Consider the following 80,803-nt stretch of genomic DNA (forward strand, 5'->3'; position numbering starts at 1 on the left):
AGGCGCCGCGATCGTCTCCGCACGGAGGGGCGCAGTCCGGAGCACCGGATCGCGGGACGGCGCCGGACGAGACGACCGTACGGAAGGCGCAGCAGGCACAGACGCCGCCTCCGGCGTTTTCCCAGTCGCCGACGTCCGGAACCTCGGCCCCGGGCCCGTCGCTGTTCGCGCCCGGAACCGTCCCGAGCGGAGCCGTCCCGCCGGGAGCCGGCCCGACTCCGTTGCCTCCGCCGCCCCCGGTCTGGCCAGCAACCGTCGGTATCTACGCGAGCCCTGCCCGCCGGGCCGGAATCCCCGACCCCGAGCTCCCGGCCCCCGCGGCCTCCGGCCCCGCCGCTTCCGGCGTCGGCGCCCCCGGTGCCAATTCCCCGGGCCCCAATGCTCCCGGCTCCCATGTGCCTGCCACTTCCCCGGGCGCCCCCACCGGACCGACCCCCGCCGGGCGCGCCCCTGGCAGCCCTGTTACGGGCAATCCGGCCCCAGCTGGGCCGGTCTCAGGCACCTCGGCCCCCGCTGGGCCGGTCTCAGGCACCCCGGCCCCCGCCGGGCCCGCCTCGGGCACCCCGGCCCCCGGCGGGTCGGCCTCGGGCACCCCGGCCCCCGGCGAGCCGATCTCAAGCACCTCGGCCCCCGCTGGGCCGGTCTCAGGCACCCCGGCCCCCGGCGGGCCGGTCTCGGGCAATCCGGTCTCGGGCGGTTCGGCCGTCGGTGGGCCGGTCTCGGGCACCGACGCCGCCGCCAGGCCTGGGTCGGCGGCACCTGGCCCAGGGCTGCGCGGCACCGCAACCGCGCCGGGCACCGCTGCTGGCAGTGCGCCTTCCGGTCGCGACGCGTCCACTACCTCGGCGAGGGCGAACGGAGTCTTCGGCGGCTCGGCCACCGGACCCTCGACGGAGACCACCCGCGGCCAGGGCGGTCCGGTTAACCGGCCCGGCACCGCTGCCCCGACAGCTCCGGTCTCAGGTCTCCCTGCCGCCCGCAACCAGACGCTCGCCGGCCGACCAGCAGCGGGCCGCCCCGCCGCCTCCCGCGGCATTCCCACCAGGCCGAACTCCGCGCCCGGCAGCACGGACAACCGTGTGTCCGGCAGCTCCACACCCGGCAGCTCCACACCCGGCAGCTCCACACCCGGCAGCTCCGCCTCCAGCGAACCCACACCCAGTGGCCACGCGCCCGGCGGCCCCGCGCCCAGGCGTTCCGCGGCGAGCAGCCCGACGTCCGCGCCCGGCGACCCCGTGCTCAGCAGCCCTCCCGCAGGCCGCTCAACGGCCACAGGCCGCGCAGCCAAAAACCCCGCACCCAACGCCGCCCCAGCGGGCAGCGCCACCCCAGCCGGCACCGCCGCCGCTGCCACCGCTGCTGCCACCGCCGCCGCTGCCACCACAACCAACGCCGCCAACCCCTCCGCGGCCAGCCACGCGCAGACCGCTCCCCCGCCCTCTAGCTCCCCCGCCCCCAGCGGGCCAGCCCCCAAAGTGCCAGCCTCCAACGGGCCAGCCGCCCGCGGCCCCGCCCCCAGCGGCCCAACCCCCAGCGCGCCAGCCCCCAACGGCCCCGCCCCCAGCGCGCCAGCCCCCGGCGGCCCCGCCCCCGGCGGCCCCGCCCCCAACGGCCCCGCCGCCAGCGGCCCAGCCGCCAGCGGCCCAGCCGCCAGCGGCCCAGCCGCCGGCGGCCCGACCGCCGATCGGCCGACGCCGGCCCGACCGGATCGGAATCCCGGCGGCTTCCCACCCCCCGCCGAAACGATGGACTTCCCGGCCTCGGGCCTGCCTCCCGTCCCTCCGGGCGACGACCGGTGGACGCTCTCCGCCGCCAACAACCGGCGCGGACCGTCGAAGGTCCTCCTCATCGCGGGCGGCGCGCTGGTCGCGGCGCTGATCCTCGCCGGGGTCCTCGTCCTGCCCGCGCTGACCGGCAGCTCCGCCGACGAGACCAGCCCCCGCCCGTCGCCGGCCGCTGCCACGCCCACGGCGGCGCCGACGTCGGCGAGCCCCACTCCGAAACCGCGGCCCAGCGCATCCGCCGCCGGCGGCGAGTACGTAGCCCCCTACGTGCCTCCGGCCCCGAAGAAAACGACCCCGTCCGAGGACGAGGACGACTGGGACAACCCGCCGTGGGACGACAACGGCGACAACGACTGGGACAACGACGACCCACCCTGGTGGGAAGACAACTAACCGGCGACCGACGCACCCCGATCGGCGTGCAGCAACGGCTCGTCCGGCCCGGCCAGCAACTCGGTCACCCCGGAAGCGGGCATCGGCTTCGCGAACAAGAACCCCTGCGCGTGCCCGCACCGCAGGTCGCGGAGCCGATCCGCCTGCGACACCCCCTCCACGCCTTCCGCCACCGGACGCAACCCCAACGTTTCGGCCAAGCCCAGGATCGCCCGGGTCACCGCCTCGTCGGTCGCGTTCCCGTCCAGATCCCGGACGAACGAACGGTCGATCTTGAGCGCGTGGATCGGCAGCGTCCGCAGATACGTCAGCGACGAATACCCGGTCCCGAAGTCGTCCAGCGCGATCCGCACCCCCAGATCCGCCAACTCCCGCAGAGACCGCGCGGCCATGGCCAGATCCGCCACCAGCGCGGTCTCGGTGACCTCGAGCATCAGCGCCTCGGCGGGCAGCGACGCCTCCGCGAGGGCCGCCGCCACCTCGTCGGCCAGTCCCGGATCCACCAGGTGCGCCGCGCACACGTTGACGCTCACCACGAACGTCGGCCGGGATTTGCGCCACAACCCCACCTGCCGGCACGCCGCCCGCAGTACGAACCCGTCCAGTGCGGGCAACAGGCCGGAAGCCTCCGCGGTCTCCAGGAACGCTCCCGGCCCGAGCAGCCCGCGCGTCGGGTGCCGCCAGCGCACCAGCGCCTCGACCGCGGTGATCCGCTCCGACTCGAGCTCGACGATCGGCTGGTAGTGCACCTCGAACTCGCCCGCGTCCAGGCCGGCCCGTAGTTCCTCCTCGAGTCGCAGGCGCCCGAGCGTCGAGCGGGAGAGCTCCGGGTCGGCGACCCGATACTGGTTCTTGCCGGTCTCCTTGGCCTCGTACAGCGCCAGGTCGGCGTCCCGAAGGAGTAGTTCGGCGGTCGACGTCTCGTCGGCCAGCGCGATCCCGACGCTCGCCCGGACCACGACCGGCGAGCCCTCGCCGAGGGTGACCGGCTCGCCGACGCGCTCGAGCACCATCCGCGCGACCGCGACCGCGTCGGCCTCACCGGACGCCCCGGGCAGCAGGACGGCGAACTCGTCCCCGCCCAGGCGGGCGACCGTGTCGGTCGCCCGGACCGCGCTCTTCAGACGTCCGGCCACCGCTACCAGCAACTGATCGCCCGCGGCGTGCCCGCGCGTGTCGTTCACCGCCTTGAACCCGTCCAGGTCGACGAGGAGCAGCGCCGGCATCCCTGGGTCCGGTCCCAGCGCGAACTCGAGCCGTTCACCGAACAGCGCCCGGTTCGCCAGCCCGGTGAGCGGATCGTGATAGGCCTGGTGGGTGAGCCGGGCCCGCTGGGCGTCGATCTCGCTGTTCAGCGACGCGGTCATCCGCAGCGACAGGAACTGCCGGGCGAGAACCGCGAGCACCGCGCTCAGCGCCAGCCAGGCCACCAGCGCATCGAGCCGGCCGTACCGCATCTGGTCGCTCATCGCGACCAGGACCATCGCGGTCAGCGGCAGATAAGGCATGGTGTACGCGGCGAACGTGGTGCTGTCCCGGTCTCGGACCGGCGGTCCTCCGAACGGGAGGCGGGCCGACGCTCCGAGCGCCAGCGCCCCGAGCTGGAGCAACCCGTTTCCCCACGTCCAGTCGGCTCCCCGCAGGGTCGAGGCCAGCTGCAGCAGCATCGAGATCGCGATCAGCGCGAGGCCGACCGATAGCCCGGTGAGCGCGGTGACCTGGCGCGTCGAGCCGTTGGCCAGCAGGATCAGCGACATCGCCGCGACCACGATCAGCACGATGCACAGCACCATCAGCGTGACGCCGTCCGCACCACCGCCGTGCGACGCGTACCAGGCCTTCAGCACGAACAGCCAGACCAGCGCCAGCAGCGAGAACGCGGCGATCAGCCCGTCGAGGAGGAGCCGGAGCTTGCCCAGAACGGTCGGCGGCGCCACCGGCAGCGTCACCATCGCGGCGACGCCGAAGACCGCGGGCACCAGCGAGAGCAGCGCGGAGACGACGGTCTGCCTGGTCTCGGGCACGCCCGCCGCACCGGCGACGAGGTCCCAGACGAGCGCCACCAGCCAGCAGGCCGCGGCCGCCGCACCGAGGCGCCTGGCCGTCCGCAGCCGGCCCTCCGACGCCCGGCTCGACCGGACGTACCGGACCAGCGTCCAGGTCACGACGCCGATCAGCACGCCGCGGTCGATCGGATGGAACGCGGAGCCGAGCTGGGCCGACGACCCCTCGAAGAGCACGACGGCGACCAGCGCCGCCAGCCACCACCGTGCCTTCCCCGGCATGAGTCACCTATCGGCAGCCGCCGACCGTTGTGAAGGCATACGCGTTCCCGGCCGGGGAACGCCTACGTTCTGACGTCCAGCAGGTCGGTGATCTCCTCGGCCGGCATCGGCTTGCCGAACAGGTATCCCTGCGCGTGCCCGCACCGCAGCGCGCGGAGCCGGTCCGCCTGCGACACCCCCTCGACCCCCTCGGCCACCGGACGCAACCCCAACGTGTCGGCCAAGCCCAGGATCGCCCGGGTCACCGCCTCGTCGGTCGGATTCCCGTCCAGATCCCGGACGAACGAACGGTCGATCTTGAGCGTGTGGATCGGCAGCGTCCGCAGATACGTCAGCGACGAATACCCGGTCCCGAAGTCGTCCAGCGCGATCCGCACCCCGAGGTCGGCCAGCTTGCCCAGCGTGCACGCCGCCAGCGCCAGATCGGCGACGAGCGCGGTCTCGGTGACTTCGAGCATCAGCGCACCGGCGCTCACCCCGCTGTCCGCCATCGTGGCACTCACCTGGTCGACGAGCGCCGGGTCGGACAGGTGCGCGCCGGAGATGTTCACGCTCACGACGAACTCGGGCGCGATCTCGCGCCAACCCGTGATCTGCCCGCACGCCTGCGTCAGCACCCACTGGTCCAGACGTGGGAGCAGCCCGATCGACTCGGCCACGTCGAGGAACGCGCCCGGCGCCAGCAGGCCGCGCGCCGGGTGCCGCCAGCGCAGCAGCGCCTCCACCGCGATGGCCCGGGCGGACGCCAGCTCGACGATCGGCTGGTAGTGCACCTCGAATTGTCCGGCGTCCAGACCGCGGCGGAGTTCCTCCTCCAGCCGGAGCCGGGCGAGCGTCGCGGTGGAGAGTTCCTGATCAGCGATCCGGTACCGGTTGCGCCCCCGCTCCTTGGCGTCGTACAACGCCATGTCGGCGTCCCGCAGCAGCGTCTCGGCGGTGGAGCCGTCCTCGGCCAGCGCGATCCCGATACTGGCCCGCACCGACACCGGTGACCCGCCGATCAGCGCTACCGGCTCGGCCAGCCGGTCCAGCACCGCGTCGGCGACCGCGACCACGGCCGCCGGACCGCCTCCGGCGTTCGGTAGCAGCACCGCGAACTCGTCTCCGCCGAGTCGCGCGACCGTATCGGCCTTCCGGACGCACGCCTCCAGCCGCGCCGCCGTCGCGACCAGCAACTCGTCGCCGGCCGCGTGGCCGCGGGTGTCGTTCACCTTCTTGAAGCCATCCAGGTCGACGAGGAGCAGCGCGGGTTTGCCGCCGTCCAGCAACTCCGCCAGCCGGTCGGCGAACAGCGTCCGGTTCGCCAGGCCGGTCAGCGGGTCGTGGAACGCCTGGTGGACGAGGTAGTCGCGCTGCCGGTCGAGCTGGGACGCCAGTTGGGTGTTCAGGCGCAGCGCGAGCCCCTGCCGGGCCAGCATGGCCAGCGCGACCAGGACGCCGAGCGTCACCAGCGTGGGGTCGGTCGGGTCGCCGTGGTAGCGCCGGTACGCGGCGACGCCGAGCAGCACCGTGACCGGGACGAACGGCAGGACCTGGGCACTCGTGCCCAGCGGATTCCAGAGCCGCTGGTGCCCCTCCGGGATCGGGAGCCGGGCGGCCTGCCCGATTACCAGCCCGGCCACCGCGGTCAGGCCTCCGACCAGCGTGAACGGCGAGCCGACGCCGTTCAGCCGCAGCACCATCGTCGCAAACGTCGACACCGCGAGCAGCGCGATGCCGAGCGCGATGCTTTCGACGGTCGTCCACCGCCGGGATTCGTTGCCGAACGCGAGCAGAACCCCGACGGACCCCACCAGGATCAGCCCGCCGGAGAGCGCGAGGAGCGCGGCGCCCGGCGCCGGACCGCGCTCGGCGACGCGGACCTGCTCGACCGCCGGTCGCAGCACCAGCAACCAGGCGACCCCCGCGGTCGACAACGCGACGATCACGCCGTCGAACGCCATCCGGAGCTTCCCGGCCACGCTGGCCGGTGCGTCCGGGCCGGCCAGCAGCGCGATCAGCGCGATCAGGAGCGCGAGCAGCGCCGGGACGGCCAGGATCGCGGGCGGGCGGGCCTCCGAACCCTCGAGTCCGAGCTGGAGGGTGCGCACGACCCAGTAGGCGAGCCAGGGCACCATCGCCAGCACACCGAGTCCGCGCAGCAGGCGTTCGCGCCCGGCCGAGCCCCGCCGGGCGCGCACGTGTTCGCGGGCCGCCCACAGCGCCACACCGAGGTTGAGCACCGACGGCAGGACCGCACCGCGGCCGGGCAGCGGCAGGGTCAGCGCGGGTAACAGCACGATCAGCGCCAGCGCGGCGACGATCCACCACACCGGAACCCGCGCTCGGGACTCGTCGGGCCGCGGCCGGGTCACGAGAGCGCTCGTCCGTGGCACGGTCGACAGCATCCTCGCGTGGTGTACCGGCCTCAACCCGTCTTGTCCGCTGTCACCCATTTGGCCCACTGCTTCGATCCAGGTAGGTGACCACCCCCACTCGGCCCGGAGCACGAGGTACGCCTGTCACCGACTGAGCGCGGCGATCGAAAGGACCAGGTGCGCCGACTCGGTGTAATAGATGTCGCTATGCGCGCCGGGCACTTCCGCGCGTCGGCGGTATCGCCAGCTAGCGTCCACGTTCGTAATCCGGGTAGCCGTGAAGTCGGTCGATCGATAGGGCTCGGTCGAGGCGTGGAGCGTGATCGTTCCCACTTCGCCGGAAGACAGCACCGCACCGACCGTACCGATGGCCGGATGCCCTTCAGCGATCCGGTGGAACGTGCCGGTCGCTCGGTCGTGTTCGGAGAACGTCAACACGATCGGGCCCTGGACCGGCCCCTCGGTCAGTAGGGACGCGAGGCGGCCGTCGAAGATCGTGGGCGACGCGGCCATCTGGAATACGAGCAGCGAGTCAACGGCGAACGGGTGCGACGACGGCCAGGGCCAGCCCAACACGATCGGGCGAGGTGGGTCAGCCGCCCAGCGGATCGCCTCGCCGAGAAATCGCCCTCCGAACGAGTGCCCGACGCAGTGGAGGTAGTGACCATCACGCGTCCGGAGCACGTCGCCGCCCAACCGCTTGCGGTCACTGCTCAGATAGCCGAGCAAGGTGCCGAGGATCCGGCTCGCCGATCCGTTCGTGCTCAGCTCATGTGCGCGGTCGCGGATCTCCTGGTATCGCCCCATCGAGGGCCACCGCACCACCAGGAAATATGGCCGGAAGTCGTCCCCCAACTGCCGGTAGCGGCTGGGTGCGTCCTCGTACGTCTGCAGTACCCCGTGAAAGAGCCGCTTCGCCGCGAAAAGGGCCTTTGCTGGTGAGTTTCTCCATCCATGGACGAAAACGAATATATCGGTGGTCACGGGCGGCACGTTCAGGTGATCGCGGAGATGGTCGGCGACGTCGGGCCACGGCACCGATCGACGTCTCTGATCGAGCAGTTGGCCCCAGCGATCGAGATCGACAACGCGCACACCGTCGAAGCCGGGCGCGGGCGGCAAGCGACTGGTCACGCCGTCGCCGCTTCCCGGCGTATCTGCATGTCCATCCCCTGGTAGACCAGATATGTCAGGCCCAGTGGATTGTCTTGGTTTTCGACGAACAACCGAGCGACGTAGCGGGCAGCCCGCCCGACCCGGGCCGGCGGAGGGCCGAACAGTTCTTTCAAGAACGCCGCCGCGAACTCACCGGCAAACTTCCGCGGAGCGATGATCTGAGGCCCGATCAGCGCCCCGGCCCCGGATCGAACGATGGTGTGACTCATATCGTTTACCGAGGAGAGGCCACCCTTACACGTGTTCATCACGACGAGAGGCTTCGACATCTGCTTACCGTTCAGCCAGTCCCGGACGTCCGGCGCGGAGACAGGTACCTGATCGGTGAGCTTGAGGTACTGCTTCTTCGCATTGTCGGTTTCAGTATCCGTATGGCAGCAGAAGTACATGATCTGCTCGGCCAGATCGCCGAGTCCCGGCTTGAAAGCCGACTTGTCCTCGTGCTCGACGACGTCGTCCACCGAGCCCCGCAGCAATGTGATGATCGGCGCGATCACCGGATCGTCGCCGTCGTCGATGCTCTTGTCCATGTACACGCCCGCCGTCATCGTGCCGTCGGGCGAAATCGGCGCTGGCCGCCCGTCCTGATCGCGCAACGCGTGTTCAATCAGGTGGCGATAACCAAGAAATCCCTCGAAAGGTGCGGGCTTCCCCGTCGACTCGAACACGTCCTGATTTTCCGGCGGAAGATAGAGCATCGGCCACGGCGCGTGCAGGTACTCGGAGCGCACGGTGATGACCTGCTCGAGTTCACTCCATAACGCGGTCTCGATCCACTTTCGCACCCCGCCGGTGAAGAGGTCCCGGAAGAGATCCGAGCCTTTCTTGGCCAGCGCCCACCAGACGGCGTCGAGTTGAGGACCGCGCAAACTCCTGAAGTCGACGGTTCGGATCAGCGGGGTTTCCGCGGAGGACGTCACCCGGCCGGGCACGAAGTCACGCAGGCTCGTGAACCATGCCCTCCGAAGGGCGTCGGCCTGTTCACGAATCTCCTCGGCCGGCAAATCGGCCTCACTGCTCAGCGTCACCGAACCGTGACCACCCTCACCCGGCGCGAAAAGATCAACGACGAGCTTCTCTCCCGATTTGCGGATCGAGAGCCATAAAGTCCGCCGCTCGTCGAGCGCGCCTGCATAGGTCTCACTCAACGGACGGTTATCTGGAGCGGAGGCGACGGTGAAATCCGTCACCTCATGGCCTCCCGCTGGCCGACCACCACTGTCCCCTCCACCGTGTGCTCCTGGAGCAAAGCGCTGTTCCACTCGGCATGAATGGCGAATCGCAGCGTTACCGATCCGGCGAAGGCCGGCGTCACTGCGAACCGCAGACGGTCGGACGGCGCCCGCGCATCGAGTCGCACCCGCTGCGCGACCGGCGTCACTGTGCCGTTGTCGACCGATACCACCACCGTCAGGTAGGCGGTTCCACCATGGAACTTCTCCCCCCACTCCGCTTCCCCGATCTGGAAGAGGATAGTCGTCTCTTGGCCACTGCGGAAGACAGGTGCCACATCTTCCGTCCAGATGCGAATACGCCGCTCGGCGGCATCCCCCTCGCCTGTTTCGGGCATTTCCGTCAACCCGGAGGCGTGCCACGAGACGTGTGCTCTGACCAGGTCGCCATGGGACCGGTAAATCTTCCAAGCATCGGTGAATGCTCGGGATGCATCGCCGCCGGATGACTGCGCCAGGAGCGCATGTCCGAAGCGAGCTGCCGCATATTCCGGTGACCATCGATAAAGGCGGTTAGTGGCGGCCTGCTCCACGAGGGCAGCCACTCGGCCTTCCTCGGCCTTCGCTTCTTCGATCTCATCCAGAAGCAGCAGCGCTTCCAGATTCACCACGCGGTCCCGAATAGCGCCAGCATGATCAGAGGTGGCCTCGCAGAGTTGCGCGGCCGCGATCGACGCGCGCAGCGCCGCGAAGGCCGCTCGGGGATTTCGGCTGTCCCGGGCAGCGCTAAGCCAGAGAGCCGCGCGTTGGCGATGAAGGAGGAGCAGCCGCCCGGCGTCGCCTGCCATCTCACCGGCCAGCTTCTCCAGCCGGGAGTTTGCGGCGTCTGGCTGTTCACCGGCGGCCTCGAGCAATTCCGACCAGAACCACAGTTCGTCGCCGTACCAAGTATCCGGAGGCAGCTCAGGCGGACCGGCCGGCCGGTCCGGGAAGCGGTGAAGATTCACCACCGCTCGAACCGTTGCGACGAGCGCCATCAGCCGACGATCGCTGACGTAGCCGGCGCCCTCGCCGGCGTGTTCCAGCTCGGCCGACGCATCGGCATAGGCACCATGTCGCAGGTACGACTGCGCGAGGCGGAGGTGCGCGAGAGCCTCCATCTGATACGGCAAGGCCTCGGCGCCGTCCTCGGCCGTCGCTGCCGGTCGCATCGATCGACGCTGATTAGCGGACGCCGCCGCCGCCAGCAGCTTTCGCTCAGCCCCCGCGTGGTCACCGCGGCCGACCAGGTACGAGCCCTCGGCGAGCAGTAGGGCGGCCTCGCTGGTCCGAGTGTGCGAGGACACCCTCGAATCCAGCTCCAGACCGCCCGAACCGACTTGGTCATGCTCGGCGGAAGCGATCCGGGTCGCCGCGACATGCGCCCGGTCGAACATCAAAGCCACTTCGTCCGCGCTCACGTCCGACGGTGTGCACTCGCCGAGCCGAGCAGCCAGACGCCAGCAGATCTCCCAGCGATCCGTCTCCCAGGCCGCGGCGAACGCGAGCAAGAGATTGCGATAGTCGCTCCGGATCCAGCCCTCCGGAATCCGCGCCAAGGACTCGGGCAGCGCCGACGGCTGTGGAATCCATTCGACCGGGAGTGGGACCTTGCGAGCCTCGTACGTGGGGTCCAGCGCCACGAGAATCTGATCTACGGCCTCGAGATAGGCCTTCCCCAGCTGATGCACCGCGATTTGCCGCGCTGCGACCGTGTTGCGCGGCGATTCAGCGAATCGGCCATGCACGACTGCCCGAACCAGCGGATGGAACCCGAATCGTTCGAGGTCGGTGACCGGATCGCGGCCGATCACGTCGAGTAGTTGAGCGTCGGCCAGGCCGACGACGATGTTCTCCAGGTCGAGATACGACTTGGCGCCCAGGTCGTTTCGCGGATCCAGGCGCTTGCGAGCCTCCTCGGGGCCATCCGGCACCGGCCACTTCTTACCGTCGTCGTAGAGAGGAAGGAGCGCCCAAGGGAGGAAGGTGGATGACGGCACCAGGGTAAGGAGCCCGAGAGCTTGCTGCTCGATCGGGGTCAGACGTTCGAACTGCGTTCCGATACGTTCGCCCACTCCGCGCCCCCGCACGGTATGCAACTCGAGAATTTCCGGTCGCTCGATCGGCTTCTCCAGCCTGCGTGCGAGATCGACCACCGTCTCGTCCTGCTGCAGGATGCGGTCTCCGACCGCCTTGATGGCGATCGGTAGTCTCCCGCACGCCTCGACGATGCTCATCGCGTGCTCTTCGTCGACGCCCTCCGACGTCTGCGAGACGCTTCGGAGAATCGCCAGAGCGTCGTCCTGACTCGGTAGCCCCAAATGAAACGACTGCACACCGAGTGCGGGGCCGAGGTTCGTGCGGCTGGTCACGATGACCGTGCAGTCTTCGCTCGTCGGCAATAGGCGTCGCACTTGATCGCTATTGTGCGCGGCATCCAGGACGATGAGCAGGCGGCGGGACGCGCTCAGCGTCCGGAAGAGTTCCACCCGCTCGGCAGCGGAATCGGGCATCGGACCGGGGTAGCCGAGATCGGTGAGGAACCCGCGAAGCGTCTCGGCTTCCGATCGGGCCGAACCGCCATTGTTGAGGTTCGCGGCGAGCGGACCTTGATAGCGCCCGCCGGATCGCTCCCACAGCTTCCGTGCGAGCTCGTTGGCAACCATGGTCTTGCCGATTCCGGCGGGCCCGTGGATCGTCAGGACCAGCGCGCCAGTGAATCCGCCGGGCTGCCGGAGCTCCTCGTACCGCTGAACCAGGTCATCCAGCTCGGTCTCGCGGCCGACGAACGCCCGGTGGCGGCGGAGGAGCCTGCTGACCATCGCGAGCGACACGTCGCGGCCGATGCTCGGATACCTGGCTTCGGTCTCTCTCAGCGACGGAAGCCGCCTGGTCCCGGACCGGTGCAGCGCGACATCGGCAACGCCCTGAACGGCCGCTGAAATCGTCAGCGCGGCCGCGAGAACGGACCGTGCTTCCGGTATGACGAACCACCCGACGAGCAGGGCGACGGTCACGAGCAGTCCCGTGGCCGAGATCACCCGGGCCTGCGCGCTGCTCAATGTCGGCCCGAGCCGGCTCAAAACTCGACTCGGCTCTCGACGGCCAGCAGTGCCGCCGCTCGCCGCGAGAGCGGGCCGCCCTCCTGTAGCGCCACACCAAAACTCTGTTTTCGGACGTCGGCGGCACGGCGCGCGTCCCCGAGCTCTTGGAAGACCCGCCGGGCGATTTTGAGCAGCGCCAGGGCCTGCTCCCGATTCTCCTCGGTTTCCTTCACCGGGCGGTTCACGCCGCCAGTAGTCAATGCACGTGCCATCTGCGCTGAAGCGAACGCCTCCAGCCAGGCGTCGTCACAGTTCTGCAGTGTCTCGACCGCCTCTTCGAGTACCGCTGCCGCTCTTGCGGGCCGCGGGGGTTCGGATCGCAGCATCGAACGGCCGATGAGAAGCCGACAGTGCGCTGTCCCGTACCGGTGACGGATCGTCGTGAACCGCTGAATTGCCGTCTGGCTGTGGTGGAGGACCGCACTGTGATCGACGGGCTTTCTCCGTCGGACCGCCTCCGCGTAGAAGGACCACGCCATCTGGTGCGCGCACCAGGCCGACCAGAGGGGCGAGTCGAGTTGCCGGTCAGCGAGCACGCCTCCCAATTCGGCGCGGGCCCGGTCGTAGTGTCCACGCCGGAAATGGAGAAAGCTACCTGCCCAGGCCAGTTGCGCGGTCAGTACGGGCGGCTGCTCGACGGCCGCCCGCCGGGCCTCGGCGAGCAGAGCTTCGGCGCGATCCTGATGGCCGGCCAGCGCATGCGCGATGACCGCTTCGCGCAGCACCAGAATGCGTTCCGGTGAACCGCAGCCGCTCACGAGGTCGCGGGCCTCTTCGAGGACGGCAACCGCCAGCGGGTGCTGCCGGAGGCGCCAATGCAGGCGACCGCGGATGCGGAGGGTTCGGGCTCGCAGTAAGTCGGCACCGGCACCGGATCGGGATCCGACCTCGACCGTGCCGAGCAGATCGAAAGCGTCACGGAAGGCACCGACCTCGGCGCGGAGGTCTGCCATCGCAGCAGTCGCCATCAACTCGGCCGAGACCATGGGGCTCTCCGGTTCACGAGCGAGCCGGACACTGTCTCGTGCGTGCCGCACCGCGCGGGAGAGTCGCCCGGAATCGAGCGCGCGATATACGTCGGCGTCACGATTCGCCCAGTCGACCGCCTCGTGCCGAGCAGCCTCCGCAGCCTTGAGGCGGGCCATCCGGCGTGAGATCTCCGCTTCCGGGATCACGAATCTCGACTGCTGCCGGACGTACTTGTAGACACGATCCAACAGCCGCAGATCAGGAACTCCGGTCGCGTCCAGGCTGCGTTGCTCGGCCAGCCGCGAGTCCACGAGCCGATCGGTCAAACGCCATGCCACCTGTTCGTCGGTCAGGCCGAGTAGCGCCTGGATCATCCATGGCGCGAACTTCCGATTCGACCGCAGTCCGAGCGACAGTGCCGCGTCGCGCTCCTGAGGCGTCAGCAACGCGAAGCTGATCCCGAGCACTTTCTGGTGAGTCGTGTCGTCCGGGTTCCCGGCGACCTCGCGCAGCTGGGCGAGGTCCAAACGCGCTTTGGGCCTGCTGGCCAGCGCGACGCCGGTGAGTTGAAGCGCGAGCGGGCTGCCACTGGCGGTTCGAATGAGCAGGCTGGTCGTCTCTTCGTCCGCGGCGAGGCGGTCCTCACCGAGAAACTGCGCGAGAAGTTGCCGCGCCGTGCGGTTGTCGAGGCCGCGCAATTGGAGGTTGAGGACGTCGGAATCCTCCTCCCACGCATCCACCGAGGTCACGATGCTGAGGCAGCACGGGTGCGCCGGCAACAGTTGTCGCGCCCACTTTTCGTCCGGGGCGTCGTCCAGGACGATGAGCAAGGGCCCCCTCTCGTCCAACGACGCTTCGGCCGCGGCCCGGTAACGCGACGCGATGTCGGTGCCGGCTCCGGAAGCCTCGTCCAGCCCGACGAGCGCTTCGAGGAAACCCTCCTGGATCCGCTGCAGTTCGGTGGTTCTGGAATCGTGTCCGGAATCCGGGTCGTAGCGACCGTACAAGCGCCCGCCGGTGAATTCGGAACCGGCGGCGTGGGCGGCCGAGAGCGCCAGCGCCGTACGTCCGATGCCTGACGGCCCACTCACGACTGCGATGCGTTCCTTACTCGGGTCCTGCAAATGAAGAAACGCGGCCAGACGTTGGGACTCGGCGACGCGACCAGCGAGCGCAGTCGGCGGTGGTGGCAGATTGGATGGTGCCAGCCCCGCCAGCCCGGCCAGCCCGGGCAGGGATCGTGAGGCGGCGCGGCGACGCAGAACCGGCCGGATCAGCAGCGACAACGGCCAGGCCAGCACATATCCGGTGAGCACCGCCACGGCTGGCGTCCAGGACCAGCTGTCCATGGACGCGCCGACTAATACAGCAATGAGGATCGACAGCAAGAGCACAGCACGTGCCCGGTGTGTTCGCCTGATCACGGCAACCCCCTTACCGCGGTCCGCCCGATGAGTTCCTACCCGTGAGACGGCTGCCGCCCCCAGCCTGCTCAAGAGTCCGGCCTCGCCGGTTTCCCTAGAGTATGCGTCACCGCGACAATGAGTGAGGACCGCACAGAGGCCACTGAAAATCTTCAACCGGCCGGACAGAGCAGCCTTACGCGACGGAGTCGGTGCGGAAAACGGTGAGGTGCGCGAACGCCTCAGCCGAAAGCGAAGGACCCAACGATGCGAGCGTGGCTCCGCAGTCGCGGAGCCGGGTTCGGGACTCGACACCGCTGACCACCGCCCGCAGCCCTAACGTCTGGGCCAGGTCGATGACCGCCCGGGTCAGCGTAGGGTCGACCGTCAGAGAGTGGTGCAGGGTGAGCGTCCGGATCGGTAGCGCGCGCAGGGCCGGTAACTCGATCGGCCCGGCGCCGAAGTCGGCCACGCCCAGTCGGACGCCGAGGGCCGCGAGCCCGTGAAGCGGACGCTCGAGCGTCGCGCCATCAGCGACGAGCGCGGACTCGGGCACCGCGAGCTCGATCGCGTCCGGACTCAGACCATCCAGACAGGACGCGACCGCGCTGACGACCGACGGGTCAGCGACGCACGCCGCACCCACCGGAATGGTCACCGTCACGCCCGGCCATCGGGAAGCATCGGCGCAGACCGCAGCAAGGATCCGGCGGTCAAGCGCCGAGAGCAGGCCGACCGCGACCGCCGCGTCCTCGAATTCGAAGCGTTCAAGTGGACCTCGGCTGCGGTGACACCAGCGCACGACCGCCTCGGCACCGACGACCCGCTCGGACGCCAATTCAACGAGGGGGCGATAGCTGAGCTCGAACTCGTCCCGGTCGATAGCGTCACGGAACTCCTCCTCGAGCCGGAACCGTTCGAGCGCACGATCGGCGAGTTCCCGATCGGCCACCCGGTACCTGTTCTTCCCCTCGGATTTCGCCCGATACAGAGCCAGGTCCGCATCCCGAAGCACCGAATCGGCCGATACGCCCGGCCGGGCCGTCGCAACACCGACGCTCACCCGCAGGCCGACCGTCGCCTCGCCCAGCGTTACCGGCCTCGCGACGCGATCGAGGATCGTCGAGGCGATGTCCCGGGGATCGACGCCGCTGGGGAGCAGGACCGCGAACTCGTCGCCACCCATCCGGGCGACCGTGTCGCCGTTGCCGACCGACGACCGCAGACGCCGTGCGACGGTCACCAGCAGCTGATCCCCGGCCGCGTGGCCGCGCGTGTCGTTCACGGCCTTGAAGGCGTCCAGGTCGATCAGCAGCACCGACGGTGTGCCGCTCAAGGCCGACTCGAGCTTCTCCGCGAACAGCGCGCGGTTCGCCAGGCCGGTGAGCGGGTCGTGGAACGCCTGGTAGGCGAGCTGCGCCCGTTGGCGCGTCAGTTCGTCGGCCAGCCGCGCGTTGCGCTTGAGCGACACGAACTGCCGGGTCAGCACCGACACCGCCAGCACGAACAACATGCCGACCAGCACCAGGTTGATCTGCCGCACCAGCAGCTGGTGCACTCCGGCGATCGCCGCCAGCGCGAGCAGCACCAGGTACGGCAGTGCCTGCGCGAGCGTCGACGGGTACTCCCACGGCGCCCGCCGGACGAACGTCGGCAGCGGCAGCAGAGCCGCGCGTCCGATCAGCGCGGTGCCGAGGAACAGCGCTCCCCCGGCCGCGATCTCCGGTGCCGGGCTGCCGGCCAGCGCCGCGAACCCGGCCGCCACCGCCCCGCAGGCCAGCAGCGCGATCCCGCCCGCGAACGATCCCAGTGACGTCGGTCCGTTCGGGCTGCGGCCGAAGAAGATGGGCACCGCCGCCGAGAGCAGCACCAGCAGTGACCCGGACAGCGTGATCAGCGCCAGGGCACCCGGAGCGTTGACGTCGACCCGCGGATCCACCCCGAACAGCGCGGCCCAGGCCAGCGACGCCAGCGACAGCCCCACCGCGATCCCGTCGAGCACCATCCGCGTCGTCGAGGAACGGGTCAGCCGAAATCCCGGCACGACCAGGAGCGGGATCACCGCGCAGGCGAGCCCGGCCTGGGCGAGCGCCGCGAGTACGCACATCCGCACCTCGAGGCTCGCCCCGAGCAGCAGCCCGATCTCGTTGCCGGCCAGCGCGAGCGCCCACAGCCCCAGCGCCGCCACGCTCAGCATCCGCCAGCGTCGCTGTGCGCCGGTCAGCTCGCGGGCGCGCCGGAGGAAGTGGAACATCGCCCAGGCCGTGACGGACAGTAATCCGACGCTCTCGACGTGCCGTGCTCCGTGGGGCAGCACCACGAGCGCGGCCTGAAAGGCCACGCTGAGGACCAACGTCCCGGTGAGCCAGCCCCGTTGCATCGCTCTTCCGCCCTCCGCGCGCCCGCCCGGCGTTTGCACGCCGGTCGATTGCGCCTGATGACAGCTGAAGGGCGACTGTAGGACTCAGCGGACCCGAGAAACACCCCGTTCACGGATGTATGCAGGGGCATGGCCCGGTTAGCCACCGGGTTTGATCGTTCACTGTGACGCACATCGCAGCTGCGCTCGGGCCGCTGGCGACCCTTCGGGAGGGCGGCGTCGACACCGGGGGCGCGGAGCGCCACCCCGGTGCCTGCGGCTCTGACGTCGGCCCGCCGGTCGTCCGAAGGAAGAAGTAAGGCTCCGGTCGGCGACGGAGATCAGGACGACGGGGGTTCGTCCTTGCCTGCCTCCTCGAGGCGGTCGGCCTCTTCCTTGGTCTTGTGGACGGCGCCCTCGGCGTGGTCCGGCGGGCCGTAGATCGTGTAGAGGACGAGCGGGTTCGGGCCGGTGTTGACGAAGTTGTGCTTCCGCCCGGCCGGGACGACGACCAGGTCGCCGGCGGCGATCTTGCGCGTCTGGCCGGAGACCCTGGCCTCACCGACGCCGCTGACGAACGTGAGGATCTGGTCGGTGTCCTCGTGGACCTCCTCGCCGATCTCCCCGTTCGGCGGGATCGTCATGATGACGAGCTGGGTGTGGTCACCCGTCCAGAGGACTCGACGGAAGTCGGGGCTCTTTTCGGCTTCGGTGGCGATCGTGAAGTGCTCCATGCCGCGCTGACTTCCCCGCGGAGCCCCGGCTTACACCGGCCGTCCGTCCAGCGGAAACCGGTCTGGACTTTCCCTCGTTGGCCGGTGTGACATGCGGCAACCGACGTCGAAGGAGTTGTACGGACATGGGTCTACTGGACAGTGCGGTCTGGGACGGCAAGATTTACCTCGACGGCTGGACCGACGGCGGTGCGGACCCGGCCCCGGTGGTCGAGCCGGCCACCGGCAAGGAGCTGGGCGTACTCGGGCGGGCCTCGGTCGACGACGTCCGGCGGGCCGCCGCACGTGCCGCCGAGGCGCAGAAGGAGTGGGCGGCGCGGCCGTACACCGAGCGGGCTGCCGTGCTGCGGAAAGCCGGTGACCTGTTCGTGCAGCACGCCGACGAGATCTCCGGCTGGCTGGTCCGGGAGGGCGGCGCGATTCCCGGCCGGGCCGGGTTCGAGATCGAAACCGCAGCTCAGGAGTGCTACGAAGCGGCCGCGCTGGCCTCGGCACCCTACGGCGAGGTGCTGCGCTCCTCGATGCCGCGGTTCAGCATGGCCCGGCAGCTGCCGGTGGGTGTGGTGGGCGTGATCGCGCCGTTCAACGTGCCGGTGATCCTGGCGATCCGGGCGATCGCGCCGGCGCTCGCGCTCGGTAACGCGGTCGTGTTCAAGCCCGATCCGCGCACGGCGGTGTGCGGTGGCGTCTCGATCGTCCGGGTGCTCGAAGAAGCCGGGCTGCCGAGCGGTGTGCTCTCGCTGCTGCCGGGCGGGGTCGACGTCGGTGAGGCCGTGATCTCCGACCCACTGACCAGGGTGATCGCGTTCACCGGCTCGACCAGGGCCGGGCGTCGCATCGGCGAGCTGGCCGGGAAGCACCTCAAGCGCGCCCACCTGGAGCTGGGCGGCAACTCGGCGATGATCGTGCTGGACGACGTCGACCCGGTCGAGGTCGTGTCGGCGGCGGCCTGGGGATCGTTCTTCAACCAGGGCCAGGTCTGCATGACCACCGGCCGGCACCTGGTCGCGGCCGGCATCGCCGACGACTACATCGCGGCGCTGGCCGAGCGTGCGGACCACCTGCCGGTCGGCGACCCGGCGACCGAGCAGGTCGCGCTCGGCCCGATCATCGACGCCCGGCAGCGTGACAACATCCACGCCCGGGTCACCGCGAGCGTCGAGCAGGGCGCGCGGCTGGCGGCGGGTGGCACGTACGAGGGGCTGTTCTACCGGCCGACGGTGCTGGCCGACATCCCGACCACCGCGCCGGGCTGGGCCGAGGAGATCTTCGGGCCGGTGGCGCCGGTCCGCCGGTTCTCGACGATCGACGAGGCGATCGCGCTGGCCGCGGACTCCGAGTACGGGCTGTCGCTGGGCATCATGACCCGCGACGTCGCGAAGGCGCTGGAGATCGCGGCCGAGATCCCGTCCGGGGCCGTGCACATCAACGACCAGACCGTGAACGACGAGGCCACGATTCCGTTCGGCGGGGTCGGCGCGTCCGGCACCGGCTCGCGGCACGGCGGCGGGCGGGCGAACCTCGAGGCGTTCACCGAGACGCAGTGGGTGACGCTCCGGTCGACCCCGGCGCAGTACCCGTTCTGAGTTCTCCGTCGGCACGCGACCCGGGACCTGCCGCCCGCCGAGCGCGAGGCGCTGGTGCTCTGCGTCTGGTCCGGCGTCTCGTACGCCGACGCGGCGGCAGTGCTGGGCATCACCGAGGCGAGTGTCCGGTCCCGGGTCAGCCGGGCCGGAGCACACCTCTCCCGGGACGCCACCGGTCTGGACGTGCTGTTCTACGGACCGGGAGGTCACCTGCGGTGCGGTTACCGCGCGGACTCGCCGGTCGTCCGGGTCGGCGAGAGCGGTTCGCTGCCGCCGACCTGGCTGGGAATGCCGGTGAACTACGACGGCGGCGACTCGGGCAACCGGATTCGTGAAGTACTACGGCCGGGTAGCGCCGTACGTCACCCGGGTACGGCTCGACGTGGGCGGGAAGTCGGCCATCGCTCCGGTGGTGAACGTGGTCGACGCGCCGCGGGGGAAATGCGCCGGGGCGATCCGCTGGAGATAGCTACTGCCGAGTAAGGATTGTGGCAGGGTGGCCGCGTGAACGTTCAGCGTCGGCTACTGGCGGGATGGGGCTCGACGGCCCCGACCGCCGCGGACGTGGCGTCCCCTACCTCGATCGACGAAGTCGTCAAGGCCGTCGGGGACGCCCCGTTACGTGGGGTACTGCCTCGCGGGCTGGGCCGCAGCTACGGCGATGCGGCCCAGAACGCGGGCGGGCTCGTCGTCGATCTCACCGGCTGCACGCGCGTGCGCTCGTTCGACGTCGAGCGCGGTCTCATCGACGTCGAGGCCGGGCTGAGCCTGCACACGCTGATGCGTCAGGTCTTGCCGTTCGGCTGGTTCGTTCCGGTCACACCCGGGACCCGGTACGTCACGGTCGGCGGGGCGATCGCCGCCGACATCCACGGGAAGAACCACCACGTCGAGGGGTCGTTCGCTCAGCACGTCCTGCGGTTCGAGCTGCTGCTGGCCTCCGGCGAGGTGCTGACCGTCGGCCCCGGCGACGACCCGTTCTGGGCCACCGCGGGCGGCATGGGCCTGACCGGAATCGTGCTCAGCGCGACGATTCAGCTGCTGCCGGTCGAGACCAGCCTGATGTCGGTCGACACCGAGCGCGCGTCCGATCTGGACGCGCTGCTCTCGCGGCTGGCGTCCACCGACGACTCCTACCGGTACTCGGTCGCCTGGATCGACCTGCTGGCCCGAGGCCCGCGGATGGGCCGGGCGGTCCTCACCCGCGGCGACCACGCGCGGCTCGAGCAGCTCCCCCGGCGCAAGCGGGCCGAGCCGTTCGCGTTCGGCCCGCACCCGCTGGCGTCGGTCCCGCCCGGCGTCGTTCCGCCCGGCCTGCTCAACAAAGCGACGGTCGCCGCGTTCAACGAGGTCTGGTACCGGAAAGCTCCGGTCTCGAAGCGCGGTCAGCTGCAGTCGATCTCCGCGTTCTTCCACCCGCTCGACCTCGTCGAACGCTGGAACCGCGTCTACGGACGCCCGGGCTTGGTGCAGTACCAGTTCGTGGTGCCCAACGGCGCCGAAGACGTCGTCCGCACCGCCGTCGACCGGCTGAGCGCGGCCGGGTCGCCCGCGTTCCTGGCCGTGCTCAAGCGGTTCGGCGCCGGCAGCCCCGGGCTGCTGTCGTTCCCCTCCCCCGGCTGGACGCTGGCTCTCGACCTCCCGGCGAACATGGCCGGGCTGCCGCGTCTGCTGGACGGGCTCGACGAGCTCGTCGTGGCCGCCGGGGGCCGGATCTACCTGGCCAAAGACTCCCGGCTGCGGCCGGAACTGCTCCCCGCGATGTACCCGCGGCTGGACGAGTGGCGCGCCGTGCGCTCCCGTCTCGACCCGGCCGGCGTTTTCGCGTCCGATCTGTCGAGGAGGCTGGCGCTGTGATCAACGCCCTGGGGTCGCCGCAGTCACTGTTGCTGCTCGGCGGCACCTCGGAGATCGGGCTGACCCTCGCGCGGAGGCTGATCCGCGACCGCTGCCGCCGCGTCGTGCTCGCCGGGCGTCCGTCTTCCCGGCTCGAGGAGGCGGCCGACCAGCTCCGTGCGGCCGGTGCGACGGTCGAGGTTCTCCCGTTCGACGCTGCCGACTCCGCGTCGCATCCGGCCCTCGTCGAAAAAGCCTTCGTGGACGATATCGATCTCGCCGTTTTCGCGTTCGGCGTGCTGGGTGACCAGGCCGCGGCCGAGCGGGACGCTTCGACCGCGGTCGAGATCGCGACCACGAACTACGTCGGCGCGCTCTCGACGCTGGTGCCGGTCTCGCAGGCGATGCAGCGGCAGGGGCACGGCACGATCGTCGTGCTGTCGAGCGTGGCCGGCGAACGGCCGCGGAAATCGAACTTCGCGTACGGCTCGTCCAAGGCCGGGCTGGACGCGTTCGCGACCGGGCTCGGTGACGTGCTGCAGGGATCGGGCGTCCACGTGATGGTCGTGCGGCCGGGATTCGTCCGCACGAAGATGACCGCCCACCTCGAGCCGGCGCCCCTCTCGACGACACCGGAGGAGGTCGCGGACGCGATCGTCACCGGCCTGCGACGGCGCCGGGAAACGATCTGGGTGCCCGGCACGATGCGGTTCGTGATGAGCGCGCTGCGGCACGTGCCGCGACCGATCTTCCGCAAACTCCCGATCTGACATCCATCCATCGACTTACCATCGCGAAATGGCAACGTAGCCGGCGAAGGAGTTCGCGTGAGGGACACGGCTACCGCATCCGACCCGTCCGCCGTTCCTCTGCCGCTGCCCCCGCCGGACGCGGACGTGGGCGAAAGCACGGGCCGGTTACGGATCTCCACTCGCTCGTGGGCGTTCACGCAGTCGCTGCGTCCCCGCCAATGGATCAAGAACGTGCTGGTGTTCGCCGCGCCGCTCGCGGCGGGTCAGCTCTGGCACCTGCCGATCCTGCTCGACGCGCTGGTCGCGATGGGATCGTTCATCGCCGCGTCGGCCGGCGGGTACCTGATCAACGACGCGCGGGACGTCGAGCGCGATCGGGCCCACCCGCGCAAACGACTGCGGCCGATCGCGCGCGGAGACGTGCCGTTGCCGCTGGCCTACGCGGCCGGGATCGTGCTGATGGCCGGGTCGATCGTGGTCCCCGCGCTGACCGGGTACGGTCACCTGGCGATCTGCGTCGGGGTGTACGTCACCTGCACGACGCTGTACTCGAACTGGCTGAAGCACGAACCGGTGGTGGATCTGGCGCTGGTGGCGGCCGGATTCCTGTTGCGCTCGATGGCCGGTGGGCTCGCGGCGGACCTGCCGCTGTCACGGTGGTTCCTGATCGTGGCCGCGTTCGGGAGCCTGTTCATGGTGGCCGGGAAGCGGTACTCCGAGATCGTGACGGTCGGCGACGACCAGGGGACGCGGCCGTCGCTGCGGGAGTACTCGGCCAGCTATCTGCGGTTCGTGTGGAGCACGTCGGCCGGTGTCGTGATCGCCGCGTACTGTTTGTGGGCATTCGAGGTGGCGGATGAGCGTGCCGGGGTCACTTCCGCGCCGTGGACGTCGCTCTCTATCGCGCCGCTGGTGCTCGGGCTGCTGAAATACGCCCGGGACGTCGATCGTGGACACACCGGTGAGCCGGAGGAAATCGTGTTACGGGACAAGATGCTGCTGGCCCTCGGTGGGGTGTGGCTGGTGCTGTTCGGGCTGGGTGTGCTGCATGTCTGAGCGGGAGACGGAGCGCGAGCGGGAGACCGAGCGCGAGCGTGCGACCCAGCGCGAGTGGGCAACCGAGCGCGAGCGTGCGACCGAGCGCGAGCCGGAGGACTGGGCCGGGCCGCGCGAGGAGCCGGCGTGGGTGGCGGCGGAGCAGCGGCGGTACGCGTACGGGCCGCCGATCAGCCAGCCGTCGGCGGAGCCCTGGTGGGAGGCCCCTTCCGCCGCGTCTTCGCCCGCTGAGCCCGCGTCCGCTGAGCCTTCGTCCGCGGCGTCTCCGGCCTCCGCGCCTCCGAGCTCCGCGCCTCCGAACTCCGCGTCTCCGAGCTCCGCGTCTCCGAGCTCCGCGCCTCCGAGCTCCGCGCCTCCGAGCTCCGCGTCTCCGAGCTCCGCGCCTCCGAGCTCCGCGTCTCCGAGCTCCGCGCCTCCGAGCTCCGCGTCTCCGAGCTCCGCGCCTCCGGCTGCCGGGTTCCCGTCGGGGCCGGCGCCTCACCCGTTCCGGAGCCGTCCGGGCGGCGGGGTTCGCGTTCCGGTGCCGGAGGCGTCCGAGCCTTCGGAGCCCGGGGCGGGCTGGTCGCGACCGGCCGGGTCGCCGCCGGCCGCCGCGCCGCCGGCCGAAGCCCGCCTGGCCGAGCCCCCGCCCTCTCCGGCGCCGCCGGCCCATCCGCCACGGACCGAGCCGGTAGGGACCGAGCCGGTAGGGACCGGGCCGGTGGCGGCTCAGCCGGTGGGAGCCGAGCCAACGGCAGCCTCGTCGGTGGGCACCTCGACGGTGCAGGCCTCGACGGCGGCGGGGGCGCCTGCGCGGGTGGGGGCGGAGGCCTCAGGGGGCGCTGAGCCGTTCGTCGAGGAGGCTCCGGCACACGCCGGCGAGGTGAACGGGCGGTCCGCACTGTCGGCCCACGAGTCCCGCCCGGCCGATGCCGGGCTCTCCGCCGACGCACCGGGACGCGGCCCCACGACGACCGCGACAGCGGCCCCCCAGACCAGCACAGCCCCGCAGGCCAGCACAGCCCCGCAGACCGAGGCGGCCGCGACCGGGGCGGCCCCCCAGAACAAGGCGGCCCCGGCCGCGGGCACGGCTGCTGGGGGGCGGGCGCCCGTGCCTGTGGCGGAAGCCGTGCCGCCGGTCTCGGCGCGGTTCGTCGACATCGCCGCGATCACGCTCATCCTCACCGAGCTCCTGATCCGCGCCTGGGCCGCCTGGGGCGGCTACTTCTCCCTGGACGACTTCACGTTCGCCCGCCTGGCCGCCGAAAAAGGCCTCAGCGGCGACCTCCTCTTCACCCCCTACAACTCGCACTTCATGCCCGGCGCCTACCTCATGGTCTGGGCCGAAACCACGATCGCCCCCCTCGACTACCGGGTGGTCGCCGGAGTCGACCTCGCCCTCCTCGCGATCAGCTTCGGCCTCATCTGGCTCCTCGTCCGGCGCCTGGCCGGCCCCCGCCTGGCCGCCCTGATCCCGCTGGCGGTCGCGCTGTTCAGCCCGATCACGCTCCCGGCCACGCTCTGGTGGGCGGTCTCGATCAACCAGCTCGCGATGCTGATCGCGATCCCCGGCGCGCTGCTCGCCCAGCTCGCGTACGTCCGCACCGGCAAGCGGCGCTACGGCGTCATCGCGGTACTCGCCGCCGCGCTAGCGCTCCCGTTCTACGAGAAGGCCGCGCTGATCGTCCCGCTGGTCTTCGCCTTCACCGTCCTCCTGCAGCCCCACGCGGACCTGCCCGACCGCCTCAAGGCGACGCTGCGCCGCTTCAAGGCGCAATGGATCTCGTTCGTGCTCGTCGGCGCGGTCTACGCCGGCATCTACGTCACCCGCCCGCTCGACAAACGCGCCGACTCCGCAGTGGACCTCGGCGGTCTGTTCGGCAACGCGGCCACGAACTCGGTGCCGACCGGCCTGCTCGGCGGCCCCTGGTCGTGGAAGGCGATCGGTGCGGTCGACGCCAGTGCGCACCCGCCGGTCGCACTGCGGATCGTCGCCTGCGCGATCATCCTCGCGGTCATCGCGCTGACCGTGTACCGCCGCCCGCTCGCCTACCAGGCCTGGCTCCTCCTCGGCGGAATGCTCCTGTTCGACGTCCTGGTGCTCGCGGTCGGGCGTCTGCAACTGGGCTCCGGTGCCGCGATGGAGTTCCGGTACTTCACCGACCTCGCGCCGGTGGCCGGCGTCGCGCTGACGCTCGCGATGTTCGGTCCACCGGAGTGGGCGGCGACCTGGTCCCAGCGCACGGGCATCGAGTGGCCTCCCGTCCTCGGCGGCACCCGCCTGAACCTCGCGAACCCGAACGCGGTGGTCCTGCCGCTGGTCGTCGCGCTGTTCGTGAGCAGCCTGGTGTCGACGGTGAAGTACAGCAACCGCTGGCACGAGAACCCGGCCAAGGACTACGTGACGAACGCCCAGAAGTCGATCGTCGCGATGGGACGCCAGGTCGACCTCTACAACGGCGCGGTCCCGGAGAAGGTCGCCTGGGGCGTCCTCAACCCGACGAACTTCCCGTCCCGGCTGATGGCGCCGCTCGACCTGCCGATCAACCCCGACCCGGCGGTCAGCAAAGACCTGTACGTACTCGATGGGAGCGGGAACCTCACGCATGCGCGGGTCGACGGGGCCAAGGCCCCGACCGGCACGGTCAGGAACTGCGGCTACCGGGTGAGCGGGAAGCGGTTCCCGGTCTTCCTCGACAAGGTGCTGTTCAACTGGTGGTGGTACGCGGAGTTGCACTACACCGCCCAGCAGACCACAACTGTCGTGTTCAACTCGGCGAACACGCGCGGCAGGCAGATCACGTTCGAGAAGGGTGAGCACGTGCTCTGGGTCAAGGTGACCGGCCCGGCGGCGTGGATCACGTTCGACGACGTCTCCCGGAGCGCGGGCGTCTGCCTCAGTTACGCCGCGGTCGGAGTGGCCCTCCCCGGCGACCCGGTCTCACCGGGCGGCAACTAGCCGGGGCTCCAGCCAGCCCCACAGCAGCTTCCCGCCTCCGGTGGTGAGGTGGACTCCGTCGGTGCGGAGCGTCACGCCGTTCATCTCGTTCGAGTAGCCGTTCCTGCACAGGAACGGGTTCGGGTCGATGACCGCCACCTTGCTGCCCAGCGTCGCCGCGGCCTTCCTCGCGGCGACGTTGGTGGCGACGACACGTTTCGGGTCGTTGATCACCGGCGGGTACCGCCCGGCGGCGAACATCGTCGCCGCCGGCAGGCCGGGGTCGGCCACCGAGTGGCAGTGGTTGAGCACCACGAACGCACGCGGCGCGTACTTGAGGATCTCGCGCAGCACCTGCACGTAGTCCGCGGTCGTCACCCGCTGCCACTCCGCCGACGTGTACGGCACGGTCCGGCCGTCGATCCACCGGTCGTACTGCTCCCACGTCCCGGAGAACAGGACGCCCACCGTCGGCGTGGCCACCTTGATCTCCGCCTCCCGCCGGGCCGCCCAGTCGGTGCACAGCGGCTGCTCGGGCGAGACCGGCTTGCCTTCGATCGCCGCGGTGTAGGGGACGACCCCGCACCCGAACCGGGTCGCGATGCTCAGCGTCACGTCCCGGCCCGGGTGGTCGCGCACCGCGGCGAACAGGCTCAGCGTGTTCGAGTCACCCACCAGCAGGATCTTGTTCGCGCCCGACCCGCCGGCCGTCCCGTCCTGGGCGACCCGGGCGAGCGAGTCCACCGAGTCGGCCGACTTCTCCTTGATGCCGGCGACGCCCGGCACCGTGACCCCCACCAGTGCCGCGACCAGCGCCAGAATCGCGATCGGGCCCGCCACCTGCGGCGAGGCCAACGAATTCGGCGCCGCCCCGATCCGCAGCGGACGCTCGACGACCAGGAAACTCACGACCGACACCAGGCCGGTGACCGCGAGCCGCACCACCAGCAGCGCAATACCGTCGATGCCGGTGCGCGCCGGGTTCAGCAGCAGGTAGACGGGCCAGTGCCAGAGGTAGATGCCGTACGAGAGCACCCCGAGCACGACGAGCGGCCGCCAGCTGAGCAGGACGTCCGGCGACATCCGCTGCGCGCCGATCACCGCCGCCACCACCAGCGCCGAGAGCACCGAGACGAGCAGGAACCCGCCTTGGTACATCCGTGGATCGGTCTGATCGGCGACCACGAAGGCGATCAACAGCCCGGCCAGCGCGGCCCAGCCCAGCACCGCGACGATCGTGCTGCCGACGATCCGCCGGCCGACCGGCGAGGCGAGCAGACACGCGGCCGCCGCACCGACCAGCAGCGCCTGCAGGCGGGTGTCGGTGCCGTAGTAGGCCCGCGAACCGTCGGAACTCGACTGCACGGCGGCCATCACCGCAGCCGACCCCAGCGCCGCGACCGCGAGCAGCCAGCCGAGCGCCCGCCGCCCGAGGGGCGTCCGGAAGAGAACGAGGAGGACGAGGGGCAGCAGCAGATACCACTGCTCTTCGATCGCCAGCGTCCAGGTGTGCTGGAACGGCGACGGGTCTTCGTAGGCCTGCGCGTACGACTCGCCGCGCAGCACGAACCACCAGTTCGAGACGTAGAACAGCGCGGCCAGCGCGTCACCACGGGTGCTCGGCGGCCACTCGACGCCGAGCAGTGGGAACAGCACCAGCACGGCGCCGACCATCACGACCAGAGCCGGCAGCAGACGCCGCGCCCGGCGGATCCAGAAGTTCTTCAGGTGCAGCGTGCCGGTGCGGTCGTGTTCGACGAGCAGCAGCGACGTGATCAGGTATCCGGAAAGGACGAAGAAGACGTCGACGCCGACGAAGCCGCCCTCGAACGTCTCGACGCCACCGTGGTAGAGCAGGATCGCGATCAGCGAGAGCGCCCGGATGCCGTCCAGGCCCGGGCTGTAACGGTGCCCGGAGACGGCTCCCGAACTCTTCGGCCGGCTGAACGACTGGCCCTCGGCGACCGAGCTTCTCGCGGTGTCGAGGGGCCCTACGGTGTTCGTCGCCGCGGGCCCCGCCGGGGCGTCGTCCGCGATCGCTAAGTCCGTCTGCTGCTCCGCATGCCCGGCCACGCGCCGATTCTGCCATTACTCGCCGGTAAGGAACTACGACTCCACAGGGAAAATCCGAGCCGATCCACGCCCCCCGAACCGCCTAGCGCAGTGCCCGTGTTCCAAGGAGCAGACTGTCACCGTGGAATCCACTGAAACGCCCGAACCAGCAGAGACGGACAGATCACAGTCAACGGATAGTAACGACCCATATCGATGGCTCGAAGATGTCACCGGGGACGCTCCGCTCGAATGGGCCCGTGAACACAACACGCGAACGCTCGCCGACTACGGCGACTCGCCCCGGTTCACCGAGATGCAAGCCGAGATCCGCGAAGTCTTGGACGCCGAGACGCGGATCCCGTACGTCCTGCGCCGCGGCGAGTACCTCTACAACTTCTGGCAGGACGCGGCGAACCCCCGCGGCCTCTGGCGCCGGACGACGCTCGAGCAGTACCGCAACGACAAACCCGACTGGGACGTCCTGATCGACGTCGACGCGCTGGCCCGGGACGAGGACCAGAACTGGGTCTGGCACGGGTCGTCGTTCCTCGAACCCGGCTACGACAAGTGCCTGGTCTCGCTCTCCGTGGGCGGGTCCGACGCGGACGTCACCCGCGAGTTCGACCCGGTGACCAAGCAGTTCGTCCCGGACGGGTTCACGCTGCCGGAGGCGAAGAGCAGCGTCGGCTGGGTCGACGAGAACACGCTCTACGTCGGCACCGACTTCGGCGACGGTTCGATGACCGACTCGGGCTACCCCCGGCTGGTCAAACGGTGGACCCGCGGAACGCCCCTCGACGAGGCGGTCACGCTCTTCGAGGGCGAGTCGTCCGACGTTTCCGTGCACGCCTGGCGCGACCCGCTGTCCGGGTTGGACTTCCTCACCCGCAGCGTCGACTTCTACCACCGCACGCGGTACGTGCTGGTCGACGACGTTCCGGTGCTGCTCGACGTCCCGTCCGACGCGGAGATCCAGGTGCACGGTGGTCACCTCACCGTGGAACTGCGCACCGCGTGGGAAGAGCACCCGGCCGGCTCCTTGCTGATCATCGACTTCGACCGCTTCCGGGCCGGTGACCGTGGCTTCGAGGTGCTGTTCGCCCCCGACGACCGGTCCGCGCTGGTCTCCTACGTCTGGACCGAGCACGCGCTGCTGCTGAGCTCGCTGGTCGACGTCCGCCCGAGTTTGGACGTGCTGCAGGCGGGCCCGTCCGGCTGGACGCGCACGCCCTCGGCTCCGATTCCGGAGTGGAGCACGGTCCGGGTCGTCTCCGCCGACCGCTACCACGGCGACGAGTACCTGCTCGCGGTCGACGGCTTCCTGACGCCGCCGTCGCTGCAGCGGTACGTCGCCGGTACGGACGAGCCGGGCGAGGTGCTGAAGCGGTCGCCGGAGCGGTTCGACCCGGCCGGCATGTCGGTGCGCCAGCACTTCGCCACCTCGTCCGACGGCACCCGGGTGCCGTACTTCGTGGTCGGGCCGGCCGGATCCGAGGCGCGGCCGACGCTGCTGACCGGGTACGGCGGCTTCGAGATCCCGATGCTGCCCGGCTACGACGGCGGGCTGGGCCGGGCCTGGCTGGCCCGCGGCGGCGTGTACGCGGTGGCCAACATCCGGGGTGGCGGCGAGTACGGCCCGCGCTGGCACCAGGCCGCGCTGAAGGAGAACCGGCCGCGGGCCTACGAGGACTTCGCCGCGGTCGCCGCCGATCTGGTGTACCGCGGAATCACGACGGCCGGGCAGCTCGGCGTCACCGGGGGGAGCAACGGCGGGTTGCTCACCGGCAACATGTACGCGCAGTACCCGCAACTGTTCGGCGCGGTCGTGATCCAGGTGCCGCTGCTCGACATGCGTCGCTACCACACGCTGCTGGCCGGAGCGTCGTGGATCGCCGAGTACGGCGACCCGGACGACCCGGCCCAGTGGGAGTACATCCGGACGTTCTCGCCATACCACCTGCTCGCGCGCGAGCGTCCGTATCCGCCGTTGTTGGTGACAACGTCGACCCGGGACGACCGGGTACATCCCGGGCACGCACGGAAGTTCGTCGCCCGGCTGGAGCAGCTCGGCTACCCGGTCGACTACTACGAGAACATCGAGGGCGGCCACGGCGGAGCGAGCAACAACGAGCAACGGGCGTTCATGCGGGCGCTGTCGTTCGCGTTCCTCGCCGACCGCCTGGGATGAGTCTCCGGGGCGCGCGGCCCGCGCGCCCCGGAATCCTCACGCGAGTTGCGGTGCCACCTCTTCGGCGATGAGCGCCAGGTGGTCCAGGTCTCCCAGGTCGAGGAACTGCAGGTAGGCGCGCTCGGCTCCGGCCTCGGCGTACTGGCGCAGCTTGGCCGCGACCTCGTCCGGCGTCCCGCAGACGCCGTTCTGCTTGAGCTCGTCGACGTCCCGGCCCACGGCGGCGGCCCGGCGGGCGACCTCGGCGTCGTCCCGGCCGCAGACCACGATCTGCGCGGCCGAGAACACGAGTTCCTTCGGGTCGCGTCCGGCCTGCTCGCACGCCGCCCGGACCACGTCGTACTGGGCCTTCACCGTCTCGACCGAGTCGAACGGGACGTTGAACTCGTCCGCGTACTTCACGGTGAGCGCGGGCGTCCGCTTCTTGCCCTTGCCGCCGATGACGATCGGCGGGCGCGGGCTCTGGGCCGGCTTCGGCAGTGCCGGTGAGTCGACGACCTGGTAGTGCTTGCCGTCGAACGAGTACGTCTCGCCCTCGGGAGTGCTCCAGAGGCCGGTGATGATCTCGAGCTGCTCCTCGAGCCGGTCGAACCGCTCGCCGACCGGCGGGAACGGGATCGCGTAGGCCTTGTGCTCGGCCTCGAACCAGCCCGCACCGAGGCCGAAGTCGACCCGGCCACCGCTCATCCGGTCGACCTGCGCGACCGCGACGGCCAGCGGCCCGGGGTACCGGAACGTCGCCGACGTCACCAGCGTGCCGAGGCGGATGCGGGACGTCTCGCGGGCGATCGCGCCGAGCGTGATCCAGGTGTCGGTGGGGCCGGGCAGGCCGCTGACGTCACCCATCGACACGTAGTGGTCGGAACGGAAGAAGGCCTCGTAGCCGAGGTCCTCGGCGGTCTTCGCCACCGCGAGGAGCGTCTCGTAGTCGGCACCTTGCTGGGGCTCAGTGAATACGCGCAACTTCATGATCGCCATACTCACATGCGACTTGGTGCCCGTTTTAGCCGGTCGGCCGTCGGACCAGATACGTGTCCATGATCCAGCCCTTCTCGGCGCGGAGCCGGGCCCTTTTCGCGGTGACGTGGTCCATGACCTCGTCGAGCGGACCGGCGATCAGCACCTCGTCGGGCGTGCCCAGGTAGGCACCCCAGTAGAGCTCGGCGCCCTGGCCGCGGAACCGTTCGCAGGCGAGGTGCGCATCGAGCATCACGACGAGGTCGGCATCCTCGGCGTCGTCGTGCTTGCCCGCGGCGACCCGGCGTCCCGTGGTGACCCGGACCGCGCCCGCCGTGCGGGTGAGCGTGATGCGGTGCCGCGCGGCGAGCAACTGCACGCTGCTGATGCCCGGGAGGACGTCGTACTTGAGCGGTACCTGGCCGCGGGCGACGATCGTGTCGAGCATCGTGATCGTGCCGTCGTAGAGGGCGGGGTCGCCCCAGACCAGCAGACCCGCGGTCCCCTTCTCGCCGATCTCGGTGCGCAACGCGTGCTCGACGGCCATCGAGCGAGCGTCCCGCCAGGCCTCGACGGCTCCGGCGTAGTCGTCGGCGGTGCGGTCCCGGGGCGGGTCGGCGATCGTCACGACCCGGTAGCCGTCGGCGCCGAGGAACCGTTCGAGGATCGCCTGCCGGGTGGCGGTCAGCTCGGCCGTGGTCTCGCCTTTGTCGAGCACCAGGAACGCTTCGACGCTCCGGAGCGCCTCGACCGCCTCGACGGTGAGAAGCCCCGGATCGCCGGCCCCGACGCCGATGACCCGAATGTGTCGCACGCCGAGAAGGCTACGGCGTGCCGTTGCGGAGCACGGCGATGCAGGCGGCGATGGCCGGATGGGAGCGCGCGCCACGCCGGAACGCGATCCGGGTGCGGCGGCGGATCGGCAGCGTCTGCAGGCGGACGTTGCCGGGCCGGTGCTCGACCCCCAGCCGGGGCACGACCGCGACGCCCTGCCCGGCGGCGACGAGCGCGAGCACCGCCGTGAAGTCGTCGGCGTAGTGGCGGATCCGCGGCGCGACCCCGGCGTCCCGGCAGAGCCGCAGCGCGACCGCATGGCAGAGCGTCCCCGGGCTACCCACGATCCAGTCGGCGTCGAACGAACCCCGGTCACCGGTGTGGGCCAGGTACACCTCCTCGTCGAGGAGGGCCACCGACTCGGTGGCCGGGTCGGGGGCGGCCGGAGCCAGGTCGTAGTCGTGCACCAGGGCGACGTCGAGCCGGTGGTCGCGCAGTGCGGCCGGCACGTCGACCGGGTCGAGCTCGACCACCTGCAGATCGAGCCCGGGATGGTCACGCCCGAGTGCGGCCAGAGCGTCCGGCAGCAGTGTGCGCACGGCGCTGGGGAACGCCCCGACCCGCAACCGGCCGGTGACCCCGGAGCGCGCGGCCGCGAGCGTCGCGTCGGCCGCCTCCAGTGCGCCGAGCAGCACCTCGGCGTGCTCCACCAGCGCCTCGCCGGCCGTGGTGAGCGTGACGCCGCGGCCGCGGGGCTCGAGCAGCCGCACCCCGGCCGTGCGCTGCAACGCCGCGAGTTGCTGCGACACGGCCGACGCCGTGCACGAGTGCGCGTCGGCGACGGCCGCGATCGTGCCCAGGTGCGACAGATCACGCAGCAGGTGCAGCCGCCGGACGTCAAGCATTAGCTCAGCTTAGGCATCAAGTTAGGAATCGGAACTGGTCCTTTCGGATCAGGCCCGGGATGCTCGCGTCATGACGCTCACCGGACTGTTCGTCCCGCTGATCACCCCGTTCGACGCCGACGGCGGTGTGGCGCGCGCCGCGCTGGAGCGGCTCGCCTCCGAGATGGTGGGCGCCGGGGTGAGCGGGCTCGTCGCGCTCGGCACCACCGCCGAGACCGGGTCGCTCACCGCGCCCGAACGGGCCGCCGTGCTCGACGTCGTCGCGACGGTGTGCCGGGCCCGTTCCGTACCGCTGGTCGTCGGAGCCGGTACCGGCCCGGAACTGGCGGCGCTGGCCGGGCGGCCGGAAGTGGTCGCGGCCCTCACGGTCGTGCCGCCGTTCGTCCGGCCCGGCGAGGCGGGAGTGATCGCCCAGTTCCGGACGCTGGCCGCGGCGAGCCCGGTACCGCTGATCGTCTACGACGTACCGCTGCGGACCGGCCAGTACCTGTCGGCAGCGGCACTCCGGGAGCTGGCCGCGATACCCGGGGTCGCCGGGGTGAAGCACTGCGGCCTGACCGCCGACACGGTGGAGCTCCTGGCCGGCCCGCCGCGCGACTTCGCGATCCTCGCCGGTGAGGACGTGCTGGCCGGGCCCCTGCTCGCGCTCGGCGCACACGGCGCGATCCTGGCGTCCGCGCACTGCGCGACGGACGCGTTCGTCTCACTGGTGCGGGCCTGGGAGGCCGGTGACGTGGCCACCGCCCGCGCGCTCGGCGCCGGGCTGAGCCGGGTCTCGTCGGCACTGTTCGCCGCGCCGAACCCGGCCGTGATCAAGGCCGTGCTGCACGCACAGGGCCGTATCCCGACCCCGGACGTCCGGCTACCGCTGCTGGCCGCGCCGCCGGAGCTAGCGGAGCGCGCAATCGCCGCAGAGGCCGCCGTTCGGGACGCGGTAGTAGAGGCAGCAGCTGCGGCGTGAGAAGTCGTCGCCGGTGAGCGTGCCGGTATCGGCCAGGGGTGGCCGCCGGAGCAGGTCGCGGGTGGCTTCCCAGCCCGCCGCGGTGTTCAGCACGCGGGCGGTGCCCACCAGCGCGGACGTGACGTTTCCCCGCAGCAGTGCGGTGGGCAGCCGGACTCGCTTGCGCAGAGCGTCCGCCAGAGGGAACAGGTGCCGGTCGACGACCGTGCGGAAGACACCGTCCGGCGTGCTCTCGATCGGGTCGAGGCCCAGCGTGAGCGAGCCGTCGGCCGACCGCCACCACAGCCGGTCGGGAGACAGATCGGGCACGATCCCGGCGATCGACGCCGGGCCGAGCGCCAGTGACCAGAGCCGGGCCGCGTACCCCTGGAACAGGATCGAGGCCCCGATCCGCGGCTCGGGAGCATCGATGCGGCGGGTGACCTCGTCGATCAGGTGCGCGAGCGCGTCCTGGCCCGGGTCGTAGAGGTCGCTGACCGGTCGGCCGCCGCCCGTCCCCAGCGCGAAGTAGGGCCCGAGCTTCCCGGCCTCGCGCAGTGCCGCGCCCGCGTCCACCTCGTCGAAACTACTCGACGGGACGGCGGCCGGCGCGATCCCGGGCGCCTCGACTGGCGTGTCAGTTGGCTAACTGACTCCAGACGCCGGAGTGTCAGTGAGATGACTGACTCACAGAAGCGTGGGGGCGAGAAGCGGGAGAAGTTGGTCGCCGGCGCCGCGGAGATGCTGTACCGGCACGGTGTCGAGGCCACGACGCTCGCGCGGGTCGCCGAGGCGTCCGGCGTTCCGGCCGGAAACCTCTACTACTACTTCAAGACCAAGGACGACCTGGTCAGGGCCGTCATCGATGCTCAGGCCGCACAGGTCCGGGCGATGCTCGCCGCGCTCGACGGCCGTTCCGGCGATCCGGTGGTCCGCCTGACCGGCCTGGTCCGGCGCTGGGAGGACATGCGCGACGTCGTCGCGCGGCACGGCTGTCCGCTCGGCTCCCTGGTCTCCGAACTCGATCATCGGGACGACGGCCTGGACGTCGAAGCCGCCCGGCCGATCAGCCGCATCCTCGACTGGGCCGAGCAGCAGTTCGCGGCGCTGGGAGCCGACCGGCCGCGCCCGCTCGCGATCACGCTCTTCGCCGGTATCCAAGGCGGCGCCCTGCTGGCCAACGCGTTGCGCGACCCCGAGGCGATGAGCGTCGAGGTACGTCACCTCGAGGCGTGGCTCGAGAGTGGTACCGGCCTGTGCAAATGATCAAAAAGGGCTGGGAGAATGATGGGAGAATGAGAATCGGCTGAAAGTGTTACGCAGTTTTCTCGGAATCCGCTGGGGATCGGCCGACCGGAACCATGGGCCGCATAAGAGCCTCCTAGGGGCTCGCCAGGAATCGCATTCACCACCGGCGGACACCGCACAGCCGTGGAACCGTTGGCCACGTGACAAAATACTCGAACGCACTTCGCGGCGCCCTCGTCGGTGTGGTGGCGCTGGCCATCGCCGGGCTGTTCTACCAACTCGTCCACGACGTCCGGATGTCGATTTTCGTCTTCCTGGTGTCGGTGTTCGCCGGCAGCATGTTCGCGATGATCAGCATCGTGACCCGGGAGAACTGACCTGTTCGCCCGCGCCCTCGACGAAATGGGATGATGAGCAACACCAGCACGCCCATCCGTCCGAGGAGCGCCATGGCCGAGCGCGAGGCCGAGGCCCCCGAGGCCCGTCTGCTGGTCGTCGACGACGAGCCGAACATCGTCGAACTGCTCGACACCAGCCTCAGCTACGCGGGCTTCGAGGTGCGAACCGCGACGAGCGGCCGGGAAGCCGTGGCCGCGACCAGCGAGTTCATCCCCGACCTCATCGTGCTGGACGTGATGCTGCCCGACCTCGACGGCTTCGAGGTGCTGCGCCTGCTCCGCGGTTCCGGCACCCGGATCCCGGTCCTGTTCCTCACCGCCCGCGACGGCACCGACGACAAGATCAGCGGCCTGACGCTCGGCGCGGACGACTACGTCACGAAGCCGTTCAGCCTGGGCGAGGTACTCGCCCGGGTCCGCGCGGTCCTGCGCCGGGTCGCCGAGGTACCGATGGTTGCGGAACGCACCTCGGACGCTTCGGCGCGCTCCGCGTTCGCCGACGTCGAGGTCGACCGCGAGACCCACGAAGTGTGGAAAGCCGGTAAGCCGGTCACGCTCTCCCCCACCGAATTCCGGCTGCTCCAGTATTTCCTCGACAACCCCGGTAAGGCGTTGTCCAAGGCCACTATTCTGGATCACGTCTGGCATTACGATTTCGGGCGTGATTCCAACATCGTCGAATCGTACGTGTCGTACTTGCGGAAAAAAGTCGATACGACCGAACCACGGTTGATCCACACGATCCGGGGCGTCGGTTACGCACTGCGGGTGCCGCGCTCTTGAGCCGGCCCCGGCGCGTGCTGGCCGCGGTCAAAGCCGCGCCCGATCTGCTGCCGCTCGGCGTCAAGCTGGTGGCCGCTCTGGTCGTGCTGCTCTCGGTCGCGCTGCTCGTCACCGGGTTCACCGGCACGCTCGCGCTCCGCGGCTACCTGATCGAACGGGTCGACCACCAGATCAAGGGCATCGCCGGTCGTTACTCCCGCGACCTCCCGGAGTCGTCCAGCACGTCGGTGAACAGCGGCGACTCGGCCAGCACCTACATCCGGTACGAGCCCCCCACCGGTGAGCCGATCGTCCGGCTGAGCCGGCCGTCCAACAGCGACCAGTCGGTGCCCCGGCTGCCCACGCTCGACGCCGCCACCATCGACCGCCTCGACGAGACGCTGTTCACCGGCCGGCCCACCGGCGCCGGTCGTCGCTGGCGGATCTTCGTCCGGAAGCTCGACGACGACCGCGGCACCTTGGTCGTCGCGGTGAGCTTCGACAACATCGACGCGACCGTCACCCGGCTGATCGGCATCGATGCCGGTACCGGCATCGTGACGCTGCTGGCCCTGGGCGGGCTGGGCTGGGCGATGGTCCGCTCCAGCCTGCGTCGCCTCCGTGAGGTCGAGACCGTCGCCGAGGCGATCGCCGGCGGCGACCTGAGCCAGCGCGTCCCGCCCGGTGGGGCCCGCACCGAGGTCGGCCGCTTGGCGACCGCGTTGAACTCGATGCTCGAACAGATCGAGACCGCGTTCGCGGCCCGGGAGGCGTCGGAGGCGAGCGCCCGCGCGTCCGAAGAGCGGATGCGCCGGTTCGTCGCCGACGCCAGCCACGAGCTGCGCACCCCGCTGACGTCGATCCGCGGCTTTTCCGAGCTCTACCGCCAGGGCGCGGTGCCCGACGACCGGCCGGCCGTCGACCGGGTGATGCGGAAGATCGAGGCCGAGGCGCTCCGGATGGGGCTGCTCGTCGACGACCTCATGCTGCTGGCCCGGCTCGACCAGCAGCGTCCGATCGAGGCGAAGCCGGTCGACGTGCTGCGGCTGGCGATCGACGCGGTCGAGGGTGCCCGGATCGTCTCGCCGGCCTACCCGATCACGCTGCGGGTCGACAGCGAGGTGCCGCTGACCGTGATCGGCGACGAGGCCCGGCTGCGCCAGGTGCTCGACAACCTGCTCTCGAACGCCACCATCCACACCCCGGCCGGTACGCCGGTCGAGGTCCGGCTGGGCGTCGACCGTCACGAGGCGGTGGTCGCGGTGGCCGACCAGGGGCCGGGCCTCGCGCCCGACCAAGCCGACCGGGTCTTCGAACGCTTCTACCGCACCGACCCGGCGCGCGGCCGGGGGCAGGGCGGCTCGGGCCTGGGCCTGTCGATCGTCGCCGCGCTGGTCGCCGCGCACGGCGGCACGGTCCGGATCGAGACCGCTCCCGGTGAGGGCGCCACGTTCCGCGTCCGCGTGCCGTTGGAGCCGGTCCGGGCCGACGAGCCGGAAGACACGGACGAACCGGACGGGAATCCGGAGGCGCAACGAGCCCGGTCGCGGCAGGCTGGGAGTATGCAGTCCTGAGCCCTCGCCACGCCAAAGGAACCGAACGGCTTGACCACCGAGGACGATCTACGCCTGCTACGCGCCCACGAACCGGTGCTCCGCTTCACCCGGGGCGAATACTTCTTCCCGATCTCGGTCGAGCACTACGTCGCCCGGGCCGGTCTCTGGCGTAACGAACCGGGCTCCGAGCCCTCACAGGAGATCGCCGCCGGTGGGCTCTCGATCGACAAGCTCGCCGAGGTGGCCGGGGCCGAGCAGGGCCTCCGGCTGTCGCTCTCGGGCATCGCCGACCTGTCGCCGCGCCTCGCCGACGCCCACATCCCGCTGCGCGACCGTCCGCCGCACCTGGCACGGGCCAGCCGGCTGGCGTCCGTCGGACTGGCCGCGCGGATGATCGACACGGTCAACCGGGCCTCGCTGCTGTTCCGGGGCAGCGTCCCGGGTGGCAGCGCGGCGCGCTCGTTCCTGCTCCAGCGCGATCACCTGCGCGCCGACCGGCCCACCTATTACGGACGGGTGCTCCGCGACGACCCCTGGATCGTCTGCCAGTACTGGTTCTTCTACAGCTTCAACAACTGGCGGTCGGCGTTCGGCGGCGTCAACGAACACGAGGCCGACTGGGAGCAGGTGACGATCTACCTCGACGGCACCCTCGAACACCCGGAGCCTCGGTGGGTGGTGTACGCCGCCCACGACGAGACCGGCGACGACCTGCGACGGCGCTGGGACGACCCGGACCTGACCGTGCTCGGCGATCGGCACCCGGTGGTCTTCGTCGGCGCCGGCTCGCACTCCGGGGCGTACCTGCCCGGCGACTACCTGATCACGGTGCGGCCACCGAAGCTGGGGGGCGTGGTGGCCGCGCTCCGCTGGGGGGCCCAACTCGTCGCACCCTGGTCGGCGAAGGACCGGCACACGGTCGGCATCCCGTACGTCGACTACGCCCGCGGGGACGGCCGCACGATCGGACCGGGAGAGCCCGAAGGCTGGAATCCGGTGCTGATCGACGAAGAGACCCGGTGGGTCCGCGACTTCCGCGGACTCTGGGGCCGGGACACCCGCGACCGGCTGGGCGGTGAGCGTGGTCCGGCCGGGCCTCGCTACGACCGCGACGGCAGCGTCCGCCAGTCGTGGGGCGACCCGGTCGACTGGGCCGGCCTGGCAAAGGTCGCGCCGAACCGGGCGGCCAGCCGCGCCCTGGTCGAGATCCGCGCCCGGCGCAACGCCGACCGGCTGGCCGAGCTCGACCAGGAGATCGGGGACCTGCGCCGTGACCTGGCCGTCTCGGCCGCCGGACTGCCGGCCGAGGCACCGGAGGTGACCGCGCTGGCCCCGCAGGAACGCAAGCTCCTCGGCCTGCGCATGGAGCGGACCCGGCTGGCCGACGAGCAGTCCCGCATCGACCCGAATCTGCCGGTGCCGGTCCAGAACCCGCACGCGCACCTGCGGCACCGGCGGATGCCGATGGAGTCGATCGGCCGGTTCAGCTCGTGGTGGGCGGTGTTCAGTACGCCGCTGATCCTGGGAGCGGTGGCCGCGTTGTTGTGGCCGTTCGGTACGGCCGGGCCCGCTACCGCCGCCGCCGGCGTTCTCCTGCTGCTGATCGTCGAAGGCCTGGCCCGCGGCAAGTTCCTCGCGGTTCTGCTGCGGCTGCTGCTGGGCGCGGTGGCGATCGGCGCGCTGGCGCTGCTGTGGTTCGACGGGCGCTACGTCGTGACGTTCGCGCTGCTCGTCGCGGTCCTGGTCGTTCTGCTGGTCAACCTGCGCGAGTACATCCGCCGCTGACACCGGCGGGCCCTCACCCGTCGGGTTGTCCCTGAGCGCGGTAGATGGCGGCCTGCTCGCGGTCGGCGGACGCCTGGTCGCGGTCGCGGATCGCCTCTGATCGGTCGTGGTCGGCGGCGAGGCGGTCGCTCTCGGCCGCACGGCGATCGCGGGAGGAACGGCGCCGCGCCTCACGCATCTCGTGCAACTCCTGGTTCATCGCCGCGCGGTCGCGAAGGTTCTCGGCGCGTTCCGCCCGGGCCGCCTCGCGGTCGGTGAACCGGGCGGCTGCGCTACCGTCCGCTTCGAGATCTCTGACATCGGCCGCCTGATCACGCGCTTCTGCCGCCCGGTCTCGCTGGGCGGCGGCGGAGAGCAGGTCGGCGACGCGAGAGCCGGCTCGGACCTCCTGGTAGTCGGCGCTCTCGGCGGAGTCGTCGCGCTCGGTCGCCGCGGCGTCGCGCTCCACGGCGAGCGTGTCGCGCTGGTCCGCGCGGGCGTCGCGGTCTCGCGCGGCACGGTCGCGCGCGTCGGCCTGGTCGTCTCGCCTCACGACGTCAGCATGCCGACGCCGGGCGGGCCGCGCCAGGCCCCGCGCTCCTAACTCGAGCTGTCGAGGATGTCGTCGAGCCGGACGTCGGGATGATCCCTGCTCACCGAACCCAACCGCCACGGCGACGGGAAGACCGCCAGCAGCGCCCCGTCTCGCGTCCGGGTGAACACCTCGACACCCGGAGCACCCTGGAGCACCGGAGCGCCGGCGGCGTCGGTGCGGCGGGCCAGCTGATAGGGCAGCGGATCCAGAACGCCCGGCGCGCCGAACTCCTGGGCCAGGCGGTGCAGCGCGACCTCGAACTGCATCGGCCCCACGGCCGCGAGCACCGGCGCCTGCTCACCGCGCCGGTCGGAGACCAGCACCTGGACGACGCCCTCCTCGTCGAGCTGAACGACACCACGGCGGAACTGCTTGACGCGGCTGAGGTCCTGCGGCCGGAGCACGGCGAAGTGCTCGGGCGCGAACGCGGGCAACGGCGGGAAGGCGACCGCGCGGCCGGTGTAGAGGGTGTCGCCGACGCGCAGTGCGGAGGCGTTGACCAGGCCGACGACGTCACCGGGGTAGGCCACGTCGAGGGTGGAGCGCTCCTGGCCGAACAGCGCACTGGCGTACTTCGTGCTGAACGGGCGGCCGGTGGTGGCGTGGATGACCTGCATTCCGCGGTCGAACCGGCCCGAGCACACCCGCACGAACGCGATGCGGTCCCGGTGCGCGCGGTCCATGTTCGCCTGGACCTTGAACACGACCCCGGAGAAGTCGGCGTCGAGTGGCCGCGGCGCGCCACCCACGGTCGGCCGGGGCGCGGGTGAGGGCGCCAGGTCGACGATGCCGTCGAGCAGGTGCCGGACCCCGATGTTGGACACCGCGCTGCCGAAGTACACCGGGGTGGTCTTGCCGGCCAGGAAGTCGTCCGGCTCGTGGGCGGCTCCGACGCTGCTCAGCAGCGCGAGTTCCTCGACCGCCGTGACGTAGGCGGTGTCGTCCTGCAGCGCGGCCGGGTCGAGCACGGTTTCCGCGGCCACGGTGGCACCACCGGCGGCGCGGGAGAAACCGACCACCTCGTCGTCGCGGCGGCGATCGATGAGTCCGTCCAGCTCGCCGGCGATTCCGACCGGCCAGGTGATCGGCGTGGGACGGATCCCCAGACGCTCCTCCACCGCGTCGAGCAGGCCGAGCGCGTCCTGCCCCGGCCGGTCCCACTTGTTGATGAACGTGACGATCGGGATGCCCCGGTGCCGACAGACGTCGAACAAACGCAGGGTCTGCGGCTCGAGCCCCTTGGCCGCGTCCAGCAGCATCACCGCGCAGTCGACCGCGGTGAGGACCCGGTAGGTGTCTTCGGAGAAGTCGGCGTGGCCCGGCGTGTCGACGAGGTTGAGGATCGTGTCGCGGTAGGTGAAGCGCAGTGCGGCCGACGTGACCGAGATGCCGCGCTCGCGCTCCATCTCCATCCAGTCGCTGGTCACGCCGCGACGGCTCGCCTTGCCGTGGACCGCCCCGGCCTGGACGATGGCGTCGGCGTGCAGCGCCAGGGCCTCCGTCAGCGTGGACTTTCCCGCGTCGGGGTGGCTGATGACGGCGAAGGTTCGCCGGCGGCGGGCCTGCACGACGACGTCCGGGTCGGACACCAAATCCCTACTTCCACGCTGTGCTGATCAGAGGTTCCCCGTGGTGAGCCTACGCGGGCCGGGCCGGCGACGTTTGCCGCGCACCGGTGCGCGGATCACGCGGGAGGACCCGAGGGGCGCGGGCGAGGATCCTCGGCCTCCTCGGGACGCGGCTGGTAGACGTCGGGGATGCCGTCCGCGTCCGCGTCCACGGCTTCCGCCTGACGGATGCGGCGGTAGACGTGGTTGCGGACGCGCAGGATCGCGGTCGCCAGGATCGCCGCGAGGACCGACCCGGTGAGGACGGCCACCTTGACGTGCTCGTCGCGGTCGCTGCCCGCACCGAACGCGAGTTCGCCGATGAGCAGCGACACGGTGAATCCGATGCCCGCGAGCACGGCCAGACCGAAGACGTCGATCCAGGCCAGGCCCTCGTCGAGGCTGGCCCGGGTGAAGCGGGCGATCACCCACGTCGTCAGGAAGATGCCGATCGTCTTTCCGGCGATCAGGCCGACCACGATGCCGATCGCCGCGCGGTCCAAGAGCGCGGTCCGGAGTCCGTCGAGGCCGTCGACGGTCACTCCGGCGGCGAAGAACGCGAAGACCGGGACGGCGAACCCGGCGGAGATCGGCCGGAACCGGTGCTCGAAGTGCTCGGCCAGACCCGGCCCTGGCGTCGGCGTCCGCCGGAGAACGGGAACCGCGAAGCCGAGCAGCACCCCGGCCACGGTGGCGTGCACCCCGGAGGCGTGCACCAGTGCCCACGTCAGCACCGCCAGTGGCAGGAGCAGCCACCAGGCCCGGACCCGCCGCTGGACCAGCACCGTGAACGCCGCCAGGGGCACGAGCGCGGCGAGCAGCGGCCACACCGACAGGTGGTCGGTGTAGAACAGCGCGATGATGACGATCGCCAGGAGGTCGTCGACGACGGCCAGGGTCAGCAGGAACGTGCGCAGTGCGGGCGGGAGGGCGCTGCCGATGACGGCGAGCACGGCGAGGGCGAACGCGATGTCGGTGGCGGTCGGGACCGCCCAGCCCGACAGGCCGTCGCCGCCGACGTTGACCGCCGTGTAGAGAAGCGCGGGGAGGGTCACGCCGCCGGCCGCGGCGACGACCGGAACCGCGGCCCGGCGTGGGTCGCGCAGATCACCGGCGACGAACTCGCGTTTGAGTTCGAGACCGGCGACGAAGAAGAAGATCGCCAGCAGCCCGTCGGCGGCCCAGCTTCCGAGCGACAGGTCCAGATGCAGGGCGTGCGGTCCGACGACCGTGTCGCGCAGCGAGGCGTAAGCCCCCGACCAGGGGGAATTGGCCCAGGCCAGCGCGAACACGGCGCCGGTCAGCAGAAGGAGGCCGCCGACGGTCTCGCTGCGCAGGATTTCGGCGACGCGGCGGGCTTCGGCCCAGGAGCCGCGGCGCAGCAGCTTGGACCGGCCGGCCTGAGGCATGGGACTCCCGGTGTGTTGGAAGGGTCGTCAAGAACATCGCCGACCAGGCTTCCCGGCACACCAGGTCGGACGCTACGCCGGTCGACCGAGCAGGGGAAGGTCACTCAGGCCGGCGGGTCGCCCGAGCCCGCAGGAGCGCCGAGGCCCGCGGTGGTCATGCGTGCGGCCAGCTCGCGGTCGGCCGGAGTTCCGGCGGCCAGGCCACGGATGACGCCGGAGCGGTCGGCCGCGGACCGGTTCTGGCTGAGCTTCGCTTTGGCCACTACCCGGGTGATCGCCAGCTCGACGCCGACGATCGCGCGCAGTTGGGCGTCGACGAACGCGCTCGGGGCGTCGTCGACCCGCCACGGCGCCGCCCGTCCGCCCTCGTGCCGGTCGGTCAGGCGGACGACCTGCTCGCGGAGCCAGCCCGGATCGTCGTGCGCGATCAACCGGCCGAACACGTGCAGGATCTCGTAGTTCCAGGTCGGGACCGTCCGGGGATTCTCGGCTTTGCTCGGGTAGAACGTCGGGCTCACGTAGGCGTCCGGACCCGGGATCACGGCGACGGACTCGACGTCCGCGGTCAGCTTCCAGTGCGGGTTGGGCCGGGCCATGTGGCCGACCAGCGCGTGCCGGTCTTCGTCGTAGATCAGCGGCAGCGAGGTCACCTCGATGCCGTCCGGCGCGGGGGTCACGAGGTGCGCGAACCCGCCCTCGCGGAGCAGCTCGGAGGTCTGTTCCGGTGGCACGGAAAACGACGGCGGCAGATACATGAGCCCTCCCGAGGTTTGTCACGTGCCATGATCCCCTGCGGCGCCGCCACCGCCGTTGCCGCATCGGTGAGCCGGCCGGTGGCCGGCCGGACGCGCGTGCTCATGGCCGGCGTCTGGTACCCGGCCGGTCGTGCTGTACTCGCCCGGGTCCGGCGTGCCGCGGGTGCTCGGCACGACGATGGCTCAGGAACTGGCCAGCCGCGGCGCGCGTCGGCCGCGTCGGCTTCCGGCCCCGAACTTCCCGGACGTGCGCCCGGTCACCGACCGGCCGGAAGGTGCGCGGCGAGGAAACTGGTGACCGTGGCGTCGACCTCCTTGGCCTGGGGCGTCTGGGGCGCGGCTTCGAGGCCGGGCTCCAGGGCCAGCGGGTGCGCCAGGCCGGGAATCGTCACGAGCTCGGCCGCCGGCAGCGCGTCGCGGAGCGCGGCGGCGTCGGCCCGGAAGTCGTCGTGGTCTTCCTCGCCGCTGACGATCAGCACCGCGGCGTCCGGATGGCGGGCCGCGGACTCGCCGGCGCGGCGCACGGCGTCGAGACGCTCGGCCAGGCGCCGGGATTCGTCGGACCATTCGTAGGAAAATCCGAACGCCTGCTCGACCAGCGCCACCACGCTCGTGGCCCGGATCGCCGCGTTGATCGCCACCACGGCGGCGACCGGGCGATCGAGCTCGGCGAACGTCAGTAGCGCCGCGCCGCCACCGGCCGACCCACCGACCAGCGACAGCGGCGCATCGACCAGCGGCAGCCGCGCGAACAGCTCGTCGAGCACCGCGGGCAACTCGGCCGCGGCCTGCGTGATCGCAGCACCGTGCAGGTTGAGCAGCGTGTCGTCGCGGACCAGGGCCATGATCTCGTCGAGGCCACCGGCCGGCATGCGGGCGCCGGTGAACGGCATCCCCAGATAGACCCGCCAGGCCGGGACGCCCTCGAGCGGCAGCGCGGCGGCCATCGCCGTCTCGGTGCGGGGCGCATCCAGCAGATGCCAGACGACCACCAGCGGCGCCGGGCCACCGCCCGGCGGAGGCAAGGCGACGAACGGTACCCCGGCGGCGACCCCGCTTATCTGTTCAGTCATGCCGGGAACGCTAGGCCGCTCCTACGACAGAATTCGAGCGGATCAGCCGACCGCGAAACGGCTCCCCCACCGGACGGCCGTCGGCTCCCGCACGGCGCCGGAGGGATTGACCTCAACCCGGCTTCACCTGTGACGCTGGCCCCATGAGCGATCTCCGCGCCTACCTGACCCGCATCGGGCACGACGGCCCGGTCGCGGCCGACCTCCCGACGCTCCGCGCCCTCGTCCACGCCCACGTCACGACGATCCCGTTCGAGAACCTCGACCCGTTCTCCGGCGTCCCGGTGCTGCTCGGAGCGGCCGACATCCACGCCAAACTGGTCGACGACGGTCGCGGTGGCTACTGCTTCGAACACAATCGCCTGCTGAAGACCGTGCTGGACGAGATCGGGTTCACCACCGTCGGCCTCCAGGCCCGGGTGGTCTGGGGCGGCCCGGACCAGGAGGTGACCGGCCGCGGCCACAAACTGCTCCGGATCGAACTCGACGGTTCGACGTACCTCGCCGACGTCGGCTTCGGCACGTCCACCCCCACAGCCCCGCTGCGCGTCGAGGCCGACGTCGAGCAGGAGACCCCGCACGGCGTCTACCGTCTGCTCCACGATGCGGACGCCGAGGGCAGCGGCCGTGGGGCTTGGCGTCAGCAGGCGAACGTGCGCGGCGAGTGGCTGACCACCTACCGGTTCGACCTGACCCCGGCGTTCCCGATCGACGACGAGGCACCGAACTGGTTCCTGTCGACGTCGCCCACGTCCCACTTCGTCACGGGCCTGGCCGGGGCCCGGGCGACCCGTGACGGTCGGCGGCTCGCGGTCAACGGGCGCTCGTTCGCCGTGCACGCGGCCGACGGCAGCACCGATCGGCGAGCGCTCGAGACCGTCGCCGACCTGCGAAAAGTGCTGACCGACGAACTCCTGATCGCACTGCCGGCCGGTATCGACGACGCGCTGGCGAAGCTGTTCCGACCCTAGAGCGCCGTCAGGGACGGCGCGTGAGGCGTGCCCGCGCCGCCAGCTCGGTGACCACGACGATCGCCACCGAATCGACCGCGAGCAGCCCCACGAGCACCAGCAGTTGGGTCGCGCCGGCTTCTACCGCGCTCCCGCCACCGAGCAACACCCCGACGAACGCGCCCGGCAGCGTCACCAGTCCGACCGTCCGGGTCTGGTCGAGCGCGGGAACCAGCGCCTGTCCGGCCGACGGGCGGCAGATCTCCAGCGCCGCGTCGCGGTCGGCGAAGCCGAGGGAAAGAGCGGCCTCGACCTCGCCGTGCCGCGTCTCGAGTTCGTCGAGCACGCGGCGGCCCGCCAGCGACGTCGCGGTCATCGCGCCGCCGATCAGGATGCCGGCGATCGGCACGATCGCGATCCCCTCGAGCGGCACCAGCCCACCGACGATCAGCCCGAGGACGATCGGCAGACTGCTGCCCGCGATCGGCAGGGCCGCCCAGGCCGCGGAGGTCAGCCGGGACGCGCGGGTGATCCGCTGACCCGACGTCCAGGCCGCCGTCGTGACCATGGCGACGACGAACAGCGCGGTGAACCAGAGCGACGAGACGATCGCGGCGATGAGCAGCGACACCGCGCCGAGTTGCAGAGTCGCGCGGGCCGCGGCGATCGGGATCTGGCGCCGGGGAACGAGTTGCCCGAACCCGGCCACCAGACCGGCGACGAGCGTCAGGACGACCAGGGCGATCGCGAGCCGCGGCCCCACCTCGAGCATCGTCGACGACATCCGCCCAGCATGCCCGAGACAAAAACCGGCCCGGTGCTCCGCACGATCCGAGCGGAGCACCGGGCCGGGTGGGAACCTGACCGCGCGAGGGCCGGGTCGCGCGGCCAGGAACCGTCAGCGACCGCTGGTGATCTTCGGCCGGTCTTTCGAGCCGGAGAGCAGCGAGACACCCACCACGGCCAGGCCGATCTGCGCGAACAGTTCGAGCCAGTCGACGCCCGCCGTGTCCGCGACCCCGAACACGCTCGCTACGCCCGTACCGAGCAATGCGGCGACGATGCCGATGACGATCGTCATCACCCAGCCGACGCGCTGCTTACCGGGTAAGACCAGCCGGGCGACAGTACCGATGATCGCGCCGACAACTAGAGCAGAAATGATTCCGTCGATCTCCACGGCACTCTCCGAAAGACTGAGGTTGGTGACTTCCAGGGTCGCCGCGAGACGTCCCGGAGACCATCGGGGATGCCCCTGGTGAAACCCTGGTCAGGACACGAAGCCGACCTCCGGGTAGCGCGGCGAGGCCCCGTCGAACAGGTGCCGGTCCTGGCCACGCAGGTGCAGATCGAAGAACGCGCCGACGTACGCCCGCTCGATGTCGACGACCCGCCGCCCGTCGAGCGTTCCGAACGCCTGGGTCATCACCTCAGGCGTAACACCGGGCAACTCGGCCAACGCGGATCGCGCGAGTACCCCGTCGTGGTAGCTCAGGTGCTCGGTGCCGGCGACCTTGATCTGGTGGTGCCAGCCCCGCAGGTGGTCTTCGAACGTGCCCCAGGCCGGGGTGTTCTCCCGGGTGGTGTTCCCGGACGCGACCATCAGGAACGGCTCGTCGAGACCCTGCGTGACGACCGAGCCGTACGGGTTCCCGTCCAGGTTGACGCCGGCGACCACCCGCGGGTCCTCCAGCTCGACCTGCGCCGCGGTCGCGCCGCCCATCGAGTGCCCGGCCATGCCGACCCGGTTCAGCCGGAGCGCGCCGGTCAGCCCCCGCGGCAGCGGGCGCTTCTCGGCGTCCGGATTGGAGCCGGCGTTCAACGCGCCGAGGCGGTCGAGCACGAACCGGGCGTCGGCGACCCTGGTCGCGACCATCTTCGCGGCGATCGCGGCCTGATCGTCCGGGGACTGCTCCAGCAGCGCGTTGATCGTGTTCAGCTCGACCCGGCCGCCGGGGAACTCGACCGCGGTCGCGTCGTGGGTGTGGTCGATCGTCACGACCACGTACCCGCGGCTCGCCAGGTCTTCGACCAGGCCGGAGCTCGAGTTGCGCTCCGCGCCTGATCCCGGCGAGAACAGCACCACCGGGTGGCCGCCCGGTGCCTCCGCGACCGGCGCTCCCAGCGCCCCGTGCGTTCGTACTGCTCCGAGCCCGGGGACGTCACTGGGCTGACCGGACAGCGTGACCGCGAAGTCGCGGCCGACGGGGCCGACCTCGCCGGGAGCCAGCCAGGAGGCGCGGGGATAGCCGGCGGTGTGCCGGGCCGGATACCAGACGTTGATCATCACCTCGCGCTGGTGCCGTCCCTCGACCCAGGGATCGAGCCGGGAGTGGTCCACCAGATGCAGAGGTACCGTGCCCACGTCGTAGCGACCGCTGGGCTGCGGTAGCACGAGCGGTGCGGCCGGCTGCGGTAGCACGAGCGGTGCGGCCGGCTGCGGTAGCACGAGCGGTGCGGCTGGCCGCGGTAGCACGAGCGGTGCGGCCGGCCGCGCCTCCGAGGAGCTGGCAACGGTAGCGGGGGCGGCCGCGAACACGGTTGCGGCGGCGGCGACGGCCACCACGATGCGGGATAGCTTCATACGGCCGACGCTAGGAATCCGGCCCGCGCTTGCGCGTCTGCCGCCGGTCCACTTCGTCCTCTGTCGCACGGCCGGGGCGGATCAGCCCGGCTTCGTACGCGGCCACCACCGCCTGCACCCGGTCGCGCGCCCCGAGCTTGGCCAGGATGCGGCCGACGTGCGTCTTCACGGTGCCGGTCGAGACGATCAGGCGCTCCGCGATCTCGGCGTTCGACCGCCCCCGCGTCATCGCGATCAGTACGTCCCGCTCCCGCTCCGTGAGCGTGGCAACCGCCTCCGCCGCGCCCGGGTCGGACCCCGGTGCCAGCGTGTCGAGCAGCCGCCTGGTCGTCGACGGGGCGATCACCGCGTCCCCGGCGTGCACCGTCCGCAGTGCGGCCAGCATGTCTTCCGGCGCGCCGTCCTTGAGCAAGAATCCGCTGGCCCCGGCCCGGATCGCGTCCAGCGCGGCCTCGTCGACGTCGAACGTGGTGAGCACCACGACCTTGGGTGGGTCGGGCAGTGCGGTGATGCGGCGGGTGGCCTCGATGCCGTCGAGGATCGGCATCCGGACGTCCATCAGCACCAGGTCGGGGTGCAGCCGGGCGGCCTGGCTGACCGCAGTTTGGCCGTCGCCGACTTCGCCGACCACGGTCAGGTCGGGCTGGGAGTCGATGACCAGGCGAAACCCCGCGCGGACGAGCAACTGGTCGTCGACGAGCAGTACCTCGATCACGCTGTTCCTCCCACGATCATGCGGTGCCTCTCACCTGGGGCCTTGCCCCTCCGCCCGGTCCGCGTTGGGCGCACTCCACGTGGGGCACTCCGCGTGGGGCGCACTCCGCGTGGGGCGCACTCCATGTGGGGCGCACGTTGGGCGGAGCAGCGTCTTCGGTTCCCTCTGGGTCGAGCGCGGGCTTGCTCAGGCCTGGCCCAGCCCTGCTCGGGATCGTTGCGTCGGGTACGTCGAACCGGCCCTTCCGACGTCAGGCGCCGCCACTTCCCGAGAGGGGCTGCCGCTCTCACCTCGGGCGCGGCACCTCCAACGTCGAGCGGCGCCCCTTTCACGATCACGCCGCCCCTTTCACGTCGAGCGCAGGTCTGCTCAAGCCTGGCCCCGCTCGGCCCAGCCCCACTCGCCCGCTCGGCTCAGCTCCGCTCGGCCCGCTCGGTTCGGCCCCGCCCGGCCCGCTCGGCCCGGTTCGGCCGGTTCGGCCGGTTCGGCCGGTTCGGCCCGGCTGGGCTCACGATCGCACCGCCGCTCCCGCGGGGCGCAGCCGCTCGCACGCCGGCCCTCCCGCATCAGACGCCGTCTCCCCGCTCGGAGCGCGGCACCTCCCATCTCGGGTGCAGCCCTCGCCGCAGACAGAGTCCTCGCCGCAGACAGAGTCCTCGCCGCGGGCGGAGTACCCACCGCGGCCGCAGCCCTCGCCGCAGGGACAGCCCGCGCCGCAGGGACAGCCCGCGCCGCCGGGACAGCCCGCGCCGCCGGGGCAGCCCGCGTCGCCTGGGCAGCCCGTGCCGCCGGGGCAGCCCGTGCCGCCGGGGCAGCATCCACGCCTACGCATCGCCGACACTGCAGCGCAGCACTCGCCGCAGGGGCGGGCCGTGCCGCCGGGGCCTTCCTCGCCTTCGGCGGAGGTGGTTGCATGTCAGGCTCGGCCGGGCGTGAGGCTTGTGGTGAGTGGCTTGCCGGGGCCCGGAAGCAGGCGCAACCGGGCGCGTATCTCATGACCACCGGACCGCCCTGGTCCGATGCGGACGGTGCCACCGTAGGCGGTCACGCGCTCTCGGATGCCGACCAGCCCGTGCCCGGCAACCTCGCTGGCGTTCGAGGCGGTGGTGGTATGTGCGGTGGTGCCCGGTCTGGCGGCGGCGCCACGGCCGTCGTCGATAACTGCGACGAGGAGCTCATCGGAGGTGCAGCGGATCTCGACGGAGGCGCGAACGGCGGGGCCCGCGTGTTTGACGACGTTGGTGAGGCCCTCCTGGACGATCCGGTAGACGGCGAGGCCGAGGCCGGCCTCCAGGTCGATCGAGGGGGCGAGGTCGAGCGCGACGTCGAGTCCGTCGGCGCGGGCCTGCGCCACCAGGGCGGGGACGTCACCGAGGCCGGGCTGGGGAGCGCGGGACCCGTCGGTGCGGAGGAGCCCGAGGAGGCGGCGGGTGTCGTTCATCGCGCGGCGGCCGGTCTCGCTGATCGTGGCGAGGGCCTGCTGGGCCGTTTCCGGCGAGTTCGCGTAGCGACCGCCGTCGGCCTGGGAGATCACCACCGCGAGCGAGTGGGCGACGACGTCGTGCATCTCGCGGGCGATGCGGGTGCGTTCGGCGGAGACCGCGAGCAGCGCTTTCTGGTCGCGCTCGACCTCCAGCAGACGGGCGCGCTCGGTGAGCGCGAGGATCCGTTCGTCGCGGACGCGGTGCAGCACGCCGAGGGCCCATCCGGCCACCACCAGAGCGGCGAGGGCGGCGCCGAACAGGAGGTGGCTGGAGATGCTCGCGTGCGGGACGGGCGGCCAGGTGAGTGAGCCGAGCGCGGCGCCGGTGAGGCCGGCGGTGAACATGCTGCGCCTGAGCCAGCGAGGACCGTGCGCCGCGGCGGCGTGGACGGCGAGCGGGACCGCGAGGTCGGCCGCGAGCAGGCCGATGCCGGGGATGACCAACCACTGGACGAACGCGGTAGCGGTGACGACCGCGGCGCCGGCGAGCGGGTAGGTGCGACGGAAGGCGATGGCGACGGTCAGGAGGGCGGCGAAGACGATCGGAACGAGGCCACGCTGGAGCAGCAGATCGAGGGCACCGATCGTGGCCGCGGTGATCGTGTCGATCACGAGTCGCGCTAGCCGGTCCCTGGTCATGGGCGAAGCCTAGGTTCCGGGGGGTAGGGGGGTGCGTCTGTCCACAGGCTGATTTTCTGTCGGCCGGGAGGCATACAGTCGCGGCGTGGCTGACCTAGGGGACGTAGCTCGGCTGGTGGCCGGGGAGCACGGGTTGTCGGTGGTCTCGACGCTGCGGGGGGACGGGACGATTCAGTCGTCGGTGGTGAACGCCGGGGTGCTGGCGGCCTCCGGCGAGGTCGGTTTCGTGGTGCGCGGAGGTGCGCGAAAGCTGGCCTACCTGCGGGAACGCCCGACGGTGACGCTGGTGGTGCGGGTCGGCTGGGAGTGGGTCGCGGTCGAGGGAACGGCGCGGCTCGTCGGGCCCGACGACCCGGCCGAGGGCGTGGACGTCCGACTCCTGCTGCGCGAGATCTTCACCGCGGCCGGCGGCACGCACGACGATTTCGACGAATTCGATCGAGTGATGCGCGCGGAGCGCCGAACAGCCGTGCTCGTCGCTCCGTCGCGCGTCTACTCGAACTAGCGGTAGTTCGTGAACTGCAGGGCGATGCCGAAGTCCTGACCCTTGAGCAGCGCGATGACGGCCTGGAGGTCGTCGCGCTTCTTGCCCGTGACCCGCAGCTGGTCGCCCTGGATCTGGGCCTGGACGCCCTTGAAGCCCTCGTCCCGGATCGCCTTGGCGATCTTCTTGGCCTTCTCGCTCTCGATGCCCTGGACGATCGTCCCGGACAGTTTGTAGGACTTGCCCGACTGCTGCGGTTCTCCGGCCTCGAACGCCTTGAGGCTGATGTTCCGCTTGATCAACTTGTCCTTGAACACCTCGAGGGCGGCGAGCAGCCGTTCCTCGGTGTCGGCCTGGAGACTGACCGCCTCTTCGCCGGCCCAGCTGATCGACGAGTTCGTGCCGCGGAAGTCGAAGCGCTGGCTCAGCTCTTTGGCGGCCTGATTGAGGGCGTTGTCGACCTCCTGCCGGTCGACCTTGCTGACGACGTCGAACGACGAGTCCGCCACGTTTGGGTGCTCCTCCCGGTGAGTGTCGGGTACCTGATTGGTGCCCGGGGTAGGTCATTGGCTATCCTGCCTCTTGGCAGTACGGCACGTGCAAGTCCCTAGGCGGGTTGCCCGAGTGGCCAAAGGGAGCGGACTGTAAATCCGTCGGCTTAGCCTACGAAGGTTCGAATCCTTCACCCGCCACACGCAGGGGAAATGGCCCCTGGCCAGCGGAAATGCTGACCAGGGGCCGTTTCGTGTCCGCTGGCTTCGTCCGCGCTGCGGGCGGCGGGGTGTCCGGTTGCGTCCCACTGTGTTCCAGTGACGATCACTGGGGCCGGACGCACGGCGGACAACGTCCGTGGCGGAATCGGCGGCGTCGGGGCCGGTTCGCGCGGGTCGATGCGCCTCACATCCGGCCCAGCGGCCCTCCCGCTACGCCCGGGATCAACTCTCGAAGCCCTCGGGTCACCGCTGACAATCGGCGGGTTCTCGGCGGACACCGGCGCTGCGCTGCGGACCGACCACTTCAGCGGGTTGCAGGCGAGCTGAGGTCGGTCCACGGAACGCCTACCAGCGCCCCAGTGATCAGCATCCGCTGACCACCGTGACTTCGCGTGCGGTGACCAGCGCCTGCTTGGACCCTGAGTCTGTTCAGCGATCAATGGTGGCCATGTTGGCTTCGTCGTGGCGGTCGCCGGCGGCGGGGTCGAGCGCGTCGAGGCGCTCGAGTTGGTCGACGGTGAGTTCGATGCCGTCCGCGGCGGTGTTCTCCTCGACCCGGGCGACCCTGCGGGTGCCGGGGATCGGAGCGACGTCCTCGCCACGGGTCAGGATCCACGCGAGCGCGGTCTGCGCCGGAGTGGCGCCGATCTCCGCGCCGATGGCCCGGACCTCGTCGACGATGGCCAGGTTGCGCCGGAAATTCTCACCGGTGAACCGCGGATTGGTCTTGCGCCAGTCGTCGTCGGCGAAATCGTCGACCGTGCGGATCTGGCCGGTCAGCAGGCCGTGCCCGAGCGGCGAATACGGCACGAACCCGATGCCCAGTTCACGCAGCAGCGGCAGGATCTCCGCCTCCACATCGCGAGTCCACAGCGAGTACTCCGTCTGCAGCGCGCTGACCGGCTGCACGGCGTGCGCCCGGCGGATGGTCTCCGGCGAGGCCTCGGACAAGCCGAAATGCAGCACCTTGCCCTCGGCTATGAGCTCGGCGACCGCGCCCGCGGTCTCCTCGATCGGGGTGTTCCGATCGACGCGGTGCTGGTAGTAGAGGTCGATGTAGTCGGTGCCCAAGCGGGTGAGGGACCCCTCTACGGCGGCCTTCACGTTCCCCGCGCTGCTGTCGGTCACGCCGGGGCCACCGCCGGAGTGGGAGACGAGGCCGAACTTCGTGGCGATCTTCACCTGGTCGCGATGGCCCCTGAGCGCCTCACCGACGACTTCTTCGCTGAGGAACGGACCGTAGATCTCCGCGGTGTCGATGTGCGTCACCCCGAGATCGAGGGCGCGGTGGATCGTGCGGATCGACTCGGCGTTGTCCAGGGCACCTTCGCTGGTGTAAGTGCCGGCCATGGTCATCGCGCCCAGGCCGATCCGGGAAACTTCCAGGCTTCCGAGGTGTGCTTTTCTCATGCCGACCAGGAAATCGCCATCCGCGAGCACGAGGAAGCTGCTGCTGGACGGTGTACCGGCAGCCCACCCCTCACCAAGTGGAATCGTGCTTAGCCTGAAGGCATGGACAACCGTGACGAGGTGAAAGCCTTCCTCACCTCTCGCCGGGCGAAGATCTCCCCCGAGCGGGCCGGCCTGCAGCACTTCAACCGCAACCGGCGGGTGCCCGGTCTGCGCCGCAGCGAAGTCGCCGACCTGGCCGGAGTCAGCGTCGAGTACTACGCCCAGCTCGAACGCGGCAACCTCGCCGGCGTCTCCGACAGCGTCCTCGACGCCCTCGCGCGAGCCCTGCACCTCGACGAGGCCGAATACGCCCACCTGACCGACCTCGCCCGCGCGGCCGGGCCGACCGCGCGCCGGCGTCGCAAGCCCGCCGCGCGCCAGGTCAGCCCGAGCCTGGCCAGGGTCCTGGAACTGATGACCGAGGTGCCCGCGTTCATCAACGACGGCCACGGCGACGTACTGGCCGCCAACCCGCTCGCGCAGGCGCTCTACGCGCCCATGTTCGACGACCCCGCGCGCCCGGCGAACCACGCGCGTTTCGCGTTCCTCAATCCACGCGCCCGCGAGTTCTGGATCGACTGGGAACGGATCGCCACCGACACCGTGGCCATGCTGCGCACCGAAGCCGGCCGCGACCCCTATGACCGCGCCCTCACCGACCTGGTCGGCGAACTGTCCACCCGCAGCGAAGACTTCCGGACCCGCTGGGCCGCCCACGACGTCCGCCTGCACCGCACCGGCATCAAACAGTTCCGGCACCCCGTCGTCGGGGACCTGAGCCTGAACTTCGACACGATGGCCTTGACCGCCGACCCCGGCCTGACCCTCACCGCGCTCAGCGCTCCGGCAGGCTCCACCGACAACGACGCGCTGCGCCTGCTGGCGAGCTGGGCAGCCACTCGCAAGCAGGCCCACCCGACGCCGAAGCCCGAATGAGCCAGACCCCTACCGAGTGCGCCGCAGCAGATTCGAGCATCGAAACGCCCCCGCAACCCTGACGCACTGAGCCACCGGGAAGCCCGCACAGAGACCATCGGATTGCGAATAGACAGACGAGCGACTGCCCGAAATGACATCTTTGCACGTCACAGGATCGCACTGGCTAATACAGAACGACACTGGATAGCACTGGTTAACAGACCCGCGGATTAAAAGTCTCCTGCGGAAATGCCCGTTCAGATGACCTTTTGGCCGTCGATGATTCCGGGCCGCCTGCGGCTCTGGGTGAACGCGGCAGCGGGAGTCTCAGCCTGAGTAACAGCGGTTGGATCCCGAGGTCGCGCGGCCGGGCCGCCATCTGATGCATCGGCGGCGACCGCACTCGCACGACGCCGGGCCACGCTCACAGGCACGGCCCGCCTCGTGCGCAGACGCGCTCTCACTCGACACATCGGGGGCCGGCGAGCCGCGTCGCGTCGGCCTCATTCGCTCACAACGCCTGCGAGACGTTGCGGAACCCGCTCACACCGCATATCCGCAGGTAAGGCGCTCACAACGTCCGCTCACAGGGGCTGACGGACACTGTGCGGACCGGGCGTGTGAGCGCGTGTGAGCGGAGGGGGTCGTTCGCCAGCAGTCACAGAAGCCGTGTAGGGGGTACGGCCTCGATCCGGTTCCGAGTCGACTCGGGAGCGGGCGAGGCCGCTTCCCGTTGCTTCGCCCGGAAGGCGGCTTGTCCGTGCCGCGACCCGACCCCGCGACTCCACCCCCGCGCACCCTGACGATTCCGGCCGGACGCGCGGTGCCGACTTGACCGGTCGGCACACACCGAGCGTCCATGACACCGCTCCCATCACCCCCGACCCAACCGTCCCCGCCAGCACCGACCCAATCGCCGAACCGCTGCTGACCCTGCCGCAGATCCTCATCGAGCTCGCCGTGCCCCGCTCGACCTTCTACCGGTGGCGGCTGCTCGGTGACGCGCCACGCGCGGTCCGACTACCCAATGGGCAGCTGCGGTTCCGCCGTACCGACCTGGACGCCTGGATCCGCGACCACCTCGAACACGTTCCGGAGAACCACCCATGACCCGCCGCACAACCGTCCCGCCGCCCGATCCGACCGCGGCCACCTCGTTCCAGGTCCGGTTCCAGAAACTGCAATTCCTCGCCCCGAAACCCCGCAAGAACACCACCGTGAAGAAGCCGGCCGCGCGGGGGAGGTGGCGAGTCCGGTGGACCGTCGACGGCCACGAATTTCACGAGTCGTTCCGCGATAAAACCCCGGCCGGCTACTACCTCACCGACCTGGAAACCGCGTACCGAGCGGGTGAGCCGTTCGACGTCCACACCGGCCTACCCGCGAGCATGGCGCGGGCGAAAACGACCACCACGTGGCTCTCGCACGCCCGTGACTACACCCTGCTGCAATGGCCGCGGCTCTCACCGAACGGGCGACGGTCACAGGCCGAAGGTCTCACCACCGTCACCATGGCGCTACTCGACCGGCGGCGCCGCGGTGCCCCGCCCGACGCCGAATGTCGGCGTGCGCTGATGCGTTACGCGTTCCGGCCCGAGACCGCGTGGCAGGAGCAGCCGTCGGCGGACGCGCGGGCCGCGCTCGCCTGGCTCGAGTCCGCGTCTCTGCCCGTGCATGCGCTGAGTAATCCGGCGACCGTCCGCGTCGTGCTCGACGCGTGCGCCCGCAAATTGGACGGACAGCCGTCGGCGGCCAGCGTGATTTCCCGTAAGCGGGCCGCCCTGTCCGGCGCGTGCGGTTACGCGCTCGAACGTGGGTTGCTCGCCACGCCACCGCTCAAGTCCGTGCGCTGGCGCCCGCCCGCAGTCGCCGATGCCATCGATCGGCGCGTGGTCCCGACCCCGCAGCAGGTCCGGGATTGCTCGCCGCGCTCGAAGAGGTCGGGCCGTGGGCCGAACGGCTGCAGGCGTTCTTCGCCACCCTCTACTACGCCGCGTTGCGCCCGTCCGAGGCCGTCGCGCTGCGGGAGAACACCTGCTACCTGCCCGACTCCGGGTGGGGATGGCTCGATCTGTACGGCAGCGAAGCCAAAGCCGGATCCGCGTGGACGGATACGGGCACGCCCCGCCAGGCCCGCGGTCTCAAGCACCGGCCAGCCACCGAGGTTCGCCGGGTTCCAATCCCGCCGATTCTGGCCACGATCCTGCGCGATCACCTCAAGCGCTACGGCGCCGGCCGCGACGGGCGGATGTTCACCAACATGCGCGGCAACCCGCTGCAGGACTCCGGCTACGGCCGCGCCCTGCACGAGGCCCGCGCCCTCGCCTTCAGCCCCGACGAAGTCGCATCCCCGGTCGCCCGGCGGGCGTATGACTTCCGGCACGGCGGGATCACCGTCTGGATCAGCAACGGGCTGCCCATCACCGAAGCCGCCCGCCGCGCCGGACAAGGCGTCGAAGTCCTCATGCGCGTCTACGCCGGATTCCTGCTCATCGCCTACACCACCGCCGACAACGCCATCAGCGACGCCTTCGACGCCGACACCACCACTGGCCGCGCGGCCGACGGCGCTCCCGCAGTTCACAGCCAACGCAGAGCGAGTTGATACCCGGCAACAGTCCCTCATGGACGGACACTCGAAGAACGACCCACCATCCCCACAAACCACGAAGGAACCAGACGTGACGCGCTACGCGCTCAACACCGACCGCGGCGAACTCATCGCCGTCTGCGACACCGGCGACGGACCCGTCTTCCACTCCATCGCGACATCAACGACCCTCACCACCACCGACCTCGGCCTCGCGACCGAACTCACCGCACTCTCCGCCGGCCTCTGGCGCGCCTACACCCACCCGGCCAGTACCGCTCCCAGCCTCGCCAAGAACACCGAAGGCTGGCGCCGCCGACAACACCGTGCCGCGTTCACCGCGGTCGTGCCCGCCCTGACCGACCCGAACCTGCCCCACGGCGGCACGCTCGCCCACGCCTACGAACCCGTGGCCGAAGCCGCGCACCGCATCGGCCGCCGCCTGCACACCCTCGCCGACCGAACCCTCACCGACGCCATCGCCGCAGACGTGCGCACCGAAATCGACGCCGTCGAACGCGCCGAACTCGGCGACCTCACCGGTCGCGCCGCCCAAGCCACCGCACTCAGCCGCCCAGAAGCCTCCCCGATCCAGGTCGCCGCCGCCCACGACGCGCTCACCAAGAACCCGATCGCGCCCGACGGACTCACCCACCTGGACCCCACCTCCGCCGCGGTCGCCGCGGCCCACTGGCTCTGGACAGCGGTACACCTCACCGCCGAAGCCACTGGCCACCCGGCCGACGTCGTGCTCGCACGCGCCGACGACATCGAAACGATCCCGTACCCGACGCCGACAGTGGTGTTCGTCACGATGGACGACGGCGACAACGCCGCCACCGACGTAGTCTCCGACCTGATCAGCGACGCGCTCGACGTCGCCGACGGCATCACCCGCTACCCCGACCAGATCATCGACCGCCTCAGCGACAACCCTGATGACGACATCGACACCGAGCACCCCACCGGACTGGCCGAACTCGGCGCCGACCCCGAACCACCACCCCACCGGCTCACACCACTCGACCCGAAACGCCCCGCGCAGGATCTTCTCGGCGACCTCCTCGAAGGCATCCGCGGCTGCCAACTGCTTTTCCTCGAGGAAGCCGACGGAATCGCCCTGACCGCAACAGCCGACGACGGCCCGGCAACCGGCGTCTACCGCACGACAGCAGAAGCCTTCACCGCTCAGCTCACCGCCCGCGCGATCGCCGGGCGTCAACGCATCGGCCTCTGACCCCAGGCCCGATCGCAAACGCACGCCGCGATCGGACGCCCCTGCGACATCGAGCCGTCCGGGTGACGACGCCGGCATGCGGCGTCCGTCGGTCAGCCCTTCACTGACCCCGCGACCAGGCCGGCCACGATCCACCGCTGACAGAAAACGAAGAACACGAACACCGGAATCAGCGCCAGAACCGTGACGGTCATGAACTGCGGCCAGTCCGTGGAGAACTGCCCGACGGCGTTGTAGACCTGCAGAACGACGGTCCTTTTCTCGTTTGACGAAAGCAGCAGGTTCGGCCAGACGAAGTCAGGCCGCTGGTGTGGGGATCGCCGGGAGCAGCAGGAACGAGGGCGCACCGGGGTCGAAGTGCATGGTGACCGTGCCGCCGAAGATCTCTGCCGGACGATCCTGCGGGTCGGTGTGGATGAACGGCCCGACGCCCGTCGTCGGGTACATCGCGTTCTCGATGTCGGTTCCTTCGTTGCTGTAGTCGCGGCCCCCGATTCCTAGCTCGAGGACATAACCGGCCGGGACCACGATGCTCGTCGGCCAGATCTCGACGTCGACGTCGACGGGTTCGCCGGGGACGAGCGGCTCGAGGGTTTCGTGGCTGTGTACCGGGCGATAGGGCTCGGACCTATCGATGTCGAGTCCCCGGTGGGAGGCGCGGAGCCAGCCCAGCGCGACGGGGACCTTCGGGTCGTTGGAGCCGATGAAGGTGACCTCGGCGCCCTGCGGGTCGTAGAGCCGCAAGCTCAGGAACAAGTCGGCGTCGACGGTGGTGGAGGAGATGCGCAGCTTCGCCGCGGCCGGACCGGTGAACTCCCGGTCGTGGGCGGCGGGCGGGAGCGCGAAGCGCAAGTCCTCGTGCAACGGCTCGTAGCTGAGCGTGCCCGAGGCGCCCGGGGAGGTGCGCAACTCCATGGTCTCCGGGCACAGGTGGAACTCGGTCCACTCGGTCCGTGCGAGCGGCCACTCGTGCTCGAATCGCGGTTCGAACCTCTCCCCCGGGTGGCGCACGAGGAGTTCGACGGGAGGCCGGTCCAGCCAGCCGTTCTGCTCGTCCTTGAGAAAGGTGCCGAAGAACTGCTTCTGGAGCGCGAGCCCGCGGTCGTTGTAGAACGGGCTGAAGTGGGTGTTCCCGTGCATCTCCAACCATTTGAGCTCGGACCCGGCGCCCAGGTACCCCTCGACGTTCCCGCGCAGGTGCAGCCCCATCCCGCCCCAGTTGCCCGCCGACAGCAGGGGAACCTCGATCCGGGACAGGTCGGCGGAGCGCTCCTGGTAGAACTCCCCGTTCACCGGGCGAGCGAGGAGCTCGGCGTAGAGGTCGCGCCGGTTCTGCCGCAGGACGTCGTCGTCCAGGTCGACGTCACCGCCGACGGGGAGGCCGGTGTTGCGGTCGGTCGGTCCCCGGCTGCCCATCCCGTACTGGACGGTATGCATCTGGCGGGCCTGGGCGCCCTTCACGAACTCGCACGCGATCCCGCCGTGGCGCCCGCCCTCGCGGTAATGGTCGGCGAAGCCCTCCCACACGCAGATCGCCGCGAGGTGAGGGGGCCGCAGGGCGGCCACCTGCCATTGGTTGGCCGCGAAGTAGGAGATGCCGAGGAGCCCGACCTTGCCGTTGCTCCACTCCTGCTGACCGGCCCACTCGACGCATTCGTAAAGGTCCCGGGCCTGGAGCGCGGTCAGGATGTCCATGAACCCCGGGGACCGCCCACTGCCCCGCGAGTCGACGCGGACGCACACGTATCCGTCCGGAACCCACTTCTCGGGGTCGGCGACCTCCCAGTTCTGATACCGGCCCGTCGACCCGTGCGCGACCTCCGGGAACGCCTCGTGCATGCGCCGCCAGTTGGCCGGGTAGCCGTCAGCCAGGTGCAGACCCTTCCCGTAGGGGCCCATCGCCAGGATCACGGGGTAGGTGCCCGGCTCCGCCGGACGGAACACGTCGGCGCGCAGAACCGTGCCGTCGTCGAGGCGGATGGGGGCGTCCCGGTCGATCGTGATCCCATCCACTCGCGTTTCTGCCATCGTCAGCTCAGCTCTCTCTTGAGGATCTTCCCGGTGGACGTCAGGGGAAGCGCGTCGCGGAACTCCACCAGACGGGGGTACTTGTAGGCGGCGAGTTGCTCCCTGCCCCAGGCGACGAGTTCGTCCTCGGTGGCATCGACGCCCGGCTCGCGGACGATGACAGCCTTGATTTCCTCACCGTGGGAGTCATGCGGGACGCCGATCACCGCGACGAGCGAGACGGCGGGGTGCGTGATCAGCACCTCTTCGAGTTCGCGGGGGTAAACGTTGTAGCCCCCGCGAATGATCATGTCCTTGGACCGGTCGACGATGACGTAGTAGCCGTCGTCGCCTTTCTTGGCCAGGTCACCGGAGCGGAACCAGCCGTCCCTGATCGCTTCGGCGGTGGCCTCGGGCCGGCCGTGGTAGCACTTCATGATGTTGGGCCCCTTGATCGCGATCTCACCGATCGCGCCGGGGTCACCTGCGGGTATCTCGTTCCAGTGGTCGTCGACGAGCTTCATCTCGACGCCCGCGATCGGCTTGCCGATGGAACCGACGCGAGGTTCCTCTCCGGAGACGCTGAACGACGAGATGGCGGAGGTCTCCGACAACCCGTAGCCCTCGAGGATGGTCACTCCGAAACGGTCCTGGAAGTTCTTGTGCACCTGGGCGGGGAGCGCCGCACCACCCGCGGCGGCGACGCGCAGGTTGGCGGCGAGCTCGGCGACGGGGACGTCGGGGGTCAGCGCGCCCAGCAGACCCCAGTACATGGTTGGCACGCCGGCGAAGTACGTGACCTTCTCGCGGAGCATGAGGGTGATCGCGGACTCGGCGTCGAAACGCGGCATCAACACGACGGTGCCGCCGAAGGCGAACGCGGCGTTCTGGATCACGGTCTGGCCGAAGGCGTGGAACAGCGGTAGCGCGCACAGGAACGTGTCGGGTTCCTCGGCGTCGAGACCGTACATGGCCCTGCCCGCCACCGCAGTGAAGTGCATGTTGCGGTGCCGCAGCTCGGCGCCCTTGGGCTGCCCCGTCGTTCCCGAGGTGTACAGAACCACCGCGGTGTCGTCATCGTCGCGCTCGACCGTCTCGAACACGGGCGACTGCTGCGACCATGGCGCCGGCCCGGCCCCGAACACCACGAGGGCGACATCGGTCCTGTCGACCGCTTCGCGCGCCGTGTCGCCCACGGGCAGGTCCGCCGTGCCCTCGAACGCGAGATAGGCGACGGCGCCGGAATCCTCGAGGTGGCAGGCCACCTCGCGCGTCTTCAACAGCACGTTGAGCGGCACGACGATCGCGCCGGCCTTCAGGATGCCGAAGTAGATGATCGGGAACAGCGGCAGGTTCGGGCACGAAAGCGCGACCCGGTCGCCCGGCTGCACGCCATGCTCGACCAGCAGGTTCGCCACCTGGTTCGCCGCCCCGTTTATCTGTGCGTAGGTCGATCTGGTGTCGCCGAACACCACAGCCGTGCGGTCTGGATACCGCTTGGCCGAGTTCTCCAGCAGTCCTGCGAGATGACGGTCGGTCATGGACGCTTCTCCTTGCGCTGGTCGGGTCCGGTCACGGTGTTGCGCAGGGTGCCGAGGCCTTCGACCTCGACCTCGATGACGTCACCGGGCTGCATCAGCCAGGGCGGCGTGCGCGCGTAGCCGACACCGGAGGGGGTTCCGGTGGCGAGCAGGTCGCCCGGGCGGAGAGCGAACGTGCGGCTGATCAGCGCCAGGGTGTCCCCGACGGTGTAGACCATCTGGTCGGTGCGCCCCTCCTGCACCACCTGACCGTTGACCCGCGTCCAGAGCCTGAGCCCGCGACGGAGGTCGCCCACCTCCGCGGCCGGCACCAGCGGCCCGAGCGGCCCGGAACGGTCGGCGTTCTTTCCCAGAGTCCACTGCGAGGTCAGTTTCTGCGCCCGGCGCGCGGTGATGTCGTTGAACACCGAGTAGCCCACCACCGCGTCCAGTGCCTCGTCCGGCGTCGCGTCGACGAGGGTCGCACCGACGTACGCCACAACCTCGCCCTCCCAGTCCAGACCGTCCTCATCGGGGGGAACGGGGATCTCCGTGCCCCCGACCGTGAGCGAGGCCGGCCAGCGGGCGAACAGCGTGGGATGCAGAGGGATCGGGTCCGCCGCGTACGACCCCTCGGCCCGGTGGGCCGGATAGTTCAAACCGATGCAGATCACACGCGCATCGGGAAGCACGGGCGGCACCAGGTCGACATCGGCCACGGCCAGCGCGGGTCCGGCCGCCGACAGTGCCGATGTGCGGTGGGGATCGGACCAGAACTCCTGCAGCCCGCAGATCGGCGCGACGGCGGCGCCATCCTCGATGAGCCGCCCGACCACGGTGTTCCCGCCGGGCTCGCGCCAGCCGACCAGGTACGTCATTGCGCCACCCGGTACTTCACGAGCGACGCGGGATCGATGGAGACACCCGTTCCCGGAACTTGGGACACCGCCACGACACCGTTCACGATGTCCGGACGAACCGCGAAGAAGTCGTCCGGCAGCCAGTCGTAGTACTCCACCACCATGGCCGTGGTCCCACAGCACACCAACTGGCTGTGCAGTTCCCACGAGGTGTGGGGGGCTACGGGGATGTTCCAGGCATCGGCGAGGGCGAGGACGCGCATGAACTCCGTGACCCCGCCCATCCGGTGGGCGTCGGGCTGCAGGATGTCGACCGCTTCGTGCTCGAGCAGCTCCCGGAACCCGTATCGCGAGTACTCGTTCTCGCCGGCAGCGATCGGCACCTCGATCGTGCCGTGCAGCCGCCCGTAGTCGTGGATGGAGTCCGCGATGATCGGCTCCTCGAGCCAGGTGAGGTCCAGATCGGCGACCGCGGCGGCGAAACGACGCGTGGTGAGCAGGTTGTAGCGCTGGTTCGCGTCGACCATGACGCGACCGGCCGGCCCGACGACGTCGCGGACGATCTCGACCCGCCGGATCGCGTCGTCGAGATCTGCTCCGACCTTGACCTTGACGCCCCAGAAGTCTCGGGCGGTGTAGGACTCGGCCGCCTCCCGCAGCTCGGCGCGCGAGAACGAGACCCAGCAGCCGTCCCCGTAGACGGGGACCTCGGTGACCACGCTGCCGAGATGAGCGTGGAGCGGCTGGTCCGCCGTCCTCGCGCGGAGGTCCCACACCGCGATGTCGACCGCCGAGATGGCGTACATGGGAACACCCTTGCGGCCCCGGCTCAGCGAGTGCATGAACATGCGTTGCCACAGGCCGCGGACCTGCGCCGGATCCGTCCCGATGACCAGTGGAACCAGTTCGGTGCTGAGGAAGGACACCACGGAGGCGCCACCGCCACCAATGACGGTGGTCCACCCCTCCCCCACCCCGCCGTCGGTGTCCGTGACCCGGACCACCACCACACCCAGGACGTCGAGGGCGGCCCCGTAGCTGCTCCGGATCGGGTGCGGTTGCGGGACGGCGAGGTGGTGCACCTCGACATGGTCGATGACGGCCACGTGGGGTCCTTTCGTCGGCTCAGGGCGCCGTGCTGAACAGGTGAGGATGCGGATCAGACCGTCGTCGCCGGCTGATCGCCGGCCGTCCGGTCGTCCCCGGCCGACCGCGGGAGCAGCATCAGCGTGAAGGCGGCCAGGAGTGCGGCGGTACCGCAGGTCGACCAGACGGTGAGATAGCCCGAGAGGGGCGCGTACCCCTCGGTCAGGCCTTCCAGGGAACCGGTCGCCGACAACACGATGGCGAAGACGGCCGTCGCGATCGTGCCGCCGATGGTCTTCGCCGCATTGGTCAGGCCCGTGGCGAAGCCCGTCCGGTCCGCCGGGGCCGCCGAAGCGGCCAGGACGGGGAAGGCGGCCATCACGGCTCCGGATCCGAGACCGGTGATGGCCAGGTTGACCAGCGCCTGGCCGGGCGAATCGTGGAAGGGCAGCCAGAGGCTGAAGCCCAGTGCGCCGACAAATGCCGCGGCCACGACCGCCCGACGTGCTCCGAGCAGACCGGCGACGAATGGGGAGGTGACCGCGCCGATCGCGATGAAGACGACCTGGGTCGCGATCCCGAGGGACACGAACCCAGCGCCGACGCCCAGGCCGTAGCCCACGACGGCGGGGTCCGTGCGAAAGTAGGTGGCGATCGGGATCTCGGCGCCGAGCACCGCGAGGCCGAACAGGAGTGCCGCCAGCTGCACGGGCCACTGCGCGCGGATCTTCAGGAGCCGGACGTCGATCATGGGTTGGCTCTGGCGTGCTTCGTAGCGGGCGAACGGGATCAGGATGACCAGGCACGCGAGGATGAGCAACCACGCGAGGGGACTCGCGACGCCGTGGAGATTCAGCAACACCATCCCGGTCAGGAACGCTGCCAGCGACGCGGCCAGCAGCCCGAGCCCGACCCGGTCCACGCCCGCCCCGGCCGCAGTCGGGTCGTCGCTCTCGATGCCGAACCGGACGACGACGATGCAGGCGGTGGCCAGCACTGCGGGGATCGACAGCACTACCGGGAGCGGCACGGCGCCGGCCAGGGCGCCGCTGAAGACGGCTCCGACGATGATCGAGATGTAGAACGCACCGACGAGGAAGCCCGCAGCGTGACGACTCACTCGGTGCTGGTGCTCGGTTCCCGCCGTCCGCCGGTAGATGATCGCGATCTCGATCGGAAGCCACACGGCGCACGCACCCTGCAGGGCGTACCCGACGAGGAACGTGGTGAACGATGGGGCGAACACCAGGATCCACGATCCCAGTGCCGTGAGGGTGGTCGTCCAGATCAGGACCTGCCGGTGCCCCCGGATGTCACCGAGCCGGGAGAAGGCGAGCACCATGAGTGCCGCCATGCCGTGCTGCGTCGTCTCGAACCAGTTGAACTCGCCGTCGGAGATCCCGAGGTGATCGGCGATATCGGCGATGATCGGGCCGTAGAAGCCGCGCAGGATGCCGTAGACCAGCTCGGTGAAGACCAGGAGTCCGATCACCTTCGCCACTCGCGGGACATGCGGGACCGATCGCGGCGGGGCGGAGGGCGACGTGCCGGGTTCCGTCATTGTGAACCCTTTCGGTCAGTGGTCGGCGCGGGTCAGACGAACAAGTCCGGGGAGTCGGCGACGACCTGGTCCCACAGGGGTCGGAACTGGAACCAGCCGGCGACCGGGTTCCCGATCTGGTTGCGCACTGCCACCGCGGTGTCGTGGTCGATTACGGTCGGCGTACCGGCCGCCATCGCCAGCAGCTGGGTCTGGCAGGAGCGCTCCATCGTGATGAACCACCACACGGCGGCCGCAACGGACTGCCCCACGGTGAGCAGACCGTGGTTCTGGAGAATGACCGCCTTCGCCTCGCCGAGCGCGACACCGATCCGGCGACCCTCCTCGCTGTCGTTCACTACTCCGCGGAAGTCGGAGTAGAGCCCGTGGTCCTCGTAGAACGCGCATGCGTCCTGCGTGATCGGTGCGAGCCGGATGCCGAGCGAGGCGAAGGCCTTGCCGTTCGGTGAGTGGGCGTGGACGGCGGCGACCGCGTCCGGCCGCGCCTTGTGCACCTCGGAGTGGATGCAGAACGCCGCTTTGTTCACCGGGCGCTTGCCGTGGAGCAGGTTGCCGTCGTGGTCGACGTGGATCAGGTCCGACACCGTGACCTGGTTGAAGCTCATGCCGAACGGGTTGACCCAGAAGGTGTCGGGGTGCTCCGGGTCGCGGGCGGTGATGTGGCCGGCCACCCCCTCGGAGAAGCCGAGCCTGCCGAAGACCCGGAACGCGGCAGCGAGCTCGCGCTTGCGGTACTCCCGCTCCTCCTCGACGGTCAGGTTTCCCGGAGGCAGCGGCAGGTCGAAGTCGTCGGGCGCCGGTCCGATGCTGGCGCGAACCATCTCCAGGACGTCGGGCGTGACTGTGCTCGTCATGACGTTCCTTCCTATCGGATACAGCCCTGTATTCGATTCGCAGATACTCCAGCCGCTGCACCGATGTGTCAAGATCCAGTTCAGGTGCTTGGCTGAAGTCGAATGAATGCACTAACGTATCCGTAACGATGAGGCAGGAGACGCAGTGCCACGAGGATCGACCGGCCAGCGTGCGGTGACGACCGCCCGGCTGCTGGAGAGCGCCGCCGAGGTCTTCGCCGAGCGCGGCTTCAACGGGGCCAGCATCGGGATGATCTGCGAACGGGGCGGCTTCACGCGCGGGGCGTTCTACTCCAACTTCGCGAGCAAGGACGAGTTGTTCTTCGCGATGTTCGAGGCGCACGCCGATGTGCTGCTCAGCCGGTTGCGGACCGCCCTGGAGCAAGCTCGCGGAGCGAGCGATCCGCTCCAGCGGTTCGCCGGCCTCGTGGCCGGCCAGGCCGACAACGATCGGCAGTGGTTCCTCATCTCGACGGAGTTCACGCTGTACGCGATCCGCAATCCCGAGGCGGCGGCCGCCCTGGCCCGCAAGGACGAAGCGGTCCGCCAGGAGATCGGGCGGATCTTCACCGAACTGCTGGCGACGACGGGCCGTGAGCTCGTCGTCGATCCCGCGCTGCTGGGCCGCTTCGCGGTTGCCCTTCGCGAAGGTGGCTACGCCCAGGAGCTCGTGGAGCCGGGAAACGTCGACGCCAGACTCATGGAGCGATTGATCCTGCCGGCGGTTCTCGACGCGTTCTCGCGGAACTCCGCCGACTCCCTCAGCGGTCCCCAGAGGCTCGACCGACAGTAGGAGCGGAACACGACGATGGCCAATTACGCGGACTTCAACCTCGGGCTCTACTTCGCCGGGCTCGAGGGCGACAACCCGCCGCCGTACCCGGTGACCTTCGCAGGTCTGGAAGCGGCTGCGGAGGACAAGTTGGAGCACCGGCTCTTCGACTACGTTGCGGGCGGGGCGGGCGACGAGCACACCCAGCGCGGCAACGTCGCCGCGTTCGAGCAGTGGGGGATCGTGCCGCGGATGCTCGCCGGTGCGGCCCAACGCGATCTGTCGGTCGAACTCTTCGGCCACCGGCTCCCTAGCCCGCTGCTGATGTCACCGATCGGCGTCATCGGCGTGATGACCGACGACGAGCACGGCGACCTCGCGACCGCCGCCGCGTCGGCGTCCTCCGGCGTGCCGATGGTGGCCTCGACTCTGATGCAGGACCCGATGGAGGACGTCGCCGCAGCGCTAGGCGATACCCCAGGGTTCTTCCAGCTCTACACGCCCAGCGACCGCGACCTCGCGGAAAGCCTCGTGCGCCGCGCCGAAGCCGCCGGCTTCAGCGGTCTCGTGGTCACCCTCGACACCTGGACCCTGGGCTACCGACCCCGCGACCTGCAGCACGCGACCTTCCCGCAGCTGCGCGGCTACTGCCTGGCCAACTATTTCGTCGACCCGATCTTCCGCTCGCGGCTCGCCGCTCCGCCCGAGGAAGATCCGGTCGCCGCGACCATGCACTGGGCGACGATCTTCGGCAACCCGACACTTACCTGGGACGACCTCCCATGGCTGCGCGGCCTCACCGACCTCCCGCTGCTGCTCAAGGGCATCTGCCACCCCGACGACGTGCGCCGCGCTCGTGACGAGGGAGTCGACGGCATCTACTGCTCCAACCACGGCGGCCGGCAGGCCGCCACCGCTCCCGCCCTCGATCTGTTGCCGGCGGTCGTCGAGGCCGCCGACGGCATACCGGTCGTCTTCGACTCCGGTGTGCGATCCGGCCCCGACATCGTCAAGGCCCTCGCACTGGGCGCCACCGCCGTCGGCATCGGCCGCCCCTACGGTTACGGCGCCGCGATCGGAGGCCAGGCCGGCATCGAGTTCGTCCTCTCCTGCCTGCTTGCCGAGGCGGACCTGACCATGGGCCTCAACGGCTACGCCAGCATCGCGGATCTCACCCGTGATGCGCTTGTCCGCCGTGGGGACAAGACCCACACCCCGTGAGCCACACTGCCCCCCTGGGCCGATCTGCCCGAGCCGTTCCCGGCGCGGTGGCTCGCACGTCCGCGGCGTTCGCATCACTGGTGGCAGACGCTCGAGAGGCCGGCCACCTCCGCCCAGGTCTGGAACTGGACGATCTGCTCCTGGCCATCCGAATGGCCGAAGTCGGTTCAGGACAACGACCCCGGAATCCGCGCGGCGATGACGACGATCCCGTCCGCGTCGCTGTAGAGCACCGCGCCTGGCTGGAACTCGGCCTCACCGATCGTCAGCACGACGTCGCGGCGGCCGGCGCCGGTCTTGGTGCTCTTGCGTGGGTTGGTGCCCAGCGCTTTGACTCCCAGGTCGATGTCCCGGAGCGCGGCGGCGTCGCGGACGGCGCCATTGATGATCACCCCGGACCAGCCGTAGTCGGCGGCCAGCCCGGCGATGACGTCGCCCATCAACGCCCGGTGGACCGAACCGCCGCCGTCGACGACGAGTACCCGCCTTCTCCCGGTTCCGAGAGCACCGTTTTGAGCAACGCGTTGTCCTCGAAGCACTCCACGGTGACGATCGGTCCGGTGAACGACGTCCGGGCGCCGAACTGGCGGAACTGCGTGTCGCACGACTGCAGGGCGTCGCCGTGCTCGTCGTACAGGTCGGCGGTGGTGAAGGTCATCGGGACTCCTTGGAGACGAGGGTGGTTGCGGTGAGAGCCGCCGCACCCAGGGCGCCGGCGGTGAGGACGAGGACACCGGCGGGTCCGCTGCCTGCCGCGAACAGGCCCGCGGTGGTCGGCACGACGATCTGACCGAGCCGGTTTCCGGTCAGCCGCAGTGCCATCGCGCGCCCGCGCAGGCCGAGCGGAGTCGATGTCGCCAGCCACGACATCGTCAGCGGCTGGCCGGCCCCCAGACCGAACCCGGCAAGGACTACGACCGCCATCACGGCGATCGGCACCGGCGCCGGGAGCAGCAAGATGCTGAACGCGGAGAGGACGACCGACGCGACGAGCAGCCGTTCGCGCCCGATTCGGGCCGCCAGCCAGTCCAGCTGGCCTGGTCTCTGCAGACAGCCGACGATGACGGATGGACGCAGAGCCAGTTCGCAGTGGGGGAGCCCGAACCGGACGGCTGACGATCAGCCGACATCGAGGCCGCCCATCTCGGTGACACGCGTGATCCGAACCCGAACTACGACCCGCGTGTCTTCCTCCGGATCGTCTGGACGGTTGTGATGTTCTCCGCCGGTGTGAGCGACCGACAGGGACTCGATCAGCACGCGCGGATCGAGCAAAGGATCAGCAGCGGCCTCGCCCTGAATCGCGAAGTAGTGCCCGCGGACTCTACTGTCCTGCAGGACGATCGACGCTCGGGGTTCTCGGCCGCGGCACGATCATCCTGGTCAACGGCGGGTCCGCCGCTCGCCCCAACCCGGCCGTCGCCGGCACCTCGGTGGCCTTCGCCGCCGAGAGCGCCTACGCCCAGATGCTGCACGACACCCTCGCCGTGGACGACATCCACGTCACCCAGCTGATCGTCCCCGGCGCGATCCGCGACGACGACCCGGTGACCAATGCCCCGGCAATCGCCGACCACCTCTGGGCCCTGCACCGCGACCGCGGCGGCTTCCGGCACTTCCACACGCCGTTGCCCGAAGCCTGACGCCCCCAGGCTGACCATGAGTGCCGTTCCGAGCCGATCAGCAAGGACCCGTCCGCGCACAGCCGCAGCGTCGGTCCCGCGGACATCGTGGGCCGGACCACCAGACCGGCCCGGCGGAGTGCATGCGAAGGATCCAGCGGCGACCGCCGAGGAGGTGATCGCGGTCAGGCACCCGGCCTGACCGCGGTCAACCTCACGGGGGGAATACGATGACCAGCCAGGGAACGGTCTACAAGGCATGTGCCTGCGGCCGGCGGCGCCGCAACCGGTATTGCCCGCGCCTGTCCGAGCGCGGGCACGGCAGCTGGCAGTTCGACTGCCGCGTCACCGACCAGAGTGGGCGTCGCCGGCAGGTCCGCCGGGGCGGCTTCACCTCCGAACGCCACGCGCGTCTCGCGCTCGCCGAGCTCCGCACACCGAACCCGGACGTCACGCGGTGGACGGTCGACACCTGGCTGCGGCACTGGCTGACCACCCGCGCGTCGATCCGGCCGAGCACGCTGCGTGGCTACACCCAGCACTGCGACGACTTCCTCATCCCCGCTCTCCGGCGCATCCCGCTCCGCTCGCTGACGACCAACGACATCGCCACCGCCTACGCGGGCTTCCGACGGCGCCGCAACCGCTACGGACAACCGCTGAGCGCCGCGACGATCCAGCGCATCCACGCCACCCTGCGCGCGGCGCTCCGGAGCGCTGTCCGCCACGGTGCCATCCCCGACAGCCCCGCGCGGCTCGTTGAGCTCCCGCCCGCGGACCGGCCGCACCCCACGCTGTGGACACCAGCGCGGGTGGCGGCCTGGCGCCGTGACGGCACTCGCGAGACAGTCATGGTCTGGACCGCCGAGCAACTCGCCGCGTTCCTGCACGACATCAAAACCGACCGGCTGTACGCACTCTGGCACCTCTACGCTCTGCGCGGCCTGCGCCGCGGCGAGGGCATCGGGCTGCGCTGGTGCGACGTCGACCTCGACACCGCCCAAATCCACATCACCCAGCAACGCACCGAAGTCGCCGGGCGCATCGTTGTCGGGCCGCCGAAGAGCAAAGCCAGCCGACGCTCGGTCGCCCTCGACCACACCACCGTCCGGACCCTGCGCGCGCACCGCTCCCGACAGCACACCGACCGGCTCACCCTCGGCGACGCCTGGCACGACACCGGGTACGTCTTCACCCGCCGCGACGGCCAACCCCTCGCGCCGACCTACGTCAGCCACCGCTTCGCCGACCTCGTCACCCGACACCGGACTTCCACCGGTGCGGCTCCACGACCTGCGGCACGGCGCCGCCACCATCGCCCACGCCGCCGGCGCCGACCTGAAGACCATCCAAGACCAACTCGGGCACGCCAGCATCGCCCTGACCGCCGACACCTACACCACCGTGCTACCCGACGCCCAATTCGCCGCAGCCGACGCCACCGCCGAGGTACTCCTCGGCGCGAACCCGCGAACGAACGACCGCAACCGGCTGCGCTGCCGACCGGACGTTCGCTCACGCGCCACGTCGTCTACGCGTTCCCGTCGGCGTACCGGCAGCGAGTCCAGGGTCGAACGCCGACAGCGCTAGCAGCACGAATCCGGCACCTATCCGCCGGGCAGGGCGGCCTGCGCCCTGCCCGGCGATCGGTGTGCCGATGAGCCGTGCCGACGATCACCGGTGTCAGCCGGATCCCTCGCGGAGAATTTCCTCGGTTCGCTGCGCCAAGTCCGGCTCAGCGGAGATCAGGCCGGCGAAGGAGAGCGTCCTCCGGCGAGGCGGTGCCTCGGCTGTGCCAGCAGGGTGGTCTCGAATCGCGGCGCGGACCAACGCCAGCATCGGCGCGACCTGCTCATCCGGCAAGCCGTCCACCAGCCGGCGGAGTTCGTCACGAAGGTCAGGGGCCACAGAGATGAAACTACGGGGGTCGGGCCGTTCCGCGCGCTACCGATCAGCAGCCAGACCAGAGTCAGAGCGACACCTCTTGCCGCAGGATCTCACCCGTGTTCTCGGAGACGTCACGCCGCCCACTACGACCGGCCGCCCGCGCTCCCAGCATCCGACGCTGCCGGGATGCCTTTGCGCGTTCAAATAGCACCGCGGTGACATGTTCGCCCTCGGGCAGAGACTGCTCAGTCACAACCGAAACCTACCGTCGCAGCCCGCGATGGAGTCGCCCGAATGGGCAGCTCGAGTTCTACGCCACCCACGCGACCGAATCGGTCGACGAGCGCCGAGAACAGATCTGCACGCTCGTCTTCTTCGTCGGCGTGGACCTCCGGGATGTCGCGCATTTCCGCTCCTCTCGGCCGACCGAGCCAGCGACCAACGCCCGGCGCCATGCGACGAAGTGGCCAGAGGCCCTGCTGCTCGCCCGTCGGCTGATTCCTGCCATCGGCGGTAGCCCACCGTCATCCTCGTGTATATCCTGTATATACGAGGAGGGCGGAAACATGAAGACCGTCATCGACCTGGACCCCGACCTGACCGAAGCCGCAGCCAAAGTCCTGGGCACATCCACCAAAAAAGACACCATCCACGCCGCGCTAGCCGCTGCCGTCGCCGCCGCCGAACGGCAGGCCAAGCGCCGTGCGCAACTGCTCAACAGCGCCGGCGGCCCCGACCTCGGCGACGACTCGGTCATGGGCGGCGCCTGGGCGTGACCACCCTGTATCTGATCGACAAGAGCGCTCTGGCCCGCGTGGCCCGCTCACCAGCCGTCCAGGCCGCGCTCATCCGCCTCGACGAAACCGGCGTCCTGGCCACCAGCGCAATCGTCGACCTGGAGATCGGCTACAGCGCCCGCAACCTCACCGAATTCGACTCCGTCGCCGCCGACCGCGCCGAGCTCTACCAACAACTCCCGCTCACCCCCGCGGTCACCGACCGCGCCCGCCAAGTCCAGCGCCAACTCGTCCGCGCCGGACAGCACCGCGGCCCAGGAGTCCCCGACCTCCTGATCGCCGCGACCGCCGAACTCAACAACGCCACCGTCGTGCACTACGACCGCGACTACGACACCATCGCCGCCATCACCGGCCAACCCGTCGAATGGATCGTCCCCGCAGGCTCAGTCCCGTAGACCATGCCAACGCCACGCAGACGCGTATTGATGGGTGCGGCGCGGCCAGAAGCGAGGCCGCGTCAACCCACTGCCGGTAGCAACCACCGGCTGAGCGATTCTGCCGCCACGGACGAGCGGTGGACACGACCCACGCCCACAGCTGCGACTAGCCACATTTCAGCAGCTCACAGGCTTGTAGCAACACGCTAGTCGACTTCTGTAAATCCGTCGGCTCAGCCTACGAAGGTTCGAATCCTTCACCCGCCACGCCTGGGTGAACGGCCCGCTACCAGCGGAAACGCTGGTAGCGGGCCGTTTCGTTTGCGTTGGCTTCGTTCGCGCTGCGGGGGAAGGCGGGTCCGGTTGTGTCCCGCTGTGTTCCCGTAGCGATCACTGGGGCCGGACGCACGGCGGACAGCGTCCGCGGCGGACCCGGGCTTTGGCGCCCGGTTGCCGACCGAACCTCGCAGCGGTACCGGGCATGCGCCGTCCGGCCGACGGTCGTGCCCGGGTGGGCCGGACAGCACGGAGCCAGCGGACGCCGGCCGGGCACATCACCTTCGACCAGGCGTGCTGCTCGGCGTCGAGGCTACGGCCCCGGCACGCTCGGCCGATTCACCAGGTAAAATCCGTGTTAGGTGTGCCGGGAAGTCTGGTCGGCGATGTCCGACCCGACCCCTGACACCGGGAGACCTCCGTGCGTTCACCGCGTCTGCTGTCCCGTGGTTCGTGGCCCGAGGCCCGCCGTATCGCCGACATCCTCCGCCAGGAGACAATCGGCGGCGCGCTGCTGCTCGTCGCGGCCGTCGCCGCCCTGGTCTGGGCGAATTCGCCCTGGTCGGACGGGTACTCGACGCTGCGGGACACCCACGTGGGGATCGAAGCTCTGCATCTCGACCTGACCGTTGGTCACTGGGCGGCCGACGGTCTGCTGGCGATCTTCTTCTTCGTCGCCGGTCTGGAACTCAAGCGGGAGTTCGTCGCCGGCGACCTGCGTGATGCGGGCCGCGCCGCCGTGCCGATCGCTGCCGCGGTCGGCGGCGTCGCGGTTCCCGCACTGCTCTACGTCGCGATCAACGCGATCGGCGACGGGGCGCTCCGCGGATGGGCGATCCCGACCGCCACCGACATCGCGTTCGCGCTCGCCGTGCTCGCGGTGATCAGCAGCCACCTGCCCGCCGCGTTGCGCACGTTCTTGCTCACCCTCGCGGTGGTCGACGATCTGCTGGCCATCGTCATCATCGCTGTCTTCTACACGCAGAGCCTGCAGATCCTGCCGCTGCTCGCGGCGATCGTCCCGCTCGGGCTGTTCACGCTGCTGGTCCAGCGGCGGGTCCGGTCGTGGTGGCTGTTGTTGCCGCTGGCGTTCCTGGCCTGGGCACTCGTGCACGCTTCCGGCGTGCATGCGACCGTCGCCGGGGTGCTGCTCGGTTTCGCGGTTCCCGTTCTCCGGCGGACGCCCGGCGACGGCCCGGGTCTCGCCGAACACTTCGAGCACCGGTTCCGGCCGATCTCCGCCGGCATCGCGGTGCCGGTGTTCGCGTTCTTCGCCGCGGGCGTCACCGTCGGGGGCCTCGATGGGCTGGTGACCGCGCTCACCGACCCGATCGCCGTCGGAGTGACCGTCGGCCTCGTGGCCGGCAAGACGATCGGGATCACGCTCACGACCTGGCTGGTCTCCCGCTTCACCCGCGCCAGCCTCGACGCGGGCCTGGCCTGGATCGACGTGTTCGGCCTGGCGATGCTCGGCGGGATCGGGTTCACCGTCTCGTTGCTGATCGGCGAGCTGGCGTTCGGCGCGGGCAGCGGCAGCGACGAGCACGTCAAGGTCGGCGTGCTGACCGGTTCGCTGGTCGCGGCGCTGCTGGCCACGTTGCTCCTGCGGATACGCAACCGCGTCTACCGGCGGATGCACGAGGACGACACCCGCGACGACGACCGCGACGGCGTCCCGGACGTCTACCAGCAGCCCGTTCCCGGCCACGGCGTGTAGGTCTGCGAACACCCAGGTGCGCCGGAAAGCCTGGTCTCCGATGATCGCCGGTCGATCCTGGCCTCGGTGCTCGTCGGCCTCAGTTGACCCGGGCCTGCTTCCATACCGTGCGCTGCACCAGCAGCGTGAGTACACCGGCAACCACGATCGCGGCCAGATTGATCAGCAACTGAATCGCCGAGCCGGGCCCGGAAAGCCCGCGCGGCCCGCGCCGCCGAAAGCATCACCGAACACGTCCTGCCGGTCTTCCGTCGCTGACGTGGAGCATCTTCCCGCCGTCAACTCTGATCGTTGCCGAGATCCCAGCGCACCGGTGCGCTGGGATCGTAGCGGCAGACGGACCCGGTCCGGATGTGCTCGTAGAGGTAGCGACCGAGGGCGGGGTCGGCCTCGGCGACGCGCAGCAGCGCGGCGACGATGGCCTTGCGTACCGCTACGCGCGCGCGTTCGGCGGTGGATCCGGTCCCGCGCCGACGTCCGCCGAGTCCGATCGCGGCGTTGAGTTGCGCCCGCAGCGCGTCTTGTTCCGCGCCGGATCCGGCGCCTCCTTCGAGCTCGGCCAGACGGCGGCGGTACGCGGCGATCGCCCGCTCGTCCAGAATGTTTCCGGCCTCCGGCTGAACGGCGCCGGCGCCGGTGAGGTCCAGCGCGCTGATGTCGGTTCCCGGCGCGGACAGCAGCCGGTGGAGGTACTCGAAGCCCTTCACGCCGGGAACCATCGACGATTCCGCGCCGGACCCGAGCTGCCACAGCCCACCGGCCAGCGGCCGGAGGACGAAGGAAGCGCCGGGCGCGGCCACCGGTACCGACCAGCCTTCCAGCCGTTCACGCCACCAGGTCGCACCGATGCGCCGGTACGTCGCGAGTGCCTGGTCCCGGAGACGCTCGGCGACGGCGTCGTGGCCGAGGATCGCGTGGCCGCGAGCGAGCGTGTCGTCGGTGACGCCATGGAACATGACGGCTCCGGCGTTGACGACCGCCCGGCTCTCGTACGCGGCGAGTAGATCGACGGCCACGTCGATCACGTCGAGGGTTCTCGTCGCGATCGCGGCTTCCAGCGTGCACTGGAGGGTGAGCAGCCAGTCGGCGTCACGAGGTAAACCGGTGAGAGTGACCGGCCCGAGGTGCCCGACGAGAGCCGCGGCACGGTCGAGTTGTCCCGCTCCGACCCAGACCCAGGCCCAGGCCCCCTCGGCGAGCACCGTCGGTGAGCCTTCGGCCAGGCCGAACTCCTCGTACACGACCGCCTCGTCGGCGCAGGTCTTCTGGTCGCCGGTCATCAGCGCCGGATAGGCGGTCATCGCGTGACGCACGGCTTCGCCGTCCGCGATGAACGTCTCGGCCGCCGCGACGCGCGCCACCTCGCGCAGGTACGGCGCGGTGTCGTAGCGGCCGCGCATCAGGTCGACGGCCAGGCGGCGGGACGCGCCGAAGAATCGGGCTTCGGCCGAGTGCTCGCCGAGTCTCTCGAGCGCGCGCAACTGGCGGTGGATCGCGGGCAGATCGAGCGTCTCGAACGCCACGGTCACGCCCCAGAGGTGGGCCTGCTGCCGGGGCCGGGGGTCGAGCAGATGCGCGGCCGTCTCGTCGAGTTCGGCCGCCCATTCACGTCGTCGCGGAAGATCGTCGGGGCCCCAGTGCGCGGTCAACGCGGCATCCAGACAGTCGGCGAGCACAGCGGGGTCCGAACTGGTGCGCGCGAGCGCGACGGCTTGATCGGCGAAGCCGGCCGCCCGGCTGGGCTGGCTGCTGTAGGCCCAGACCCGGGCGATCGTGGCCGCGAGCCGCGCCTTGGCGGCCGGGTCGGCGACCTGCACGTACACCGCGTGCAGGCGAGCCGGCAGCAGTCCGGCACCGACGTCGAACCGCTGCCCACGGGCCAGCGCAAGCACCGCACGAGTCGCTGCCGGGAGGTCACCCTCGGCGAGAGCCAGGGCGGTGACCTCGTCGTAGACGGCCAGGCCGGGCGAAGGCCGAACAGGTGCGGGGGGATCGTCAGCACCGCCAGGACGGCCGCTAGCACCAGGTAGGTCTGCCGCCAGGTCAGGTGCTCGTCGAGCGCCGCGGTGAGCGGAGCGAATACCGTGCTGGCCAACCCGGCGACCAGCGTGATCGTCGTCAGCGCCCGGACCCGTCCGGCTCCGAACCAGACGGTGACCGCGGCGAACGCCGGCGCGTAGAGCACGCACGACATGGCGAACCCGGCCAGCACCCAGCCGGCGAGGAAGACCGGCAGCGTCGGTGCGGTCGCGATGAGCACGACGGCCGCCGTGGCGAGGACCGAGCCGCCGGCCATCAGCCACCGCGGCCCGTGATGGTGCAGGACATGCCCGACGGCGATTCCGGCCAGCGCCGAGATGACCAGCGCGCCGGAGAACGCGGCGGTGATCACCGGCGTCGACCAGCCGGTGTCGGCGGTGATGCCCGCGGCCAGCACGGGGAAGGCGTAGTACAGCACGCCCCAGGAGACGATCTCGGTCAGGCAGAGCACGCCCAGCGCCCAGCCCAGCTCCCGCCGACACGCCGGAAGCCCCGGCTGGGGACGGGAGAGAGCTGAGCGCTGGGTCATCGATCAGCGCGTCGGAGCGGACAGCATGATCAGCTCCGGCCCGGACGCCGGAGCGCCGCAGCAGCCACCAGATGCGCCAGCCGGGTCGTCGAACGCGCCGCTCCCGCCACACACACCGGTGTCGGGCAGGACCAGCTCGACCCGGGCCGCGGCCTCGTGATCCCCGGCCAGCTGCGCGGCGACCGAGCGGACCTGCTCGTAGCCGGTCATCGCCAGGAACGTCGGCGCCCGGCCATAGGACTTCATCCCCACCAGGTACAGGTCTTTCTCCGGGTGAGCCAGGTCGGCGGCGCCGGTCGCCCGAACGTCGCCGCAGCTGTGCAGGTTCGGGTCCACCTCCGCGGCGATGCGCACCGGCGCCTGCAGGGTGGCGTCCAGTTCCAGGCGCACCTCCGTGAGGAACGACAGGTCGGGGCGGAAACCGGTGAGCACAATCACCTGGTCGGCCGGCGCCAACTCGGTGCCGTCCTCGCCGATCAACACGGCCTTCCCATCGGCGAGGGTGATGCGGTCGGTCCGGAACCCGGTCACCAGCGCCACGTGCCCCTCGTCGACGACGGCCTTCGCGCCCAAGCCGAGCGCACCACGCTGCGGCAGCTCATCAGCGGCACCGCCACCGAAAGAGATCCCGGTGCTCCCACGCCGGACAACCCACGAGATCCGGGTGCCGGGGTGAGCGGCGGCAAGAGCACCTAGCTGGATCACCGCGGTCATCGCCGAGTGCCCAGAGCCGACCACCACCACGTGCGTGCCCGCGAGCTGCTCGACCTGCTCCGGCTTCGGCGGCAGAAAAGACACCACGCCCGCCTCGACCGCAGTCCGCTCACCGAGCGCCGGGAGCCCGTCGGCCCCGGCCGGGTTCGGGGCGGTCCAGGTGCCGGAGGCGTCGATCACCGCACGCGCGTCGACCTTCTCCTCTGATCCGTCGGCGTAGGTGACGTGCACGGTGAACGGCTGCTCGTCGCGGCCGGCGTCGACGAGCCGGTCGCGGCCCTTGCGCGACACCCCGGTCACCCGCGCCCCGGTCCGGACCTGCTCACCGAGAGCGCCGGCCAGCGGGGCCAGATAGGCCGAGATCCACTCGCCGCCGGTCGGGTAGCCCTCGGACGGAGCGGTCCAGCCGGTCGGCTCCAGCAGCCGCGCGGCGGCCGGATCGACCAGCTCGTTCCAGCCGGAGAACAGCCGCACGTGCGCCCATTGACTCACCGCGTGCGCCGGGACAGGCCCCGCTTCGAGCACCAGCGGCGTCAGACCGCGCTCGCGCAGATGCGCTGCCGCCGCCAGACCCTGCGGACCCGCGCCGATCACCACGACCGGTAGCTCGGACACCCCACACCTCCATCGCATCGAAGAACGTGAATACGACCTAGCCTCACCCTCATATCGACATCTGTCAATGCGAGGTGGCAGACTGGACACATGACCCCTCGCGCCGCCCTACCCCTGGCGATGGAGGCCTGCTGTTCCCCGGCCACCGGTGGCGTGCTCGACGCGGACGCCGCGGCCGCCCTGGCCCGTGTCTTCAAGGCTCTCGGTGATCCGACCCGCGTCCGGCTGGTCTCGCTCATCGCCGCCTCCGACGGCGCCGAGGCGTGCATCTGCGACCTCACCGAGCCCGTCGGCCTCTCCCAGCCGACCGTGTCCCACCACATGAAGCTGCTCACCGAGGCCGGCCTGGTTGAGCGCGAACAGCGCGGCAAATGGGCCTACTACCGGATTGCCTCCGGCGCTCCCGGAGCACTTGCCGCCATCACCAGCGCGATCGCCCCGATCGAGACCAAGCCCCACTAACGAACCCCTTCCGACGGGCCGCTCTGACGGGTCACACCGAGGGCGACCGCCGCTCGAGCAGCACGGTGTCGCGCCAGACGCCCTCGCGCCGCGCGATGCGCTCGCGGATCCCGACGGTGCGATAGCCGGCGGCGTGGTGCAACGCGAGGCTGGCGCGGTTCTCCGGGAAGATCGAGGTCTGCAACGTCCACAGCCCGTCCTCGTCGGCGGCGGTGACCTGCCGGTGCAGCAACGCGGTCCCGATCCGCCGCCCGCGGTAACACTCGGCGACATAGACGGAGGTCTCCACGACCCCGGCGTAGCACTCGCGCGCCGAGCTCGGCGTGGACGCGGTCCAGCCGACCACCGCGCCGTCGATCTCCGCGACCCACCGGTGACCCGGCAGCCACTTCGCGTCCAGCGCCTTCTGGCTGGGCGCGACCGTCTCGAACGTCGCATTCCCGGTCGCGATCCCCGCCGCGTAGATGCGCAGCACCGCATCCCAGTCGGGCTCAGCCAACGCCCGCACCCGCACGTCGTCCGGGCCCGTGACCGGCGTAGCTGATCGCGGGCCGAGCAGACCCATCACCGCGTCAGCCGCCTGCGGAAAGGCCGCAGAACAGGCCGCGTTCACCGTCACCACGGTCGCGGTCCGCTCCTTACGGACATTGACGAACCCCGCCTTCGCCAGCGTCCGGATGTGATGGGAGACCGTCGACTGGCCGACTCCCAGCACCTCGGTGAGCGCACCCACCGTCAAGCCGCCCGGCGTGGCGGCGACCGCGTGCAGCAGCCGAACCCGCACCGGTTCGGCCAGACAGGCGAACCAGCGCGCGTACCGGTCGGCGTCTTCGGGCAAAAGCGGGGAACTCGCTGCGATGGGGGTACTCACCACCCCACTCTATCGATCGAGATCGATAGAGTGGGGGTCCGATAGGCCCCTCGGCGTTCATCTGCGTCGATCCGGGTGAGCTCCTCGCCGCGCGGGATCAGAACTTCCGTACCGAGATCGGCGCCGACGGTGTGAATGCGATCGTCCCGGACCAGAACGTCGGCCCGACCGGCCTCGCCCGCCTCGGGATCGAGTACCTGACCGCCGTGGAACAAGGTCCAAGTTGACTTCGCCGTACTAGCCTCAATACCGGTAACTTAGGTCTAATTCGGTCGTTGGTCAGGTCGTGCCACGTGCGGGTCAGGTAAAGGTCGTCGGTGAGCGGTTGTCGGATCGGGT

At 70.5% G+C, this 80,803-nt stretch carries 63 protein-coding genes, 1 tRNA gene and 5 pseudogenes; 30 read left to right on the top strand and 39 right to left on the bottom strand.

Going from position 1 to position 80,803, the window contains the following annotated elements; all coding sequences use genetic code 11:
* Positions 1–1,745 precede the first annotated feature (1,745 nt).
* Positions 1,746–2,177 carry a hypothetical protein gene (locus ACIBZJ_RS30010; protein WP_395935451.1) on the top strand — a complete coding sequence of 144 codons (432 nt, stop codon included), beginning with the start codon at positions 1,746–1,748 and terminating at the stop codon, positions 2,175–2,177.
* On the opposite strand, the gene ACIBZJ_RS30015 is transcribed toward ACIBZJ_RS30010, so the two are convergent.
* The 8 genes from ACIBZJ_RS30015 to ACIBZJ_RS30050 form a co-directional block, all read right to left on the bottom strand.
* Entirely contained in the window at positions 2,174–4,462 is a 2,289-nt protein-coding gene (locus ACIBZJ_RS30015; RefSeq protein WP_395935453.1) for a putative bifunctional diguanylate cyclase/phosphodiesterase, read from the bottom strand. The genes ACIBZJ_RS30010 and ACIBZJ_RS30015 overlap by 4 nt on opposite strands.
* A 62-nt stretch (positions 4,463–4,524) precedes the next feature.
* Positions 4,525–6,816 carry a putative bifunctional diguanylate cyclase/phosphodiesterase gene (locus tag ACIBZJ_RS30020; RefSeq protein ID WP_395935455.1) on the bottom strand — a complete coding sequence of 764 codons (2,292 nt, stop codon included), beginning with the start codon at positions 6,814–6,816 and terminating at the stop codon, positions 4,525–4,527.
* A 147-nt stretch (positions 6,817–6,963) separates the two neighbouring features.
* Entirely contained in the window at positions 6,964–7,941 is a 978-nt protein-coding gene (locus ACIBZJ_RS30025) for a hypothetical protein (RefSeq protein WP_395935457.1), read from the bottom strand.
* 8 nt (positions 7,942–7,949) lie between these two features.
* Positions 7,950–9,185 carry a hypothetical protein gene (locus ACIBZJ_RS30030; RefSeq protein WP_395935459.1) on the bottom strand — a complete coding sequence of 412 codons (1,236 nt, stop codon included), beginning with the start codon at positions 9,183–9,185 and terminating at the stop codon, positions 7,950–7,952.
* Positions 9,182–12,223, bottom strand: a complete 3,042-nt coding sequence (locus ACIBZJ_RS30035; protein WP_395935460.1) for an NB-ARC domain-containing protein — start codon at positions 12,221–12,223, stop codon at positions 9,182–9,184. Before ACIBZJ_RS30035 ends, ACIBZJ_RS30030 begins: the two co-directional genes overlap by 4 nt.
* 62 nt (positions 12,224–12,285) lie before the next feature.
* On the bottom strand, positions 12,286–14,703 hold the full coding sequence (locus tag ACIBZJ_RS30040) for a hypothetical protein (protein WP_395935461.1): 2,418 nt from the start codon (positions 14,701–14,703) through the stop codon (positions 12,286–12,288).
* A 175-nt stretch (positions 14,704–14,878) separates the two neighbouring features.
* Positions 14,879–17,062: a putative bifunctional diguanylate cyclase/phosphodiesterase gene (locus ACIBZJ_RS30045; RefSeq protein WP_395935462.1), complete on the bottom strand. Its 2,184-nt coding sequence runs from the start codon at positions 17,060–17,062 to the stop codon at positions 14,879–14,881.
* A 320-nt stretch (positions 17,063–17,382) separates the two neighbouring features.
* Complete coding sequence (locus ACIBZJ_RS30050; protein WP_395935464.1) at positions 17,383–17,775, bottom strand: cupin domain-containing protein; 393 nt, start codon at positions 17,773–17,775, stop codon at positions 17,383–17,385.
* Between the two features lie 125 nt (positions 17,776–17,900).
* Between ACIBZJ_RS30050 and ACIBZJ_RS30055 the strand changes: the two genes are divergently transcribed.
* From ACIBZJ_RS30055 to ACIBZJ_RS30080, 6 genes are all read left to right on the top strand, one after another.
* Positions 17,901–19,361: a benzaldehyde dehydrogenase gene (locus ACIBZJ_RS30055; protein WP_395935466.1), complete on the top strand. Its 1,461-nt coding sequence runs from the start codon at positions 17,901–17,903 to the stop codon at positions 19,359–19,361.
* A gap of 27 nt (positions 19,362–19,388) precedes the next feature.
* Complete coding sequence (locus ACIBZJ_RS30060) at positions 19,389–19,844, top strand: RNA polymerase sigma factor (protein WP_395935592.1); 456 nt, start codon at positions 19,389–19,391, stop codon at positions 19,842–19,844.
* Positions 19,845–19,865: 21 nt separating this feature from the next.
* Complete coding sequence (locus ACIBZJ_RS30065) at positions 19,866–21,218, top strand: FAD-binding protein (RefSeq protein ID WP_395935468.1); 1,353 nt, start codon at positions 19,866–19,868, stop codon at positions 21,216–21,218.
* A complete protein-coding gene (locus ACIBZJ_RS30070; RefSeq protein ID WP_395935470.1) occupies positions 21,215–21,967 on the top strand; it encodes a decaprenylphospho-beta-D-erythro-pentofuranosid-2-ulose 2-reductase in 753 nt (250 codons plus the stop codon). Before ACIBZJ_RS30065 ends, ACIBZJ_RS30070 begins: the two co-directional genes overlap by 4 nt.
* 57 nt (positions 21,968–22,024) lie before the next feature.
* The gene (locus ACIBZJ_RS30075; RefSeq protein ID WP_395935472.1) at positions 22,025–23,005 is read left to right on the top strand and encodes a decaprenyl-phosphate phosphoribosyltransferase; all 981 of its coding nucleotides are present in this window, start codon (positions 22,025–22,027) and stop codon (positions 23,003–23,005) included.
* A gap of 1,090 nt (positions 23,006–24,095) precedes the next feature.
* Positions 24,096–25,943, top strand: a complete 1,848-nt coding sequence (locus tag ACIBZJ_RS30080; RefSeq protein ID WP_395935474.1) for a hypothetical protein — start codon at positions 24,096–24,098, stop codon at positions 25,941–25,943.
* Here ACIBZJ_RS30080 and ACIBZJ_RS30085 read toward each other — a convergent pair.
* Entirely contained in the window at positions 25,926–27,995 is a 2,070-nt protein-coding gene (locus ACIBZJ_RS30085; protein WP_395935476.1) for an acyltransferase family protein, read from the bottom strand. The two genes, ACIBZJ_RS30080 and ACIBZJ_RS30085, sit on opposite strands and share 18 nt — an antisense overlap.
* 121 nt (positions 27,996–28,116) lie before the next feature.
* On the opposite strand from ACIBZJ_RS30085, the gene ACIBZJ_RS30090 reads away from it, so the two are divergent.
* A complete protein-coding gene (locus ACIBZJ_RS30090; RefSeq protein ID WP_395935478.1) occupies positions 28,117–30,165 on the top strand; it encodes a prolyl oligopeptidase family protein in 2,049 nt (682 codons plus the stop codon).
* Between the two features lie 36 nt (positions 30,166–30,201).
* Here ACIBZJ_RS30090 and ACIBZJ_RS30095 read toward each other — a convergent pair whose 3' ends face one another.
* The 3 genes from ACIBZJ_RS30095 to ACIBZJ_RS30105 are packed head-to-tail and all read right to left on the bottom strand — an operon-like array spanning position 30,202 to position 32,801.
* Positions 30,202–31,134: an LLM class F420-dependent oxidoreductase gene (locus tag ACIBZJ_RS30095; protein WP_395935480.1), complete on the bottom strand. Its 933-nt coding sequence runs from the start codon at positions 31,132–31,134 to the stop codon at positions 30,202–30,204.
* A 34-nt stretch (positions 31,135–31,168) separates the two neighbouring features.
* On the bottom strand, positions 31,169–31,936 hold the full coding sequence (cobF, locus tag ACIBZJ_RS30100) for a precorrin-6A synthase (deacetylating) (RefSeq protein ID WP_395935482.1): 768 nt from the start codon (positions 31,934–31,936) through the stop codon (positions 31,169–31,171).
* Positions 31,937–31,946: 10 nt separating this feature from the next.
* Positions 31,947–32,801, bottom strand: a complete 855-nt coding sequence (locus ACIBZJ_RS30105; protein WP_395935484.1) for a LysR family transcriptional regulator — start codon at positions 32,799–32,801, stop codon at positions 31,947–31,949.
* A 70-nt stretch (positions 32,802–32,871) separates the two neighbouring features.
* Between ACIBZJ_RS30105 and ACIBZJ_RS30110 the strand changes: the two genes are divergently transcribed.
* Positions 32,872–33,762 (top strand): dihydrodipicolinate synthase family protein, encoded by an 891-nt coding sequence (locus tag ACIBZJ_RS30110; RefSeq protein WP_395935486.1) that lies wholly within the window; start codon positions 32,872–32,874, stop codon positions 33,760–33,762.
* Here ACIBZJ_RS30110 and ACIBZJ_RS30115 read toward each other — a convergent pair.
* The gene (locus ACIBZJ_RS30115) at positions 33,691–34,317 is read right to left on the bottom strand and encodes a (2Fe-2S)-binding protein (RefSeq protein WP_395935488.1); all 627 of its coding nucleotides are present in this window, start codon (positions 34,315–34,317) and stop codon (positions 33,691–33,693) included. The genes ACIBZJ_RS30110 and ACIBZJ_RS30115 overlap by 72 nt on opposite strands.
* 102 nt (positions 34,318–34,419) lie before the next feature.
* On the opposite strand from ACIBZJ_RS30115, the gene ACIBZJ_RS30120 reads away from it, so the two are divergent.
* The 5 genes from ACIBZJ_RS30120 to ACIBZJ_RS30140 all read left to right on the top strand — a co-directional run bounded on the left by ACIBZJ_RS30120 (position 34,420) and on the right by ACIBZJ_RS30140 (position 39,490).
* On the top strand, positions 34,420–35,007 hold the full coding sequence (locus ACIBZJ_RS30120; protein ID WP_395935490.1) for a TetR/AcrR family transcriptional regulator: 588 nt from the start codon (positions 34,420–34,422) through the stop codon (positions 35,005–35,007).
* A 182-nt stretch (positions 35,008–35,189) separates the two neighbouring features.
* Positions 35,190–35,366, top strand: coding sequence for a hypothetical protein (locus tag ACIBZJ_RS30125; protein WP_395935492.1), 177 nt, complete (start codon positions 35,190–35,192; stop codon positions 35,364–35,366).
* Positions 35,367–35,438: 72 nt separating this feature from the next.
* Complete coding sequence (locus ACIBZJ_RS30130) at positions 35,439–36,170, top strand: response regulator transcription factor (protein ID WP_395935494.1); 732 nt, start codon at positions 35,439–35,441, stop codon at positions 36,168–36,170.
* Entirely contained in the window at positions 36,167–37,723 is a 1,557-nt protein-coding gene (locus ACIBZJ_RS30135) for an ATP-binding protein (RefSeq protein ID WP_395935496.1), read from the top strand. The genes ACIBZJ_RS30130 and ACIBZJ_RS30135 overlap by 4 nt, the downstream gene beginning before the upstream one ends.
* 30 nt (positions 37,724–37,753) lie before the next feature.
* Positions 37,754–39,490 carry a hypothetical protein gene (locus ACIBZJ_RS30140; RefSeq protein WP_395935498.1) on the top strand — a complete coding sequence of 579 codons (1,737 nt, stop codon included), beginning with the start codon at positions 37,754–37,756 and terminating at the stop codon, positions 39,488–39,490.
* Positions 39,491–39,503: 13 nt separating this feature from the next.
* On the opposite strand, the gene ACIBZJ_RS30145 is transcribed toward ACIBZJ_RS30140, so the two are convergent.
* From ACIBZJ_RS30145 to ACIBZJ_RS30165, 5 genes are all read right to left on the bottom strand, one after another.
* The gene (locus ACIBZJ_RS30145) at positions 39,504–40,022 is read right to left on the bottom strand and encodes a hypothetical protein (RefSeq protein WP_395935500.1); all 519 of its coding nucleotides are present in this window, start codon (positions 40,020–40,022) and stop codon (positions 39,504–39,506) included.
* A gap of 47 nt (positions 40,023–40,069) precedes the next feature.
* Positions 40,070–41,653: a peptide chain release factor 3 gene (locus ACIBZJ_RS30150; protein WP_395935502.1), complete on the bottom strand. Its 1,584-nt coding sequence runs from the start codon at positions 41,651–41,653 to the stop codon at positions 40,070–40,072.
* A gap of 95 nt (positions 41,654–41,748) precedes the next feature.
* Positions 41,749–43,080: a Na+/H+ antiporter NhaA gene (gene nhaA, locus ACIBZJ_RS30155; protein WP_395935504.1), complete on the bottom strand. Its 1,332-nt coding sequence runs from the start codon at positions 43,078–43,080 to the stop codon at positions 41,749–41,751.
* A 104-nt stretch (positions 43,081–43,184) separates the two neighbouring features.
* Positions 43,185–43,835, bottom strand: coding sequence for an FMN-binding negative transcriptional regulator (locus tag ACIBZJ_RS30160; RefSeq protein ID WP_395935506.1), 651 nt, complete (start codon positions 43,833–43,835; stop codon positions 43,185–43,187).
* 257 nt (positions 43,836–44,092) lie between these two features.
* Positions 44,093–44,908, bottom strand: coding sequence for an alpha/beta hydrolase (locus ACIBZJ_RS30165; protein WP_395935508.1), 816 nt, complete (start codon positions 44,906–44,908; stop codon positions 44,093–44,095).
* Between the two features lie 143 nt (positions 44,909–45,051).
* On the opposite strand from ACIBZJ_RS30165, the gene ACIBZJ_RS30170 reads away from it, so the two are divergent.
* Entirely contained in the window at positions 45,052–45,879 is an 828-nt protein-coding gene (locus tag ACIBZJ_RS30170) for an arylamine N-acetyltransferase (RefSeq protein ID WP_395935510.1), read from the top strand.
* Positions 45,880–45,886: 7 nt separating this feature from the next.
* Here ACIBZJ_RS30170 and ACIBZJ_RS30175 read toward each other — a convergent pair whose 3' ends face one another.
* From ACIBZJ_RS30175 to ACIBZJ_RS30195, 5 genes are all read right to left on the bottom strand, one after another.
* A complete protein-coding gene (locus ACIBZJ_RS30175; RefSeq protein WP_395935512.1) occupies positions 45,887–46,642 on the bottom strand; it encodes an ABC transporter permease in 756 nt (251 codons plus the stop codon).
* A 114-nt stretch (positions 46,643–46,756) separates the two neighbouring features.
* Positions 46,757–47,038, bottom strand: coding sequence for a GlsB/YeaQ/YmgE family stress response membrane protein (locus tag ACIBZJ_RS30180; RefSeq protein ID WP_395935514.1), 282 nt, complete (start codon positions 47,036–47,038; stop codon positions 46,757–46,759).
* A 90-nt stretch (positions 47,039–47,128) separates the two neighbouring features.
* On the bottom strand, positions 47,129–48,442 hold the full coding sequence (locus ACIBZJ_RS30185; RefSeq protein WP_395935516.1) for a hypothetical protein: 1,314 nt from the start codon (positions 48,440–48,442) through the stop codon (positions 47,129–47,131).
* Between the two features lie 10 nt (positions 48,443–48,452).
* On the bottom strand, positions 48,453–49,157 hold the full coding sequence (locus ACIBZJ_RS30190; RefSeq protein WP_395935518.1) for a response regulator: 705 nt from the start codon (positions 49,155–49,157) through the stop codon (positions 48,453–48,455).
* 916 nt (positions 49,158–50,073) lie between these two features.
* On the bottom strand, positions 50,074–51,279 hold the full coding sequence (locus ACIBZJ_RS30195) for a sensor histidine kinase (protein ID WP_395935520.1): 1,206 nt from the start codon (positions 51,277–51,279) through the stop codon (positions 50,074–50,076).
* Positions 51,280–51,364: 85 nt separating this feature from the next.
* Between ACIBZJ_RS30195 and ACIBZJ_RS30200 the strand changes: the two genes are divergently transcribed.
* Positions 51,365–51,784, top strand: a complete 420-nt coding sequence (locus ACIBZJ_RS30200) for a TIGR03618 family F420-dependent PPOX class oxidoreductase (RefSeq protein WP_395935522.1) — start codon at positions 51,365–51,367, stop codon at positions 51,782–51,784.
* Here ACIBZJ_RS30200 and ACIBZJ_RS30205 read toward each other — a convergent pair.
* A complete protein-coding gene (locus ACIBZJ_RS30205; RefSeq protein ID WP_395935524.1) occupies positions 51,781–52,272 on the bottom strand; it encodes a YajQ family cyclic di-GMP-binding protein in 492 nt (163 codons plus the stop codon). The genes ACIBZJ_RS30200 and ACIBZJ_RS30205 overlap by 4 nt on opposite strands.
* Positions 52,273–52,373: 101 nt before the next feature.
* Here ACIBZJ_RS30205 and ACIBZJ_RS30210 point away from each other — a divergent pair.
* A tRNA-Tyr gene (locus tag ACIBZJ_RS30210) sits at positions 52,374–52,455 on the top strand.
* A 450-nt stretch (positions 52,456–52,905) separates the two neighbouring features.
* Here ACIBZJ_RS30210 and ACIBZJ_RS30215 read toward each other — a convergent pair.
* A complete protein-coding gene (locus ACIBZJ_RS30215) occupies positions 52,906–53,886 on the bottom strand; it encodes an aldo/keto reductase (RefSeq protein ID WP_395935594.1) in 981 nt (326 codons plus the stop codon).
* 102 nt (positions 53,887–53,988) lie between these two features.
* Here ACIBZJ_RS30215 and ACIBZJ_RS30220 point away from each other — a divergent pair, with 102 nt between their 5' ends.
* From ACIBZJ_RS30220 to ACIBZJ_RS30235, 4 genes are all read left to right on the top strand, one after another.
* Positions 53,989–54,864 (top strand): helix-turn-helix domain-containing protein, encoded by an 876-nt coding sequence (locus tag ACIBZJ_RS30220; protein ID WP_395935526.1) that lies wholly within the window; start codon positions 53,989–53,991, stop codon positions 54,862–54,864.
* 813 nt (positions 54,865–55,677) lie between these two features.
* Positions 55,678–55,956, top strand: coding sequence for a helix-turn-helix transcriptional regulator (locus tag ACIBZJ_RS30225; protein WP_395935528.1), 279 nt, complete (start codon positions 55,678–55,680; stop codon positions 55,954–55,956).
* Between the two features lie 808 nt (positions 55,957–56,764).
* Positions 56,765–57,451, top strand: a complete 687-nt coding sequence (locus tag ACIBZJ_RS30230) for a tyrosine-type recombinase/integrase (RefSeq protein ID WP_395935530.1) — start codon at positions 56,765–56,767, stop codon at positions 57,449–57,451.
* Positions 57,452–57,527: 76 nt separating this feature from the next.
* Entirely contained in the window at positions 57,528–58,673 is a 1,146-nt protein-coding gene (locus ACIBZJ_RS30235; RefSeq protein ID WP_395935532.1) for a hypothetical protein, read from the top strand.
* 92 nt (positions 58,674–58,765) lie between these two features.
* Here the strand turns inward: ACIBZJ_RS30235 and ACIBZJ_RS30240 are convergent.
* From ACIBZJ_RS30240 to ACIBZJ_RS30270, 7 genes and pseudogenes are all read right to left on the bottom strand, one after another.
* Positions 58,766–58,954 (bottom strand): annotated as a pseudogene (locus ACIBZJ_RS30240) (carbohydrate ABC transporter permease); the annotation flags it as partial.
* A 16-nt stretch (positions 58,955–58,970) separates the two neighbouring features.
* Positions 58,971–60,701: a CocE/NonD family hydrolase gene (locus ACIBZJ_RS30245; RefSeq protein ID WP_395935534.1), complete on the bottom strand. Its 1,731-nt coding sequence runs from the start codon at positions 60,699–60,701 to the stop codon at positions 58,971–58,973.
* Between the two features lie 2 nt (positions 60,702–60,703).
* Positions 60,704–62,221, bottom strand: a complete 1,518-nt coding sequence (locus tag ACIBZJ_RS30250; RefSeq protein WP_395935536.1) for a long-chain fatty acid--CoA ligase — start codon at positions 62,219–62,221, stop codon at positions 60,704–60,706.
* Entirely contained in the window at positions 62,218–63,078 is an 861-nt protein-coding gene (locus tag ACIBZJ_RS30255) for a fumarylacetoacetate hydrolase family protein (RefSeq protein ID WP_395935538.1), read from the bottom strand. The genes ACIBZJ_RS30250 and ACIBZJ_RS30255 overlap by 4 nt, the downstream gene beginning before the upstream one ends.
* Positions 63,075–64,166, bottom strand: coding sequence for a mandelate racemase/muconate lactonizing enzyme family protein (locus tag ACIBZJ_RS30260; protein WP_395935540.1), 1,092 nt, complete (start codon positions 64,164–64,166; stop codon positions 63,075–63,077). The genes ACIBZJ_RS30255 and ACIBZJ_RS30260 overlap by 4 nt, the downstream gene beginning before the upstream one ends.
* 53 nt (positions 64,167–64,219) lie before the next feature.
* A complete protein-coding gene (locus tag ACIBZJ_RS30265; RefSeq protein WP_395935542.1) occupies positions 64,220–65,647 on the bottom strand; it encodes an MFS transporter in 1,428 nt (475 codons plus the stop codon).
* 92 nt (positions 65,648–65,739) lie between these two features.
* Positions 65,740–66,561, bottom strand: a complete 822-nt coding sequence (locus ACIBZJ_RS30270) for a class II aldolase/adducin family protein (RefSeq protein WP_395935544.1) — start codon at positions 66,559–66,561, stop codon at positions 65,740–65,742.
* A gap of 145 nt (positions 66,562–66,706) precedes the next feature.
* Here ACIBZJ_RS30270 and ACIBZJ_RS30275 point away from each other — a divergent pair, with 145 nt between their 5' ends.
* Positions 66,707–67,354, top strand: a complete 648-nt coding sequence (locus ACIBZJ_RS30275; protein WP_395935546.1) for a TetR/AcrR family transcriptional regulator — start codon at positions 66,707–66,709, stop codon at positions 67,352–67,354.
* A gap of 15 nt (positions 67,355–67,369) precedes the next feature.
* Positions 67,370–68,554, top strand: coding sequence for an alpha-hydroxy-acid oxidizing protein (locus ACIBZJ_RS30280; protein WP_395935548.1), 1,185 nt, complete (start codon positions 67,370–67,372; stop codon positions 68,552–68,554).
* Between the two features lie 167 nt (positions 68,555–68,721).
* Here the strand turns inward: ACIBZJ_RS30280 and rraA are convergent.
* Together rraA and ACIBZJ_RS30290 are read right to left on the bottom strand one after the other, a co-directional pair.
* Positions 68,722–69,212: pseudogene (gene rraA / locus ACIBZJ_RS30285) on the bottom strand (ribonuclease E activity regulator RraA).
* On the bottom strand, positions 69,209–69,637 hold the full coding sequence (locus ACIBZJ_RS30290; protein WP_395935596.1) for an MFS transporter: 429 nt from the start codon (positions 69,635–69,637) through the stop codon (positions 69,209–69,211). The pseudogene rraA and the gene ACIBZJ_RS30290 overlap by 4 nt, the downstream one beginning before the upstream one ends.
* 275 nt (positions 69,638–69,912) lie before the next feature.
* Here ACIBZJ_RS30290 and ACIBZJ_RS30295 point away from each other — a divergent pair.
* From ACIBZJ_RS30295 to ACIBZJ_RS30305, 3 genes and pseudogenes are all read left to right on the top strand, one after another.
* Positions 69,913–70,197 (top strand): annotated as a pseudogene (locus ACIBZJ_RS30295) (dehydrogenase); the annotation flags it as partial.
* Between the two features lie 209 nt (positions 70,198–70,406).
* Positions 70,407–71,390 (top strand): annotated as a pseudogene (locus ACIBZJ_RS30300) (tyrosine-type recombinase/integrase); the annotation flags it as partial.
* 64 nt (positions 71,391–71,454) lie between these two features.
* The gene (locus tag ACIBZJ_RS30305) at positions 71,455–71,766 is read left to right on the top strand and encodes a tyrosine-type recombinase/integrase (RefSeq protein WP_395935598.1); all 312 of its coding nucleotides are present in this window, start codon (positions 71,455–71,457) and stop codon (positions 71,764–71,766) included.
* 542 nt (positions 71,767–72,308) lie between these two features.
* Here the strand turns inward: ACIBZJ_RS30305 and ACIBZJ_RS30310 are convergent.
* A complete protein-coding gene (locus tag ACIBZJ_RS30310; RefSeq protein ID WP_395935550.1) occupies positions 72,309–72,470 on the bottom strand; it encodes a hypothetical protein in 162 nt (53 codons plus the stop codon).
* A 159-nt stretch (positions 72,471–72,629) separates the two neighbouring features.
* On the opposite strand from ACIBZJ_RS30310, the gene ACIBZJ_RS30315 reads away from it, so the two are divergent.
* The 3 genes from ACIBZJ_RS30315 (at position 72,630) to nhaA (ACIBZJ_RS30325) (ending at position 75,233) form a co-directional block, all read left to right on the top strand.
* Positions 72,630–72,839, top strand: a complete 210-nt coding sequence (locus ACIBZJ_RS30315; RefSeq protein WP_395935552.1) for a type II toxin-antitoxin system VapB family antitoxin — start codon at positions 72,630–72,632, stop codon at positions 72,837–72,839.
* Complete coding sequence (locus ACIBZJ_RS30320; protein ID WP_395935554.1) at positions 72,836–73,258, top strand: PIN domain nuclease; 423 nt, start codon at positions 72,836–72,838, stop codon at positions 73,256–73,258. Before ACIBZJ_RS30315 ends, ACIBZJ_RS30320 begins: the two co-directional genes overlap by 4 nt.
* A 679-nt stretch (positions 73,259–73,937) precedes the next feature.
* On the top strand, positions 73,938–75,233 hold the full coding sequence (gene nhaA / locus ACIBZJ_RS30325; protein WP_395935556.1) for a Na+/H+ antiporter NhaA: 1,296 nt from the start codon (positions 73,938–73,940) through the stop codon (positions 75,231–75,233).
* A gap of 278 nt (positions 75,234–75,511) precedes the next feature.
* Here nhaA (ACIBZJ_RS30325) and ACIBZJ_RS30330 read toward each other — a convergent pair whose 3' ends face one another.
* The 3 genes and pseudogenes from ACIBZJ_RS30330 to ACIBZJ_RS30340 all read right to left on the bottom strand — a co-directional run bounded on the left by ACIBZJ_RS30330 (position 75,512) and on the right by ACIBZJ_RS30340 (position 79,131).
* Positions 75,512–77,056 (bottom strand): hypothetical protein, encoded by a 1,545-nt coding sequence (locus ACIBZJ_RS30330; protein WP_395935558.1) that lies wholly within the window; start codon positions 77,054–77,056, stop codon positions 75,512–75,514.
* Positions 77,057–77,139: 83 nt separating this feature from the next.
* Positions 77,140–77,802 (bottom strand): annotated as a pseudogene (locus ACIBZJ_RS30335) (MFS transporter); the annotation flags it as partial.
* A gap of 3 nt (positions 77,803–77,805) precedes the next feature.
* Positions 77,806–79,131, bottom strand: a complete 1,326-nt coding sequence (locus ACIBZJ_RS30340; RefSeq protein WP_395935560.1) for an FAD-dependent oxidoreductase — start codon at positions 79,129–79,131, stop codon at positions 77,806–77,808.
* A 90-nt stretch (positions 79,132–79,221) separates the two neighbouring features.
* Between ACIBZJ_RS30340 and ACIBZJ_RS30345 the strand changes: the two genes are divergently transcribed.
* Positions 79,222–79,593 carry an ArsR/SmtB family transcription factor gene (locus ACIBZJ_RS30345; RefSeq protein WP_395935562.1) on the top strand — a complete coding sequence of 124 codons (372 nt, stop codon included), beginning with the start codon at positions 79,222–79,224 and terminating at the stop codon, positions 79,591–79,593.
* A gap of 31 nt (positions 79,594–79,624) precedes the next feature.
* Here the strand turns inward: ACIBZJ_RS30345 and ACIBZJ_RS30350 are convergent, their stop codons facing one another.
* Complete coding sequence (locus ACIBZJ_RS30350) at positions 79,625–80,464, bottom strand: helix-turn-helix domain-containing GNAT family N-acetyltransferase (RefSeq protein ID WP_395935564.1); 840 nt, start codon at positions 80,462–80,464, stop codon at positions 79,625–79,627.
* Positions 80,465–80,803 lie beyond the last annotated feature (339 nt).

Source organism: Cryptosporangium sp. NPDC051539 (assembly GCF_044454545.1).
In the GTDB taxonomy this organism is placed as follows: domain Bacteria; phylum Actinomycetota; class Actinomycetes; order Mycobacteriales; family Cryptosporangiaceae; genus Cryptosporangium.

Bases quoted from the DNA above. Each gene is read 5' to 3' on its own strand.
- ACIBZJ_RS30010 (WP_395935451.1), top strand. From the start codon at position 1,746: ATGGACTTCCCGGCCTCGGGCCTGCCTCCCGTCCCTCCGGGCGACGAC.
- ACIBZJ_RS30015 (WP_395935453.1), bottom strand. From the start codon at position 4,462: ATGCCGGGGAAGGCACGGTGGTGGCTGGCGGCGCTGGTCGCCGTCGTG.
- ACIBZJ_RS30045 (WP_395935462.1), bottom strand. From the start codon at position 17,062: ATGCAACGGGGCTGGCTCACCGGGACGTTGGTCCTCAGCGTGGCCTTT.
- ACIBZJ_RS30050 (WP_395935464.1), bottom strand. From the start codon at position 17,775: ATGGAGCACTTCACGATCGCCACCGAAGCCGAAAAGAGCCCCGACTTC.
- ACIBZJ_RS30055 (WP_395935466.1), top strand. From the start codon at position 17,901: ATGGGTCTACTGGACAGTGCGGTCTGGGACGGCAAGATTTACCTCGAC.
- ACIBZJ_RS30095 (WP_395935480.1), bottom strand. From the start codon at position 31,134: ATGAAGTTGCGCGTATTCACTGAGCCCCAGCAAGGTGCCGACTACGAG.
- ACIBZJ_RS30105 (WP_395935484.1), bottom strand. From the start codon at position 32,801: ATGCTTGACGTCCGGCGGCTGCACCTGCTGCGTGATCTGTCGCACCTG.
- ACIBZJ_RS30110 (WP_395935486.1), top strand. From the start codon at position 32,872: ATGACGCTCACCGGACTGTTCGTCCCGCTGATCACCCCGTTCGACGCC.
- ACIBZJ_RS30120 (WP_395935490.1), top strand. From the start codon at position 34,420: ATGACTGACTCACAGAAGCGTGGGGGCGAGAAGCGGGAGAAGTTGGTC.
- ACIBZJ_RS30130 (WP_395935494.1), top strand. From the start codon at position 35,439: ATGGCCGAGCGCGAGGCCGAGGCCCCCGAGGCCCGTCTGCTGGTCGTC.
- nhaA (WP_395935504.1), bottom strand. From the start codon at position 43,080: ATGCCTCAGGCCGGCCGGTCCAAGCTGCTGCGCCGCGGCTCCTGGGCC.
- ACIBZJ_RS30160 (WP_395935506.1), bottom strand. From the start codon at position 43,835: ATGTATCTGCCGCCGTCGTTTTCCGTGCCACCGGAACAGACCTCCGAG.
- ACIBZJ_RS30165 (WP_395935508.1), bottom strand. From the start codon at position 44,908: ATGACTGAACAGATAAGCGGGGTCGCCGCCGGGGTACCGTTCGTCGCC.
- ACIBZJ_RS30170 (WP_395935510.1), top strand. From the start codon at position 45,052: ATGAGCGATCTCCGCGCCTACCTGACCCGCATCGGGCACGACGGCCCG.
- ACIBZJ_RS30175 (WP_395935512.1), bottom strand. From the start codon at position 46,642: ATGTCGTCGACGATGCTCGAGGTGGGGCCGCGGCTCGCGATCGCCCTG.
- ACIBZJ_RS30185 (WP_395935516.1), bottom strand. From the start codon at position 48,442: ATGAAGCTATCCCGCATCGTGGTGGCCGTCGCCGCCGCCGCAACCGTG.
- ACIBZJ_RS30195 (WP_395935520.1), bottom strand. From the start codon at position 51,279: ATGACCAGGGACCGGCTAGCGCGACTCGTGATCGACACGATCACCGCG.
- ACIBZJ_RS30215 (WP_395935594.1), bottom strand. From the start codon at position 53,886: ATGAGAAAAGCACACCTCGGAAGCCTGGAAGTTTCCCGGATCGGCCTG.
- ACIBZJ_RS30220 (WP_395935526.1), top strand. From the start codon at position 53,989: ATGGACAACCGTGACGAGGTGAAAGCCTTCCTCACCTCTCGCCGGGCG.
- ACIBZJ_RS30245 (WP_395935534.1), bottom strand. From the start codon at position 60,701: ATGGCAGAAACGCGAGTGGATGGGATCACGATCGACCGGGACGCCCCC.
- ACIBZJ_RS30250 (WP_395935536.1), bottom strand. From the start codon at position 62,221: ATGACCGACCGTCATCTCGCAGGACTGCTGGAGAACTCGGCCAAGCGG.
- ACIBZJ_RS30255 (WP_395935538.1), bottom strand. From the start codon at position 63,078: ATGACGTACCTGGTCGGCTGGCGCGAGCCCGGCGGGAACACCGTGGTC.
- ACIBZJ_RS30270 (WP_395935544.1), bottom strand. From the start codon at position 66,561: ATGACGAGCACAGTCACGCCCGACGTCCTGGAGATGGTTCGCGCCAGC.
- ACIBZJ_RS30280 (WP_395935548.1), top strand. From the start codon at position 67,370: ATGGCCAATTACGCGGACTTCAACCTCGGGCTCTACTTCGCCGGGCTC.
- ACIBZJ_RS30310 (WP_395935550.1), bottom strand. From the start codon at position 72,470: ATGCGCGACATCCCGGAGGTCCACGCCGACGAAGAAGACGAGCGTGCA.
- ACIBZJ_RS30315 (WP_395935552.1), top strand. From the start codon at position 72,630: ATGAAGACCGTCATCGACCTGGACCCCGACCTGACCGAAGCCGCAGCC.
- ACIBZJ_RS30345 (WP_395935562.1), top strand. From the start codon at position 79,222: ATGACCCCTCGCGCCGCCCTACCCCTGGCGATGGAGGCCTGCTGTTCC.